This window comes from Robertmurraya massiliosenegalensis JC6 (genome assembly GCF_000311725.1).
GTDB lineage: Bacteria > Bacillota > Bacilli > Bacillales > Cytobacillaceae > Robertmurraya > Robertmurraya massiliosenegalensis.
This window is the reverse complement of sequence record NZ_HE978513.1, coordinates 130,367-221,825: the sequence shown is the minus strand read 5'-3', so window position 1 is coordinate 221,825 and position 91,459 is coordinate 130,367. Positions and strand designations below refer to the sequence as shown.

At 38.7% G+C, this 91,459-nt stretch carries 91 protein-coding genes, 3 pseudogenes and 1 riboswitch; of the genes and pseudogenes, 75 read left to right on the top strand and 19 right to left on the bottom strand.

What is annotated here, in order from left to right; all coding sequences use genetic code 11:
• Positions 1-44 precede the first annotated feature (44 nt).
• Both BMSHG_RS10950 and BMSHG_RS10945 read right to left on the bottom strand, forming a co-directional pair.
• Positions 45-287 (bottom strand): DUF2626 domain-containing protein, encoded by a 243-nt coding sequence (locus tag BMSHG_RS10950; RefSeq protein WP_019154493.1) that lies wholly within the window; start codon positions 285-287, stop codon positions 45-47.
• A gap of 206 nt (positions 288-493) precedes the next feature.
• The gene (locus BMSHG_RS10945; RefSeq protein WP_026073418.1) at positions 494-1,192 is read right to left on the bottom strand and encodes a helix-turn-helix transcriptional regulator; all 699 of its coding nucleotides are present in this window, start codon (positions 1,190-1,192) and stop codon (positions 494-496) included.
• A gap of 262 nt (positions 1,193-1,454) precedes the next feature.
• Between BMSHG_RS10945 and comGA the strand changes: the two genes are divergently transcribed.
• The 8 genes from comGA to BMSHG_RS10905 all read left to right on the top strand — a co-directional run bounded on the left by comGA (position 1,455) and on the right by BMSHG_RS10905 (position 5,785).
• Positions 1,455-2,516, top strand: a complete 1,062-nt coding sequence (gene comGA / locus BMSHG_RS10940) for a competence type IV pilus ATPase ComGA (RefSeq protein ID WP_019154491.1) — start codon at positions 1,455-1,457, stop codon at positions 2,514-2,516.
• Positions 2,500-3,534 carry a competence type IV pilus assembly protein ComGB gene (gene comGB / locus BMSHG_RS10935; RefSeq protein WP_019154490.1) on the top strand — a complete coding sequence of 345 codons (1,035 nt, stop codon included), beginning with the start codon at positions 2,500-2,502 and terminating at the stop codon, positions 3,532-3,534. Before comGA ends, comGB begins: the two co-directional genes overlap by 17 nt.
• Positions 3,535-3,550: 16 nt before the next feature.
• Positions 3,551-3,940, top strand: coding sequence for a competence type IV pilus major pilin ComGC (gene comGC, locus BMSHG_RS10930; protein ID WP_019154489.1), 390 nt, complete (start codon positions 3,551-3,553; stop codon positions 3,938-3,940).
• Positions 3,930-4,385, top strand: coding sequence for a competence type IV pilus minor pilin ComGD (comGD, locus tag BMSHG_RS10925; RefSeq protein ID WP_019154488.1), 456 nt, complete (start codon positions 3,930-3,932; stop codon positions 4,383-4,385). The genes comGC and comGD overlap by 11 nt, the downstream gene beginning before the upstream one ends.
• Entirely contained in the window at positions 4,369-4,698 is a 330-nt protein-coding gene (comGE, locus tag BMSHG_RS10920; protein WP_019154487.1) for a competence type IV pilus minor pilin ComGE, read from the top strand. Before comGD ends, comGE begins: the two co-directional genes overlap by 17 nt.
• Positions 4,649-5,137: a competence type IV pilus minor pilin ComGF gene (gene comGF / locus BMSHG_RS10915; RefSeq protein ID WP_235776365.1), complete on the top strand. Its 489-nt coding sequence runs from the start codon at positions 4,649-4,651 to the stop codon at positions 5,135-5,137. Before comGE ends, comGF begins: the two co-directional genes overlap by 50 nt.
• Positions 5,134-5,511 carry a competence type IV pilus minor pilin ComGG gene (gene comGG / locus BMSHG_RS10910; RefSeq protein ID WP_019154485.1) on the top strand — a complete coding sequence of 126 codons (378 nt, stop codon included), beginning with the start codon at positions 5,134-5,136 and terminating at the stop codon, positions 5,509-5,511. The genes comGF and comGG overlap by 4 nt, the downstream gene beginning before the upstream one ends.
• A 94-nt stretch (positions 5,512-5,605) precedes the next feature.
• Positions 5,606-5,785, top strand: a complete 180-nt coding sequence (locus tag BMSHG_RS10905) for a YqzE family protein (RefSeq protein WP_019154484.1) — start codon at positions 5,606-5,608, stop codon at positions 5,783-5,785.
• 18 nt (positions 5,786-5,803) lie between these two features.
• Here the strand turns inward: BMSHG_RS10905 and BMSHG_RS10900 are convergent, their stop codons facing one another.
• Both BMSHG_RS10900 and BMSHG_RS10895 read right to left on the bottom strand, forming a co-directional pair.
• Positions 5,804-6,598, bottom strand: a complete 795-nt coding sequence (locus BMSHG_RS10900; RefSeq protein ID WP_019154483.1) for a YqhG family protein — start codon at positions 6,596-6,598, stop codon at positions 5,804-5,806.
• On the bottom strand, positions 6,567-8,264 hold the full coding sequence (locus BMSHG_RS10895) for a DEAD/DEAH box helicase (RefSeq protein WP_019154482.1): 1,698 nt from the start codon (positions 8,262-8,264) through the stop codon (positions 6,567-6,569). The genes BMSHG_RS10900 and BMSHG_RS10895 overlap by 32 nt, the downstream gene beginning before the upstream one ends.
• A gap of 298 nt (positions 8,265-8,562) precedes the next feature.
• A riboswitch (glycine riboswitch) is annotated at positions 8,563-8,651 on the top strand.
• A gap of 299 nt (positions 8,652-8,950) precedes the next feature.
• Between BMSHG_RS10895 and gcvT the strand changes: the two genes are divergently transcribed.
• The 3 genes from gcvT to gcvPB are packed head-to-tail and all read left to right on the top strand — an operon-like array spanning position 8,951 to position 12,911.
• Complete coding sequence (gene gcvT / locus BMSHG_RS10890; protein ID WP_019154481.1) at positions 8,951-10,057, top strand: glycine cleavage system aminomethyltransferase GcvT; 1,107 nt, start codon at positions 8,951-8,953, stop codon at positions 10,055-10,057.
• Positions 10,058-10,111: 54 nt separating this feature from the next.
• Positions 10,112-11,458 carry an aminomethyl-transferring glycine dehydrogenase subunit GcvPA gene (gene gcvPA, locus BMSHG_RS10885; RefSeq protein ID WP_019154480.1) on the top strand — a complete coding sequence of 449 codons (1,347 nt, stop codon included), beginning with the start codon at positions 10,112-10,114 and terminating at the stop codon, positions 11,456-11,458.
• Positions 11,451-12,911: an aminomethyl-transferring glycine dehydrogenase subunit GcvPB gene (gcvPB, locus tag BMSHG_RS10880; protein ID WP_019154479.1), complete on the top strand. Its 1,461-nt coding sequence runs from the start codon at positions 11,451-11,453 to the stop codon at positions 12,909-12,911. The genes gcvPA and gcvPB overlap by 8 nt, the downstream gene beginning before the upstream one ends.
• A 47-nt stretch (positions 12,912-12,958) precedes the next feature.
• On the opposite strand, the gene BMSHG_RS10875 is transcribed toward gcvPB, so the two are convergent.
• Positions 12,959-13,342 (bottom strand): rhodanese-like domain-containing protein, encoded by a 384-nt coding sequence (locus BMSHG_RS10875; protein WP_019154478.1) that lies wholly within the window; start codon positions 13,340-13,342, stop codon positions 12,959-12,961.
• Between the two features lie 297 nt (positions 13,343-13,639).
• On the opposite strand from BMSHG_RS10875, the gene BMSHG_RS10870 reads away from it, so the two are divergent.
• The 5 genes and pseudogenes from BMSHG_RS10870 to BMSHG_RS10845 all read left to right on the top strand — a co-directional run bounded on the left by BMSHG_RS10870 (position 13,640) and on the right by BMSHG_RS10845 (position 19,633).
• The gene (locus BMSHG_RS10870; protein WP_019154477.1) at positions 13,640-14,476 is read left to right on the top strand and encodes a lipoate--protein ligase family protein; all 837 of its coding nucleotides are present in this window, start codon (positions 13,640-13,642) and stop codon (positions 14,474-14,476) included.
• A gap of 353 nt (positions 14,477-14,829) precedes the next feature.
• A pseudogene (locus BMSHG_RS10865) lies at positions 14,830-15,648 on the top strand (ribonucleotide reductase N-terminal alpha domain-containing protein); the annotation flags it as partial.
• Between the two features lie 74 nt (positions 15,649-15,722).
• Positions 15,723-16,505, top strand: a complete 783-nt coding sequence (locus tag BMSHG_RS26100; protein ID WP_034658765.1) for an HNH endonuclease — start codon at positions 15,723-15,725, stop codon at positions 16,503-16,505.
• Positions 16,506-16,783: 278 nt separating this feature from the next.
• Positions 16,784-18,523: pseudogene (locus BMSHG_RS26095) on the top strand (vitamin B12-dependent ribonucleotide reductase); the annotation flags it as partial.
• A 225-nt stretch (positions 18,524-18,748) separates the two neighbouring features.
• The gene (locus BMSHG_RS10845) at positions 18,749-19,633 is read left to right on the top strand and encodes a patatin-like phospholipase family protein (protein ID WP_019154476.1); all 885 of its coding nucleotides are present in this window, start codon (positions 18,749-18,751) and stop codon (positions 19,631-19,633) included.
• 12 nt (positions 19,634-19,645) lie between these two features.
• Here the strand turns inward: BMSHG_RS10845 and BMSHG_RS10840 are convergent, their stop codons facing one another.
• Entirely contained in the window at positions 19,646-20,035 is a 390-nt protein-coding gene (locus tag BMSHG_RS10840; RefSeq protein WP_235776364.1) for an SA1362 family protein, read from the bottom strand.
• Between the two features lie 350 nt (positions 20,036-20,385).
• Between BMSHG_RS10840 and BMSHG_RS10835 the strand changes: the two genes are divergently transcribed.
• From BMSHG_RS10835 to efp, 3 genes are all read left to right on the top strand, one after another.
• Positions 20,386-20,901, top strand: a complete 516-nt coding sequence (locus tag BMSHG_RS10835) for a YqhR family membrane protein (RefSeq protein ID WP_019154474.1) — start codon at positions 20,386-20,388, stop codon at positions 20,899-20,901.
• A gap of 148 nt (positions 20,902-21,049) precedes the next feature.
• Entirely contained in the window at positions 21,050-22,111 is a 1,062-nt protein-coding gene (locus tag BMSHG_RS10830; protein WP_019154473.1) for a M24 family metallopeptidase, read from the top strand.
• A gap of 90 nt (positions 22,112-22,201) precedes the next feature.
• Positions 22,202-22,759, top strand: coding sequence for an elongation factor P (gene efp, locus BMSHG_RS10825; protein ID WP_019154472.1), 558 nt, complete (start codon positions 22,202-22,204; stop codon positions 22,757-22,759).
• Positions 22,760-22,882: 123 nt separating this feature from the next.
• On the opposite strand, the gene BMSHG_RS10820 is transcribed toward efp, so the two are convergent.
• Complete coding sequence (locus BMSHG_RS10820) at positions 22,883-23,551, bottom strand: SIMPL domain-containing protein (RefSeq protein WP_019154471.1); 669 nt, start codon at positions 23,549-23,551, stop codon at positions 22,883-22,885.
• Between the two features lie 271 nt (positions 23,552-23,822).
• Between BMSHG_RS10820 and spoIIIAA the strand changes: the two genes are divergently transcribed.
• The 8 genes from spoIIIAA (at position 23,823) to BMSHG_RS10780 (ending at position 29,233) form a co-directional block, all read left to right on the top strand.
• Positions 23,823-24,740, top strand: coding sequence for a stage III sporulation protein AA (gene spoIIIAA / locus BMSHG_RS10815; protein WP_026073414.1), 918 nt, complete (start codon positions 23,823-23,825; stop codon positions 24,738-24,740).
• Positions 24,741-25,256 (top strand): stage III sporulation protein SpoIIIAB, encoded by a 516-nt coding sequence (spoIIIAB, locus tag BMSHG_RS10810; RefSeq protein WP_019154469.1) that lies wholly within the window; start codon positions 24,741-24,743, stop codon positions 25,254-25,256.
• Between the two features lie 121 nt (positions 25,257-25,377).
• Positions 25,378-25,584: a stage III sporulation protein AC gene (gene spoIIIAC, locus BMSHG_RS10805; protein ID WP_009794945.1), complete on the top strand. Its 207-nt coding sequence runs from the start codon at positions 25,378-25,380 to the stop codon at positions 25,582-25,584.
• 15 nt (positions 25,585-25,599) lie between these two features.
• Positions 25,600-25,989, top strand: a complete 390-nt coding sequence (spoIIIAD, locus tag BMSHG_RS10800; RefSeq protein WP_235776373.1) for a stage III sporulation protein AD — start codon at positions 25,600-25,602, stop codon at positions 25,987-25,989.
• 66 nt (positions 25,990-26,055) lie between these two features.
• The gene (gene spoIIIAE / locus BMSHG_RS10795) at positions 26,056-27,252 is read left to right on the top strand and encodes a stage III sporulation protein AE (protein WP_019154467.1); all 1,197 of its coding nucleotides are present in this window, start codon (positions 26,056-26,058) and stop codon (positions 27,250-27,252) included.
• A gap of 41 nt (positions 27,253-27,293) precedes the next feature.
• Positions 27,294-27,914 carry a stage III sporulation protein AF gene (gene spoIIIAF / locus BMSHG_RS10790; protein WP_019154466.1) on the top strand — a complete coding sequence of 207 codons (621 nt, stop codon included), beginning with the start codon at positions 27,294-27,296 and terminating at the stop codon, positions 27,912-27,914.
• A gap of 2 nt (positions 27,915-27,916) precedes the next feature.
• Positions 27,917-28,552: a stage III sporulation protein AG gene (spoIIIAG, locus tag BMSHG_RS10785; protein ID WP_019154465.1), complete on the top strand. Its 636-nt coding sequence runs from the start codon at positions 27,917-27,919 to the stop codon at positions 28,550-28,552.
• Positions 28,553-28,645: 93 nt separating this feature from the next.
• Positions 28,646-29,233, top strand: a complete 588-nt coding sequence (locus BMSHG_RS10780; RefSeq protein ID WP_019154464.1) for a SpoIIIAH-like family protein — start codon at positions 28,646-28,648, stop codon at positions 29,231-29,233.
• Positions 29,234-29,319: 86 nt separating this feature from the next.
• On the opposite strand, the gene BMSHG_RS10775 is transcribed toward BMSHG_RS10780, so the two are convergent.
• A complete protein-coding gene (locus BMSHG_RS10775; RefSeq protein WP_019154463.1) occupies positions 29,320-30,804 on the bottom strand; it encodes a methyl-accepting chemotaxis protein in 1,485 nt (494 codons plus the stop codon).
• Between the two features lie 338 nt (positions 30,805-31,142).
• Here BMSHG_RS10775 and accB point away from each other — a divergent pair, with 338 nt between their 5' ends.
• The 14 genes from accB to BMSHG_RS10705 all read left to right on the top strand — a co-directional run bounded on the left by accB (position 31,143) and on the right by BMSHG_RS10705 (position 45,793).
• On the top strand, positions 31,143-31,634 hold the full coding sequence (gene accB, locus BMSHG_RS10770; RefSeq protein WP_019154462.1) for an acetyl-CoA carboxylase biotin carboxyl carrier protein: 492 nt from the start codon (positions 31,143-31,145) through the stop codon (positions 31,632-31,634).
• Positions 31,635-31,648: 14 nt separating this feature from the next.
• Positions 31,649-33,001, top strand: coding sequence for an acetyl-CoA carboxylase biotin carboxylase subunit (gene accC, locus BMSHG_RS10765; protein ID WP_019154461.1), 1,353 nt, complete (start codon positions 31,649-31,651; stop codon positions 32,999-33,001).
• A 17-nt stretch (positions 33,002-33,018) separates the two neighbouring features.
• A complete protein-coding gene (locus BMSHG_RS10760; RefSeq protein WP_019154460.1) occupies positions 33,019-33,429 on the top strand; it encodes an Asp23/Gls24 family envelope stress response protein in 411 nt (136 codons plus the stop codon).
• A gap of 299 nt (positions 33,430-33,728) precedes the next feature.
• Complete coding sequence (nusB, locus tag BMSHG_RS10755; protein WP_019154459.1) at positions 33,729-34,109, top strand: transcription antitermination factor NusB; 381 nt, start codon at positions 33,729-33,731, stop codon at positions 34,107-34,109.
• Positions 34,110-34,136: 27 nt separating this feature from the next.
• Positions 34,137-35,489, top strand: coding sequence for an exodeoxyribonuclease VII large subunit (gene xseA / locus BMSHG_RS10750; protein ID WP_019154458.1), 1,353 nt, complete (start codon positions 34,137-34,139; stop codon positions 35,487-35,489).
• Positions 35,489-35,716, top strand: a complete 228-nt coding sequence (locus tag BMSHG_RS10745; protein ID WP_019154457.1) for an exodeoxyribonuclease VII small subunit — start codon at positions 35,489-35,491, stop codon at positions 35,714-35,716. The genes xseA and BMSHG_RS10745 overlap by 1 nt, the downstream gene beginning before the upstream one ends.
• A 1-nt stretch (position 35,717) precedes the next feature.
• Positions 35,718-36,599 carry a polyprenyl synthetase family protein gene (locus BMSHG_RS10740; protein WP_019154456.1) on the top strand — a complete coding sequence of 294 codons (882 nt, stop codon included), beginning with the start codon at positions 35,718-35,720 and terminating at the stop codon, positions 36,597-36,599.
• A gap of 369 nt (positions 36,600-36,968) precedes the next feature.
• Positions 36,969-38,861, top strand: coding sequence for a 1-deoxy-D-xylulose-5-phosphate synthase (gene dxs, locus BMSHG_RS10735; RefSeq protein ID WP_026073412.1), 1,893 nt, complete (start codon positions 36,969-36,971; stop codon positions 38,859-38,861).
• Positions 38,862-39,701 (top strand): TlyA family RNA methyltransferase, encoded by an 840-nt coding sequence (locus BMSHG_RS10730; protein ID WP_026073411.1) that lies wholly within the window; start codon positions 38,862-38,864, stop codon positions 39,699-39,701.
• 187 nt (positions 39,702-39,888) lie between these two features.
• Positions 39,889-40,338: a transcriptional regulator AhrC/ArgR gene (gene ahrC, locus BMSHG_RS10725; protein ID WP_019154453.1), complete on the top strand. Its 450-nt coding sequence runs from the start codon at positions 39,889-39,891 to the stop codon at positions 40,336-40,338.
• A 251-nt stretch (positions 40,339-40,589) separates the two neighbouring features.
• Positions 40,590-42,278, top strand: coding sequence for a DNA repair protein RecN (gene recN / locus BMSHG_RS10720; protein ID WP_019154452.1), 1,689 nt, complete (start codon positions 40,590-40,592; stop codon positions 42,276-42,278).
• 123 nt (positions 42,279-42,401) lie between these two features.
• Positions 42,402-43,694, top strand: coding sequence for a SpoIVB peptidase (gene spoIVB, locus BMSHG_RS10715; RefSeq protein ID WP_019154451.1), 1,293 nt, complete (start codon positions 42,402-42,404; stop codon positions 43,692-43,694).
• Positions 43,695-44,004: 310 nt separating this feature from the next.
• The gene (gene spo0A / locus BMSHG_RS10710) at positions 44,005-44,802 is read left to right on the top strand and encodes a sporulation transcription factor Spo0A (RefSeq protein WP_019154450.1); all 798 of its coding nucleotides are present in this window, start codon (positions 44,005-44,007) and stop codon (positions 44,800-44,802) included.
• Positions 44,803-45,064: 262 nt separating this feature from the next.
• Positions 45,065-45,793, top strand: a complete 729-nt coding sequence (locus BMSHG_RS10705; protein WP_019154449.1) for a glycerophosphodiester phosphodiesterase — start codon at positions 45,065-45,067, stop codon at positions 45,791-45,793.
• Between the two features lie 233 nt (positions 45,794-46,026).
• On the opposite strand, the gene BMSHG_RS10700 is transcribed toward BMSHG_RS10705, so the two are convergent.
• Positions 46,027-46,710, bottom strand: a complete 684-nt coding sequence (locus tag BMSHG_RS10700) for a hypothetical protein (protein WP_019154448.1) — start codon at positions 46,708-46,710, stop codon at positions 46,027-46,029.
• A 66-nt stretch (positions 46,711-46,776) separates the two neighbouring features.
• Positions 46,777-47,370 (bottom strand): class D sortase, encoded by a 594-nt coding sequence (locus BMSHG_RS10695; RefSeq protein WP_019154447.1) that lies wholly within the window; start codon positions 47,368-47,370, stop codon positions 46,777-46,779.
• A 378-nt stretch (positions 47,371-47,748) separates the two neighbouring features.
• Here BMSHG_RS10695 and BMSHG_RS10690 point away from each other — a divergent pair, with 378 nt between their 5' ends.
• The 4 genes from BMSHG_RS10690 (at position 47,749) to BMSHG_RS27105 (ending at position 50,968) form a co-directional block, all read left to right on the top strand.
• Complete coding sequence (locus BMSHG_RS10690) at positions 47,749-48,381, top strand: CalY family protein (RefSeq protein WP_019154446.1); 633 nt, start codon at positions 47,749-47,751, stop codon at positions 48,379-48,381.
• A gap of 126 nt (positions 48,382-48,507) precedes the next feature.
• Entirely contained in the window at positions 48,508-49,335 is an 828-nt protein-coding gene (gene tapA / locus BMSHG_RS10685) for an amyloid fiber anchoring/assembly protein TapA (protein ID WP_019154445.1), read from the top strand.
• Between the two features lie 32 nt (positions 49,336-49,367).
• Complete coding sequence (gene sipW, locus BMSHG_RS10680) at positions 49,368-49,952, top strand: signal peptidase I SipW (protein ID WP_019154444.1); 585 nt, start codon at positions 49,368-49,370, stop codon at positions 49,950-49,952.
• 299 nt (positions 49,953-50,251) lie between these two features.
• Positions 50,252-50,968, top strand: a complete 717-nt coding sequence (locus BMSHG_RS27105) for a hypothetical protein (protein ID WP_019154443.1) — start codon at positions 50,252-50,254, stop codon at positions 50,966-50,968.
• A 64-nt stretch (positions 50,969-51,032) separates the two neighbouring features.
• On the opposite strand, the gene BMSHG_RS10670 is transcribed toward BMSHG_RS27105, so the two are convergent.
• Positions 51,033-51,284: a DUF2627 domain-containing protein gene (locus BMSHG_RS10670; RefSeq protein WP_019154442.1), complete on the bottom strand. Its 252-nt coding sequence runs from the start codon at positions 51,282-51,284 to the stop codon at positions 51,033-51,035.
• 201 nt (positions 51,285-51,485) lie between these two features.
• On the opposite strand from BMSHG_RS10670, the gene BMSHG_RS10665 reads away from it, so the two are divergent.
• From BMSHG_RS10665 to BMSHG_RS10605, 13 genes are all read left to right on the top strand, one after another.
• Positions 51,486-53,540 carry a sigma-54 interaction domain-containing protein gene (locus BMSHG_RS10665; protein ID WP_019154441.1) on the top strand — a complete coding sequence of 685 codons (2,055 nt, stop codon included), beginning with the start codon at positions 51,486-51,488 and terminating at the stop codon, positions 53,538-53,540.
• 194 nt (positions 53,541-53,734) lie between these two features.
• Positions 53,735-54,640, top strand: coding sequence for a phosphate butyryltransferase (gene yqiS, locus BMSHG_RS10660; protein ID WP_019154440.1), 906 nt, complete (start codon positions 53,735-53,737; stop codon positions 54,638-54,640).
• Positions 54,641-54,669: 29 nt separating this feature from the next.
• Positions 54,670-55,764: a branched-chain amino acid dehydrogenase gene (gene bcd, locus BMSHG_RS10655; RefSeq protein ID WP_019154439.1), complete on the top strand. Its 1,095-nt coding sequence runs from the start codon at positions 54,670-54,672 to the stop codon at positions 55,762-55,764.
• Positions 55,765-55,876: 112 nt separating this feature from the next.
• Positions 55,877-56,998 (top strand): butyrate kinase, encoded by a 1,122-nt coding sequence (gene buk / locus BMSHG_RS10650; RefSeq protein ID WP_034658761.1) that lies wholly within the window; start codon positions 55,877-55,879, stop codon positions 56,996-56,998.
• Between the two features lie 18 nt (positions 56,999-57,016).
• Positions 57,017-58,438 (top strand): dihydrolipoyl dehydrogenase, encoded by a 1,422-nt coding sequence (lpdA, locus tag BMSHG_RS10645; protein ID WP_019154437.1) that lies wholly within the window; start codon positions 57,017-57,019, stop codon positions 58,436-58,438.
• A gap of 26 nt (positions 58,439-58,464) precedes the next feature.
• A complete protein-coding gene (locus tag BMSHG_RS10640) occupies positions 58,465-59,457 on the top strand; it encodes a thiamine pyrophosphate-dependent dehydrogenase E1 component subunit alpha (RefSeq protein WP_019154436.1) in 993 nt (330 codons plus the stop codon).
• 14 nt (positions 59,458-59,471) lie between these two features.
• Positions 59,472-60,455, top strand: a complete 984-nt coding sequence (locus BMSHG_RS10635) for an alpha-ketoacid dehydrogenase subunit beta (protein ID WP_019154435.1) — start codon at positions 59,472-59,474, stop codon at positions 60,453-60,455.
• Positions 60,456-60,491: 36 nt separating this feature from the next.
• Positions 60,492-61,760 (top strand): dihydrolipoamide acetyltransferase family protein, encoded by a 1,269-nt coding sequence (locus BMSHG_RS10630; protein ID WP_019154434.1) that lies wholly within the window; start codon positions 60,492-60,494, stop codon positions 61,758-61,760.
• A gap of 357 nt (positions 61,761-62,117) precedes the next feature.
• Positions 62,118-63,944: a methylmalonyl-CoA mutase family protein gene (locus tag BMSHG_RS10625; RefSeq protein ID WP_019154433.1), complete on the top strand. Its 1,827-nt coding sequence runs from the start codon at positions 62,118-62,120 to the stop codon at positions 63,942-63,944.
• Complete coding sequence (scpA, locus tag BMSHG_RS10620) at positions 63,925-66,114, top strand: methylmalonyl-CoA mutase (RefSeq protein ID WP_019154432.1); 2,190 nt, start codon at positions 63,925-63,927, stop codon at positions 66,112-66,114. The genes BMSHG_RS10625 and scpA overlap by 20 nt, the downstream gene beginning before the upstream one ends.
• A gap of 1 nt (position 66,115) precedes the next feature.
• Positions 66,116-67,240, top strand: a complete 1,125-nt coding sequence (gene meaB, locus BMSHG_RS10615; RefSeq protein WP_019154431.1) for a methylmalonyl Co-A mutase-associated GTPase MeaB — start codon at positions 66,116-66,118, stop codon at positions 67,238-67,240.
• A gap of 250 nt (positions 67,241-67,490) precedes the next feature.
• A complete protein-coding gene (locus tag BMSHG_RS10610) occupies positions 67,491-67,928 on the top strand; it encodes a BrxA/BrxB family bacilliredoxin (protein WP_019154430.1) in 438 nt (145 codons plus the stop codon).
• Between the two features lie 79 nt (positions 67,929-68,007).
• Positions 68,008-69,003, top strand: a complete 996-nt coding sequence (locus BMSHG_RS10605) for an aromatic acid exporter family protein (protein ID WP_019154429.1) — start codon at positions 68,008-68,010, stop codon at positions 69,001-69,003.
• A gap of 130 nt (positions 69,004-69,133) precedes the next feature.
• On the opposite strand, the gene BMSHG_RS10600 is transcribed toward BMSHG_RS10605, so the two are convergent.
• Positions 69,134-69,523, bottom strand: coding sequence for a BsuPI-related putative proteinase inhibitor (locus BMSHG_RS10600; RefSeq protein WP_019154428.1), 390 nt, complete (start codon positions 69,521-69,523; stop codon positions 69,134-69,136).
• A 194-nt stretch (positions 69,524-69,717) separates the two neighbouring features.
• The gene (prli42, locus tag BMSHG_RS28215) at positions 69,718-69,813 is read right to left on the bottom strand and encodes a stressosome-associated protein Prli42 (RefSeq protein ID WP_019154427.1); all 96 of its coding nucleotides are present in this window, start codon (positions 69,811-69,813) and stop codon (positions 69,718-69,720) included.
• Between the two features lie 149 nt (positions 69,814-69,962).
• Here prli42 and mce point away from each other — a divergent pair, with 149 nt between their 5' ends.
• The 4 genes from mce to BMSHG_RS10575 all read left to right on the top strand — a co-directional run bounded on the left by mce (position 69,963) and on the right by BMSHG_RS10575 (position 73,712).
• Positions 69,963-70,376: a methylmalonyl-CoA epimerase gene (gene mce, locus BMSHG_RS10590; protein ID WP_019154426.1), complete on the top strand. Its 414-nt coding sequence runs from the start codon at positions 69,963-69,965 to the stop codon at positions 70,374-70,376.
• A 4-nt stretch (positions 70,377-70,380) separates the two neighbouring features.
• The gene (locus BMSHG_RS10585) at positions 70,381-71,928 is read left to right on the top strand and encodes an acyl-CoA carboxylase subunit beta (protein WP_019154425.1); all 1,548 of its coding nucleotides are present in this window, start codon (positions 70,381-70,383) and stop codon (positions 71,926-71,928) included.
• Between the two features lie 72 nt (positions 71,929-72,000).
• Complete coding sequence (locus tag BMSHG_RS10580) at positions 72,001-73,122, top strand: M20/M25/M40 family metallo-hydrolase (RefSeq protein WP_019154424.1); 1,122 nt, start codon at positions 72,001-72,003, stop codon at positions 73,120-73,122.
• A gap of 116 nt (positions 73,123-73,238) precedes the next feature.
• Complete coding sequence (locus BMSHG_RS10575) at positions 73,239-73,712, top strand: chemotaxis protein CheW (RefSeq protein WP_019154423.1); 474 nt, start codon at positions 73,239-73,241, stop codon at positions 73,710-73,712.
• A gap of 36 nt (positions 73,713-73,748) precedes the next feature.
• On the opposite strand, the gene BMSHG_RS10570 is transcribed toward BMSHG_RS10575, so the two are convergent.
• Both BMSHG_RS10570 and BMSHG_RS10565 read right to left on the bottom strand, forming a co-directional pair.
• Positions 73,749-74,135 (bottom strand): hypothetical protein, encoded by a 387-nt coding sequence (locus BMSHG_RS10570; RefSeq protein WP_019154422.1) that lies wholly within the window; start codon positions 74,133-74,135, stop codon positions 73,749-73,751.
• 2 nt (positions 74,136-74,137) lie between these two features.
• Positions 74,138-74,335, bottom strand: a complete 198-nt coding sequence (locus BMSHG_RS10565) for a helix-turn-helix transcriptional regulator (RefSeq protein WP_026073409.1) — start codon at positions 74,333-74,335, stop codon at positions 74,138-74,140.
• Between the two features lie 913 nt (positions 74,336-75,248).
• Here BMSHG_RS10565 and BMSHG_RS29450 point away from each other — a divergent pair.
• The 6 genes from BMSHG_RS29450 to BMSHG_RS10540 all read left to right on the top strand — a co-directional run bounded on the left by BMSHG_RS29450 (position 75,249) and on the right by BMSHG_RS10540 (position 80,479).
• A complete protein-coding gene (locus tag BMSHG_RS29450) occupies positions 75,249-75,479 on the top strand; it encodes an ABC transporter transmembrane domain-containing protein (RefSeq protein ID WP_034658756.1) in 231 nt (76 codons plus the stop codon).
• A gap of 103 nt (positions 75,480-75,582) precedes the next feature.
• Complete coding sequence (locus BMSHG_RS10560; protein ID WP_019154420.1) at positions 75,583-76,857, top strand: DNA polymerase IV; 1,275 nt, start codon at positions 75,583-75,585, stop codon at positions 76,855-76,857.
• Between the two features lie 133 nt (positions 76,858-76,990).
• Entirely contained in the window at positions 76,991-78,400 is a 1,410-nt protein-coding gene (gene gndA, locus BMSHG_RS10555) for an NADP-dependent phosphogluconate dehydrogenase (protein WP_026073408.1), read from the top strand.
• Between the two features lie 165 nt (positions 78,401-78,565).
• On the top strand, positions 78,566-78,709 hold the full coding sequence (locus tag BMSHG_RS28680; RefSeq protein ID WP_019154418.1) for a hypothetical protein: 144 nt from the start codon (positions 78,566-78,568) through the stop codon (positions 78,707-78,709).
• 197 nt (positions 78,710-78,906) lie between these two features.
• Positions 78,907-79,449 carry a signal peptidase I gene (locus BMSHG_RS10545; protein WP_019154417.1) on the top strand — a complete coding sequence of 181 codons (543 nt, stop codon included), beginning with the start codon at positions 78,907-78,909 and terminating at the stop codon, positions 79,447-79,449.
• A 121-nt stretch (positions 79,450-79,570) separates the two neighbouring features.
• Positions 79,571-80,479, top strand: coding sequence for a hypothetical protein (locus BMSHG_RS10540; RefSeq protein ID WP_019154416.1), 909 nt, complete (start codon positions 79,571-79,573; stop codon positions 80,477-80,479).
• 373 nt (positions 80,480-80,852) lie between these two features.
• On the opposite strand, the gene BMSHG_RS10535 is transcribed toward BMSHG_RS10540, so the two are convergent.
• The gene (locus tag BMSHG_RS10535) at positions 80,853-81,809 is read right to left on the bottom strand and encodes an alpha/beta hydrolase (RefSeq protein WP_019154415.1); all 957 of its coding nucleotides are present in this window, start codon (positions 81,807-81,809) and stop codon (positions 80,853-80,855) included.
• A 208-nt stretch (positions 81,810-82,017) separates the two neighbouring features.
• On the opposite strand from BMSHG_RS10535, the gene BMSHG_RS10530 reads away from it, so the two are divergent.
• A complete protein-coding gene (locus tag BMSHG_RS10530; protein WP_019154414.1) occupies positions 82,018-82,722 on the top strand; it encodes an NAD-dependent epimerase/dehydratase family protein in 705 nt (234 codons plus the stop codon).
• Positions 82,723-82,762: 40 nt separating this feature from the next.
• On the opposite strand, the gene zwf is transcribed toward BMSHG_RS10530, so the two are convergent.
• Positions 82,763-84,232 carry a glucose-6-phosphate dehydrogenase gene (gene zwf / locus BMSHG_RS10525; RefSeq protein ID WP_034658795.1) on the bottom strand — a complete coding sequence of 490 codons (1,470 nt, stop codon included), beginning with the start codon at positions 84,230-84,232 and terminating at the stop codon, positions 82,763-82,765.
• Positions 84,233-84,517: 285 nt separating this feature from the next.
• On the opposite strand from zwf, the gene rnz reads away from it, so the two are divergent.
• From rnz to BMSHG_RS10510, 3 genes are all read left to right on the top strand, one after another.
• Positions 84,518-85,444, top strand: coding sequence for a ribonuclease Z (gene rnz / locus BMSHG_RS10520; protein ID WP_019154412.1), 927 nt, complete (start codon positions 84,518-84,520; stop codon positions 85,442-85,444).
• Positions 85,445-85,634: 190 nt separating this feature from the next.
• Positions 85,635-86,183: a DUF6155 family protein gene (locus BMSHG_RS10515; protein ID WP_019154411.1), complete on the top strand. Its 549-nt coding sequence runs from the start codon at positions 85,635-85,637 to the stop codon at positions 86,181-86,183.
• A gap of 133 nt (positions 86,184-86,316) precedes the next feature.
• Positions 86,317-86,877: a hypothetical protein gene (locus tag BMSHG_RS10510; RefSeq protein WP_019154410.1), complete on the top strand. Its 561-nt coding sequence runs from the start codon at positions 86,317-86,319 to the stop codon at positions 86,875-86,877.
• Positions 86,878-86,973: 96 nt separating this feature from the next.
• Here BMSHG_RS10510 and namA read toward each other — a convergent pair whose 3' ends face one another.
• Positions 86,974-87,990 carry an NADPH dehydrogenase NamA gene (namA, locus tag BMSHG_RS10505; protein WP_019154409.1) on the bottom strand — a complete coding sequence of 339 codons (1,017 nt, stop codon included), beginning with the start codon at positions 87,988-87,990 and terminating at the stop codon, positions 86,974-86,976.
• Positions 87,991-88,182: 192 nt separating this feature from the next.
• Here namA and BMSHG_RS10500 point away from each other — a divergent pair, with 192 nt between their 5' ends.
• On the top strand, positions 88,183-88,539 hold the full coding sequence (locus tag BMSHG_RS10500) for a hypothetical protein (RefSeq protein ID WP_019154408.1): 357 nt from the start codon (positions 88,183-88,185) through the stop codon (positions 88,537-88,539).
• 131 nt (positions 88,540-88,670) lie between these two features.
• Here the strand turns inward: BMSHG_RS10500 and proC are convergent, their stop codons facing one another.
• Complete coding sequence (gene proC, locus BMSHG_RS10495; RefSeq protein WP_026073407.1) at positions 88,671-89,513, bottom strand: pyrroline-5-carboxylate reductase; 843 nt, start codon at positions 89,511-89,513, stop codon at positions 88,671-88,673.
• 463 nt (positions 89,514-89,976) lie between these two features.
• Between proC and BMSHG_RS10490 the strand changes: the two genes are divergently transcribed.
• Complete coding sequence (locus BMSHG_RS10490; protein WP_019154406.1) at positions 89,977-90,939, top strand: MBL fold metallo-hydrolase; 963 nt, start codon at positions 89,977-89,979, stop codon at positions 90,937-90,939.
• 218 nt (positions 90,940-91,157) lie between these two features.
• Positions 91,158-91,355, top strand: a pseudogene (locus BMSHG_RS29115) (DUF5412 family protein); the annotation flags it as partial.
• Positions 91,356-91,459 lie beyond the last annotated feature (104 nt).

Sequence of the window (91,459 nt, the reverse complement as noted above, 5' to 3'; positions counted from 1 at the left end):
CCATCGCTTTTTTTATATAAGAAAAAATAAGTGCTAGCGAGCTCTTAGTGGCCCACTCCAGGAGTCATTAGGAATGTCGTATAGTAGGTAAATCCTACGAAAAAGACAGTTAAGTATGCCCCAAAAATATAAATATACATACGCTCAGTTAGTTTCAGGTAGCTTAACAATACGAAAAATCCTGTTTGACCAAAGAAAATTAGAGATGTTATGTACATATCACCTAAGAAAAACATAATGGCGAAAATGCCAGTCCAGAATCCCATCACTCTGTACATACGATCCATAGATATATCCTCCTTTTTCCTATAAGTCCATCACTACCATATTATAAGTAAACGGTAATGAAAAGTAAATATTAGTTTGTTTCAAAAAAGTGAACGCATACATCATATGTAGGAAAAACTAGCGTCACCCTAGAGTGAGAAGCCAGTTTTCATTATTAAATTATCGCACCTGTTCAATTCTTGTGGAACGTCCTATAGGGATATTTTTAACTTGTAACTAATGCATGATACGAGCAAGAGTTACATCCGTGTAGCATATTTTCTTTTTCGATCAAGTCTACTGATTCAAAAAGGGCTTCAAACATTCCTCGTAAGAATTCATAGTGTGTCTCACAAACTGTTTTTGTATGCTCTTGTGCTACTTCTTTAAATGGGCAATTGAAAATTTGGAAGTAGATCTTCGTATGATCTTCATTTGCTTCAAATTCTGGATAAAAGCCAGCCATCGTTGCTGCACTTCTAAGAAAATGGAGCTTTTGCTCAAAAGACAAATTCGAGCTCTCTTGGTTCCTTGTCATTTCTTGTTCGATCATTTCAGTTCCAAATCTTTTTCCTGTTTCATACAAAGCTCTTTTGCCTGCTTCTCCAAGATGAATAAATGTTTCCATCGCAATTTTCGAGAGGAGCTGGTAATCTCTGAATGGAAAGTTTAACTGAATGATGTCCTCAGAGAGGCGATATAATCTACTCGGTCTTCCGCCTTTTCCTGTTTTCTTCGTTTCAGATAATAGCATATTAACATCTTCAAGCTTGGATAAATGTAGTCTCGCTACGTTAGGGTGGATATTAAAGTTATCGGCTATTTCTTGAACGGTTACATCTTGATGCCTTTTTGTAATGTATTGATAAATATAGTAACGAGTTGGATCCGATAGTACGTTCGTTATTTTTAATGTCTTCTCCACAAAATTCACCTCGAGGCGCATGATTTATTCCCATTATAATACAGTAAACAATGGTTAACACTGTAATCACTATAAGTTTAGAAAATGTTCACATTTACTTGTCTAAATGATGAACAGATCTTGTTTCTTTTGAAAAGATGTCCGATCCCGTTTGATAAATAAAGAATTATAGACATTTTGTGAACAATGAATTTTTTGCAGGAAAAAGGAGTGAAGTGTCGAATTAAGAAATGTATTAAATGAAAGGTGGTGTTTCTATAAGGTGAAATCAATTGAAATGTTAGCTGAGAGAATTGTAAAGGATGCTGTAAAGAACCATGCATCAGACATTCATATCATTCCTCGGAGAGACGATACGCTGATACAATTAAGGATGGCAAATAGGCTCATTCCTAGATACCATTTGCCGAAAGAAGATTGTGAACGATTAATCTCTCATTTTAAATTCACTGCATCAATGGATATTGGAGAAAAAAGACGTCCTCAAAGTGGGGCATTTTCCGTGACAGTAAATAAGCACAATGTTGGACTTCGCTTATCCACTTTACCTGCTAATCAAAAAGAAAGTCTTGTTATTCGAATTCTTCCTCAGCAAGAACAAATCCCTTTTTACAAAGTTTCACTTTTCCCTGATGCGACGATGAAACTGCTCGCTCTCTTAAATCATGCTCATGGTTTGATCCTCTTTACTGGACCGACCGGATCTGGTAAAACGACCACATTGTACTCTTTATTAGATGAGACCTCCCACATTTTTAACCGCAGTGTGATTACACTTGAGGACCCCGTTGAAAAAGAAAATGAATCAGTTTTGCAAGTGCAAGTAAATGAGAAGGCTGGTGTTACCTATTCTACAGGCTTAAAAGCGATACTGCGACATGACCCAGACATCATTATGGTCGGTGAAATCAGAGATAGTGAAACGGCGAAAATAGCCGTTCGGGCAGCCCTCACAGGGCATCTCGTGCTAAGCACGATGCATACAAGAGATGCGAAAGGAGCGATTTATCGATTGCTGGAATTTGGTGTCGATAGGCTAGAAGTAGAACAAACGCTGATTGCAGTAGCAGCACAAAGATTAGTGGAATTAGAGTGTCCCTATTGTCAAGGAGATGTATGTTCACCACATTGTTTTTCAAATAGCCAATTGAAAAGAGCGAGTGTATTTGAATTATTAACGGGGAATGCATTAATGGACGTGATTCACGGTCAAAATCAAAATTCGTATAAAAAACTGAAAAGTATCATCAGTAAGGGAATTGCACTAGGTTTTATAAAGGAATCAGAATACAAGAGATGGATTATCGATGATGAAAACACGTAAATGGACGATTAAGGAGCAGGCTGATTTTCTAAAAAAGACAGGTGAACTATTAGCGAGAGGTTACCCACTTGCTGAAGCGATACATTCATTAACTTATCAGATGAGAAAAGGGCAACAGGAAGAAGTTGCTAAAGCACTAATCGATTTAAGAGAAGGACATAGCTTTCATCTAATCCTGCAAAATCTCAGGTTTAACAAAACGCTTATTGGCTATGTATATTTTGCAGAAGAACATGGTTCATTAGCCGATGCCTTTATTGAAGGCAGTGCCATGGTTACGAAAAGACAGGGGGATCTCGAAAAACTAAAAAAACTTCTTGTATATCCACTTATATTGATTGTGATCACTTTATTTTTGTTTGGATTTGTGGAGCGAGTATTGCTTCCACAATATACGACATTGTTTCACTTGATGAATCTATCCCCGAACATTTTTATGAAAATGGTTGCATTGATCGGAGATATCTTTCCTCTTTTGCTCCTAGTATTCCTTTTATTTAGCTCCCTCGCACTTGGTTACTATTTTATGACTTTCCGGAGACTCCTTCCTATTGAACAAAGAACGCTAATGTCTAAATTTCCTTTCCTAGGTTCCTTTTATCGCTTGTTCATAACCCATTATTTTAGTATACAGCTCAGCTATTTATTAGCTGGTGGTCTTTCCATTCAAGAAGCGTTAAAGCTGTTTGAGACACATGTGCAAAGCCCATTTTATAAGCAATTGGGAAAAGAAATACAACAGTATCTAATGAAGGGAGAGTCATTTGCGCAAGTTTTGAAGGAGTACCCTATTTTTGAAAAAGAGCTTTCTTTTATCGTGAAACATGGTCAGGAAAATGGCAAAATTTCCGATGAGCTTCTTTTCTTTAGCAAGCATTGTCTTGAAAAATTAGAAAACAAAACAGAAAAGTGGTTCAGAATCATTCAACCCCTTTTGTATTCGCTCATCGGGCTCGTCATTGTTTCGATGTATTTAGCGATTCTATTACCAATGTTCCAACTATTAGATGGATTTTAGAAAGGAGAAACAGAGCATGTTGAAAAAATTAAAAGGGCAGTCAACTTTTACCTTGAGCAAAAAGAATGATCGTAAATATGCTCGTTTAGCTGTCAAAAAAATAAACGAGCAAAATGCCTTCACATTAATAGAGATGATGATCGTCCTGCTCGTCATTTCGGTTCTATTGATTATTACAATTCCAAATATTACAACCCACAATTCTACCATTAATACAAAAGGCTGTGATGCGTTAAAGAAAATGGTAGAGGCACAAGTACAAGCTTATAAAATGGATAATAACACAGAGCCAATTAGTATCGTTAATCTTCAATCTAAAGGTTATTTAACGGCGGAACAGAGTAGTTGTCCAAATGGGGATAAAATCACTATTGATTCCGAAGGTAAGGTAGACAGTGGTACCTAAATGGAAACGAGATAAGGAACAAGGGTTTACAATGATTGAGGCATTGTTTGTTTTAAGTATGTTTCTGCTCATGATGTCTTTGTCCTTTCTTTTATTAAAGCCCCATTATTTTCAACAAGAAAGACAGTCTTTTATTCCCCAATTTAAAGCAGACTTGCTTTATGCTCAGCAGTATGCGATCACAAATCAAAAGGTCGTACGAGTAAACTTCATGCCTTCACAATACTTCTACTATATACGTAAACAAAATGGGGAGATCTTAATCAGAAGAGATTACTCAAACAATGTAGACGTTATACCTGGTTCGCAAAAAACAACCTTTTATTTTTATTCAAACGGTAATATTAGCACGATTGGCGCTTTGTACTTTTATATTGGCGATGACGATGCCTATCAATTCATGTTTCAGTTAGGACGGGGAAGATTCTATGTTAAAAAAATGTAGCGGTTTTTTCTTAGTCGAGCTTTTTCTTTCCCTCACTGTATGGATGCTAATAAGTTTAACGCTCCTTCCTCTTTATATTCATGTCAGCAAACAGTCACTAGATATGAACAAAGACATAACAGCAAATCATGTCTTATATGAATCTCTTCATCGTTACTTGCTTGAAGGGGATTTTGAGAATGGTGATATCAAAAGAGAAAATGAATGGTTCAGAATCTTTTGGGAGAAAGAGGTCAATATACCGGTGAAGGTGTGTGTAAAATATGAGAATTCTTTCGAACAAGAAAAGGAAAAATGTGAGAGGCTTGAATGAACAAGGATTTACGATGTTAGAGATGCTCTTTTCATTCTCTTTATTTTGTTTAATGGTCACGTTTCTCCCACCCTTGTTTCAAATTGTTTTTAACGATCATGGGATCGAAGCAAGAATACAGAAAATGGAATGGGAATTGTTTATTAGCCAGACGAAGAAGGAGATTCAATCAAGTGATTTTGTAGATGTGCTTAATGGAGAATTAACCTTAATTCGGGGGGATGAAACGATTTCCTATCAAAAATATCAAAATCTCCTTAGAAGACAAGTGAATAGAAAAGGTCATGAAGTCCTCTTGCAAAATGTTCGTGCTGTTTCTTTTGAAAAATATGGAAGTGGGATCAAAATTGAAGTGAGCGATTTATTTAAGCGTTCAAATGTGGCTATCATCTACCCTTTTATTAGCACGACGGAAATGAATGGGGATGGGATTAGATGAATGATAGAGGTTTTACGTTTCCTGTAACTCTTTGTGTGTTATTGTTATTTACCGGTTTTTTGGCGGTGCATTTTCATCAGTATTCGATAGAGAAAAGTTTTCAATTCGAACTTGCTGAATTTGAAAGAAATCAGTTTATGTTTATGCAGTCTTTAAAGAAAGTTGAGAATCAGTTAAGCAATGCTGAGGAAGTAGAGAGAACTGGGATCTTCTACTTTGAGAATGGCACAGTTACTTATCAGATTAATGAACTTGATAACGCACAACTTCAAATTCTATTTCGGTTGGTCACAAGTTCAGGAGCAGAACTCGAAGGTTTCGGTTATTATGATCAACATATAGAAAAAATGGTAAAATGGCTAGAACGTAATTAATTTGCTTGTTTCTCATATGATTCTTTTGGGTAATAGAATGATCATTTTCGGATATACTGCATACTGACGAAGAATTTGTGAGGAGTGTTGCATGATGAAGACAAATGATTATGTGAAATACATTACCGAGACGGTTGTAAAATATATTGATCAGCCAAAAGATGAGCGAATCAAGATAAAGCAAGAAAAAAAGGAAAGCAAGGCTGGCTTTTGGTTTCGTTGGTTTGGGATCTTGCCCTATGCGTTAAAAGATGTCGTAAAGAAAAGAAGGTAGATTAAGCACCTTCTATTCTTATACAGCTTCTTCAGTTAAATAAAAGAGTCCTCCATTGATGATTGAGATTTTCACTTTCGGTTCGTATTGGTCTTGGAGGGCTTTTTTTTCGTTGTCGAATGTTTCCCCTTTTTCCTCTTCATCTTCGTAAAAATGTTCTAAAAGCTGCAAGTCTTTATTCCATCTTTCTCTGGCTTCGTCTGCCCATATGTGCTCCTCTTGTTCAATCTCCTTCACAAGTTGATTCTCAATTCTTGAGACACCACTTTTTGGCATAATCAGTGGTGAAAGTGTAAACGAATAATCAGGGATTTTTGGTGTTAACTGTAAGTTCAATAGACGCTCATGGAAATTTTCCACGATTTGCCCATTGATCAGCTGCAGTCCGAGCGATTTAAACACATCTCTTTTACGATCACATTGGTAGGAGATGCGAACATTGATGCCTAACCATGGTTTTAATGGGACATGTTGTCCAGAAGCAAAGCGATGATTTTCATATAATCGAATATAAGCTGCTAAATTTTTTGTTGATTGAAAGATTTGATGTAAGCGAGGAGAGCCAAAATGTATGACCTCCCCTTTCATATTTTCAGGCGCTGTTTTTTGATCGGTAATAAAGGTAAGCTTCATCGGATTTGGAACGCCACCTGTTTTTTCTAAATAATGCCAGTAAAAAGGTCGATTCATTAGTTCCTTGTCTAATTCGATCGTTAATTGTACGGTCATATATCCATCTGTTTCCTCTACAATGTCACAGCCGTTTGCTTGAAAGTAGTTTTTAAGAAATTGTTGAATTTCCTGCTGCTGCATTCCCTTCACTTCCTTTCATTTCTTCTGCAAATTGAATCATCGCCGTCAAATTATCCATCTTAATTTTCATTTCTCCTTCTGATGTAGAGTGACCAAAGATATCGATTAAATAGTCTTCAAAATTACCAAATTCAAGTTTAGAGAGAATGTCATCAAGTTCACCTACGACTTTCTCAAATAATGATATTTTTTCATGAAGGAGTTTTAAGACATGCTCTTCTACTGTCCCTTTTGTGGCAAAATTGTAGATGTGGACATCTTGTTCTTGTCCAAGACGGTGGATCCGTCCAATCCGTTGTTCGAGTCGCATGGGATTCCATGGCAAATCAAAGTTGATAATATGGTGACAGAATTGAAGATTGATTCCTTCACCGCCGGCTTCTGTCGCAATTAAAACTTGGGCGTGTTTTTGGAATAATTCCCGCATCCAATCTTTTTTTCCTCGTTTAAATCCACCGCGAAACGGTACGGATGTGATTCCGTTTTGTTTTAAAAACCATTGGAGATACATTTGAGTTGCCCGATATTCTGTAAAAATAATGACTTTATCATCAATTTTTTTAATAAGGTCTAATGCTTTCTCTGCTTTCGAATTGCTTTGTACCGCCTGTACCTTTTCCATCAAAAATTGAATCTGTTGCTGGTAAGAAGGGCTGGGTGTTTCCTGTTTTGTCAGCATATTTCTTAATGTCACAAAGACAGCCTCACGACTGCTACAAGCCTCCCGTTGTAATGTCATAATCGCAAAAGCGCTAGTGGCCATCCAATTATCTTCTCTTCTTAGCTCAGAAATGGCATTATATAATTCTTGCTCTTCCTTTGAAAATTCGATCGCAATCGTTTCGACATGTCGATCCGTCCATTCGATCCCTGTATCAGCACGACGATTGCGAATCATCACCTTGTTCACTAACTCTTTTAAGTGCTCATTGTCATTTAAAGAACGGGAATCCCTTTTGTATTTTTCATAAAAGACGGTCTCGTTGCCAAGATGACCAGGCTTTAATAAGGAAACAAGATTAAATATTTCGCTAATCCGATTTTGAATCGGGGTAGCCGTTAGCAATAGGCAAAATTTCTTTTTTAAACTTTGCACAAATTCATAGTTTTTCGTTTTGTTATTTTTAAGTTTGTGAGCCTCATCGATAATAATGAGATCATAATCCTGTTGAAAAATAATATCACGGTGAGGATTACGCTTTGCGGTGTCTATCGATGACACGACAACATCACATTGTTCCCAAACATAGCTTTTCTTTTGTGCGACCGCAGGAATATAAAATTTACTCGTTAATTCATTAGCCCATTGCGTGACAAGGGAAGCGGGAACTAATATTAATGCTTTTTTTACAAGGCCTCTAATCATATATTCTTTTAAAATTAAGCCGGCTTCGATCGTCTTACCTAATCCCACCTCATCAGCTAAAATCGCTTTGCCATTCATATCTTCAACTACTCGCTTAGCTACTTCTAGTTGGTGAGGTAAAGGTGTCAATTGTGGCAAATGTTTAGGAGCCTGTAATCCTTCAAAATCATCAATGACTGTATGATTTTCTACTTCGATCGCAAGCTTATATAAGTCCCAACTGCCCCAAGGACCATCATCCTCAATTTTTTGAAAGAAACCGTCCACCCATGATGAATCAAATTGAATTTCCACCGTCATATAAATTGCTCCTTTTAAATCAGCTATAATCTATTCTTTTCCGAAAAAGATATTGCCCTAATATCATGTACATGGTAGGATGTATTTGAAAGTTAGAAATTTTGTCACATGTTAAGTATAAACGAACGAAAATATGCTATATTGACAATATTAATCGTTTTAGTATGAATGAATTTATAAGGTTATCATTAAAACGTTCGTTTTTAGCTAATGTTGGTCTTTTTGTTTTTGGACCGAACTTCAAAGCTTTAATTCGTACGTTATAGTATGACCAACTTGGAAAATTTTATAAACGCGAATGAGAACAAGGGGAGAGACTACGTTGTAGCGCCGAAGGAGCAAGCATGAATTTGTGAATCTCTCAGGCAAAAGTACACTTGTTTGACGCAACTCTGGAGAGTGCTTCGTCAGGAAGAAGGAAGCCACCAAAGGGGAAAGCCTAGAGAGAACTTTTCATACAAGAAAAGGATTCATTAGGTAAACTTTCAGGTGCCAGGACAGAGAGCCCACTTTTATAAAAAGGGGGATCTCTGTCCTTTTTTTGTGGAATCAGTGGACCTTTCAGCTGTGCTGAATAGTGTGTGAAACAAGGTTGCACAATGAACCAAACAAAGCCTTTGTGAAAAATTCTGCTCTTTTGCGGGTTTTGATAAATATCTAGTACATGTAAGAAAGGGGATCATGTAATGTCTGAGTTAAAGCGTACTCCTTTATTTGAGGTTTACAAACAATATGGGGGCAAAACAATTGATTTCGGTGGATGGGACCTTCCTGTGCAGTTTTCAAGTATTAAAGAGGAACATGAAGCCGTTCGAACAAAAGCGGGACTATTTGATGTTTCTCATATGGGAGAAATTGAAGTTAAAGGTCCGGGCAGTCTTTCATATCTTCAGAAAATGATGACAAACGATATTTCAAAGTTGGGTGTTGGCGGTGCTCAATACACAGCAATGTGTTATGAAAATGGCGGTACGGTTGATGACCTGCTCGTCTACAAACTTGGTGAGGGTGATTATCTTTTAGTCGTTAATGCTGCAAATATCGCCAAAGATTTTGCTTGGCTTGAGAAGCATGTTGAGGGTGAAGAGGTATCGCTTAAAAATATCTCCGACAATATGGCGCAATTAGCACTACAGGGACCAGTTGCTGAGAAAGTGTTGCAAAAGCTTACAAATGAAGATTTAAGCAATATCGGTTTCTTCAAATTCCAGCTTGAGGTTGAAGTGGCTGGAAAAAAAACGCTTATTTCAAGAACCGGTTATACAGGTGAAGATGGTTTTGAAATGTACTGTGCTAGTGAAGATGCCATTCATATTTGGAATGAAATTTTGGAATCTGGAAAAGCTGAGGGCGTTTTCCCATGTGGCTTAGGAGCAAGAGATACCTTGCGTTTTGAAGCGACGCTTGCACTTTATGGTCAAGAGCTTTCACCGGAAATTTCACCATTAGAAGCTGGAATTGGATTCGCTGTTAAGCTTAATAAAGAAGTTGATTTTCTTGGCAAAGAAGCGTTAAAGGCTCAAAAAGAGTCTGGTGTACCTCGTAAATTAGTAGGCATTGAAATGATTGAAAGAGGAATTCCACGCCATGGCTATCCTGTTTATATAAATGATAGGAAAATTGGAGATGTGACAACGGGTACTCAATCTCCTACGTTAAAGAAGAATATTGGATTAGCACTTATCGAGAGCGAATTTAGTGCACTGGAAACTGAAGTGGACGTTGAAATTCGCGGCAAGAAAGTAAAAGCGAAAGTGATTCAAACCCCATTTTACAAAAGAGCTCGCTCGTAATCGATTTTCAAAAGTATCATTAAAAATTGCAAGAATATGAAAGGGGAATCCGCAATGAAGCATCGTTACTTACCGATGACTGAGGCAGACCAGAAAGAAATGCTTGATACGATTGGTGTTTCTTCTGTGCAGGAGCTGTTCAATGATATTCCAGAAAGTGTCCAGTTTAAGGGAGATTATAAGATTAAACAAGCAAAATCAGAACCTGCCTTATTGAAGGAATTGACTCGTTTAGCCAATAAAAATGCCGACTTAAAGACAAATTCGAGTTTTCTTGGAGCAGGTGTGTATGACCATTATATGCCTGTCATCGTTGATCATGTGTTATCACGCTCAGAATTTTATACCGCTTATACTCCTTATCAACCAGAGATTTCTCAAGGTGAGTTACAAGCTATCTTTGAATTCCAGACTATGATTTGCGAACTGACAGGAATGGATGTTGCGAACTCTTCTATGTATGATGGTGGAACAGCTCTTGCTGAAGCAGCAATGCTTAGTACAGGTCAAACAAGAAGAAAGAAAGTACTTGTTTCCAGTGCTGTTCATCCCGAGTCAAAAGAAGTAGTAAAGACGTATGCAAAGGGTCAATATATCGAAGTAATCGAAATTCCTCAACAGGATGGAGTTACTGATCTAGCAGCGTTGCAAGCAATGATTGATGCAGATACAGCAGCTGTTATCGTACAATATCCAAATTTCTTCGGAAGAATTGAGCCGATGGCAGAGCTAGAGGAGATTGTACACGGACAGAAAGCAATGTTCGTTGTCTCAAGTAATCCATTAGCGCTTGGAGCATTGACTCCACCTGGAAAATTTGGCGCGGATATTGTTGTTGGTGATGCTCAAGTCTTTGGAATTCCTTCAGCATTTGGTGGCCCTCATTGTGGATACTTTGCGGTGACAAGCAAGTTGATGAGAAAGGTGCCAGGTCGTTTAGTCGGACAAACCACCGATGACCAAGGTAGAAGAGGTTTTGTTCTTACCCTTCAAGCCCGTGAACAACATATTCGTCGAGATAAGGCGACTTCTAATATTTGTTCGAACCAAGCATTGAACGCCCTAGCTGCATCTGTTGCGATGACAGCACTAGGACGTAAAGGCGTGAAAGAAATGGCATTACAAAATATCCAAAAAGCGCATTATGCCAAGAATGCTTTAAAAGAAAAAGGGTTAGAGATTGTATTCGAAGGTCCTTCCTTTAATGAGTTTGTCGTGAAAGTATCGAAGCCTGTTAAAGAAATTAATCAAGCTCTCCTGCAAAAGGGAATCATTGGCGGTTATGATCTAGGTCGCGATTATCCAGATCTTCGTCATCATATGTTAGTTGCGGTTACGGAGCTAAGAACAAAAGAAGAGATTGATACATTTGCACAAGAAATGGGGGATTTCCATGCATAAAGAAGATCAAGCCCTTATATTTGAATTAAGTAAACGAGGTAGAATCGGCTATAGCCTTCCAGAAATGGATATTCCGGAAGTGGACGTGAGTGAACTTTTACCTGAAGATTATGTACGGGAAGAAGAGGCAGAATTACCTGAAGTATCTGAGCTCGATATAATGCGCCACTATACAGCATTGTCAAAGCGAAATCATGGGGTTGATTCAGGTTTCTATCCACTTGGATCTTGTACAATGAAATATAATCCAAAAATTAACGAAAATGTCGCGCGTTTTAATGGATTTGCCCACATCCATCCATTGCAGGATGAGAGTTCTGTCCAAGGAGCTCTTGAACTGATGTACGACCTTCAAGAACATCTGATTGAAATCACAGGGATGGATGAAGTAACGTTACAACCTGCAGCAGGTGCCCACGGGGAGTGGACCGGATTAATGATGATTCGCGCTTATCACGAAGCGAATGGCGATTCGTTGCGAACAAAGGTTATCGTTCCTGACTCTGCTCACGGCACAAATCCTGCATCAGCAACAGTAGCAGGATTTGAGACGATTACCGTTAAATCGAACGAACATGGTTTAGTTGATTTGGATGATTTGAGAAGCGTGGTGGGAGAAGACACAGCGGCGTTAATGCTAACAAATCCCAATACATTAGGCTTATTTGAAGAAAACATCCTCGAGATGGCTGAAATTGTCCACAGCGCTGGCGGTAAACTCTATTACGATGGGGCAAATTTAAATGCAGTTTTATCAAAAGCAAGACCTGGAGATATGGGTTTTGATGTTGTCCATCTAAATCTGCATAAAACATTTACTGGCCCTCACGGCGGTGGTGGCCCTGGATCAGGTCCTGTTGGAGTGAAGGAAGATTTAATTCCATTCTTGCCGAAGCCTGTCGTCACAAAGCAGAATGATGAATATGTACTAGATTATGACCGTCCGCATTCGATCGGTCGCGTGAAGCCTTACTATGGCAATTTCGGCATTAACGTCCGGGCTTACACGTATATTCGCACAATGGGACCAGATGGCCTTAAAGCTGTTACTGAAAATGCAGTCTTAAATGCCAACTATATGATGAGAAGATTAGCTCCGTTCTACGATCTTCCATTTGATAGACATTGTAAGCATGAATTTGTCTTAAGTGGAAAGCGTCAGAAAAAGCTTGGAGTAAGAACATTGGATATTGCCAAACGATTACTTGATTTTGGCTATCATCCACCAACCATTTACTTCCCATTAAATGTGGAAGAGTGTATTATGATTGAGCCGACTGAAACGGAGTCAAAGGAAACATTAGATTCGTTCTGTGACGCAATGATACAAATTGCGAAAGAAGCAGAGGAAAATCCAGAGATAGTTCAAGAGGCACCATATACAACAGTCGTTGGTCGACTTGATGAAACCACGGCAGCTAGAAAACCGATCTTGCGCTATCAAACACAATAACAGAGATATGAAAAAGAGCTTTGCGCATATGCAAAGCTCTTTGTTCGTTAATTTTTTGTTTTAATTTTTCCTGTCCATTTTTTGAATCCACCTTTAAGATGTGACAGATCCTTATAGCCTTTGCGATATAGGGTTTGAGCAGCACGGCTACTTCTCATCCCACTTTGACAATAAAGGTAAACAGGCTTGTCTGGACGGATTTCTTTCATTCTCATTTTCATTTGAGATAGTGGAATATTTCTTGCTCCAAGAATATGTCCATTTTCGAATTCGTTCGGTTCACGCACATCGATTAATTGTGCCTTTCGATAACCTGCACGAAATTCTTCTTCAGTAAGTGTTTTCACAATCTTTTTTTGGTATAGCCAGTTGACTAGACTATATACAAGAAATGCGACTGTTAGTATTAGTAGAAAATAAAATCCGGTCATATCCATTTCTCCTTCCACACAAATCATGTGCCAAATAATATTATATAGGGGATTTAATAGGATAGTAAAGGATATTGGACAAATTTTTAGATTCCAATTGTAAATATAAGAATGCAGTTGGTAAACAATATCTTTTTGAAAGCAAAAACCTTCCTTTCAACCCTTGATGTGGGATTAATGAAAAGTTTCACCTCATTAAGCAGTATCTCTTTCTTTTTTTTCTGTAACGGTTTGTTATGCTAGTAATCAGTGTCAACGATGTGACATGAATTTCGTATGAACAAAAGAGGGTTACCAATGAAAAAAGAAAATTGGGGTTTTATCGATTCAGGAGATTGTTCTCCCTCCTTCAATATGGCATTAGATGAAGCATTGCTTGATTGGCATAGTGAGGGCTTGATTCCTCCTGTTATCCGTTTTTACGGATGGGACCCAGCGACATTATCGATTGGATATTTTCAACGGGTGGAGAAAGAAATAAATATGGAAGCTGTGAAAAAGCACGGATTGGGTTTTGTTCGCAGACCAACAGGCGGTAGGGGAGTGTTGCATGAGCACGAACTCACTTACAGCGTCATCGTCTCTGAGGATTATCCGGACATGCCTAAAACAGTAACGGAGGCATATCGTGTCATTTCTGAAGGGATCTTACAAGGATTTCATCAATTAGGAATGGAAGCCTATTTCGCTGTTCCGAAGACTGAAGAAGACCGTGACTCTCTGAAGAACCCACGCTCCGCTGTTTGCTTTGATGCGCCAAGCTGGTATGAGCTCGTTGTAGAGGGTAGAAAGGTAGCAGGAAGCGCTCAAACGAGGCAGAAGGGAGTCATCCTTCAACATGGTTCGATTCTTCTTGATTTAGATGAAGATAAACTATTTAGTTTATTTAACTATCCGAATGATAGAGTTAAAGAAAGAATGCAGCGTGCTTTTAAAAGTAAAGCTGTTGCGATTAATGAAATTAGTGATCATAAAGTAACATTAGAAGAAGCAAAGCATGCTTTTAAAAAAGGGTTTGAAAACGGTTTGAACGTAGAGTTAACCCCTTTTGAGCTATCAAAGGAACAGTTAGACTATGTAAATGACTTAGCGAAAAATAGATATGAGAGCGATGAATGGAATTTTAAAAGATAAGCGAACGAGCTGTTCGATTTATCTTTTTTCTTTTTTTTAGCGTGCGTGTATCTTTTGTCCCAGTCGAAAAAAGTGCAAGTGGCGAAATATGTTAAAATTTATCATTTTTTGCTGAAAACATGGGACGATCTCTATTTTTCTCGTTATATTAATTGTTTTTGTGTTTGACAAAATATTATTTTTTTGCTCATTACACAATATATAGTGGTGCTATAAATATTTGGCATACTATATATTGATTTTGTTAAGATGATGTGATAATTTAATAGTAATTTGAATTACAGCTAGATTTAACTAGTGTTTTCTAATTGAATTCAATAGATAAAAAAGGATTATTTAAAGGAGTTGTGTGTATGTCTGTTGCGCTAGGACAAAAACTAAATATTGATGTGGAGCGTTTGAACAAGGATATCCGATTGTTTCCTCAGGTTCATCCAATCACCCCAGATATGAAAATCACTCATAAAGGTGTTTCAAGATTGGTCATGTTGGATCGTTACACTTTTAAAGATACAGAAAAGATCACGCTTTCAAATGGAGATTTCGTTGTCCTGACGATCAAAGAAGATCCGAAATTTCCAGCAAGAGGTCTCGGGCAAATTTTGCAAATTGATTGGGAAGAGAAAAGAGCTCAAGTCCTTGTTGATGAAGAGTATCGAGGTGTTCTAGATGATCCGGATGAAGTAAGTACCGGTGTTATCAATCGCTCACTAGATGTAATTGAAAAGCCGTTAGAGCTTTACTATGAGCAAATTGCAAAACGAAACGCAACAGGCTTAGCCTCAGTTGAAACAACGGAAGAAAAGAGACAAGAATGGTTTGAAAAATTCTATCAAGAGCTTGTCAACTTGAATTTCATCCCAGCAGGACGTGTTTTATACGGAGCAGGTGCTGACACAGATGTAACGTATTTTAACTGTTATGTCATGCCTTTTGTTCAAGACTCACGTGAAGGAATATCCGAGCATCGCAAGCAAGTGATGGAAATCATGAGCCGTGGTGGCGGTGTTGGAACAAACGGTTCAACTTTAAGACCACGTAATACTCTTGCGCGAGGTGTAAACGGAAAATCATCTGGTTCAGTTTCATGGTTGGATGATATTGCGAAGCTTACGCATTTGGTTGAACAAGGTGGATCGCGCCGCGGGGCGCAGATGATTATGTTGGCGGATTAAAAAATGACATTTTTATTGCGAAATGGTAAGATATAAACAAGAACGCTTGTTCTCTTAGTGGAGGCGGTCGTATGGATCTTACCAAAGAAATTCTTTACCAAAAATATATGATAGAGAATCAAACTGTTAGTGAAATTGCACTTGAGTTTGGAATTTCTAAAACGAAAATAAAGGGACTTCTACGGAGAAATGGATATAGAAAATCCGAGCTTAAATTAAGTAATAATCTTTATGACGACAAAGAGTGGTTATACGAGCAATATATAACTCTGAATAAGGGCTATACAGTTATTGCTAATGAATTAGGGGTAAGTTACACGACAATACTTACACGTATACTCTATTTCGGCTGGAAAGTAAAAGGACATAATGACATTGATAAAGCAAGTCCTAGACTAGGAAAGAAACATACTCAAACTGCTCTAGAAAAAATAAAGAAGTCAAGGATCAAACATAGAGTAAATGTAACTTGTTACTTCTGTTCTAGAGTGTTTGAAAGGGTCAATTCTAGTTATATGCGAAGTGAAAAGTTATTTTGTAATTATCAATGTTATAAAGAGTACCTTAAAGAAAACAGGGTTGAAACTGAAGATATTACAGACTCAGCCGAGTATAAAGAGTGGAGAAAGAAAGTCTATATGCGTGATGGATATCGATGTAAAATGCCTAAATGCCATTCGGACTCTCGAGATATTGCAGCTCATCATATTTATCCTAAAAAGAGATTTCCTGAAAAATGTTTTGACCTTCAAAATGGGATAACTCTCTGTAGAAAGTGTCATGAAAAAACTTTTGGTAAAGAAGAGCAATTTATAGATGCACTAGTCCGCGTCGTTCAGAGAATGAACGACTAGAAAATCGGGTGAATTGCAGGGAACTCCTTAGAGGAAAGCAAGCCACAACGTGACTGGAAACGGTGAGCGTGAAGGCTATAAAAATTGCTTTCATTGGACAATCTGCAGCCAAGCGTCATTGGGCAAAGGTAATGGCGAAGGTTCAACGACTAGAGAGTGAGTCCCAACAATAAACTCTCATTAGCGCCCGACCCCTAACAGATTAAGCTGAGGGTGATGATATAGTCTAGTCCGATTGCTATATGCAATGAAATATCCTGAAAAGGACGGTAAATACGTGGCATCCTGACATCATCGAATTCATTATTTCAAAAATGCAAAACCCAAGAATTCTTCGTTTCTTACTCGAAACTACAAAGGATGAAACGATTAAACGATATGCACAAGAGAAATTAAAATTCACGCCACTAACTGAACAGGAAAAAGCAATGTATCAAGGAATCTTGAACTATAGACATATTCCTGGACAAGGTGGATTCAGTGAAAACATTATGGCTGAAGCAGAAGAAAAGCTAACTACTGGTGGAAATTATTCTGTTCACAACCCAGAATTTTTAACAGGAGCCAATATTTCTGTATGTTTAACAAAGGAATTTATGGATGCTGTTGAAAACGATACAGAGTATGAGCTTCGCTTCCCAGATGTAGAGCATTACAATGGACAAGAAATGAAAACTTATAATGAAGAATGGCATAATGTTGGCGATGTGCGTGAATGGGAACGAATGGGTCATAAAGTACGTGTCTATCGCAAAATCAAAGCGAAAGAACTTTGGAACCTAATTAATATTTGTGCAACCTATTCAGCAGAGCCAGGAATCTTCTTTATTGATAATGCAAACGACATGACAAATGCGGTAAGCTATGGTCAAAAAGTTGTTGCAACAAATCCATGTGGGGAACAGCCTCTTGCACCATTTTCAGTGTGTAACTTAGCAGCTGTTAACTTAGCTGAAATGGCTGATAAAGAAACAAAAACAGTAAACTTTGAAAAGTTAAAGCGTACAGTTGAAGTTGGCGTGCGTATGCAAGATAACGTAATTAACGCAACACCTTACTTCCTAGAAGAAAACAAGAAACAAGCTCTAGGAGAGCGCCGTGTAGGTTTAGGTGTTATGGGATTACATGATTTACTAATCTACTGTGAAACTGAATACGGTTCTGAAAAAGGGAACGAACTTGTTGATAAAGTGTTCGAGACAATCGCAACAACTGCTTACCGAACTTCCGTAGAATTGGCGAAAGAAAAAGGAAGCTTCCCATTCTTAACTGCTGATACAAAGGAAGAAACAAATCGTCTTCGTAAGGCATTTACGGAAACAGGCTTCATGAAAAAAATGCCTGAAGATATTCGTGAATCTATTCTGGAACATGGTATTCGTAACTCGCACTTACTAACTGTTGCTCCGACGGGATCCACTGGAACAATGGTTGGGGTATCAACTGGACTCGAGCCTTACTTCTCCTATTCTTACTTCAGAAGTGGACGTTTAGGGAAGTTTATCGAAGTAAAAGCAGATATCGTGCAAGAATATTTAGACCGTCATCCAGAAACGGATGAGAATAATCTGCCACAGTGGTTTGTTACAGCGATGGAGCTTGCTCCTGAAGCACATGCTGATGTTCAATGTGTCATTCAACGTTGGATTGATAGCTCTATCAGTAAGACCGTTAACGCACCAAAAGGCTACAGTGTAGAACAGGTTCAAAAAGTATATGAAAGACTATACCGTGGTGGTGCAAAAGGTGGAACAGTCTATGTAGACGGTTCTCGTGATTCACAAGTATTAACATTAAAAGCAGAAGAAAATAAATTTGACGAACAGCCAGAGAAAAAAGAGACACCGAAACAACATGTTGTTCTTGTCGACACAATCAGTGATCTTCGTTCAACAGATGTAACGATTGGTTCTGAAGTGGGCAATACTTGTCCTGTGTGCCGTAAAGGGAAAGTGAAAGAAATTGGTGGATGTAACACATGTACCAACTGTAATACTCAATTAAAGTGCGGCTTATAATTCCTTACAGAGGGTGGAGAAATCCATCCTCTTTTTTCATGTCCACTGTACTATTTTTATATGCTCCTGATTATTTATGTAAAAAGCGTATTTCTAAAAAGATGTCGATAGTCGTCTCGTTCGCTTTAAAAAGCGTAGCAACTTTAACTAATCGCCCAAGACAATACGTCGAACTCCTACATGGCCTACAACGAAGAAGTGAAAAACATCTAAGGAGTGACCTTTATGTATATAGATGGAGTTTTTTCCGGTGGAGGGATTAAAGGTTTTGCCTTAATTGGTGCCTACCAGGCCATTGAAGAGAGAGGGCTACAGTTTAAACGGGTTGCTGGGACAAGTGCGGGCTCTATTGTCGCTGCTTTAATCGCAGCGAAGTACACGAGTAAAGAGGTTTATCAGCTAATAGACGAGTTAGATTTAGCAGATTTTTTAGATCAGAGAAACACATTTATCCCGACGAAGGTTGCAAAATGGTTATTGTTATATTGGAGGATGGGACTTTATAAAGGGAATAAATTAGAGGAATGGCTAGAAATGAAGTTAGCTGCACGAGGAATTCGAACGTTTGCAGATTTACCACCTCAAGCCTTGAGAGTGATTGCTTCTGATTTAACAAATGGACGCATAATGATTCTTCCTGATGACTTACATAAATACGGACTTAATCCAAACGCGTTTTCAGTAGCGAAAGCGATTCGGATGAGTTGTAGTCTCCCTTATTTTTTCGAACCAGTAAAGCTTAAGAATAACTTTTCTGCAAGTATTATTGTCGACGGTGGGGTATTAAGCAATTTTCCGATGTGGCTATTTGATAAGGAGAATGTGAAAAAGGTACGTCCTGTATTGGGGATAAAATTGAGTCATCATCTGAATGAACTGCCAAAAAACGAAATTAATAATGCCATTCATTTATTTGAAGCATTGTTTGAGACGATGAAGGATGCTCATGATTCTCGTTACATTTCCCGTAAGCATGAGAAAAACATTATTTTCATTCCAACGGAAGGAGTGTTAACGACAGATTTTAACTTAAGTCCAGAAAGGAAGAAATTACTGTTCGAACTCGGTTACAATCGCACCAATAAATTTCTCAAAAACTGGTCGTATTAAAAAACGAACCTTCTAATAGGAGGCTCGTTTTTTCTTTTTCCCTTTTCTTCCCTCAATTACGGTTAAATGAGTTGTCGATTTTGGTTTATTTGCTGCTCGTTTAATACTACTTACATTACCAGAAATGGTTTTAGAAGAAGGCTTACGTGTATCCTTTTGTTGTAATCGTTTCTTTGACCGTTTAGCAGCCTTTTTAAAAGCGTTTCGTTCACGTCTTTGTGGGCTTGCACCATAGAAGCGGCGAACTAAAAAGAAAATACCGAATCCAATGATTAGAAAAACAAAAATACTTGTCAAAAATGATGTAGGACTAGCAATAAAACGACTAACGATCCCAATGATTGCAAGTACAATTAGACCTGCTACAAAATAAAAAGAAGCCCGATTTTTCAAGAAAGCCACCTCCCTACAAGCATAATTAGCATAAATTTCTAATTTTAAACCATTCAACATAAATTTCTATGAATAATTTTGTGAACGTCAAAACATTGGACGTATTCAAGTTAACCATCACGCTCAAAAAGAAAACGATTTTAAGGTTTATCCATATTCTATGCACTCCACAAAAAGTTGGCGCGCTATTTTGAAAATTGTGAAATAAATAGATGTTATTAATACTTATTATAATTTATTCTACTAGAAAATCAATAAAACCTCCAGAATCAAATACTTTTTCTTAATAAATGATTAAAAAAGAATTCAATGTAAAGGAAAGCCTTTGCTAGGACATAATAAAAATGGAGGTGGATGGAATGAAAGGTAGTCCGAAATTAGAACAAAACAAAAAAGAAGAACCAATGTCAATGATGTCAATGGTCGTCTTAACAGGTTTGGTAGGGGGAATTTTATGGAGTAGCATTGGATACTTACTATATGTATTTCATTTCACCAATGTCCATCCAAATGTCATTCTAGAACCGTGGGCTTTAGGAGAATGGAAAAAACAATGGTTAGGAACGGTGATTTCCATTGTCTTTATCGGTATTATCTCGATAGGAGTAGCATTAATTTATTACGCAGTCTTAAAAAAAGCGACCAGTATTTTTGTTGGAATCGGTTATGGCATAGCACTGTTTCTACTCGTTTTCTTCGTGTTAAATCCAATTTTTCCAGGAATTGAGCCAATTGGAGAGCTTAACAGAAATACGATCATTACATCTGTCTGCGTCTATGTCCTTTACGGTATATTTATAGGTTATTCCATATCGTATGAATTTGATGAACTTCAATTACGTAAAAGACAGGAAGCTGAAGAAGTCCCGTCCTAAAGAGGACATCTTCAGCACGTTCTGCCAAGACTCTCTCTTTTAAAAAAGCGGTTAGCATGTTACTGGAAAAAACAATATGATAGAATATGGTTGTTAAGTATTTTTTCACTATTCTTACATAGTGGGAAGTAAAAGGGGAGAGTGCAAAGTGGATAAATTACAAAAAGTAAGAGCAAGTTTTGAAAAGCTTGGCATTGATGGCTTACTCATAACAAGCGCCTACAATCGACGTTATACTTCTAATTTTACAGGTACAAGCGGTGTCGTGTTAATTAGTAAAAGTGAGGCAAAGTTTATTACTGACTTTCGCTATGTAGAGCAAGCTGCAAAACAATGTAAAGGATTCGATATTGTTAAGCATACTGGTCCGATTCCGGAAGAGGTTGCACAACAAGTGAAAACTCTTGGCATTAAGCGACTTGGCTTTGAGCAAGAACATCTTACATATGCAAGCTTTAAAAACTATGAAGAAGTTGTAGGTGCGGAACTTGTCCCCGTATCAGGTGCAATTGAAAAAATTCGCTTGATTAAGACTGAAGCAGAGATTAAGATATTAAAGGAAGCAGCAGAAATAGCTGATGCTGCATATAAACATATATTAGAATTCATTCGAGCAGGCATATCGGAGTTAGATGTTTCGAATGAATTAGAGTTCTTTATGAGAAAAGCGGGTGCCACCTCTTCTTCCTTTGACATTATCGTGGCTTCAGGGCAACGTTCAGCACTTCCGCATGGAGTGGCATCAGATAAAATCATAGAAAAGGGCGATTTCGTTACCTTAGATTTTGGAGCATATTATAAAGGCTATGTTTCTGATATTACAAGAACTTTAGCTGTAGGTGAACCGGATGCAAAACTGAAGGAAATTTACCAAGTCGTGTTCGATGCCCAGCAAATGGGAATGGATGGAATTAAACCAGGAATGACCGGAAAAGAAGCTGATGCCTTAACGAGAGATTATATTTCTTCCAAAGGCTACGGAGCATATTTTGGACATTCAACAGGACATGGTATTGGTCTTGAGGTTCATGAAGGACCTGCTCTTTCCTTCAAATCTGATCTCAAATTGGAACCAGGAATGGTTGTAACCGTTGAGCCAGGAATATACATACCGGGACTTGGCGGAGTTCGCATTGAAGATGATACAGTGATCACTGAAAAGGGAAATGAGTCATTGACTCATTCAACAAAAGAACTCATTATATTATAGAATTATGTAGTCAGTTTTTATGATGTTTTGGAAAATGAATCCGTGCTTCCAATTTATATTTTATTACATTACCTTTGGGAGGATTTTTAGATGATTTCTGTTAACGATTTCCGTACAGGCTTAACGATTGAAGTAGATGGAGGCCTATGGCGTGTCATGGACTTCCAACACGTAAAGCCAGGAAAAGGAGCTGCATTCGTACGCTCTAAGCTACGTAATTTACGTACTGGTGCGGTACAAGAAAAAACATTCCGCGCTGGTGAAAAAGTAGCAAAAGCACAAATTGATAACCGCAAAATGCAGTATTTATATGCAAATGGTGATCAGCATGTATTTATGGATAATGAATCGTATGATCAAATTGAATTACCAGCAACAGCGATTGAATATGAATTGAAATTTTTGAAGGAAAATATGGAAGTTCATATCATGATGTTCCATGGAGAGACACTTGGAATTGAGCTGCCAAATACGGTTGTATTAGAAGTAACGGAAACAGAGCCTGGAATTAAGGGCGATACAGCTTCAGGTGGGACGAAACCAGCTACACTTGAAACAGGGTTAATCGTTCAAGTGCCATTCTTTGTCAATGAAGGCGACCGCTTAATCATTAATACTTCTGAAGGGTCTTATGTTTCACGTGCATAATATAAACTTCAAAAAACCCTAGTGGAATTGTCCACTGGGGGTTTTTGTTTTTTTTTGCATAGATTGTGGTTTTTTGCATTCTTAAATTTGTACGTATTTTGATTGAATTCAGGCAACTTTTCGTTATGAAACGGAAGTAAATATCGCACTTACGACCGCTCTGATATCTTGTGTGCCAGGTTCGATTTCTGTGGATGCTGCTTTGACCATCTGCACTTCATACAAGGGAGCCGGTGTTCTTACTGCTGTTTTTTCTTCTGTGATTTTTTTGGGTGTCGGAACGATATTTATATTCAACGTATTGGCGATCGTTTTGGCCTTTTCGATGGCATCCTCAACTGCCTTTCTTAATGCAATTTGGTACACTTCCGAAGGATTCGAGATTTGAAACGAAATATTTGAGACTCGATTTGCTCCATACTCCACAGCTGTATCCACGACAAGTCCGACATTTCCAATATCACTTATGATGATCTGTAGCAAATGCTCGACTCGATACCCTCTAAAAACTTGCTTTCCATCGACATAATCATACATCGGAAAAATCGTAAAATGGTCTGTTTGAATATGTTCTGCCGATATTCCGATCTCGTGTAAGGCATTGATAATCGCTGAGATTTTTTCAGCATTCTCTGATTGAGCCTTCCTTAGTTGTTTATCTTCGATTTCAACTCCTAATTTTATACTTGCTCTATCTGGTTGAAGCGTAACACTCCCTTCCCCAATGACCGTGATTTCATTTTCGTGCACCTTTCTTTGTGACCCTGGGTAATATCGTTGTTGGTAATACATCTTCTCCCTCCACCCCACTTTAGTCTCTCTTTTTATTAATGTTACATCTTATGTTCCATTCGTAAAAATATTTTCTCTTAAAAAAGTGATTATTTCGAACATAGTCATAAAGTGTCCAAGCAGGCATACATTTTTAATAGGTTTATCTTACAAAAAGGCTCTTTTTATACGAAAATGGATTTTCATCTATTGCGGTGTCAGAAAAGACATGGGGTTTCGCATATATATGCAAAAACAGCGTACAAGCCAAAATCAATTAGGAGGAATTCCTTTGGAACAAGTCTTAAAAATGCTCCCAGTTAATATTGCCCAACAAATCGAACTCCTTCCTCCTTATCAAGTAAGCGAAATGGAAGAGATTAGAATTCGTATTAACAGACCAATTGAAATTGCGGTGAAAGGAAGTCCACATTTTCTACCTTACGTTGTCAAGGCAGAAGACGCGATTCATCTTTTAAATAAAATTAGCCATTTTTCCATTTATACGATGGAAGAAGAATTAAAAAGAGGCTATGTGACAATAGCTGGTGGACATCGAATTGGCTTAGCTGGGAAGGTCATCTTAGAGCAGGATTCAGTAAAAGCCATTCGAGACATTTCTTCTTTTAATATCCGCATTGCGAGAGAAAAAATTGGGATAGCGGATGGACTAGCCTCATATATATATGACAATGGCTGGCAACATACGATGATCATCGGACCACCGCAAACGGGAAAGACGACACTTCTCCGTGATTTTGCTCGCATTATTTCTGGTGGAAATCGTACGTATCCTCCTTTAAAAGTAGGTGTAGTCGATGAACGTTCTGAAATTACAGGGAGTGTAAAGGGAATTCCACAATTAAGCTTTGGACCGCGTATTGATGTATTAGATGCCTGTCCAAAGGCTGAAGGGATGATGATGATGATCCGTTCGATGAGCCCAGACGTCCTGATTGTCGATGAAATTGGCAGAAAAGAGGATTGTGAAGCAATCATAGAGGCGATTCACGCAGGGATTAAGCTTTTCACAACAACTCACGGGGCCTCGCTTGAAGAAGTGAAAAATCGTCCGACGCTGAAGCCGCTAATTGAAATGGGGATCTTTCAGCGATTTATTGAATTAAGTCGTCTTAAAGGACCTGGAACAATTTCTTCCATCAAGAATGGAAACGGTTCAGACATTGTTGAAAAAGTGAGAGTGACCTAAATGATGAAATTGATAGGAGCCATCGTCATTATCGTTGCAACAACTTGGACGGGCTTTGAAGCATCACGTCATTTAAATGAAAGACCAAAGCAGCTTCGGTTGCTTAAATCTGCCCTGCAATCATTAGAAGCAGAAATTATGTATGGACATACTCCACTACATGAGGCATCAAGAAGAATTGCTGCCCAGCTAAATAAACCATTATCCTTTTTTTTTGAAACATTTGCTAAAAAACTTACCAATACCGAAACAACCGTTAGAGATGCATGGGAAGAAAGCTTAAAAGAGATTTGGAAGCTGACCGCCCTTAAACAAGGGGAATTTGAAATTATGAAGCAATTTGGTGAAACATTAGGCAGGCATGACCGGGCTTCCCAACAAAAGCAAATACAGCTCACATTAACTCACTTAGAAAGAGAAGAGCTAGATGCCTATGATAGACAAGCAAAATACGAAAAAATGGTCAAAAGTCTCGGCTTTTTATCCGGTTTATTACTTGTAATCTTATTAATCTAAACATGTTTCAAAGCGCAGAGTGATGTACCATTAGAGCATTTAAAATATTTGCGTATTGTCGTTCTCATAATGTGACATCCATTGTGAAACGATTTACCTGAGCATTTAGGGAGGAAAACACATGGGTTTAGAGGTCGATATCATCTTTAAAATAGCTGGAGTAGGAATCGTTGTCGCTTTCCTGCACACCATTCTTGATCAAGTCGGAAAAAAGGAATATGCCCAGTGGGTCACTCTGTTCGGATTTATTTACATTTTATTTATGGTGGCATCGATCGTAGATGATTTATTTCAAAAAATTAAATCGGTGTTCCTCTTTCAAGGGTAAAGGGAGGGCTCAAAGATTGAAATTATCCAAATTGTAGGAATCGCACTTGTATCCACTTTTTTAGCACTAATCGTCAAGGAACAGAAGCCCAATTTTGCATTTTTACTCATCGTTTTTGTGGGATGCTCGATCTTTTTGTTTTTAATCGATCAAATTTACGCTGTTATTCATATGCTTGAAGTCATTGCTGTCAATGCAAAAGTAAATATCGTCTATGTGGAAACCATCTTGAAAATCATCGGCATTGCCTACATCGCTGAATTCGCAGCTCAAATTACAAAGGATGCTGGACAAGGAGCTATTGCTTCGAAAATTGAACTCGCAGGAAAGATATTAATCCTTGCTATGGCTATTCCGATCTTGTCCGTTTTAATTGAAACCATTATTAAATTGATCCCAAGCTAAAAAACTTACTTACTCCTATACGTAGCGCAAGTCTCACTAATGCTTTTGAATGAGAAGGTGAAAATAATGAAGCATTGTTCATGGCTTTTTTCGATGATGATAGGTAGCATCCTTTTTTTATTTTTATTTAGTGGACAAGCTCACGCAGAGGAAGAAGAACGTGAGGTATTGGATCCACAAGCACTCGTTGATGCACAACTAGAAGCTTTAAATTTAGATGAATTGAAGAAATATTGGGAAGATATATTGAATGAATATGGCGGGTTTCTTCCTGAAAGTCAAAAGGGAAGTTTATACGATTTTCTAAAAGGAGAGAAAAAATTCTCGCTCAAAGAATGGTTTTCAGGCTTTGTGAAATATATGTTTCATGAATTTCTCGTTAACGGAAAGTTGCTCGGAACATTGATCATGCTGACGATTTTTTCGATGTTTTTACAATCTCTTCAAAATGCATTTGAACAAAGTACGATCAGTAAAGTCGCCTATTCCATCGTCTTCATGGTGTTAGTAATTATTGCCTTAAATAGCTTCCATGTTGCCATTGAATATACGACAAACGCCATTCAGTCGATGACATCTTTCATACTTGCACTAATTCCCCTTCTTCTCGCTCTTATTGCAAGTTCAGGGGGAGTCATCTCAGCCGCTTTTTTTCATCCAGTGATATTATTTCTTATGAATATTAGTGGTACCTTTATACAGTTTATCGTCTTACCTTTTCTCTTCTTATCCGCATTGCTCAATATTGTCAGTACGTTGACGGATCATTATAAGGTAACCCAGCTTGGAAACTTACTTCGAAATTGGAGTATCGGCCTACTCGGACTCTTTTTAACGGTATTTCTAGGAGTGATTTCCGTTCAAGGAGCATCTACGGCGATTACTGATGGAGTCACCATTCGAACCGCAAAGTTTATCACAGGGAACTTCATTCCTGTGATTGGCAGAATGTTTACCGATGCAACAGATACGGTAATTAGTGCCTCTGTGCTATTAAAAAATACAGTCGGTATTGCTGGCGTCGCTATTCTTTTATTAATTGTTGCGTTCCCAGCTATTAAAATATTAATGATTTCCTTCATCTATAAATTTGCAGCAGCGATTCTGCAACCACTTGGGGGAGGCCCCGTAATTAAGTGTTTAGACATTATTAGCAAAAGCATTATCTATGTTTTTGCAGCGTTGGCAATTGTGTCGTTAATGTTTTTCCTTAGTTTAACGGTGATTATTGCAGCAGGAAACTTGACGATGATGGTCCGGTAACATTTTTGGCAAAAAAAGTGGCTTAGGGGGTTCACTTTCTTATGGCTTTCATTACTGAATGGATTACGAATATTATTCTATTTGTGCTCATCGCAACAGTAATAGATCTTTTGCTCCCTAATACAAGCTTGCAAAAATATACGAAGATGGTGGCAGGTCTACTACTAATTACAATTATCATGTCGCCTTTATTTAAGCTTCTGTCTTCTGATTTTGATGCAGCATTGGCTTCTATCCCTTCAATTCAGTCCAACGATGAAGAAAAAAATATGGAAAATTTAATAGAATTGCAGAAAAAAGAAATACAAGCCTCTCACCATGCATATATTTTAGAAGAAACGGCTGTCCAACTGCAATCGGACGTAGAGGAGGAGTTGATGGAACAGTACGGATTAGAGATTACGAATATCGAAATGGCTGTAGATGAAGATAGTCAAAGTGATTCTTTCGAACAAATTCAGTCTATTGTTGTTCAGCTCAAAAGAGCAAATACCGAGACAGACGCAGTTGAAGTCGTGAAAAAAGTAGAGATCAATGCAAGTGAACCTCTTCCAGCAAAGGAACCAACAAAAGCTAGTCAAGCGATTGCATCTCTTCTTTCTCAAAAATGGGATGTTGAAAAAGAACAAATAGAAATCGTCGTAGAAGGGGGGAGCGATTAACAATGGAGCAAGAAAAAGGGCCATTGTCTTGGCTGAAAAAATTGTTCTCAAAGGAAGGAAAGCTAGATAAAAAATATCAATATCTCATCATCATATTGCTATTTGGAGCTGCTATTATGGTGGTCAGCAATTCATTGATAGATGATGAAAATTCTAGCATTCCAGTGATAAGCAACCAAGATGGAGAAAAAGAAGAAGTAGAAACCATCGGAACCGCTAAAGCTGCTGGGAGTAACGAAATTAGTGATTATGAGGCTAGCTATGAAGAACAATTAAAGGAAGCTTTAGAGGGCATCGCAGGTGTTAGTGATGTGATGGTTGTGGTCAATGTCGACGCAACTGAAAAAAGCGTATATGAGAAAAACACGGTTACCCGTTCGCAAACGACCGAAGAAACGGATCGGGAGGGTGGAAAAAGGACGGTAGAGGATCAGTCAAAAGACAGTCAGCTAGTCATTATCCGTGAAGGGGAAAAAGAGGTTCCGATTGAACTAGAAAAAAAGAAGCCTGAAATTCGAGGGGTACTTGTCGTGGCTAAGGGAGCTGACAATATTCAAATTAAAAAGTGGATCGTCGAATCGGTAACAAAATTGCTTGATGTTCCAAGCCATCGTGTATCCGTTATGCCGAGGAAATAAAAAATGAAGAACATCGATCCTAAAAAATCATCAGGATCCGATTTTATATATGGAGAACAACTAAATGTTAAATTATCGAAGGGGGATTTATAAATGTTATTAAAAAAGCAAACAGTTTGGCTATTAACAATGTTAAGTTTAGTGGTTGTACTTTCGGTATATTATATGACTTCACCAGAGCAAAGACAGCAAGAATTAGCAGGAACAGAAGAACAAGAGGAAGCGGTAACGGAAGGGCAAAATGAAACAAGCGAAGCAGAAGCAGGAGAAGAAGCCGAAGCAGGAGAAGAAGCCGAAGCCGAAGGTGACATTGTCTCCAGTGTCGCTAGCGATGAAGTATTTGACGCATTGCGTTTACAACTAGCTGAAGAGAGAAGCAAAATCAAAGAAGAATTAACAGACATTATGGCTTCAACGGATCTACCGGCAGAACAACGTGGAGATGCAATTGAAAAGAGTCAAGAACTTGACCAAGTGGCCCAAAAAGAAGCGGTATTAGAAACGTTAATCATTGCAATGGGATACGATGACGCCCTCGTTCGTGCTGATGGTGAACAAGTACGTATTACTGTGAAATCGAATGAGCCATCTCCAACTGCGGCAAATGAAATTATCCAAGTAGTGAAAACGGAGCTAGGCCAAATGCAAGCAGTAGCAGTAGAATTCCAGCCGAATGAGTAAAAAGGCGATATGGTTGGGTTTTTGAGTTTAAGCTTCTGTACTAATAAGTAATTGGAGAAAAAATAACGGGGAGCTATGCTCTCCCGTTATTTTTGTTCTTGAAGTTCCATTAAGTTGTCAACAGATTGGTGTGCTTCGGTAACTGACTGAAGTAAAACTGCATGTTGTGCCGTTTGGACTCCAATGGCAGATGATAGTTCCTGCAATGTGGCGCTTGCTTGCTCAATTACAGAGCTAAATTCACCAATTGATTCTTCAATCGATCTAGAGGAACCGAGTACGCTTTTTGTTAAAGCATCATACTTGGAAATGTCGTCTTTGAGCTGTTTGAACGTCGCTTGAATTTGTGCGAAAGCTTGTTGTGTATCAATGGCAAGCTGTAGATTATGATTAATCTTTGTTCCTGTTAAGGAGACGGTTTCAGTTACGGCGTTGGTCCCGCTCATAACATGATGAAGATTATCTGATATTTGCGTTGCTGTTTTACGACTGATTTCTGCAAGTTTTCTTACTTCTTCTGCTACTACAGCAAAACCTTTTCCAGCATCTCCAGCACGAGCGGCTTCAATCGATGCGTTTAATGCTAAAAGATTGGTTTGATCGGCAATTCCCTCAATTGCCTGTGCAAAATTTGAAGTCTCTTCTACTAATGTGGAGAGCGTTGTCGTTTGTTTATTAACATCCTCCATATTGTGGAATGAGATCTCAAGGCCATCCTTTAATTCTGTTACGAGTACTTCACCATTATTGGTCACTTCTTGCGCATCAATGGCATCTAAGTGAAGCTTATTGACTAATTCACTTGTTTCGTGAACCATTTGATTGGAGTTTTCTAGCGCTTTTGTAATCTCTAAAATAGAATCAGTTTGTGTTTGCATGCCAGCTGCCATTTCGCTAATCGAATGATTCATTTCTTGAGCGGCTTCATAATTTTCATGGCTTTTACTTTTGACAAAATGAATCAAGTCGGATAGCCCAACCGTACTAGTACCTATTGTTTTTCTAATTTCACGATCCAAAAGTAAAAGTTCCTCTGTTTGTTGCTGAGCGGCGACAATATTTTCAGATAATTTTTTTGATATAGATAACTGAAATGATAATAAGATGGACACTAATAGATAGAGAAGATAAACGGTTGCATAGTTCTTTATATCCAGTGGCAACACACTATTATTTTCCCAAATAAAGATACTAGTGGCGATAAAGCCGAGGACCGAGCCCGACCATAGTACTTTTTTATCCATGTAGATCGCTGCTGTCGCAAGAATAAAGTATAATAAAACAAAGGCAGTTGGAGATACACTGTTTGCCATAATCACATACATCACAACCGTGACGAGGAGAATAGCTAAATAGGGAATCGTAGTTGCCAATCTTTTTGTGTAGTGGAGAAGGGCGATGAGTCCAACGCCTAAGCCACCACCGATAATAATTGATAAAATGAGAGCTAATTCTTTTTGCATAACGATGTCGACAATGGTTGCGAGAATGACACAAACAAAAGAAGCTTTTACAACAAGTGAATTTTTTCTTGCTAAGTCATCCTGTTTAATTTCAGTAATCGATTTCATCTATGTTCCTCCCTAAATTTCCCTCTTCCTTAAATTTCGATATAATACTACAAAATTCCTTTGAAAAAATTTAATTTAGGAAAAACTGAGTCAATTTCGCAGTGTACGAAGGGAAATTAAAAAACGAACATTTCTATTTTATTCATTCGAACAAGCCTGAAATTCTAATGATTATATGGTTTAGAGTTCCATTCGTTCGTTTTTTTACTCGAGAGCATTATTATGAAATGGATTCAACTTTATAAAGATAAAAAATGATTATGATTGAACTTTTGTAAGGTCTTATCGTATAGTATTAGTATCTAGTGCTAAATTTTTGTCAATAAGGAGTGTCATTCATGTTAAAAGTACAAGAAATTCGCGAACTAATTAAACTTGTCGATCAATCCAATTTAGATGAATTTGTATATGAAGTAGATGATTGTAAAATTAAAATGAAAAAGAATCAAGGTGGAGCAGTTGCAGTTTCGACTCAACCTGCTGTACAACCGGCCGCTGTAGAAGCACCAAAACCTCAAGTGGTTGAAGTGGCCAAAACAGAAGTGAAAGAAGAACCGACGACTGTTGAAACGGCTACTGCAGATGAGAGTCTACATAAGATTACTTCACCAATGGTGGGAACTTTCTATCATAAGCCAACACCTGAAGCAGACCCCTATGTTAAAGTAGGAAGTAAAGTAACGAATGATTCCATTGTTTGTATTGTTGAAGCCATGAAATTATTCAATGAGATTGAAGCAGAAGTAAATGGGGAAATCGTGGAGATCCTTGTCAAAGATGGCCAGTTAGTTGAATATGGTCAACCACTATTTTTGGTAAAGCCTGAATAAGGAGCGAAACGAAAATGATTAAAAAATTATTAATTGCTAATCGAGGAGAAATAGCTGTACGCATCATTCGTGCGTGCCGTGAATTAGATATAGAATCAGTAGCAGTCTACTCGGAGGCGGATAAGGATGCACTCCATGTTCAATTAGCTGATGAAGCTTATTGTATCGGACCGACGTTGTCAAAAGATAGTTATTTAAATTTCACAAATATCGTTAGTGTTGCGAAGCTTACAGGTTGCGAAGCGATTCATCCTGGCTATGGATTTTTAGCAGAAAATGCGGCATTTGCTGAGCTTTGCCGCGAATGCAATATTATATTCGTAGGTCCGACGCCGGAAGCGATTACAAAAATGGGAACGAAGGACATTGCTCGAGAAACAATGAAGGAAGCGGGTGTGCCGATTGTTCCAGGTTCACAAGGTATTATTAAGGATGAAGAGGATGCGATTCAACTCGCCAATGAAATTGGTTACCCTGTCATCATTAAAGCAACAGCAGGTGGTGGTGGAAAAGGAATCCGTGTCGCTCGTAATGAAACAGATTTAATAAAAGGAATTACTATTACGCAGCAAGAGGCACTAACCGCTTTTGGTAATCCTGGAGTATATATTGAGAAATATATTGAAGATTTCCGTCATGTCGAGATTCAAGTTCTTGCTGATAATTTTGGTCATGTTGTTCATCTAGGTGAACGTGATTGCTCGATTCAACGAAGACTGCAAAAGCTCCTCGAAGAAACGCCATCTCCAGCTTTAGATAGCGAAATTCGCAAGGAAATGGGTGATGCAGCTGTAAAAGCGGCAAAAGCAGTTGATTATACAGGTGCAGGTACGATAGAATTTATATATGATTATCGAAATCGTCAATTTTATTTCATGGAAATGAATACGCGCATTCAAGTTGAGCATCCAGTTACAGAAATGGTGACAGGAGTCGATTTAATCAAAGAACAAATTAAAGTCGCTTCTGGAGAAGCATTGACATTTAATCAAGATGAAATTGAATTTGATGGATGGGCGATTGAATGTCGAATCAATGCTGAAAATCCAGAGAAACAATTTATGCCTTCTCCTGGTAAAATTCAAATGTACCTTCCACCAGGTGGATTAGGAGTCAGGGTAGATTCAGCCGCATATCCAGGATATGCGATTCCACCATTTTATGATTCCATGATTGCAAAGGTCATCACCTATGGAAGCACAAGGGAAGAAGCGATTTCAAGAATGAAAAGAGCCTTAAGTGAATTTGTGATTGAAGGGATTCATACGACGATCCCATTCCATTTGAAATTATTGAACCACGAGAAATTCGTCGAAGGTGATTTCAATACAAAATTCCTTGAGATGTATGATGTGATGAAATCTTAATATAGGAGGACTCGAATATGAGTGAAAATAACATATTGGAAATGAGTCAAGGGCAGTCTGGTTTAGGAAAAGTTGAAATTGCTCCAGAAGTGATTGAAGTCATTGCTGGGATTGCTGCAACCGAAGTGGAGGGTGTTTCACAAATGCGTGGAAACTTTGCTACTGGCGTTGTGGAAAGATTAGGAAAGAAGAATCATGGAAAAGGCGTGAAGGTAGAGCTTACCGAAGATGGCATTAAGGTGGATGTGTACTGTTTAATGAAATTCGGCATTTCGATTCCGACTGTTGCAGGAAAGGTTCAAGATAACATTCGCCAAGCTTTGCTTAACATGACTGCATTAGAAGCTGAGGAAGTCAATGTCCATATTGTGGGCATTCAGTTTGAAAATGCGAAGCAAACTGAAGTAGAAACTGAACAAGAAATGTAATCAATCATTTTGTAAAAACCAGAGACAAATGTCTTTGGTTTTTATTTTCTTTTCTTGATTCATCATCCTCAAAAGGGATTAACCTTTCAAAAAAACGGTTATAGTGAAGGATAGATCAGATTCCCTTTAACATTGTCTTTTGGTTATGCTATTATTTTTAATGACTTATAGAAAAATGGATCGACGGGTTTGTACTTATTTTGCACAACTGCTTTGTTACAAGCACAGGCCACCTAATTGTTAGCCAATACAACAATATAAGTTCAATATAACTCATCCTAAAAGGAGCAATAAATGAAATGAAGAGAAGAACAGCGAGAGAAAAAGCGTTGCAGGCATTATTTCAAATTGATGTAAGTGATGTGGAGCCGAAAGAAGCAATTGCCCATGTCCTTGAAGGGGTACGAAATGATGACTATTTATTAAAGTTAGTTTTAGGTGTTGTTGAAAACAAAGAGGAAATTGACAAGCTCTTACAACAACATCTTGAAAACTGGACATTGGACCGTTTAGCCATTGTCGACCGTAACATCTTACGACTAGCTACATATGAGCTTCTATATTGTAAAGAGGATGTTCCTACAAAAGTGGCGATCGATGAAGCGATCGAAATTGCCAAAATCTATGGTGATGATCAATCAAGTCGATTTATCAATGGAATTTTATCAAAGGTAAATTAATTTTCCTGTTTTAAAAGGGGTTTTTTGATGAAGGAAAAGCGCTATCTTACCGTCGCAGCTTTAACGAAATACATAAAGAGAAAATTTGATGCCGATCCCCATTTACAAGGAGTGCTTGTGAAAGGGGAAATCTCCAATTTTAAACAGCATTCCAGTGGACATATGTATTTTACCCTAAAGGATGAAAAAGCGAGAATTTTGGCGGTGATGTTTTCCAGTGATGCTCGTTCCATGAAATTTGTCCCTGAGAATGGAATGAAGGTCTTAATTTCTGGGAATATCACAGTGTATGAACAGAGTGGCCAATATCAAATATACGTGAAAAGTATGCAACCAGACGGAATCGGAGCGCTGTATTTAGCTTATGAACAGTTAAAGGAAAAATTAGAAAAAGAAGGTTTGTTTTCCCCTACTCACAAAAAGCCCATCCCTAAATATCCAAGAACGATTGGGGTTATTACGTCGCCAACAGGTGCGGCTGTTCGAGATATCTTAACAACGATCCAAAGGAGATATCCGATTGCTCATATTTTGATTATTCCTGCCGTTGTGCAAGGTGATCAAGCTAAAAATTCGATTGTAAATGCCATCAAGAAAGCGAATGAGTTGGGTGAAATCGACTGTTTAATCGTTGGGCGTGGTGGTGGTTCGATTGAAGAACTTTGGGGCTTTAATGAGGAAATCGTAGCTAGAGCAATCTATACTTCTGAAATCCCGATTATATCAGCTGTCGGGCATGAAACAGATTTTACCATTGCTGACTTTGTCGCTGATATGAGAGCACCAACCCCGACAGGAGCAGCTGAATTAGCTGTTCCCCACGTGGACGAGCTGATGGAGCGGATTTTAACAAGGCAAGCAAGATTAGTTCGTGTCATAAAAGAACGGGTCCAACTTTCGCGAGAGAAGCTTAACCGAATCGAACGTTCTTATGCATTTCGTTACCCGAGGAGAGCGTACGAGCAAAAAATGGAACAAGTTGATAAAGCGACAGAACGGCTTGTAAAGGGTGCTGAAAAACATTTTTTAGCTCAAAAAGAAGTGTATCTCCATTTAAATCGACGCATTGAACGTCATAAACCGCGGGAATTGTTAAAAGAGGCAATGGATGCTCGGGGAAAATTAGAAAAACAGATGAACCGTGTGATGACAGCGATTTTAGCAGACAAACAGAAGGATTTTAGACAGATGCTGATGACACTTGAAGCACTAAGTCCATTAAAAGTGATGGACCGAGGCTATAGTCTTGTTTATGATAACGAAGGTAAACTGAGTAAAAGTGTGGCCCAGTTTTCAAAAGAAGACGAGCTAACGGTTCAGATGGCCGACGGTTCGATTCAATGTAAAGTGCTTGATGTTGAGGAGAAGGAGAATCAATAATGGAAGAAAAAATGACCTTTGAAGAAGCGATGAAAAATCTCGAGGATATTGTGGAGAAGCTTGAGGAAGGAGATGTCCCATTAGAGGAAGCCATCTCGATCTATCGAAAGGGCATGGAACTTTCAAAGCTGTGCCACGATAAACTAAAGGATGTAGAAGAACAATTGACACAAATTATTACTGAAGATGGAAAAAAAGAAGAATTTTCCATACAAGAGGAGGAGTAAAGTGGAGCTTTTAGCACCTTTTATTCAGAAAAATAAAGAACTCCTCGAAGAGCAATTAAGAGCAAGTGTAAATCGTATGAAAGCTCCTGAAATTATTAAGGAATCAATGTTGTATTCATTAGAGGCAGGTGGAAAAAGAATTCGTCCCATGCTATTATTTGCGACGCTTGATGCCTTTGGTGAAAAAATGGTTAGGGGGTTATTAACTGCTGCAGCGATTGAAATGGTTCACACTTATTCATTGATTCATGATGACCTCCCTAGCATGGACAATGATGATTTGAGAAGAGGGAGAGCGACAAATCATAAAGTGTATGGAGATGCATTTGCCATTTTAGCAGGGGATGCCCTTTTAACGTATAGTTTTCAATTAATTGCAGAAACAACTGATGTAGATGCTGATACAAAGCTTAATTTAATTCGTGAGCTTGCCATTGCAGCTGGTGCTGAAGGGATGGTCGGCGGCCAAGTTGCGGATATCAACGGAGAAAATCGTAGCCTAACACTTGAAGAGCTTGAGTACATACACATTCATAAAACGGGGAAGCTTCTAGCTTTTAGTGCGGTTGCGGGTGCATTGCTCGCCGGGGCGTCAAATTTAGCGATTGAACAGTTTAAAAAGTTTGCTCATCACCTAGGACTGGCTTTCCAAATTCGTGACGACATTCTCGACTTAGAAGGAAATGAAGAAAAGCTTGGGAAACGAGTTGGGAGTGATGAATTCAATCACAAAAGTACATACCCGTCCCTATTAACGATGGATGGAGCGAAGAAAGCGTTAGCTCGAGAAATTGAACAAGCCAAAAAGGTTCTTCAGGAAACAGGACTTAATACAGTTCTACTAGAAGAGTTAACGGATTTAGTGGCGAACCGTGATCATTGATGTGATAAAATTAATTTTTACTAAATTGGCATTGTATGTTATAATACAGAATGATTTTGTCTAATTAGTAACGTTGTTACATAAAATATACAATAAAATGTTCTTTTCACAAATGGAGTCTGCGATTAGACATAATGAGTGAAAGGAATCCACGTATTTGCGCTTAAAGATAGGGATAAGGGCCGTGCAAATAGCTCTGAATATGTGCATAATTGCGGTCTTCGGACATTTACAAAATTATCGATAAAAAAGTCTAAATTGACTGGTAGTCAGTTCAGCCGTTATCACTTTGGTGTTAGCGGTTATTTTTTCAAAATAGATAGTGGGAATCAATTACAGCCAAAAAGAGATGAAAGTGAGTGGTCCATTATGGATCTGTTATCAATAAAAGACCCATCGTTTTTAAAAGCGTTATCGAATCAGGAACTTGAGGAGCTTAGTGAAGATATCCGTCATTTTTTGATTGAAAAGTTATCAAAAACAGGCGGCCATATTGGTCCGAATCTTGGTGTTGTTGAACTGACGATTGCATTGCATAAATGCTTCAATAGTCCAAAGGATAAAATTCTCTGGGATGTTGGTCATCAGTCCTATGTTCATAAAATACTAACTGGTAGAGCCGATCAATTTGATACGCTTAGACAATATAAGGGTCTTTGTGGATTCCCCAAAATGGTCGAAAGCGAGCATGATGTATGGGAGACAGGCCATAGCTCAACTTCATTATCTGCAGCGATGGGAATGGCGATCGCTCGAGATATAAAAAAAGAAAAATCATTCATCGTTCCTGTAATCGGGGATGGAGCTCTAACCGGTGGGATGGCACTTGAAGCATTAAATCATATCGGCCACGAACAGAAGAATATGATTGTGGTCCTCAATGATAATGAAATGTCGATTGCACCGAATGTCGGAGCCCTACACAATGTATTAGGACGATTAAGAACAGCTGGCAAATACCAATGGGCCAAAGATGAATTAGAGTACTTATTGAAGAAAATCCCCGCTGTCGGCGGAAAGTTAGCTTCTACAGCAGAGAGAATTAAAGATAGTTTAAAATATTTGCTTGTATCAGGTGTCTTTTTTGAAGAGCTTGGTTTTACCTATTTAGGTCCAATTGACGGCCATAATTATGACGCTTTGTTTGAAAATTTAGCTTATGCGAAGAAAACGGAAGGACCTGTACTGCTTCACGTGATTACGAAAAAGGGCAAAGGGTATAAGCCTGCAGAAAACGATACGATCGGAACTTGGCATGGAACAGGGGCGTACAAGATTGAAACCGGTGACTTTATTAAGCCTGTTCAAGCACCACCAGCATGGAGCAAGCTTGTCAGTGAAACCGTTCGTAGAATTGCTCGCGAAGATGAAAGAGTCGTTGCAATTACACCTGCGATGCCAGTGGGCTCAAAATTAGAAGGGTTTGCAAGTGAATTCCCAGATCGCATGTTTGATGTGGGAATTGCGGAACAACACGCAACAACTGTGGCAGCTGGCCTTGCAACGCAAAACATGAAGCCGTTTTTAGCGATTTATTCCACTTTCCTACAACGTGCTTATGATCAAGTGGTACATGATATTTGTCGCCAAAACTTAAATGTCTTTATCGGAATTGATCGTGCTGGCTTAGTCGGAGCAGACGGAGAAACTCATCAAGGGGTCTTTGATATTGCCTTTTTACGACATGTGCCTAATCTCGTTTTAATGATGCCAAAAGATGAGAATGAGGGACAACATCTTGTCAACACAGCCTTAAAGTATGATGATGGTCCGATTGCGATGAGATTCCCAAGAGGAAATGGACTGGGTGTTCACTTAGATGATGAGTTGAAGGAAATTCCAATTGGCACATGGGAAGTGTTAAAAGAAGGAATAGATGGAGCAATCTTAACCTTCGGAACAACGATCCCGATGGCGATGAAAGCAGCAGAAATCCTTGAGAAGCAAGGCATTTCAATTAAGGTCATTAATGCTCGGTTTATTAAACCACTTGATGAAAAAATGCTTAGTGGACTGCTTGAAAGAAATATGCCGATTCTTACGATTGAAGAAGCAGTGCTTCAAGGAGGATTTGGTAGTTCGATTTTAGAATTTGCTTCTGAAAAAGGCTATCATCATGCTGAAATTGATCTCATGGGAATTCCTGATCAGTTTATTGAGCATGGAAGTGTCAATGAATTGCTAAATGAAATTGGCCTCACAACAGAGAATGTTGTCAATAAGCTCAAAACATTGGCAAGAAAAAAACAAAAAAGGGCCTAGATAAAGATGAAGAAGGAACGGATAGACGTTTTACTTGTGGAAAGAGGCTTAGCCGAAACCCGTGAAAAAGCAAAAAGAGCGATAATGGCAGGCCTTGTTTATAGTAATGAAGAACGGTTAGACAAACCAGGAGAAAAAATTGGGATTGATCGACCTCTTACAGTGAAGGGGAATGTTCTTCCATATGTCAGTCGCGGCGGGCTTAAGCTTGAAAAAGCCTTGAACGAATTTGATCTAGAAGTGAAAGATAAAGTGTTACTAGATATTGGCGCATCAACTGGTGGCTTTACAGATTGTGCACTTCAAAATGGAGCGAAAATGTCCTATGCTCTGGATGTTGGCTATAATCAGCTTGCATGGAAGTTAAGACAGGACGAGAGGGTCGTTGTTATGGAAAGAACCAATTTCCGTTACGTCACCCCAGCCGATTTAGTAGGTGAGCTTCCTAACTTTGCTTCCATTGATGTTTCCTTTATTTCTTTGAAATTAATCCTCCCTGTTCTAAAAACGTTACTTGTAACAGGAAGCGATATTGTGGCATTGGTCAAGCCCCAGTTCGAAGCAGGACGTGAGCAAGTTGGAAAGAAAGGGATTGTTCGAGACCCAAAGGTGCATGAACAAGTCCTCGAAAAAATGATTGATTTTGCCCAAAAAGAAGGCTTTGATATTAAAGATTTATCCTTTTCACCTATAACTGGTGGAGATGGAAATATTGAGTTTTTATTGCATCTAAGATGGAGTGGTCCTAAAGAATTAGGGGAGTACTCCCTCCCTCAAACACCTGCGGAAATCGTATCAGATGCGCATGAACAATTAAAAAGGAAGCAAACGGAGGAATAAGTATATTTGCTTATTCCTTTTTGATATGTGTCAGTTTTCAAAAGAACGATCTAAAATCATTGATGAAAGAGGAAATTAGTCGCTTTTTAGCGAATAATTATACGAATAAGTATACATTTTTATGATTATCAGCTAACATATTATTGAATGACAAGAACGTTTATGAATAAATCTAGAGGTGACTTTTGTGAATAAAGGACAACGTCATATTAAAATTAGAGAAATCATCACGAATAATGATATTGAAACACAGGACGAGCTTGTTGATGAGTTAAAACAAGCGGGCTTTAATGTAACACAAGCAACCGTTTCGAGAGATATTAAAGAACTACATTTAGTAAAAGTTCCTCTTATGGATGGGCGTTACAAATACAGCCTACCAGCCGATCAACGTTTTAATCCTCTGCAAAAACTAAAAAGAAATCTCATGGATGCATTCGTTCGTATTGACCAAGCCGGACATCTCCTCGTCATGAAAACATTGCCAGGAAATGCGATGGCCATCGGTGCCTTAATTGATAATCTCGATTGGGAAGAGATATTAGGGACGATTTGTGGAGATGACACGATTTTAATCATTTGTAAAACACCTGTTGAAACCGAAATTATCCAGTCGCGTTTCCTAGAAATGCTGTAATTTCCCTTTTTTTAGATAATAAGTTAAGGCTCTTTTCGCAAACTTTGCTGCTATTCAGTCATAGATAGGAAAATAAAGCTATTATTACTCGTTAAATTAGGATCAAGTAAGCGAAATTAATGTGTGTTCTAAAACCTCAATTGAGGGGTAAATGTCGGCCTCAGATAAGAATGTGGACATTTACGAAAAAACCACAATCATTACGAAAACAACGTAAGTTAAAGATGAATTTGATTTCGAGGTGATTATTCATGCTCAGTGAATTATCGATTAAAAACTTTGCGATTATTGAGGCCCTTTCCATCTCTTTTGATAAAGGGCTCACAGTTTTATCTGGTGAAACAGGTGCGGGAAAATCGATTATTATTGATGCCATTCATTTGCTCGTTGGGGGAAGAGGTTCGGCAGAATTTGTTCGTCATGGTGAAGACAAAGCAGAAATAGAAGGATTGTTTCAAATCGATCAGGAGTCACATCCATTGTTTCAAAAAGTTCAGGAGTTTGGAATTGATGTAGAAGAAGGAATGATCATTCTTCGTCGTGATATTTCCAAAAGCGGCAAAAGTGTTTGCCGGATAAACGGTAAGCTTGTTACCATTTCCACTCTTCGTGAAGTTGGTGCCGCTCTTGTTGATATTCATGGTCAGCATGAGCATCAAGAATTAATGGATGAAACCCGTCATTTATCCTTGCTTGACCAATTTGGTGGCGAGGAAGTAGAAGAAGCTTATCAAGAGTATGTAGAGATTTATCAAGGGTACGAAAAAATCTTAAAAAGCATCAAGCACCTGAGTGAGAACGAGCAGCAAGTAGCGCACCGCTTAGATTTACTTTCTTTTCAGCTAGAGGAAATTCAAAATGCGGATTTAAAACTCCATGAAGATGAAGAACTTCTTGAAGAAAGAAGAAAGCTTAGCAATTTTGAAAAGCTTCATGAAGCGATTAATATCAGCTATTCTGCTTTACAAGGAGATAATAAAGGGCTTGATTGGTTAGGTCTAGCGACGAATCATCTGGAGGACGCAGCTTCAATTGATTCTAAGTATCAGGAAGCCTCTAATGCGGTTTCAAATAGCTTTTATGCATTAGAAGATGTCGTTAGGACATTAAGAAACGAGCTGGATATCCTTGAATTTGATCCTGAACGACTAAATCAAATTGAAGATAGGTTGAATGAAATCAATCAATTAAAGCGCAAGTATGGAAAAACAATTGAAGACATATTGGAATACGGTGCTAAAATTGAAGAAGAACTTGAAACCCTTCAAAATAAAGAAACCCATATTGAAAAACTTCAGCATGAGCTGTCCGCAATTAAGAAAGATTTAGCGCTAGAAGCTCGTGAATTAAGCAAAATTAGACAGAAATTTGCTGGTCAACTAACAAAATTGATTCTTCATGAATTGAAAGAACTATATATGGAAAAAACTATTTTTGAGGTTCGTTTTTACAGTGATTACGATCATTTTACGCTTGTAGGATCGGATAAGATTGAATTCTACATCTCTACAAACCCCGGTGAACCGTTAAAACCTCTTTCGAAAATCGCCTCAGGTGGAGAATTATCAAGAATTATGTTGGCATTAAAGAGTATCTTTTCGAAACATCAAGGTATAACTTCAATCATTTTTGACGAAGTTGATACTGGGGTTAGCGGCCGAGTCGCACAAGCAATTGCGGAAAAAATCTACAAAGTATCCGTTGGCTCGCAAGTACTGTGTATTTCCCATTTGCCACAAGTTGCGGCGATGGCAGATACCCATCTATTTATTGCCAAAAAAATAACAGATGGTCGGACAAGGACATCGATGAAAATATTGGATGAAAACGAAAAAATTCGCGAAATTGGCAGAATGATTTCAGGAGTAGAAATCACCGATTTAACGAAGGAGCATGCAAGAGAACTCCTTCATTTAGCGAAAGAGATAAAAATAACTTGAAATGCTATCCAAACTGGGTAGCTTTTTTATCTCTCTAGAGGTTATAAATGAGTCTATTGGAGGCAAAATTAAAGATGTAGCCATTTAGAGTGAGTGTGTGGACTAGAAGCGAGGAGAGTGAAGATGTTGAATTTTGAACTTCTTAGAAAAATAATTGGTGGAATTCTCCTTGTTTCAATTGTTGCTCTTGGATTTTCTAAACCGGTGCAACAATATATTCAATTACCGAAGGAAATCACGCTTTTTGAAGGACAAGAATTTTCCTTTCAAAAATCCCATCCTGTTTCAGCAGAAATGAATAACTCTAACCTTAGTGTCTCAGTCGATGATACAGACAATACGGTTTCCCTTAACGCAAACAAATATGGAAAAAATGAAATGCTTTTAGAATTAGCAGGATTCCCAATTAAAAAGGTCGATGTTAATGTTCTTAAGGATTTCAAGGTAATACCAGGTGGTCAGTCGATTGGTGTAAAACTGAATACAGTCGGTGTTCTTGTGGTTGGACATCATCAAGTAGCGACAGTAGAAGGAAAGCAGTCGCCGGGTGAGGAAGCAGGAATCAAGGTTGGCGATATCATTACGAAAATAAACGGAAAACAAATTGAGAAAATGTCTGACGTAGCTCCATTTGTTCAGGAAGCAGGAGAGACAGGAAAGCCATTGCAAATTGAAATCAGCCGTGAAAGTGGTAAAGTAACAACGGAATTAAAACCGCAAAAAGAAAAAGATGAAGAAAAGTTTAAGCTCGGACTCTATATTCGAGATTCCGCAGCTGGAATTGGAACGATGACGTTCTATCATCCAGAATCAAAAAAATATGGTGCTTTAGGGCATGTCATATCTGATATGGATACGAAAAAGCCAATTGTCGTAGAAGACGGACAAATTGTTCGCTCTACTGTAACGTCTATTGAAAAGGGAAGCAATGGAGACCCTGGAGAAAAATTAGCTAGGTTCTCTTCAGATAAAGAAGTAATTGGGAATATTCAACGAAATAGCCCATTTGGAATATTTGGGAAGCTCAATCGTGACATTGAGAATGGAGTTATGGATAAAGCCTTGCCAATCGCCCTTTCTCATCAAGTAAAAGAAGGTCCAGCGCAAATCCTGACAGTCGTTGATAATGATGAAGTTAAACTTTTTGATATAGACATTGTTAGCACGATCCCGCAGAAATTCCCGGCAACGAAAGGAATGGTCTTAAAAGTAACAGATAAAGAATTACTGGATAAGACTGGTGGAATCGTACAAGGGATGTCTGGAAGTCCGATTATTCAAGATGGAAAAGTCGTAGGGGCAGTTACACATGTGTTCGTTAATGATCCTACATCTGGATATGGTGTTCATATCGAGTGGATGCTAAATGAAGCTGGGATCGATATTTATGAAAAAGAGGAAGAAAAGGCGAGTTAAACAAGTAATAATGGATGATTTTGGAAGGCGGGATTTTTCCGCCTTTTTTTCTTTTTTTCCTCTTCTAAGTGTATAATAAAAGCATGAATAAAGATTTTTCGACAAAGTGTTCTCATCCGAAAAATCAAGTGACGAAATGAGTCGAAAAGAAGAGAAAATAAGAGAAAATTAAAGATTTCATACATTTTTGCAGAAAAAATAAAAAAAGAAGAGGATTTCTATTGGCTTTGTCGAATTGAATATTTAGAATAAAGATATAGAATTCAATTCAAGAGACGAGAAACTTAAAGGATCGAGGAGGAAACAGTACGTGAAGAAAATAAAAGTATGCGTAGTTGATGACAATCGAGAACTAGTGGGTCTGTTAGAGGACTATATCTCTTCACAAGAAGACATGGAAGTTGTTGGTGTAGCCCATAATGGACAGGAGTGCCTGGAGGTTTTGCAGGAAACTGACCCAGATGTTCTTGTTTTAGATATTATTATGCCTCATTTAGACGGATTAGCCGTTTTAGAAAGAGTGCGTGAAATGAAAAAGAATCATTTGCCAAATGTCATTATGTTAACGGCATTCGGTCAAGAGGATGTAACAAAAAAAGCTGTTGAATTAGGCGCATCTTATTTTATTTTGAAGCCATTTGATTTAGAGCATTTAGGCAACCATATTCGCCAAGTAAGTGGTAATGGAACACCTGTGATGAGAAAATCTTCAGGATTATCAGGTGCGATTAGACCAGCAGTAGAAGAAAAACCGAAAAACCTCGATGCAAGCATTACGAGTATCATTCACGAAATTGGCGTGCCTGCTCATATAAAAGGGTATTTATATTTAAGAGAAGCGATTTCTATGGTGTACAATGACATTGAACTATTGGGTTCGATTACAAAGGTGTTATACCCAGATATCGCAAAGAAATACAATACGACGGCAAGCCGTGTAGAGCGGGCGATTCGTCATGCGATTGAAGTAGCGTGGAGCCGTGGAAATATTGATTCCATTTCGTCTTTATTCGGATATACGGTATCGATGTCAAAAGCAAAACCAACGAATTCTGAATTCATCGCGATGGTGGCTGATAAGCTTCGCTTGGAGCATAAAGCTTCTTGAAAGAGTGAGGAATAAAGGTAAAAACGGCTTCTGGGTTTTTACAAAATAACCACAAGCTATACGAAAACAGCGTTTTTTTAAAACAAACTACTATAAAAAGACATATTCTTTTGAAAAAGAAAGGATATGTCTTTTTTCATTTTTGAAGTCTCACACAGTGAAAATGACACACATCATATATGGATTTCAGTAGGTCCGTTATAATAAAATAAAAGTAATCGTATAAAAAGGAGAAAATGAAGTTTCGGAGGAGGAAGGTTACTTGACGCTTATTTTTGCCCACCGTGGGTATTCAGCCAAATATCCAGAGAACACAATGAGAGCTTTTAGAGAAGCGGAGAAGTCGGGTGCTGACGGAATAGAGCTCGACGTCCAGTTTACGAAGGATGACGAAATCGTTGTTATTCATGACGATAAAGTAGATCGTACCACAAATGGGAGCGGCCTTGTAAAAGATTATACCTTTGAAGATTTGAGGAGACTTGATGCCAGTTATAAATTTAAGACGATTTTAAAGAAAGAGCCGATTCCTTCTTTAAAAGAAGTACTTGAATGGCTTCAAACCAATCAGCTTAAGTGTAATATTGAAATTAAAAGTAATATTGAATCGTACATGAAAATAGAGGCCCCACTTATCGCACTTATTCGCGAGTATAATCTCTCCGAACGAGTGATTATTTCTTCGTTTAATCATTATAGTATTGTGTACTGTTATAGGCTTGCCCCAGAAATTGAAATAGCTCCACTTTATCAAGAAGGGCTCTTTATGCCATGGGTGTATACGCAATCGATTAAAGCCAAAGGAATGCATCCAAACTTTCGAGTGGCACCTAACGAAATCATTAAGGCGGCTATTGAGGCTGGCATTGAAGTAAGACCGTATACTGTAAATAAAGAACAAGATATGCGACGATTATTTGAAATTGGCTGTACGGCGTTTATTACCGACGATCCTGTTAAGGCAATCAAGATAAGAAAAGAATTTAGATGAAAGGCTCTTTTCGCATTTATTTTCTTTCGAAATTTGGAAAGCAATAAGAAACAAGAGGCCTGATGGAGGGAGCGAAAAGTGCTGTCGCACACTTCATGTATAGCGATAACCGTGATATAAGGGGAAAATGATGCTTCTGGTTTTTTACAACTAGCCACAATCTATACGAAAACAGCGATATGAAAAAAAAGCCTCCTATTAAAATTCAGGAGGCTCTTTTTATGAGAAATGAGTTATTTTTCTTTATTCAATTCCTGTGCTTGCAATTCTTTTAGAAGCGCATCTTCAGTCTTACCATCGGTGGAAATTCCTTCTTCTTTCGCCTTTTCAATCAGCAATGTAGAACGTAGCTCTTTTAGTAAGGTGTCAAAATCTTTTCCTTTCGTAGCGATTCCTTGTTCCTTCGCCTTCTCTGCCATTATGTTATATTGAATCTCCTCTATACTGCCCTCAGTTGTAGAAAATCCTGAATCCGTTTGTCTCTCGCTTAGACGACGAATATCTTCTTCAGGTGCTTCTTGAGCTTTTTGATGTTCTGTAAGTTCCTTTATTAAAGCTTTTTCATCTTTTCCATCCGTTGAAATTCCGAGTTTTTCGCTTTCGGCAGCGAGAATTGCAAATCGAATTGATTCGTTGTTCTTTTTCTCAACATCTAGGCCTAATTCCTGTGCTTTTTGCTTTAGTAGTTCATTTTCAATTTCTTCCATACTCTTTCCTTCAATCGATATGCCCAATTGTTGAAGGGAAGAATTTTCTCTCGAAGAAAGTGTTTTCTCAGCTTCTTTGTCTTCTTCAGAAAAATGATTCCTCCACTCTAACCGGTTAGGATGATCATTACTGGCAAAAGTTGAGGGTAATTGAATAATACTTAGACATATTCCGCCGACTACAATGGAAGCCACTATTCTTTTGTTCATCGTCTTTCCTCCTTATATTCTCATTGTTAACTTGATTGAGTGAAAGCTATACCTAAAGATATTGTCCTACGATTCCATTTCATGGTTGTCAACAGGAAGAGCGGTAATGATATATCGTTCTGGTGCATTCCCTATGAATGTAAAGGGATAGCATGTTGTTACAATAAGTTCTTCGTGGGGAAAAGTGTTTTTTATGACTGTCGTATTGTTTGCATCCACGATTTTTGTGTCAGTGATTTTATAGATATACCTTCCATAAGGGAGAGCGATTATCAATTCATCTCCTATATTTAGTTCACCCATTCGCCGAAACACTGTATCTCTATGCCCTGATAAAACAATTTGATTGTTCTGATCAGGGTAAGCGGATTCCTTTAAATGCCCGACACCTTTAGCAAGTTCATCTTCGTTTGTACCTTCAACAATGGCTAGATTTGCCTCTATTTGTGGGATCTCTAGAACTCCAACTACCTCTCCCATACGAGGGGAAAAGTCAACTGGTGTATTAAAGCTTTCTTTTTCAATGGGTGTAGCTAAAACATCATAAGCGGATACCAAGCTATCTTTTTGTGCTTTGTTCGTTTTTAGGAACTGATAACCGCCTATCCCCATTAATCCGAGGCCTAAAATGATGAGAATGATCGGTAATTTTCTAATCATGTAATCATCCTTTGAAATCATTATTTAGAAGAAAACAAGGTTTGTTTACTTTTTTTGAAAATTAAAACGCTTTATAAAGGACGTAAGTTCCAATCATCCACACTGTTCATTATAAGACATAAAAAATTCTTTATAAAATACAAAATAGTGAGTAATCAGGAGATAATGGGAGAAAAAGCCTAAAATTTGTTCTTAATTGCGAAAATATGGTCGTTTTTGAAGTTTTCCAAAAAATATTAAATGACATATACTCAATTTGTAAGTTCTTTATAAAGAACGAAAGAGAACGGAAAAAAGAAATTTATTCGTTTGAAGTCTCTTATGCCATACATAAGGGTTCAAAATAAAAAAATAAAATGAAAAAGGAGAGGAAGTAACTTGAGTATCAAAAAGAAATTAGGTTTAGGAGTCGCTTCAGCAGCACTAGGTTTGGCACTAATTGGGGGAGGAACATTTGCATACTTTAGCGATACAGAAGTAACGAATAATACATTTGCAGCGGGTACATTGGATCTAGCTGCTAATCCAACAACAATCATTGATGTTGAAAACATTAAACCTGGGGATACAATGGTTCGTGAATTCCAATTGGAAAATAACGGTACATTAGATATTTCCTCCATTGATTTAGCAACATCATATTCTATAACGGATGCTGCAGGAGATAACGTAGATGATTTTGGAAAGCATATCAAAGTGTTGTTCCTTGAAAATGCAGATAAAACAGGTGATGGATGGATTATTGGCGATTACAATGATATCATCTCTGAAACTACATTATATGACCTTCAAAATATGACTCCAGATGCCGTTGAGAATTTAAATAGCTTCCTGACTTGGTTACTTGGTTTAGGCGGGGAAGATAGCGGTTTACCAGCTGGTACTAGTGACGAAATGTATGTGGCTTTTGAATTTGTTGATAATGGTCAAGATCAAAACGAATTCCAAGGTGATTCATTAGAGCTTGAGTGGACATTTACAGCTCACCAAACTGATGGTGAATCAAAATAATTCATACGTAATATGGGAAAGTAAGCTAGTCTTACTTTTCCCTTTCTTTATTCATTATCGTGAATTTATAAGCGTATTATAGGATGACGATAACGAATAAATTAATCCAATTGGAGGAGTCATTATATGAGAAAGTCGCGCCTTAAGAAATATACAAATAATAGTAAAAAGATACGAGTCATGATACAGCTATTGGCTATCTTATATGGATGCACATTGGCGATTACATACCTTTCATCCAATACAATTGCTGCCTTTTCAAGTTCTCAAAAGGAGACGATCAAACTTCAAGCAGGTAGCTGGTGGGACGGAAGTGAGCTGGAGTTTGTCAAAAACAACGCAGAAAATATAAAATCATGCTCTTCTGTTGAAATTATCGCAGAAATTAAGAATAAAGGATTTACAATGTCCGGACCTACTAAATATGAAGTTTATTACAACAAAGATAATAACGGCAACCCACAGAAAAAGGGTGAATTAATTGCAACTGGGGAAATTGATCCGATAGGCGAAGGTCAAATCATAAATCTTTCTTATGTTGCTGAAAATACTGGTTCATATATGTTCAAAGCTTACCAACACCCAGATTACAACGGCAAACAATCTTCTGAAATATGGAGCCATAAGATGATGGTTAAATGCTCCCAAAATCATGTAACTGAAAAAGAAGTTGACGAAAGTAAAGAAGTGATAGACGAGAATGAATCTGCTAAAGAAGAAGTAGACATACCAAAAGCAGAGGAACCTCAGGAGCAAAAACCGAAAGCAGAGGAATCCGTTAAAGAAGAAATGGTAAAAGAAACTCCTGATATGAGTACGCAAACGGAAGGCAAGTCAAACGAAACTCAAGGCAATCCTGATACGAATGCTCAAAAACAAGAAAAGGAAAAAATAGTTGAACAAGATACGGAAGACACGGGTTCAGTGGAGACCACTGAAAAAGAATCTGAATGAGTGAAAATGTAGCTAAAGAGGAGGATAAATAGATGAAAAGAGTGGCAAAATGGGCTAGCAATTTAGTGACGATCGTTCTCTTCTTGATTTTCGTTTTGGTTTTATTTTTAGTCATATCTTCAAAAGCCTCTGGCGGAGAGCCGCAAATATTTGGTTATCAGTTAAAGACGGTTCTATCAGGATCAATGGAGCCAGGTATAAAAACAGGTTCTATCATCGCTGTTAAACCAGGTGGAGATATGACACGGTTCAAAGAAGGAGATGTGATTACCTTTCAAGAGGAAGGAAATATTTTAATCACACATAGAGTAACTGAAGTAATCAATAATGGGAATCAAGTGATGTATAGAACTAAAGGGGATAATAATAATGCCGAGGATCTAAACCCTGTCTTATCTAATAATGTTGTGGCGGAGTACAATGGCTTTACTGTGCCATATATCGGATATTTCATCGATTTTGCAAAGTCTAAAAACGGAAGTGTACTTCTCTTGATTTTGCCCGGTGTTTTACTATTAGGGTATGCATTTTATACAATATGGCAGACGCTAAGACTAATTGAAAATAAAGGTTCTACAACGATTGCGGCTGATGAGTCTATTGATGTAAAGCAGTAGGAAATAAAGTGCTTGTTTACAAATTGCAACTATAAGAAAGGCTCTTTTCGCAAACATTGCTGTTATTGGAAAATAATAAGTTTATAAAATGCCTATATCTTCTCGTAAGGACTAAGAAGAGAGGAAGCGAAAAGTGCCGTCGCACATTTAATGTATAGCAGTAACAGTGACATATGGATAAAAACCGGCTTCTGGGTTTTTACGAAAAACCACAACCTATACGAAAACAGTGATAAGTAAAGATGGGATATCATCGTCTCATCTTTTCTTATAGATATATATGAAAATGAGGGGTCAATATGAGGTTAAAAAAACTACTGTTCGTTTCTTTTGCTCTCATTATGATGAGCATGTGGAATCCGGTAATTACGGATGCTGAGGAATCATCTGCTTTAAATATCGTCACAAATGAAAATAAAATCATCTTTAAATTAGATAATTTGAAACCAGGTGATATCGCAAAGAGAGAATTAACTGTCCAAAACCGAAGTAAGGATGATTTTACATACAGATCAGATTCTAAATTTATTGGCGGATCAGAGGAATTATATCATGAATTTATACTAGAGATTGCTGATTCAAGCAAGACGCTTTTTAGTGGGAAAATGAAAGACTTTGAGGGGCTTGACCCGAGATATCTTAAAGCCTTACATGAAGAAACCTTGTTATTTGCTGTTGAATTTCCCAGTCATTTAGGGAACGAGTTTCAAGGGAAAGGCTTTGAGGTTCAAATTCGTTTCTTTGCAGAAGGACAGACCGAGAGCCCCCAAGAACCAAATGAACCGAACGAACCGGAAACACCAGCAAATCCCAATGAGCCAATTGATCCAAATGATCCAGAGCAACAGCGACCAATTCCGTCAGACGACTTAGGTTCAACCCCAACGGACGGACAAATCCTTCCTGATACTGCGACCAATATTTTTAACTATCTAGTATGGGGAGTGGTATTCATAGCTCTTGGGTTCATTATGCTTAAAGCACTAAATAATAGAAAAGTGACAGTTAATAATTAAATATGAGCGAAGGAGGATCATCCTACAATCAATAATAAATGCATGGTGAGTGCTTCACCATGCATTAGTTTTTGTTATCTATTTTAAACCGACCTTGCACCTTATTCTTCTTTCGATCTCGATGAAGGATAAACCCGCCGATAAATGCTAAACCAGCTAAAAATAATAATAAACCAGAGATAAATTGCAACCATAATAAAGAGGGAGTGAATGGTCCGAGTGTGATGCCAAAGACCATATCCCGCATCATCTTAATTCCATATGCTGCAATAACTCCAGGTATGACTAGTACTAATAAAGCTAATATCCGTATCATCATAAATCCTCATTTCTTCTTAATCACCACTATTATACCATGCTTTTTTTCATAAAAGTATGTCCACCTCTTGACATTACCCATATGTTCAAAATCATAAAAAATTTGTCATTATCACTTTTTAACACTAAAATAGGATTATGTGCAAAAAAATTCATTTCCTTTATGAAAAATTTTTCTTACAAGAAAGTAGGGGAAAATGTGCAAACCGTTATGATTGTTGGAGCTGGTACAGGAGGATTATCCATCCTTAAGATTTTAAAAGAAACCGCTGTTCTTGACGTAAAAGTGGTTATCGATATCGATGAAAATGCTCCGGGAATCTTGTTTGCAAAGGAGCAAGGAATTGAAGTTGGAAGTGATTGGAGAGATTATTTAACCGATCAAATTGATATCGTTATTGAAGTGACAGGGCGACAAGAAGTATTTAGAGAAATACGAGAACTAAGAGATCGTAATACCGTCTTAATCCCTGGAAGCATGGCTTACTTAATCTCAAAGTTGATCGAAGAAAAAGAAGATTTGATATCAAGACTTAAATATGAAACATATAAACATGATTTAATTTTTAATGCCACCGGTGACGGAATGCTTGTCGTTGATAAAGAGGCGAAGATCACCTTAATGAATCATAGTGCAGCCAATATGATTGGCATGACAAAAGAGGAAGCAATCGGAAAATCGGTTCTCGAAGTGGTGCCGACAAGCCGATTGCCTGTAATTTTACAAAATGGTCGAGCTGAAACGAATCGGGAGCAAACTCTAGCAAATGGGATGAAAATCATTACCACAAGGTTACCGATGATCGATGAAAATAACGAAGTAATCGGGGCTTTTGCCGTTTTTAAGGATATTACCGAGGTTGTTAATTTAGCGGAGGAACTTACCAATCTAAAAGAAGTACAAACGATGCTGGAAGCGGTCATTCAATCGAGTGAAGAAGCGATATCTGTCGTTGATGAAAATGGGTTAGGAATTATTATCAACCCAGCTTACACAAGAATAACAGGACTCTCTGAGGAAGAAGTTATTGGTCAACCAGCAACTGCCGATATTTCTGAAGGGGAAAGCATGCATATGCAAGTATTAAAAACGAGACGTGCTGTCCGTGGAGTGGCGATGCGATTAGGGCCAAACAAAAAAGAGGTTATTGTCAATGTTGCCCCTGTTATTGTTGATGGGAAATTAAAGGGAAGTGTTGGCGTCGTTCATGATATGTCTGAAATTAAGAGCTTGAACCGTGAGCTTAGCAGAGCTCGACAAATCATTCGAACACTAGAAGCCAAATATTCATTTGAGGATATTATTGGCGATTCTGAGGAAATGCGCTTAGCGATCGAACAAGCAAAACTTGGGGCGAGAACGCCTGCAACGGTTTTACTAAGAGGAGAGTCTGGAACTGGAAAGGAACTCTTTGCCCATGCTATACATAATGCAAGTGACCGTAAATACAATAAATTTGTTCGTGTGAATTGTGCTTCTCTTTCTGAATCATTACTTGAAAGCGAGCTTTTTGGCTATGAAGAGGGGGCTTTTTCAGGGGCGAAAAGAGGAGGAAAACGGGGTCTTTTTGAAGAGGCGAACAATGGTAGTATTTTTTTAGATGAAATTGGTGAATTAACAGGGAATACTCAAGCGAAACTATTACGAGTACTACAAGAAAATGAAATCACTCGTGTTGGGGGAACAAAGCCGATTTCCATCAATGTAAGAGTAATAGCTGCAACAAATGTGAATATTGAAAAGGGGATCATAAACGGGACATTTCGAGAAGATTTGTATTATCGTCTCAATCGAATGCCGATACATATTCCTCCTTTACGGGATCGAAAAGGGGACATCCCTCTATTATGTGAACGTTTGATTCAGAAGATTAATCAAGACTATGGGCGTAATGTTGAAGGAGTAACAGCCAATGCAATGAAGCATTTATCTCAATATCATTGGCCAGGAAATGTGCGAGAGCTTGAAAACATTCTCGGACGAGCAATTATTTTTATGAATTATCATGAAACAGAAATTGACCTTCACCATATGCCAAATTTGAAAATTGTTGAGGAGCCGAAAATAGAGAGTGCTTCGCTTTTGCTGGAACAGGGAGAAACATTAAATAAAATGTTAGAGAAATATGAGAAAAAGATAATTGCTCAAACTCTAGAAAAACTAAAGGGGAATAAAACAGAGACAGCAAAAATGTTAGGCTTATCTGTTCGTAACCTTTACTACAAGTTGGACAAATACCACTTACAAGGCTAATATCATGATTGTAAAGATTAGCATGCAATATTTTTCATGGTTTTGCAAAATTATTCATGGAACACAAAATAATGAAAGGTTTTTGAACTCTTTAAATTTGGCATGAAACTTGCGTGTTAATTTAATGTCAGAACGGTATTGTATTTGACCATGAAGAGGGAAAAATAGACAGAATATAGGGGGTTGAATACAGTTTGAAATTAGAAGCACTAGTTGATAAAGCCATCCAGTTTGAATTGATCACTGTAGCAGTAGCAGCTGCTGAGGATGAGGATGTTCTTGAAGCTGTGGCAGAAGCGGTGAAGAGAAAGCTGTCTCGGTTCCTTTTATTTGGAGATCGAGAGAAAATGCTCAATCTCATCAATGAAAAATTTCCTGAATTAACGAAAAACAGTGACATTCAAATCATTCATGCTCAAACGAATCAGCAAGCGGCTGAAAAGGCGGTAAAAGCTGTTCATTTAAATGAAGCGAATGTATTAATGAAGGGAAATGTTCAAACTGCTGTTATTTTAAAAGCAATTTTAAATAAAGAATATGGGTTAAGGACAGGAAATATCCTCTCCCACGTAGCTGTTTTTGAGATACCTGACTTTGAACGTTTACTCTTTATTACAGATGCCGCAATGAATCTGTATCCTGACCTTCAACAGAAAACACAAATCCTTCAAAATGCCGTTCGTATTGCAACAAGTGTAGGATTGGAGATGCCTCTCGTTGCTCCGATTGCGGCCGTTGAAGTGGTCAACCCAAATATGCAGGCAACCGTAGATGCCGCCGTTCTTACCCAAATGAATCGAAGAGGGCAAATTCCAAATTGCATTGTTGATGGACCACTTGCTTTAGATAATGCGATCTCAACTTTGGCGGCAGAGCATAAAGGGATCGAAAATGAAGTGGCGGGACAGGCAGATATTTTGCTTGTGCCAACGATAGAGGTTGGAAATGCGTTATATAAATCATTAACCTATTTTGCTAAGGCGAAAGTAGGAGGAGTCATTGCAGGGGCAAAAGCGCCGATTGTTCTGACATCGCGAGCTGATTCATCAGAAAGTAAGCTCTATTCCTTAGCTTTAGCCATTTGTTCTACTAAACATTGACGAATATTTATTAAGAGGAGAGATACAACATGGAAATTTTCAAGTATATGGAGTCATATGATTACGAACAGGTCGTTTTTTGCCAAGACAAACAATCTGGGTTAAAGGCGATTATTGCGATTCATGATACAACTTTAGGACCAGCACTGGGTGGAACACGTATGTGGACATATGAGTCAGAAGAAGCGGCGATTGAAGATGCACTTCGTCTAGCCAAAGGGATGACCTATAAAAACGCTGCTGCAGGATTAAATCTTGGCGGCGGGAAAACAGTAATTATCGGAGATCCACGTAAGGATAAAAATGAAGAAATGTTCCGTGCGTTTGGCCGCTATGTTCAAGGTCTAAATGGTCGTTACATTACTGCAGAAGATGTGGGAACAACGGTTGCTGATATGGACCTGATCCATGAGGAAACAGATTTTGTTACAGGAATTTCTCCTGCATTCGGTTCTTCAGGCAACCCATCTCCAGTTACAGCATATGGTGTCTATCGTGGAATGAAAGCAGCAGCGAAAGAAGCATTTGGAAATGATTCTTTAGAAGGTAAAATTGTCGCTGTTCAAGGTGTCGGAAACGTGGCTTATAATTTATGCCGCCATTTACATGAAGAAGGTGCAAGCCTGATTGTCACGGATATTAATAAAGAGGCTGTACAAAGAGCTGTTGAAGATTTTGGTGCAAAAGCAGTTGAACCGAACGAAATTTACGGTGTAGAGTGTGATATTTATGCTCCTTGTGCATTGGGTGCTGTCATTAATGATGATACGATTCCGCAGTTGAAAGCGAAGGTGATTGCCGGAGCAGCGAATAATCAGTTAAGAGAGACGACTCACGGTGACCTGATTCATGAAATGGGAATTGTGTATGCCCCTGATTATGTAATTAACGCAGGTGGAGTGATCAATGTTGCAGATGAGCTCTATGGCTATAATCGTGAGCGTGCGATGAAACGCGTGGAAACGATCTACCAAAACATTGAAAAGGTCATTGAAATTTCAAAGCGTGATGGAATTCCAACATACAAAGCGGCAGATAGAATGGCGGAAGAGAGAATTGAAAGGATGCGTAATTCTCGTAGCCAATTCCTTCAAAATGGTCACCACATTCTAAGCAGAAGATAAGGGAAGAAAAGCTGAAATGTATGACTAATTAACATTGAAAGGTGTCTAGCGCAAAGCTTCCGTTTTCAATCTGAATTCAATCGACGAAAAATAGGAAATTTGCGCTTTTCAAATGGAGGGTTACACAGTGCCAGAGTCAATCAATCGAATTCTTGTGATCAATCCAGGATCTACTTCAACGAAAATTGGTGTTTTCGATAATGAGAAATCGATTTTTGAAAAAACGATTCGTCATAGTAATGATGAAATCAATCAATTTAACAATATCATTGAGCAATACGAATTTCGTAAAAAAACGATTTTAGAATCTCTTGATAAAGATGGGATCAACATCTCCAAGCTAAAAGCAGTTTGTGGTCGCGGTGGTTTGCTTCGCCCGATTGAAGGTGGTACGTATCGAGTCAACGATGAAATGCTTTCTGATTTACGTGCTGGTTTTGCTGGAGAGCATGCATCTAATCTTGGTGGGATTATTGCGCATGAAATTGCTTCAGGGTTGAATATTCCTGCCTATATTGTCGATCCTGTTGTTGTAGATGAACTAGAGCCAATTGCTCGAATTTCAGGTTTTTCGTTAATTGATCGAAAAAGCATCTTCCATGCCCTAAACCAAAAAGCCGTTTCGAGGCGGGTCGCACAAGAACTTGGGAAGAAATATGAAGAGCTTAATTTGATTGTTGCCCATATGGGGGGCGGGATCACGGTTGGTGTACATAAAGAAGGAAGAGTGGTCGATGTGAATAATGGTCTTCACGGAGACGGACCATTCAGTCCAGAACGGGCAGGTACTGTCCCTGCTGGAGACTTGGTCGCCCTTTGTTATTCTGGCCAATACTTCTATGAGGAAATGATGAAGAAGTTAGTCGGACAAGGCGGGCTAGTTGGTTATTTACATACGAATGATGCCATTGCCGTTGAAAAAATGATTGAAAATGGCGATGAACAAGCAAAATTAGTGTATTCAGCGATGGCGTATCAAGTGGCAAAGGAGATTGGGTCTGCCAGTGCAGTCCTTTCAGGCAAAGTCGATGCGATCATTTTAACTGGCGGACTTGCTTACGGAAAAGAATTTGTGCAAGCGATTCGTGAAAGAGTGAAATGGATTGCCGATGTGATCGTGCATCCTGGAGAAAATGAGCTTCAAGCATTAGCAGAAGGAGCACTTAGAGTATTGCGGGGAGAGGAGCAGGAGAAACATTATCCGAACCCAGTGAGAAGCAGTGAGAGGATCTGAAAAAGGAGGGTATTTTTCATGGCAAAGGAATACGATTTAGTCATTCTTGGCGGCGGTACAGGGGGCTATGTTGCTGCTATTCGCGCATCCCAGCTAGGGCTTAAAACAGCGATTGTCGAGAAAGGAAAACTTGGCGGAACCTGTTTACATAAAGGCTGTATCCCAAGTAAAGCGTTGTTAAGAAGTGCGGAAGTGTTTGCGACAGCAAAGAAAAGTGCAGAGTTTGGTGTCGAAACAACAGGGGTTACATTAAACTTTGGCAAGGTACAAGAACGAAAGAATAAAATCATTGATCAGCTTCATAAAGGCGTTCAACATTTAATGAAGCAGGGGAAAATTGATGTGTTTGAAGGAATGGGAAGAATACTAGGCCCATCTATTTTCTCTCCTATGCCTGGAACGATTTCCGTAGAAATGAACGATGGAACAGAAAATGAAATGCTGATTCCGAAAAATGTCATCATCGGTACGGGTTCAAGACCACGTACTTTACCAGGCTTAGACATTGATGGTGAATGGGTCATGACATCAGATGAGGCGTTGCAAATGGAGTCACTTCCTAAATCTGTCATTATTGTCGGTGGCGGCGTCATTGGAATCGAATGGGCATCGATGCTTTCTGACTTTGGTGTGGAAGTAACGGTGATTGAATACGCAGATCGCATCATTCCAACGGAAGATAAGGAAATTTCGAAGGAAATGCAACGCCTAATGAAGAAACGAAAAATTACTGTTGTGACAAATGCAAAGGTGTTACCGGAAACGCTTCAAAAGGGCGAAGGTGTGACCATTTCCGCAGAAATAAAAGGCACCGAAAAGCAATTTAAAGCGGATAAAATGCTCGTGTCTGTAGGCCGTATGGCAAACACTGAAGGAATTGGTCTTGAAAATACAGAGATTCAAGTGGAAAAAGGTTTCATTGTTACGAACGATTATTACCAAACAAAGGAATCTCACATTTACGCCATTGGAGACTGTATCGGTGGCTTACAGCTCGCTCATGTTGCCTCACATGAAGGTATCGTAGCAGTTGAGCATATCGCTGGAGAACATCCGTCTCCACTTGATTATCACTTGATTTCAAGATGCATTTACAGTTCTCCTGAGGTAGCAAGTGTTGGTTATACAGAGGAAGAAGCAAAGGAAAAGGGATACAAAGTGAAAGTCGGCAAATTCTCCTTCCGCGCAATTGGGAAGGCCCTCGTCTTTGGTGAATCAGACGGCTTTGTGAAAATGATTGCTGATGAAGAAAGCGATGATATATTAGGAGTTCATATGATTGGGCCACATGTAACAGACATGATTTCTGAGGCTGGTTTGGCTCAAGTGTTGGATGCGACACCATGGGAAGTGGCTCATACGATCCATCCACATCCAACGTTATCGGAAGCGATAGGCGAAGCGGCATTAGCCGTTGATGGCAAGGCGATACATGGATAAGATTATTTTCTCGGGAGGGAATGGAATTGACTGAGAATCGTCATAGCGCTCTTGGACTGAGCGATGAAAAAGTACTAGAAATGTATGAAACAATGCTACTGGCAAGACGGATTGATGAACGGATGTGGCTTTTAAACCGCGCGGGTAAGATCCCATTTGTCATCTCTTGTCAAGGACAGGAAGCAGCACAAGTCGGTGCTGCATTTGCATTAGATAAGGAAAAAGATTATGCACTACCGTATTATCGTGATATGGGAGTTGTTTTAAGATTTGGGATGACGGCAAGAGAATTAATGCTTTCAGCTTTTGCGAAAGCGGAAGATCCAAACTCGGGTGGCCGTCAAATGCCTGGCCATTTTGGTCAAAAGAAAAACCGCATTGTTACCGGTTCATCTCCTGTAACAACACAGGTTCCTCATGCAGTAGGAGTTGCATTAGCGGGAAAAATGGAAGGCAAAGATCTGGTCACCTTCGTCACCTTTGGGGAAGGTTCATCCAATCAGGGTGATTTCCATGAAGGCGCTAATTTCGCCGGTGTTCATAAGCTTCCTGTTATATTTATGTGTGAGAATAATAAATACGCGATTTCTGTTCCAATCGAAAAACAGCTCGCTTGTGAACATGTTTCCGATCGTGCGGTTGGTTATGGAATGCCAGGAATCACGGTAAATGGAAATGATCCATTAGAAGTTTATGGGGCTGTTAAAGAAGCGGCTGATAGAGGTCGACGCGGCGAGGGACCATCTTTAATTGAAACAGTATCCTATCGTTTAACACCACATTCATCTGATGATGATGACCGTAGCTACCGTGCACCTGATGAGGTTGCTGAGGCGAAAACGAAGGACCCCATTATTACTTTTGGGGCTTACTTGAAGGAAAATGGAATTATGAATGATGAGCTTGAAAAAGAAATCAATGATCGTGTGATGAAGATTGTGAATGAAGCAACAGATTATGCAGAAAACGCTCCATACGCAGAGGCAGATTATGCGATGAAGCATGTGTATGCAGAGTAAGGGGGAATGTTGAAATGGCTGTCATTTCTTATATAGATGCAGTGACGATGGCAATTCGTGAAGAAATGGAAAGAGACCCTAAAGTATTTGTTCTTGGTGAAGATGTAGGGAAAAAGGGCGGAGTGTTTAAAGCGACACAAGGGTTATATGAACAATTTGGGGAAGAAAGAGTCATTGATACCCCCCTCGCTGAATCTGCCATTGCCGGAGTAGGAATTGGTGCGGCGATGTATGGCATGCGTCCGATTGCTGAAATGCAATTTGCTGATTTCATCATGCCAGCAGTAAACCAAATCATTTCAGAAGCGGCTAAAATCCGTTATCGCTCCAATAATGATTGGAATTGTCCGATTGTGATTCGTGCACCATATGGTGGTGGAATTCACGGGGCATTATACCATTCCCAATCGGTTGAAGCGGTATTTGCCAACCAGCCTGGTTTAAAAATTGTGATGCCTTCAACCCCTTATGATGTGAAAGGGTTATTAAAGGCAGCAATTCGTGATGAAGATCCAGTCCTCTTTTTCGAGCATAAAAGAGCGTATCGTTTAATTAAAGGGGAAGTACCTACTGATGATTATGTACTTCCAATTGGGAAAGCGGATGTCAAGCGTGAAGGAGAAGATATCACGGTTATCACATATGGCTTATGTGTTCATTTTGCCCTACAAGCGGCTGAACGCCTTGCAAGTGATGGCATTTCTGCTCATATTTTAGATTTACGTACCGTTTACCCGTTGGATAAAGAAGCGATTATCGAAGCCGCTCGAAAGACAGGGAAGGTATTGCTAATTACAGAAGATAATAAAGAAGGCAGCATTATAGGAGAAGTATCCGCGATTATTGCAGAAAATTGCCTCTTCGATTTAGATGCCCCAATTAAGCGCTTAGCAGGACCTGATGTTCCAGCCATGCCATATGCACCGACAATGGAAAAACATTTCATGGTCAATCCAGATAAAGTGGAAAAAGCAATGCGAGAGTTGGCCGAATTTTAAATAGATAGAAAGCTTAAATGAAGGAGGTAATTCGAATTGGCAATTGAACAAATTAAAATGCCTCAATTAGGTGAAAGTGTGACAGAAGGTACGATAAGTAAGTGGCTTGTATCAGTGGGGGATAAAGTCAATAAGTATGATCCGCTTGCTGAAGTAATGACAGACAAGGTAAATGCAGAAATTCCTTCCTCTTTTTCCGGCGTCATTAAAGAACTTATTGCGGAAGAAGGGGATACATTAGCAGTAGGTGAAGTAATTTGCTCTGTTGAAGTAGAAGGTGGCGCTGACGTTAATGTGGAAGAGGCTCCTGCTCAGAAAGAAGAAGCTTCCAGCACAAATGTTTCTCAGGACACGAGCAATAAAGCTCGTTATTCACCTGCCGTATTAAAGCTCTCCCAAGAACATGACATTGACTTAAGCCTTGTTCAAGGAAGCGGGGCAGGTGGACGTATTACCCGGAAGGATATTTTAAAGATAGTTGAATCTGGTGAAATTCCAAAGGCTACTCAAACGGAAGTGTCGCCTACAAAAGCAGTGGAAACTGCACCAAATCCTCCAGTGGAAGCAAAACCAATGGCTTCTGCACCATCTGTTCCTGTTAGCGCTAGCGATACTGAAATTCCAGTAACAGGCGTAAGAAAAGCGATCGCAGCGAATATGCTTAGGAGCAAGCATGAAATTCCACATGCTTGGACGATGATGGAAGTCGATGTTACGAACTTAGTAGAATATCGTAATTCTTTAAAGGATGACTTCAAGAAAAAAGAAGGTTTCAATTTAACATTCTTTGCCTTTTTCGTTAAAGCCGTTGCACAAGCGTTAAAGGAGTTTCCACAAATGAATTCAATGTGGGCAGGAGATAAAATTATCCAGAAAAAAGAGATTAATATTTCTATCGCAGTTGCGACGGATGATGCGTTGTTTGTTCCAGTCATTAAAGCGGCTGATGAGAAAACGATTAAAGGAATCGCTCGTGAGATCACAGAGTACGCAACAAAGGTTCGCGCTGGTAAATTAACAGGTGAAGACATGCAAGGTGGTACATTTACGGTAAACAATACCGGCTCATTCGGTTCCGTTCAATCAATGGGAATCATTAATTATCCGCAGGCAGCTATTTTACAAGTAGAATCAATTGTGAAGCGTCCTGTAGTCTTAAATGGAATGATTGCTGTTCGTGATATGGTGAATCTCTGTTTATCCCTTGATCACCGTGTCCTTGATGGCTTGGTTTGTGGACGTTTCCTACAAAGAGTAAAAGAAATTCTTGAAAATACAAGCAAAGACAACACATCGATTTATTAAAAGTTCCTGAAGAAGACCGTTACTTGATTACGGTCTTCTTCTTTTCTCTCCCGTTGCTAGAATGAAAATCGTGTACTACAATAGTTGTATCAAAAGGTTTCTTTTTTTAGAAAGGCTCTTTTCGCAAATATTGTTGCTTTTGGATAATAATAAGAGTCCAATTATCCTACAATTCCTCTTACAGAATGATAAAGAGGAAGTGAAAAGTGCCGTCGCGAACTTAATGTATGGCACTGCCCATGATATATGGGTAAAAACCGGAGTCTGGGTTTTTACAAAAAACCACAATCTATACGAAAACAGCGTTTAGAAAAAATAATCGGAATTTTTAATAACCTTATGGAAGGTGGAGAAAAAATGCGAGAGCAGTCGTTTCCAACAGCCTCTATTGAGGATTGGGTTGAAAAAAGCGAGCAATCCATGAAGGGGAAAAAGATTGAAACGCTTGAGAAGAATACATATGAGCAAATAAAATTGAAACCGCTTTATACAAAAAACGACCAAACCGATTTAAGTCCATTTCCAGGGCAATCAGATTTTAGAAGGGGGATTCAGCCTCTTGGCTACTTAGCTCACCCATGGAAAGTAGCGCAAAAACTTTCGATTGAGGGAGATTTGAGAGAAGAGCTGGATTCAGCTTTCTTGAAGGGGCAAACAGCGATCGCCTTTGAGGTGAGTGATGCTGTCTTGACGCATTTAAAAGATTTAGAAGAAAAGCATCTCGCATATCCATTTTCTATCAACGCCAAACATCATCATCCGATTTTTATAGACGAACTTCAAAGGTTACCATTTTCACAGAAGAGTCACGGTTATATTGGCTTCGACCCAATTGCTACATTGACAGAAGTGGGGAAAGATAAGATTGAAGAGTCTTATCAGCAATTAGTGGAGACGGTCAACGACGGAATCAGTAATCTCCCACATCTTCGGACTATTTTAGTCGATACTGTACCATATCATAACGGCGGTGCTCAGGCTGTTCAGGAGTTGGCTTTTGCCATTGCCACAGGAGTCGAGCATATTGAAGAGCTTACTGAACGTGGATTATCCCTTCATGCCATTCTCTCAAAGCTTGTGTTTCAATTTTCAATTGGCTCAAACTTCTTTATGGAATTAGCAAAGCTAAGAGCTGCTAGAATGCTTTGGGATAAAGTGACGGAAGCATACGGCGTTGCGGAGGAAAATCGTGGAATGGTGATCTCGGCGTTCACTTCTAGCTTCACAAAAACAGTTTTTGATCCGTACGTGAATTTGCTTAGAGCTGGGAATGAAGCTTTTGCGGCTGTTCTGGGTGGAATTCAATATTTACATGTTAGTCCTTTTAACGAGCCTGAAGGAAAGACAACCGCATTTTCAGAGCGAATTGCTCGAAATATGCAATTGATTTTACGAGATGAAGCCCATTTGGCTAAAACAATCGATCCAGCAGGTGGTTCATGGTATGTTGAGTATTTAACACAAGAGCTTGTCATAAAAGCGTGGGAGTTGTTTCTTGAGATCGATGAAAAAGGCGGAATGGTTGAAGGACTTAAACAAGGATGGATTCAAACTGAGATTGCGAAAGTTAGAGAGAAGAGGAACGAGTCGATTGCAACGAGAAAACAAACGATCGTTGGGACCAATAAATATGCAGATTTACAAGGTGAATCCTTGAAAATTACTGTGAAAAATGTGGCGCAGCATAAAGGCGACGTTCCACTCATTCCACAAGGAAGATTATCGGAATCCTATGAAGAACTCAGATTTCAAGCTCAGCAACTAAAAAAACAGGGACTCGATCCCACTATCGGATTGATCACTTTAGGAGAATTAAAGTCTCATAAAGTTCGCACTGATTTTATAAAAGGGTTTCTTGCTCCAGGAGGAATTGCTGGGAAAAATAGTGATGAGATTCAATCATTAGATGAAGCACTAAATTTTGTTAAACAAACGGGGTTAAAGCATTACTGTCTTTGTGGTGCCAATGAACAGTATGCAGCTATCGGGGCAGACTTTGCTGTGAATATGAAGCAAACTTTTCCACATATCCGCTTGTTTGTTGCAGGTATTCCAGAAGAACGAGAAAACTGGGAAAAAGCCGGAATTGATGGATTCATTCATGTAAAGAGCAATTGCTATCAAAGCCTTGCTGCTATTTTAGCTGATTTGGAGGTGGGCATTGATGATGAAGCCGAATTTTAAAGAAATTTCCTTATTTGAGAAGAAGGACAAATCCAAGGAAGTGTGGCAACAAAAGGCTGAAGAGGAAATGGCTCAGAAGATAGAGGAGCTTTTATTTGAAACCAATGAACAAATCAAAATTAAAGCGCTCTATACCGACGAGGATAGGCAGGGCTTAGAGCAGTTGGATCACTTACCAGGAATGCCACCATATACAAGAGGCCCGTATCCAACAATGTATGTTAATCGACCATGGACTGTCCGTCAATATGCTGGATTCTCCACGGCAGAGGAAAGCAATGCTTTTTACCGAAGAAATTTAGCGATGGGGCAAAAGGGGCTTTCGGTTGCCTTTGATTTAGCTACCCATCGAGGCTATGATTCTGATCATCCTAGAGTTGTAGGGGATGTAGGGAAAGCGGGTGTGGCGATTGATTCAGTTCTCGACATGAAAACCCTCTTTGACGGTATCCCACTTGATCAAATGTCTGTATCAATGACCATGAATGGTGCGGTTCTCCCCATTATGGCATTTTATATCGTAACGGCAGAAGAACAAGGCGTCTCACAAGAAAAGCTTTCTGGAACGATTCAAAATGATATTTTGAAAGAATATATGGTTCGTAATACGTACATTTATCCTCCTGAAATGTCAATGAAAATCATTGCTGATATTTTTAAATATACTTCTACCTATATGCCGAAGTTTAATAGTATTAGTATTTCTGGCTATCACATGCAAGAAGCAGGGGCACCAGCTGATATTGAGCTTGCTTATACGTTAGCAGATGGTCTTGAGTACGTTCGGACTGGATTGAAGGCTGGGATTGAAATTGATTCCTTTGCACCAAGACTGTCGTTCTTTTGGGCAATTGGTATGAATTACTTTATGGAAGTGGCCAAAATGAGAGCCGCTCGTCTTATTTGGGCAAAAATGATGAAAACCTTTGAACCGAAAAATCCGAAATCGATGGCATTACGTACTCACTCGCAAACATCTGGCTGGAGCTTGACAGAACAGGATCCCTTTAATAATGTCACAAGAACCTTGATTGAAGCTCATGCAGCGGCAATGGGGCATACACAATCGCTGCATACGAATGCCCTTGATGAAGCCATTGCACTACCAACAGATTTTTCTGCCCGAATTGCCCGTAATACCCAGTTGTTTTTACAAGAAGAGACGGGAATTACGGATGTTATTGATCCGTGGGCGGGCTCTTATTATGTAGAAGCTTTAACCGCACAGATCGCAGACCGAGCATGGGAACATATTGAGGAAATTGAAAAGCTTGGTGGAATGGCGAAGGCGATTGAAACGGGACTTCCAAAAATGAAAATTGAAGAAGCAGCAGCCAAGCGTCAAGCACAAATTGATTCTGGAAAAGAAACGATTATAGGTGTCAATAAATATAGGTTGGAGACGGAAGAACCAATTGAAATCCTTGATATTGATAATACGGCAGTCCGCTTAAGACAAATTGAAAAACTAGAAAAGCTAAAGTCTACCCGAGATGGGCTAAAGGTGCAGGAAGCTTTAAGGGCAATTACAGAAGCAGCTGAAACAGGAGAAGGGAATCTTTTACAATTGGCTGTTGAAGCAGCGCGTGCCCGAGCAACACTAGGGGAAATTTCTGCTGCGATTGAAACGGTTGCCCACCGTCATAAAGCAGTGATTCGTTCTGTTAGTGGTGTCTATAGCTCTGCTTTTTCAAATGAAGAAGAAATGGCAGAAGTTCAAAGAATGACTGAGGAATTTTCCGAAAATGAAGGACGACGTCCACGAATTTTAATTGCTAAAATGGGGCAGGATGGTCATGATCGGGGAGCGAAAGTGATTTCGACTGCTTTTGCTGATTTAGGTTTTGACGTCGATATCGGTCCGTTGTTCCAAACACCGGAAGAAACGGCCCTTCAAGCTGTTGAAAATGATGTCCATGTTATTGGCATGAGCTCATTAGCTGCAGGACATAAAACGCTGCTTCCGCAATTACGTGCAGAATTAAAGAAGCTTGGAAGAGAAGATATATTAGTTGTAGTCGGTGGCGTTATTCCTGCTCAAGACTATCAATTCCTTTATGAAAATGGGGCAGCTGCCATATTTGGACCTGGAACTGTTATTCCGGTTGCAGCACAGAAGGTCATTGTTGCCATTTACGAAAGCCTAGGCTATGAGGAAGTGTCAAATTAATATGACTGAAGATAAGAAACCAGAATGGATCGATCCGAATAACTCTGATAAGTTCACAACGGTTGTACGAACAGGGGTTAAAAGTGAAAAAGCGGCATCATTTGAAACAAAAAAGGCTCGATTTCAAAAAAAACGCGGCAGTGAACCATCGATTGATGAGCTATATAAAGGGGTATTAGAAGGTGAACGAACTCATTTAGCAAGAGCGATAACGCTGATTGAAAGCAATGCGGAACATCATTTTCAGCAAGCGCAAAAGCTTCTGCAGAAACTACTGCCTCATTCTGGAAAGGCTTTACGGATTGGGATAACAGGTGTACCAGGAGCTGGAAAGAGTACATTCATTGAGGCGTTTGGAACCTTTCTATGTGAAAAAGGGCTGAAAGTAGCGGTTTTAGCAGTTGATCCAAGCTCCAGCATTAGCGGTGGCAGTATTCTTGGAGACAAAACGAGAATGGAACAGCTCTCAAGAAATCGAAATGCCTTTATTCGACCATCGCCGTCAAGCGGAAAGCTTGGCGGGGTCCACCGCAAAACGAGGGAAACGATGATCGTCTGTGAAGCTGCGGGGTTTGATGTGATCTTAGTGGAAACAGTCGGAGTCGGCCAAAGTGAAGTGATTGTTCGTGAAATGGTCGATTTTTTCATGCTCCTTGTTTTAACAGGGGCTGGGGATGAGCTTCAAGGCATGAAAAAAGGAATTATGGAGCTTGCTGACGGGGTATTTGTAAATAAAGCGGATGGACAAAATAAAAAACGAGCTGAAAAGACGATGAAAGAATACAATCAAATTCTTCATTTTCTCCAGCCGGCGACGAAAGGATGGACAACAAAAGCTTACACATGCTCGGCGTTGAAAAACGAAGGGATTGAGCGTGTATGGAAAACAGTGAAAGCATTCGAGGATACGACCAAACAATCAGGTGTTTTTGAAGAACGGCGTAGAGTCCAGACGAAAGAATGGATGAAATCGATGATTATCGATCAGCTTCAGGCGAATTTCTTTTATCATCCACTTGTAAGAGAGTTGCTACCAAAGTATGAAAATGAGGTTATTGCCGGAGATAGGACCGTCACTTCAGCGGTAGACAGTCTTTTTCAACATTTTTTCAAGGCGAATAAATAAAAAAAGGACTACCATTCTACATGGTAGCCAATAGGGGTAATTATGGGATAGATCTTGCTTACGGTGTATTTACCCATATCGATAAAAATAAAACATCTTTTAAAAAATTTTTTTAAAAATGTGATCAAGTTCATTTCCAACTCGGTTAAATTAAAGGATAATTACGAGTGGAATGGTTGTAAATAAAGTGCTTATATTGGTATTATGTAGAAGAGAGTACAGATTAAAAACACAAAAGGGAGCGATATAGATGAACATGGATTTTAATTTATTCATGAACGATGTAGTTCGCCAAGCTCGACAGGAAATTGTCGCAGCAGGATATAAAGAGTTATCAACTCCTGAAGAAGTGGACGAAACATTACAACAAAAAGGGACAACACTCGTCATGGTGAATTCGGTTTGTGGATGTGCCGGTGGGATTGCTCGCCCAGCTGCTATGCACTCCCTTCATTACGATAAGAGACCGGAACGATTAGTAACAGTATTCGCTGGACAGGATAAGGAAGCGACAGAAAAAGCTCGCTCTTACTTTACTGGATATCCGCCGTCTTCTCCTTCTTTTGCATTACTTAAGGATGGAAAGATTGTTACAATGATTGAGCGTCACGATATTGAAGGGCATGGTCCAATGGATGTTGTGCAAAAATTACAGGCTGCATTTGAACAATATTGTGAAGAAGTTTAAGACCTCGGTTTTTTCCGAGGTTTTTTTGATACAATAAGGGTTGCGAATATGAAAAATTGAAGTAACTTCGGGGGGATTTATGAAATTTCGGATAGGATATCGGACAATCAAGACGGCGCTAGGTACGACATTATCGATTCTACTTGCCCAAACAATCGGTCTTCATAATTTTGCATCAGCTGGGATTTTAACGATTCTTTGTATCAAGCCAACGAAAGTAAAATCGGTCAAGGCGTCTTGGGATCGAGTTCTAGCTTGCATGATCGCCATGGCGTTTTCGACTCTTTTCTTTGAGGGCATTACTTACCATCCCATTACAATTGGCTTAATGCTCTTATTTTTTATTCCGACAGCAGTGATGTTTAGGGCGCAAGAAGGGATCGTCTCAAGTAGTGTCATCATTCTTCATATTTATATGGCAGGGAATGTGACATTTGAACTTATTCTTAACGAATTAGGAATTGTCATTATTGGGGTCGGGATGGCTCTTATCATGAATCTTTATATGCCAAGTGCAGAGAAGAAATTAGTTCAACTCCAGGCTGAGTTGGAAGAGAATTTTCGAAAAATCATGCTCGAAATCGTTCACTACTTAAGGACTAGTGACAGTAGCTGGGACGGAAGTGAGCTAACGAAGACAGCGAGAGTCATTGATGAAGCAAAAACTTTGGCATTTCACGATGTCGAGAATCACTTTCGCCGCAACGAAAATCTTTACTACCATTATTTTAAAATGCGAGAAAAACAATTCGAGATTATTGAACGGATTTTACCATTAGTTGCTTCTTTACCCGTTACCGTCGTACAAGGACAAATGATTGGTGATTTTCTCGAAGAATTAGCCGAATACATAAGTCCAGGAGAAGTACCAAAAAATTTTCTTGAAAATTTGTTAGAGATGAGAGAAGAGTTTCAAAGTATGGAACTTCCCCAGACTCGTGAAGAATTCGAAGTTCGCGCTTCCCTTCTGCAACTAACAAAGGAAATGGAACAGTATTTAATGTTAAAAAACTCTTTTAAATATTTGAAAAGAGAAAAGAAAAAATATCGAAAAGGTAGTGTAGAACTGCAATAAATTGCTTTCAAATTAGTTAATTGAAGAGGTATTTTCTTTATAGATTTCCATTCGCCCAAACAAACCTATTGAATCCCAATAGGTTTGTTTGGGCTTGCTTTTATTGAATAGGAAGTTTGAAGGTGTTCGATCATTCGTAGTTGAAGTCAATGCTGACTTTATTTTCTTCAACATCTGTTGCGGTAATCCATGCGTCTAATGTGTATTCCCCTGGATCAATAAACGGAAGTGCTTCTGAAAGATCAAGATCATATTTGAGCTTATCTCCAGGGGCTAGAACTTCTTCTTCTACTACAGTTAAAAACATTTTATCAGTTGAATAGGTGTAAAGGATCGTTCCATCCTTATCTTTGATGGAATAATCATAATCCTGGGATGAAGGAAAGGTTAAGGTTTTGTCCTTGTCCGTGTTGTTTTCAATGGCGAGTTGATAATGGTATGTTGAAACATGGTCTATCGTAGTGCTCATTTCTTTCTCAACACTCTCCCCATTCGTATTGTCACCTTGCGAGCCTTCCATTGTTCCACAACCTACAAGAGTGACCAAGAGAAAGGCAGTGAGAGAAATTGCTATTTTTCTCAAGTGTATAAGCATCGGAATCACCACTTTTCATTTAGTTCATTTCACTTAATTAGACTTGATTTCTAGGGAAAGGTTACGAAAAAAGAGTAGGGAAAAGTCCCTACTCCTTAAAGTGTTTTTGCTGTATTTTCTTAGATAAACATAGATAAACCAAGGAGTAGTGTTGAAGCAAGCATGGCAAATATCATTAAGTAAACAATTACTTTTCTTGTTTTTTTATTTTTCAATTCATTTCCCTCCCATTGTGAACATCTTGTCTTCTATTTTACTAGGTAATTTGAAAATGAACAACCGCTCAATTTAAGGAAGGAAATAGGAATATTTTAGCGAATATTTTAAATATACTGATCGTTGTCATAATAAGGGGAGTGATTTCATGATTAAGAAGGTCGATCATATTGGGATTGCGGTTAAATCAATGGAGGAAGCGTTACCGTTTTATACAGATGTACTAGGGCTTGAAGTTCAGGCGATTGAAACTGTAGAAAGTGAAAAGGTCAAAGTAGCATTCATCAAAATCGGTGAGACAAAGATCGAATTGCTCGAACCAACAAGTGAAGAAAGTGCGATTGCAAAGCATATTGAAAAAAGAGGTGAAGGAATTCACCATGTAGCACTTGGAGTAGATTCGATTCAAGCACGAATAGATGAAATGAAGGAAAACGGAATTCAAATGCTTCAAGACAAAGCGAAAACAGGAGCAGGTGGGGCTCTTGTAGCCTTTATGCATCCGAAGTCAACGGGCAAGGTATTGTTTGAGTTATGCGAAAAAACGGATAAGGGAGAGTAGCAGGATGGACATCTATGAAAAAATAAATGAACTATATGATAGAAGACGAGAAGTGGAGCTTGGTGGCGGTGATGAACGGATCGATAAACAGCATGAGAAAGGGAAATTGACAGCAAGAGAACGGATCGAGTTGCTTGTAGACGAAGGAACTTTCGTAGAATTAAATCCTTTTATCGAACATCGCTCCCAAGATTTTGGGTTAGAAAATCAAAAGGGACCTGGAGATGGGGTAGTTACAGGCTATGGAAAAGTGAATGGCCGTCCTATCTATTTATTTTCTCAGGATTTTACCGTTTTTGGTGGCGCATTAGGGGAAATGCATGCCAATAAAATTGCCAATGTGATGGATTTAGCGGCGAAAAATGGAGCTCCTTTTATTGGGCTCAATGATTCTGGTGGGGCAAGAATTCAAGAGGGAGTTGTTTCATTAGATGGGTACGGAAAAATCTTTTATCGCAATTCGATTTATTCAGGCGTGATCCCGCAAATTTCCGTCATTATGGGGCCTTGTGCAGGTGGTGCCGTATACTCTCCCGCAATAACGGATTTTGTATTTATGGTGGAAAAAACAAGCCAAATGTTTATTACTGGACCAAAAGTGATTGAGACAGTGACAGGTGAGAAAATTTCTCCTGAAGATCTTGGTGGTGCAAAGGTACATAATTCCATTAGTGGAAATGCTCATTTTCGTAGTGAGTCTGAAGAAGAGATCATTGAAAATGTGAGAGTATTATTAAGTTATTTACCGCAAAATAGTGAAGAAAAACCGAAGATATTGGAAGTAGATGAGGAAGATGATACCCGTCCGAATTTAACGGATTTGATTCCTTTTGATGCCATCAGACCCTATGATGTAAGGGTTGTCATTGAAGAAGTTGTCGACCGTGGATCCTTCTTTGAAGTACACAAAGATTTTGCACGAAATATCGTGATTGGTTTAGCGCGGGTAAAAGGGGAAGTAGTTGGTTTAGTCTGCAATCAGCCAAAAGTGATGGCAGGTGGTCTTGATATTGATTCGTCTGACAAAGCAGCACGTTTTATTCGTTTCTGTGATAGCTTTAATATTCCGCTTATTACTTTTGAGGATGTGACAGGGTTTTTCCCAGGAGTAAAACAGGAGCATGGGGGGATCATCCGTCATGGAGCGAAAATTCTTTATGCTTATTCAGAAGCAACGGTACCAAAGCTGACTGTCATTTTACGAAAAGCTTATGGTGGTGCTTATGTTGCCTTAAATAGTAAATCGATTGGTGCTGATTTAGTGTTTGCTTGGCCAAATGCGGAAATTGCGGTGATGGGGCCACAAGGAGCGGCAAATATTATTTTTGCAAAAGAAATTCAAAATAGTGATAATCCAGAAGAGACGAGATCAAAGAAGATTGAAGAATACCGAGAAAAATTTGCCAATCCGTATGTGGCAGCGAGTATGGGAATGGTCGATGATGTCATTGACCCAAGAGAAACTCGGATAAAAATCATTCAGTCGCTTGAGATGCTTCGTCATAAAAAGGAAGAACGTCCGTATAAGAAGCATGGCAATATTCCTTTGTAAAGAAATATTTGCCGATTCTTGGCAGAAAAAGCTATACTGAAGTAGGAAGATAAACGAAAAGGAGATACATCAATGATTAACGAGGAAAGATTATTACATGAATTTCTAGAGCTTGTACAAATTGATTCAGAAACAAAATACGAAACTGAAATTGCTAAAGTATTAAAGCAAAAATTTTCTGCTTTAGGTGTGGAAGTGTTTGAGGATGACACAACTGCATTAACAGGACATGGTGCTGGGAACTTAGTTTGTACTCTTCCTGGAACGAAAGATGGAGTCGATACCATTTATTTTACATCACATATGGATACGGTTGTCCCAGGTAAAGGGATAAAGCCATCAATTAAGGATGGATATGTAGTTACAGATGGTACGACGATTCTTGGGGCAGATGATAAAACAGGATTAGCGGTTATGCTTGAAGTAATTCGAGTATTAAAGGAGCAAAATATTGCTCATGGTACAATCCAGTTTATTATTACGGCAGGAGAAGAATCTGGCTTAGTTGGTGCTAAGGTGCTTGACTCATCTTTGGTAACTGCTAAATTTGGATATGCTCTTGATAGCGATGGCAAGGTTGGGAATATCGTCGTTGCGGCACCTACACAAGCAAAGGTGAAAGCAACCATTCTAGGGAAAACCGCCCATGCTGGTGTGGCACCTGAGAAAGGCATTTCGGCAATTACGATGGCAGCCAAGGCCATTGCCAAAATGCCATTAGGACGAATTGATGAAGAAACAACAGCTAATATTGGATATTTCAAAGGTGAAGGTCCTACCAATATCGTTTGTGACCGTGTAGAAATTTTAGCAGAAGCACGTTCTCTTCTAACTGAAAAAATGGAAGCTCAAGTTCAAAAGATGAAGACTGCTTTTAAATCAGTTGCGTCTGAAATGGGTGGAAGTGCTGAAGTTGAGGTAGAAGTGATGTACCCAGGCTTTAAATATGGTGAAGGGGACCATGTCGTTGAAGTGGCACGTAAAGCAGCTGCGAAAATTGGCAGAAGCACTGAGCTTTTAAAGAGCGGCGGAGGTAGTGATGCCAACGTCATTGCTGGATTTGGAATTCCAACTGTCAATCTTGCTGTTGGATACGAGGAAATACATACGAAAAATGAACGGATGCCGATTGAAGAGCTAAACAAGCTTGCTGAAATGGTCATTGCCATTATCGAAGAAGTTAGCCAAGGATAAACCTTCTTAAGAGAACCAGTGTTGTGGTTCTCTTATTACTTTTGTACTAGAAATTTTACATAGACAAAGGGCCTATTTGGTGAGTACTATAGAGAGAGGAAGGTGAGGGGATATTCATGCAAGATTCAAATAAATTGGTTGTGTTTACAGTAGGAAATGAAGAATATGCGATTCCGATTGAAAATGTTTTATCAATTGAAAAGCTAGAAGGAATTACACCAATTCCCCATTTACCAGCTTATGTGAACGGGATTATGAAGGTCAGAGGCGAGTTGATTCCAGCCATCGATACAGAAAGGATTCTCTATAATCGTGAAATGGAATCAACTGATGCTGTACGCGTCATCGTCCTACATACAGATGACCTATCATTAGGGGTCCTTGTAAAAGAAGCAAAGGAAATCTTGGATATTCCATCTGAAATCATTAAGCAGGTAGGGTTGGTAGCTTACCAGAAAACGAGCTATTTTACTGGCGTTGCCAATCTAGATGGCCGACTGATCACCATTATCTCTCCAACTGTGTTAGTGAGAACACTGGACGGTATTAAAGAAATACAGGAATTTATGGAGAACGAGAAGCAAAAGTAGCCTAATATTGGGCTACTTTTGTTTTGTCATTCACCTTTATAATATTTTCGAATAGACGACCATTGTACTTGGAATTGATATTGTCATAATACAAAAAAGGACGATGAGTACTTGAGTTGCATCTAATGTTAAGAACCCAAAAGAACCTGTAGATAGAAACAAAACAAATAATGAACCAAAAAGAATAAAATAGTTCACCGTCATGGACTTTCCCATAATTTCCTTGGCACGTTCATCTCTTGGGAAAATATGTGGTGAAAGATATGCAAAAAGCAACTGATTTATCCCAAGTGCGAGTAACATGATCGCAACTGGAAAACTCCCCTTTGTAACTTCTTCATAATTTAAATAGATCCCCATAATCGTAAATAAAATCCCCATACATAAATAGGTGATTCGATTTGATTTTTTAAATCCAGCCATAGTTATTCCTCCTCATAAGTAAAAATTTCTTCAATTTGACAATTGAATACTTTTGCAAGTTTGAAAGCAAGCGTTATAGATGGATTATACCGTTCCTTTTCAAGCGAAATGATCGTTTGTCTTGAAACTTCTAATCGTTCAGCTAATTCATCCTGAGTTAAGTAATGAATTGCACGCAAATCTCTAATATTATTTTTCACTATATCACCCACATAAGTAAAGTCAGCTTTACGTTAAGTCTACTTTACATTGTTTTCTCGCTATAAGTCAAGTTGACTTTACATTTTTAGTAACTATAGTGGAAACGGCTTATGAACCTTTATTGAAAGGAAAGCCACTAACGTTGCCATTCTAAATGACCGACTAATCTCGTACTCTGTTAGTGATATTACTCGATGTTATCAAAGAAATAGAGGAATATTGGAGAACGAAGCACAGAAAGCTGATTCCAAAAGTCATCGTTAATAGCTTTTGGGATCAGTTTTTTTAATTGTCTAAGAATTTATAAATTCCCTCGACTTAATGTTCGTATAAACGGTAGGAGTAGCGGTATGAAACATAACAGGAAAAATTCCGCTTAATGAGCAGACATCATGAAAGGCTAATGTTGTCCGAATCCGCCAGATATTCGGACAGAGAAGCAGGGTGAATCGGCGATGTTGTCCGAATCCGCTTGAAATTCGGACAGAGAAGCGGGGTGAATCGGCAATGTTGTCCGAATCCGCTTGAAATTCGGACAGGGAAGCAGGGTGAATCGCTAATCTTGTCCGAATCCGGCAGATATTCGGACAGGGAAGCAGGGTGAATCGGCGATGTTGTCCGAATCCGCTTGATATTCGGACAGGGAAGCAGGGTGAATCGCTAATGTTGTCCGAATCCGCTTGAAATTCGGACAGAGAAGCAGGATGAATCGGCGATGTTGTCCGAATCCGCTTGATATTCGGACAGAGAAGCAGGGTGAATCGGTGATGTTGTCCGAATCCGCTTGAAATTCGGACAGGGAAGCAGGGTGAATCGCTAATGTTGTCCGAATCCGCTTGAAATTCGGACAGGGAAGCAGGGTGAATCGCTAATCTTGTCCGAATCCGGCAGATATTCGGACAGAGAAGCAGGGTGAATCGGCGATGTTGTCCGAATCCGCCAGATAATAAAAAAACAAGAGAAAATTCGAGAAAAGAGCGGGAAAGCTTTTCAAAGATATTAAATTCCACTCAAGAAACAATTAACGGAATTAATACGATAAAAGTTTTTAGTAAAGAGTCTTTTTTTACGAGAATGTTTGCTCGAAAGCTGGATCATCATTTTCGTTTTGTTCAGCATCATCTTTTTTTCAACTTAACATGAAAGTTGAGGGGGAGCTTTATCACGCTCTTCTTTTTTATGCCGATAAACGAACGTGTGCTAAAATAAACCTATATGAATCTCTATTCTTGGAAGTGTTGACGGGATGAAAAACATGTATCCGAAAAATGGTCGAGTGATCTTGCATGTGGATATGAATAGCTTCTATGCCTCGGTGGAAATGGCTTATGATCCTTCATTGAAAGGAAAGCCTCTAGCGATTGCAGGGAATCCTGAGGAAAGACGGGGAATTATTGTTACATGTAGTTATGAGGCGAGGAAATTTGGTGTGAAGACGACGATGCCCCTATGGGAGGCAAAAAAACTTTGTCCGCAGTTGATTGTGAAAAAACCAAATTTCGATCGGTACCGAGCAGCTTCGATGGGGATGTTCGAGCTTTTGAATCAATTTTCAAAGCTTGTGGAGCCCGTATCGATTGATGAAGGTTATATGGATATTACGGAAAGCTATGAATTAGGAACGCCTCTTGAAATTGCCGAGCAAATTCAAAAGCGCCTCATTCGGCAGCTTGATTTGCCATGTAGTATTGGCATTGCTCCGAATAAGTTTCTAGCCAAAATGGCTTCAGATATGAAGAAGCCTTTAGGGATTACCGTCTTAAGAAAAAGGGATATTCCAACTGTGCTTTGGCCGATGGAGGCAGGGGAAATGCATGGGGTTGGCAAGAAGACAGCGGAGAAATTAAAAGGAATAGGAATTTACACGATCGGGGATTTAGCAAAAGGAAATGAAATTCAGCTTAAAGCCTTACTAGGGATCAATGGAATCCGTTTAAAAGAAAGAGCAAATGGGAACGACAATCGCCTTGTTGACCCTGATGCCATCTCAGATTTTAAAAGTATTGGAAATTCGACAACTTTGCCAAAAGACATTTCCAATCAGCAGGAACTTTTTCGTGTGTTAGAAGGGTTGGCAGAAAAGGTATCCGTACGCCTGAAACGGAAAAAAGTCATGGCGACGTCATTAGGAATTACGATTCGTTATAAGGATCGAAAAACGGTGACGAGAAGTAAGAAATTATTGAATCCCGTTTCTGCACAAGATGACATTTTACAATTAGCGAAGCAAATGCTTGTCTTGAACTGGACAGGGGATGCAGTTCGCCTTTTAGGGATTACAGGGACAGATTTGGTGGAACATGATCATGCCGTGAAACAGCTCGACCTTTTTTCTTATGAAAAGGATGCGAAAAAAGAGCCGCTAATAGAAACAGTATCAAAGTTAAAGGAAAAATTCGGGGCCCACATCATCGAGCAGGCAAGCCATCTTTCCCATGAGCAGAAACGCCAAATTGGAACAGAAACGAGTTTTAATAAAGATTTTCTGCAAATCGAAAAAAAGAAAAAGGATTCTCAATAGGCTCATTTTTCAGCCACTTTATGACAAACTAATGACAGGAAACTTATATTTTTGCATCTTTGCGTATTTCTTGCTAAAGTAAAGTGGATTCACGATGCAATCGTATTTCAAGGTAAGAAGGGAAGTAACAAGAATGACAAAACAACAATTTGGTGTAATTGGGCTCGCCGTAATGGGAAAAAACCTAGCGATGAATATTGAAAGCAGAGGATATTCCGTTTCTGTTTACAATCGTTCGCGTGAAAAAACGGATGAGATGTTAAAGGAAGTAGAAGGCCGTAATTTCGTTGGTACATATACAATTGAAGAGTTCGTCGAGTCACTTGAAAAACCACGCAAAATTATGTTAATGGTTAAAGCGGGTGGACCTACAGATGCAACCATTGAACAATTAAAGCCTCATTTAGAAAAAGGGGATATTTTAATCGATGGTGGAAACACTTTCTTCGTTGATACGCAAAGACGTAATAAGGAATTAAGTGAGCTTGGCATTCATTTCATCGGAACAGGAGTTTCTGGTGGAGAAGAGGGCGCTTTAAAGGGGCCTTCGATCATGCCTGGTGGGCAAAAAGAGGCGTATGAATTAGTTGCACCTATTTTTAAAGATATTTCGGCAAAAGTAAATGATGAGCCTTGTACGACTTATATTGGCCCAGATGGTGCAGGTCATTACGTCAAAATGGTTCACAACGGAATCGAATATGGAGATATGCAACTTATTTCTGAGTCCTACTTTTTATTAAAAAATGTCCTAGGACTTACTGCAGAAGAGCTTCATGAAGTGTTTGCTGATTGGAATAAGGGCGAGCTTGATAGCTACTTAATCGAAATCACAGCAGACATCTTCAAGAAAAAGGATGATGAAACAGGTAAACCGATGGTTGATGTCATCCTTGATACAGCAGGTCAAAAAGGCACGGGGAAATGGACAAGCCAAAGTGCTCTTGACTTAGGCGTTCCACTGCCAATTATTACAGAGTCTGTGTTCGCTCGTTTCATTTCAGCGATGAAGGATGAGCGTGTGGCAGCAAGTAAAGTATTAAATGGCCCTGAAGTAACGCCGTTCTCAGGTGACCGAGCAAGCTTTATCGAATCCGTTCGTAAGGCGCTTTATATGAGTAAAATTTGTTCTTATGCACAAGGATTTGCGCAAATGAGAGCAGCTTCTGAAGAGTATAATTGGGATTTACAATACGGAGATATCGCTATGATTTTCCGTGGCGGCTGTATAATTCGGGCTCAATTCTTACAAAAAATTAAAGATGCCTATGATCGAGAAGCAGGTCTAAAGAATCTTCTTCTTGATCCATATTTCAAGGAAATTGTCGAAAGCTATCAATACGCTTTACGTGAGATTATCGCAGTAGCCGTTCAAAACGGAATTCCTGTTCCATGTTTCTCAGCGGCATTATCTTACTACGATAGCTACAGAACCGAAACATTACCAGCAAATCTACTTCAAGCACAACGTGATTACTTTGGTGCTCACACGTATCAACGTGTCGACAAGGAAGGTATTTTCCATACGGAATGGTTAGATTAACAATAAAAACGAACAGCTCAATTTGATTGGGCTGTTTTTTGTTTTGTTTAAAGAATCCAATTGATTTTATGGAAATACCCTCTATTCTAAGCTATGCTAGATTCATAGTTCACCCCAGCTTAAAGGATTATCGGGGTCAAATCACTTGATGAATGGGGAGAGGACATGCTCGTAATATTCGTAGTTGTTATATTAATCGTTTTCCTATTTGATTTTGCCAAAATGAGGGGTCAGAACGAAACTTTAATTGTGCAAAATAAAAAAATCATCGCCTTGTTAGAGGAAATGAAAGAGCAGAAAAAGGACTAGGTGTAATTGTGTTAAGTTTTTTCTAAAAAATTTTTTGAACTGCTAGGCTGGATGCTTAGTAGTTTTTTTAAATGTCATTTTTACTATTTAGAACATTAGGACTTGTATAACGAACGAAGTAAGCTTATACTTTTCTTATAGTGTTCTTAGTAAAGAACAAAAGATTCTTTGTCATTTTTAAATTTAAAGGGGGGCTTATGATTAAGAGAACCTTCAAAATCATTGCAAATTTATTTTCACTATTACTCGTAATCGTTCTATTACTCTCGCTCTATTCCTTCATTCAATCTACTAGGAATTCTGATTCATTACCGTCCATTTTCGGATTCAATATGCTTACTATTTTAACGGGGAGCATGGAACCAGGGTTTACTCAAGGAGATTTTATCATCATCCGTCCGTATTCTACAGATGAACCAATGATCGATGATGTGGTGACTTATCGAAAAGAGAGTGGAACATTTGTAACACATCGCATAGTGGATGTGGTGAATAGAAATGGGACAAGCCTGTTTCAAACAAAAGGAGATGCCAATAACGTAGTGGATGAAGCTCTTGTTCATCCCGATCAAATCGTTGGTTCTGTTATGGTTAAGATACCGAAATTAGGTTTCCTACTAAAGTTTGTAAAAAGCCCATTAGGCCTTATTACCATAACTAGCATACTATTTCTTTCGTTGATTGTAAGCATCATCAAAAAAATGGTAACAGCAAAGAAGCAAGAACAAGTGATTCGATGAGCAATTTTAGGAGGTGATGGCAAAGGAAAAGTTGATTATTTTTTTATTCTTTTTGTTCTTTATTGAGGTTCGTTATGTATTTTATTAGGTTTAAAAATAATTGGAGATAGGAGAAATGATGATGAATTTTATTAAAAAGCATAAGTTAGCTATTAGTCTTGTTGGAGTACTCATGTTAGCCATTGCAACAATTGGTACGATTGCCTACTTTAGTAAAAGTTTTACGAGTGATAAAAACGTAGCAGTTGCAGCCAAGTTTGATGTTGAAGCTGTGAATGGAAATGGAGAGACCATTGGGAATCGTCAATTTGATCTAGGAGAGGATTTAATCCCTGGAATGGAAACGATAGAAGCCTATAGCTTCCAAATTAATAAAAATAATACTACTCTACCAGTGGAGTACATGGTGAACTTAGAACCAAGTGGAAAACTATTTGGAAACAATTCTCCTATTGAATTGACTCTCCAAAGATCCATTAATAATCAGTGGGTCGATGTTGATTATTCAACAACATTTAGACCAGAAAGTGATACAGAGAGTTATAGAATACTAGTTGATTGGCCACATAGTGACAATGATATCGATTTCCAAGGTGCAAAGGGGAATATTAAGTTAGAGGTTGTTGCTTCTCAGGTGGACCCTGAAGAGGAGCCAGCAGGACCACCATACTATACTGGAGATATTATTTTTAAAGCAACACCGAATGGTTCAACAAGAACGACAACAAATAAAGAAGTTAATTTCTATATAAATGATCAAGGCTACAAAGTGATTGAAGTAACGATGGGTGACGGAACAAGTGATTTTGAAAACAAAGTTGGAGACTTTAAAGTGATTGAGAGTGTTGAAAATGGTACAACTTGGTATCGAGTGTATACGGACAAAGAGTACTATGCGAGCGAAACACAAATATGGAGAACAAGTGTTGTTGATACTTCAACAAATGGAGTGTTATATTTCGATAAAACATTAGCTCCGTTTCTCTCGATCGAATCACAAGTTCTATATGATTGGTTTTTAGCAAACTAAGTTGATTCATAGCATAGGCAATGATCATTGCCTATGCTATGAGATTATTCATACATACAATAATACTTTTAAGAGATGTTGGTTAAATGAGAATGCTAAAAACGGGTTTTAAATTTATCATTTTTATGGGAAGTGTTTTTCACTCTTCATGACAACAACTAAAGCATTCCCTTGCATTATTTATGACAAAGTTTCAGGAGCAATTCGGAGTTTCCTCAGCTTCTGCAAAGAATGTAATAAAGAATGTGCAAGTCATTGAGAGCGGAATAACTTCCCCTATTTTCTCCACAATAGTCTCCATTTTACATTTAACTGGAAATACTCCGATTGCTATAGAAGTGTTCTTTCCAGACAGCTCTTTCTTTAAAAATATTTACACATTTACCTTAGAATCTCTATTGAAAGCTATCTTAACTGCGTTTACATATTCGTTCAAAGCGCGAACAGATAGTGCTGCGTTCGGACTTAACCCCTCAAAACCGTGGTAGGCTCCAGGATATAAGTGAAACTCAATATCAACACCCGCTTCGGCAAGTTTAGTTACATAGGTGAGTGTTTCACTGCGGAATGGATCTAATTGACCTACACAAGTGTACGTGTAAGGTAAATTACTATAATCTTCTGCACGGGCAGGGGCAGCATAGGAAGGGATATTTTCCGTTCCATATAAATCTCCTAAGTACATTTTCCAGCCCGCTTCGTTTGTCTTTTGATTCCAAACCATACCTTCTTTTATTTCATGGGTAGAAGGAGTATGATTTCGGTCATCAATCATTGGATAGAGTGGCATTTGGAAACATAGAGACGGATATTTACGATCGCGTGCTAACAGTGTCAATGCGGCTGTTAATCCGCCGCCGGCACTAGCTCCTGCAACACCTATACGGTTTGAATCTATGTTTAGTGACTCTGCATTATCAGCAACCCATTTTAATCCTGTGTAACAATCCTCAATGGGCGCTGGATAAGGATTCTCGGGAGCTAATCGGTAATCTACAGAAACGACCACACAGCCAGCATCTTTTACGAATTTCATACAAAGATCGTCATTGTCTTCAACTGAACCTAAGATATAACCGCCACCATGAATCCAATACAAAACAGGTAAGGTTTCGTTATTGGATTTCGGGCGATAAATTCTTAGTCGCAATGGATTGGCATCAGGACCTGCGATCACTTCTTCTGTTAATGAAATGGCTTCATCAACCATTGTAGGTGGTCTCATTTGGTCCATTCCTTCTCTTAGTGCTGGTAAAAACTCTGGTCGTAAATCGAGGTCTTGAAACATTTCCAAGCTTGCTAATAATTCAGGGTCTACTCGTTTTTTCATACTAACACTCCTTTTTTTGTAAACGTTTTCAAAAAAGTATGGTGTAGTCTAAGTAGTATACTTGTGATAAAATCAGCACAAGTATATTGTATTTTGATAGGATGTAATTGTCGATAAATATTTAGAAAATTCCGAAATTAAAAAAGAGAACTTTTTAAAGGAATGATATTATTTGAATCACTGACTTTCTGAAAGGATGAAAAACGAAATGGATAAAAAAACGGCACTGGTAGCAGGAGCTACTGGTTTGGTAGGAAATGAGTTGCTTCATATTCTTTTAGAAAGTCAAAAATATGAAAAGATTTATGCTTTAGTAAGAAGACCACTTGAAGTTAATCATCCCATCCTTACCGAGGTGATTTGTAATTTTGAGAGACTTGAAGAAGTGGAGACGTATTTTGAGGTTGATGATGTGTTTTGTGCATTAGGAACCACCATCAAGAAAGCTAAGACAAAGGAAAACATGTATCGGATCGATGTAGAATATCCGATTTCTATTGCAATATTGGCGCATGAAAAGGGGGCCAAGCAATTTCTTATTGTAAGTTCAATGAACGCTAATAAGGATTCGCGTTTATGGTACCCAAAGATAAAGGGAGAACTGGAGAAGAAACTCAAAAACATCCCTTATCAATCTCTATCCATTTTTCAGCCGTCGCTACTAATAGGGGATAGAAGTGAGTTTCGCCTGCTGGAAAACATAGGAGTTAGAGTTGTGCGAGGTTTAGGTCGGATATTTGGGAATCAAATAAAGAGCCGAATGGGAATAGAAGCAAAGACGGTTGCAATTTCTATGTTTCTGACTGCCCAGATGGAACAAAAAGGAATCCATGTTTTTTCAGCTAGAGATATGGAGAACTCTCGACTTCAGTATAGGAATGAAAATAAAGCGAACAAAAACAACAACGCATAGAAATCCATGCGTTGTTGTTTTTTGTGCTTATTATGTGTAATTATTTGTCATCCAGATCTAAATTGGTCACAGGCCACCAGAAGTAACCGTCTTTTTCAAGAAGTTGATCAGAGCATTTTGGTCCCATCGTTCCAGACGCGTAGTTTGGGAAGCTTTCGTCAACCGTTTTTTCCCAAACCTCTGATATTTTGTCTGTGAAGCTCCAAGAAAGGGCGACCTCATCCCAATGGGTGAAGTTTGTTGCATCGCCACGCATGCAATCATATAATAGTTTTTCGTATGCTTCAGGTGTATTGATGCCGTCAATTCCTTTATTGGCATAATTTAATTTAATCGGTGTTGCTTCCATTCCTGTTCCGGCTTTTTTCGCATTTAGATGAATGGTAACGCCCTCTTCAGGTTGAATATGAATCACGAGTAAGTTTGGATTTAATTGTTGTTCGGTCTGATAATAAAGATTCATTGGTATATCTTTAAATTGAATGATAATTTTCGTAGACTTCGTTGCCATTCTTTTACCTGTGCGGATATAGAAAGGAACACCAGCCCAACGGAAATTATCAATTAAGAGCTTACCAGCAACAAAGGTTTCGGTGTTTGATTTTTCATCAACCATAGGTTCTTGACGATAGCCTGGCACAGCCTTGCCGTTTACCGTCCCTTCATCGTATTGGCCTCTAACGAAAAATTGATTAATCTCTTCACCCTCAATAGGTCGCAATGCTCGTAGCACTTTCACCTTTTCGGAGCGAATTTCTTCTGTATTTAAGCGAATAGGAGGTTCCATGGCGAGTAGGGCAACCATTTGAATCAGATGGTTTTGCACCATATCTCGTAACGCCCCGCTATTTTCATAATATCGGCCGCGCTCCTCGACTCCAAGAACTTCACTTGAAGTGATTTGGATGTTTGAGATGTAGCGATTATTCCACAATGGTTCAAAAATCGCATTGGCAAAACGAATCACTTCTATATTTTGCACCATTTCTTTTCCGAGGTAGTGGTCAATTCGGTAAATCTCATCTTCTGAAAAAGCTGTTCTAATTTGGTTATTCAATTCTTTCGCTGACTCGAGGTCATGACCAAATGGTTTTTCAATGACTAGACGTTTAAAACCAGTTACATCGGTAAGGCCATCCGATTTTAAGTGAAGAGCAATGGGTCCGAAAAATTCTGGAGCCATCGCTAAGTAAAAGATGCGATTCCCATGTAGCTGATAATGGTTATCTAAATCAGCCGCCATATTTTTTAATGTCGCATAGGAAGCCGAGTCCGTAACATCATGAGAATGGTAGTAAAAATGGGAAGCGAAATCGTCTATTCTGTCTTCCTTTTCAATCGCAGTTTTAACAGAATCCTTAATAGACTGTTGAAATTCTTCGTTCGTTAATGGACGTCTTGCTACACCAATAACGGCAAAATTTTTGGAGAGCTTGTCCTTTTCAAATAATTTATATAGTGATGGAAATAGCTTGCGCTTGGCTAAATCACCAGTTGCTCCAAATATCATGATGAGTGCTGTTTGTTTATCGTTTTGGTTCAAGATACTAGACCTCTTTTCTCACTTTATGTATGAATCATATATCTTCTAGTTTAGACTTTACTTGAAAGAAGTTCTATGAATTAGGCTCAAATATGAATTTTATAGTTTTCGGACGCAATTCGCAAATATTTTAGCACATTCTCCATTATTTTTTGTCTTTTAAGATGGAACTATCCAAAATGAACATAAAGTGCACCATATGATATAGTAAGTAGATAAGAAGAACCGGAACGGTAAGAAAGGAGTTTTTTTATGGAAGTTTTATTTCTTGGGACGGGAGCGGGCATCCCAGCAAAGCTCCGGAACGTTACGTCCATCGCTTTAAAATTGCTTGAAGAACGTGGGGCTGTTTGGTTGTTCGATTGCGGTGAAGCAACTCAACATCAAATTTTACATACATCTCTAAAGCCGCGAAGAGTCGAGAAAATCTTTATTACCCATTTGCATGGAGATCATATTTATGGTCTTCCTGGCTTTTTAGCGAGTCGCTCTTTCCAAGGGGGAGAGTCGGATGTAACGATTTATGGACCAAAGGGTATTCAAACGTTTGTGGAGACGAATCTGTCAGTAAGTCAAACATATTTGAAATATCGATTGCATTTCGTTGAAGTGGGTGAAGGAGTTGTGTTTGAGGATGAGCAGTTTCTCGTAGAATCCGGCTTATTAGAACACGGAATTGATTCCTATGGTTATCGCGTGGTTGAAAAGGATCGTCCAGGGGTGTTACAGGTGGATAAACTAGCAGAAGCAGGGATAAAACCCGGTCCTATTTATAAACAAATCAAAAATGGTGAGAGCGTCACTCTTGAGGACGGAACAGTTGTGGATGGAAAAATGTTCACAGGTCCTGATATCAAGGGGAGAGTCGTGACGATTTTAGGGGACACAAGGTTTTGTAAAGCTTCGAAGAAATTAGCTGAATCAGCTGACCTCCTGATTCATGAAGCAACCTTTGCTGCTGGAGAAGAAGGTTTAGCCCATGAGTATTTTCACTCTACGACAACGCAAGCAGCTCAAGTTGCGAAAGAGGCAAAGGCGAAGAAACTATGTCTAACCCATATTAGTTCAAGATACGACCGAGCAAATTGGGACATGCTTGTCGCCGAAGCAAAAGGAATTTTCCCAACGACAGATATTTCTCAGGATTTTAAAGAGATTGTGATTCCCTTGAAGAGATAATTGTTTTTTATACTGAACCCAAATATAAATTTCATCAAATAAACCAATAGATATTGATGAAATTTAACGTTGATGGCTGGAATGATAAATGATTCAATATTTAAATAAAGAAAGATGTAGATTTTTTGATAGTCGAGGAAAAGAAAACTATAAACATGGCTATATAATGTGTAAGAAGGGGGAATGTATCATGACATTATTAAAGGTTAGTGAACTAAAAAAGGAACTGAAATCAATTGACCAAAAAGAGTTAGTTCAGTTAATTACAGAATTATACAAGCTAAATAAAGAGGTTAAACAGTACTTGTCCAATAAATTTATAGGCGAGGAAGCAGAAGAAGCATTATACAATGAAACCGCAAGAAAGATAAGAAATGAATTTTTTCCGGATCGTGGCGATGGAAAACTACGTTTACAAGAGGCAAAGAAAGCAATCTCAAATTACAAGAAACTTTCAGGAGATGAATTGAGTACCTTGGATTTGATGCTTTATTATGTTGAATTAGGAACAGACTTCACACTTGCATATGGAGATATTGACCAAAGATTTTATAGGAGCATGGAATCAATGTATTATAATGTTGTGAAAGAATGTAACAATAAGAAAGAATACTATGACGAAATCAAGGATAGATTATATTCTATTGTTGAGAAAACGGATGGTATTGGATGGGGATACCATGATGTGATCGTAGAATATTATTATTATTTAAATTGGTTAGATGATGAGGAGGAATAAAGCGTTTTTAAAAGCAGACTGAAACAATTTGTTCTTCTGTATATTGCAACAAAAAATCGTCATTCCGTTGAAGAAATAGGTAGATTGAATAGTAGGTGGTAATGTTGCAGATAATAATGTCTGAGATCTCGATGTGAATCAAGGACGTGGTGATATCAAAACGATAAAATTATCTGTGTTATTTATCATTTTATCCATTACTTTTACACTAGAAGCCAGTGCGGACTTTAAGGATGAGGAATTTCATCGCTCCTTTTTTGAAATTGGATTTAAGGAAGTTCAAGTTGCACTTCAGGAAGCAGAGGACCATTTTAAGAAGGAAATGGCTTTACCAGTACAAATTCCACCGATTGAGTTTACCCATAGTTTTGGGAGATTTATAAACTTGAGAGGGATGGAAAACGACGAATTTGAAATGGAATATCGACATATAGATAAGCCTGAAAATCACTATATGATATCAATAAAGCCAGCCAAGTATGGTGTGCCAATTCGAAAGGAACTGATCGATCAAGTTATGATCCTAAAAGATGGAAGTAAGGCTACCTATAGTATGAAAGCGGTAAATGGCTTCAATTTATTTCGATTTGAAAAGAATGGCTGGCAATATGTTCTTTATATAAATCAGGATGTTTCACGCCAAGTTCCATTAGAAACTTTATTAGATATCGCGAACTCAGTCAGTGGTAAATAAAAAGCACGTGGAAAAAATCTCCTTTTTCCACATGCTTTTTTAATGATTCATTGTCCAGTCATGGAATAACGGACAATTCCTTCAATCATTTGCATCTTACCATCCACGATCATATTGCTTAGGAGGATCGATGGTAACGCCTAATTCTTTCGCAGCTGTTCTTGGGAAGTAAGGATCACGTAAGAGCTCGCGCGCAAGGAAGATTAAATCTGCTCGGTTATTTTGCAAAATTTCTTCTGCTTGAATGGCGGTCGTGATTAAGCCAACAGCTCCAGTATCAATGTCTGCCCCATGTTTAATAGCTTCGGCAAACGGAACTTGATAACCAGGGTACGCATGAATTCGTGCTGGTACAACAGCACCAGAGCTGACATCTATCAGGTCAACGTCTTGCTCCTTCATCCATTGTGAAAGCGGAACATAGTCTTCTGGCGCCATTCCATCAGGATGATAATCAGATGCCGATACCCTAACAAATAGTGGGCCATTCCAAACTTCTTTCACAGCTTCGATTGTTTCTCGTAAGAAACGGTAACGATTTTCAGCTGTTCCGCCATATTCATCGGTCCGTTTGTTTGAAAGAGGGGACAAGAATTCATTGATTAAGTAGCCGTGTGCAGCATGGATTTCAATGACATCAAAGCCTGATTTTTTTGCTCTTAAAGCCCCTTGTTTAAAGGCCTCAATTACCTCATGAATATCCTCTAATGTCATTTCCTTCGGTGTTTTCATGTCTTCGTTAAAAGGAATAGCTGATGGGGCTAAGATTTCTCCATCTACCATTGCTTTTCGTCCAGCATGTGCGAGCTGAATACCCGTTTTTGTTCCATAGCTCTTAATTTGGCTTGTTAATCGAAATAATCCCTCAATATGGTCATCGCTCCAAATTCCGAGATCCTTTGAGGAAATTCGTCCTTGAGGTGTCACTGCAGTCGCTTCTTGAATAATGAGACCAACTTGCCCGACTGCTCGGCTGACATAATGAGTCATATGAAAATCCTCGACTTTTCCATCCTCATTTTCGCTAGAATACATGCACATGGGTGCCATGACGATGCGATTTTTTAACGTTAAATCTTTAATGGAATAAGTAGAAAATAATTTGTTATCCAATTAAGTTGCCTCCTCTGTTCGGTATGTTAAAAGTATAACAATGGATTGGCAAATTCGAAAAATATATGCTTAGTATAATGTGTCTATTTTAAGACCAAGAAACAATAATTGTTAAAAAAGAATCATAGACTGAAGCCTTTTTCTTGGCTTGCCCGTGCTATTATATAAAAAAAGAGTTCGGAGTGATTTTTAATGGAAGAAACTTTAAAATTAATTCTCACTGAATTACATGACCTGAAAGAAGGACAGCAAGAATTTAAAGAAGAACTGCAAGGTTTAAAAGAGTCCCAGCAAGAATTTAAGCTAGGACTGGAAGAACTGAAAGAATCCCAGCAAGAACTAAGGAAAGATGTTTCAATTATTAAAGATAATCTTATCAATGGTCTTGGCCCTTACTTTGGACAAATTGAGAAACATATCGGCGATCAAACATCAGAACTGAAAGAAGTACTAGAAGATCAACAAAAGGTTATTGATATATTAGCAGTGCGTTCGTTGAAACATGAAAGTGATATTAAAGACCTTAAACACATATTGAGGAACCAGTAAGGAAGATTTCGCTCCATGTTTGCAAAATGACTCTCAGTGCGGTTTTTATTACCATATTGATTACGGCATACACCGAAGGCAATCATCTGCCTTCGGTTTTCGTATTTTTCCATAAGAACGAAATCGTTCTCTTACTTATGCTTTTCTTTTTCTAGGTCCTCTGCTAAAGCAAGACCAAGTCGCTTCGATTGGGAAGTTGCCTCCTTAATACATTGGATAAATGCTTCCTGCACTTGGTGCTCCTTTAGAATTTTTAACCCTGCCTCAGTTGTGCCGCCAGGACTCGTTACTTCTTTTCGTAGCTGTTCTGGTGGCTTTGTTGTTTTTGAGACCATCCCAGCTGCTCCAATTAATGTTTGAACGATGAGCTTTTGTGCTAGTTCACCTTCAAGCCCGATTTCGGTTGCACTTTTTTCCATGGCTTCAATTAAATAATAAATGTAAGCAGGGCCACTGCCAGACAATCCAGTAACTGCATCTAGCTGTTTTTCTTCAACACAAACGGTCAGGCCGACGGTGTCAAACATTGTTTTGATTAAATGGAGTTGTTCTTCGCTTGCAATTGAGTTGGCAGCAAGTGCTGTCGCTGATTGGCCGATAGCTGCAGAAGTATTGGGCATCACTCTAACAAGCGGAATAGACTGCTCAGCAAGCATTTCGATACTTTGCATGGATACTCCAGCAAGCATGGAAACAAGGAGGGTATCCTTTTTTAAGTAAGGGTTAATTTGCGCCACTGCTTGGGCAACATCCTTTGGTTTCATCGCTAACATCATAACAGTAGCATCCTGGAGCATTTCTTCAAAATCATAGGTCGGATTGACTCCGTATTGTTCATGGAGTTGGTTTAGTTTTTCCTTGTTGCTCCGATTTGTCACCCAGATTTGCTCACCTTTAATAAAATTCTTTTCGACCATGCCAGAAATTAATGCCTCTGCCATTGAGCCAGCTCCGATCATTGCGATTTTTTCCATGTCATCATCTCCTACTCCAATTAAAAAAGACCCTTCATCCAATAAAGGACGAAAGGTCTTGCTTCCGTGGTACCACCTTTTTTCACCTGCCATAACACGATAGGTGATCTCAATATCCCGTTAACGCCGGTAGACGGTTAGGTTTGCTAACAGCTCTTTAGGTAGGTTCAATGGGTAAGTGGATGGTGAAGCCTTTCAGCCGCTGAGCTTCACTCTCTTTCATCATTTTCCATTTACTAGTCCTTCGTCATCGCTTTGTATAAAATATTAATAGAGATTATGCAAGATCTATAGCTTGTCTGTCAAGTATGTTTTGAAAATAAATAAAATTATTTACATATTAAGTTATGTGAAAATAATGACAGTTTTTGATCATAAAGGTAAACTATTGATTATATGAGTGTATTTTGTCAAAGAAAAACATAAATACTTATGTGAAAATAATGTTTAAGGAGAATGGAAAATGACGGAATGGAAAAACGGAGTGGCTAAAATCATCATTCCCACTCCCTTTGCAGTTGGGGATGTGAACATTTATGTGATTAAGGGGGAGGTACTAACATTAGTAGATGTTGGACCGAAGACGGATGAAGCCTGGCAGGCAGTAACGGATCAATTAAAAGAATTGGGTTTACGCACTTCTGATATTGACCAAGTAGTATTAACCCATCACCATCCAGATCATGCTGGCCTATTAGATTATTTTCCGGCATCCTTACCTGTATACGGGCATCCATTGAATAATAGGTGGTTGAGTCCCACCGAACATTTTTTAGCAGAAAATGATCAGTTTTTTATAAAAGCGTTTCAAGAATTTGGCATTCCAAAGGATTACTGGAGATTGGCAGGAGCGATTAAAAAAGACTTGAAATATTCGTGCAATCGCTTGTTGACGGGATTTTTAGTAGAAGGAGATACTCCAATTGGCTTGTCGGACTGGCAGGTGATCGAGACTCCAGGTCATGCTCAAAGTCATATAGGATTGTATCGGGAAAAGGATCACTGTTATATTGGTGGAGATCATTTAATTGCTCATGTCTCCCCGAATCCTATTTTAGAGCCGCCAATATCAGGAGAGTTAGACCGGCCAAAGCCACTGCTTCAATACATTGCTTCTTTGAAAAAGTTGTTAGAGATCCCGATGAGTTTAGTGTATTCAGGTCATGGTGAAGAAATCCTTCACAAGAATGAGTTGATCCATAAAAGACTGTCACAGCAACATGAACGGTCAGAGAAGGTGAAGAAAATGCTAGAGAAGGAGCCGTTGACGATTTTTGAAGCCTGTCAGCTTCTTTTTCCTAAGGTGTATGAACGTCAGCTATCACTCACGATGTCAGAGACTGTCGGGCAGTTTGACTATTTAATGGCGCAAGGGGCAATCGTTTCCACCAATGAAAATGGAGTATGGCGATATACGACAAAATGACTTTTCATAAGAGGATGATTTCTTGAATACAACGTTACATGAGAAAAAGAAAAAATGGAACAGGGCATTTAAGTTTATATTTATAGCGAGTGTCCTTCTTTTAGGCATGATTGGATATGGAATATATTGGACGTTTTTGATATGAATCGCCTGCCAACAGGGATTTTCTTACAGAAGTAGCATCTCCTGATGGAACTTATAGTGTAAAGGCATATCTCGTAAACGGTGGAGCTACGACTTCATTCTCGATTCGAGGAGAACTTGTTTACCATAAGGAAAATAAAAAAACACAAAATTTATATTGGAATTATCGTGAAGGAGCGGCAAATATACATTGGATCGATCAGAAAACGGTCGTCATTAATGACCATACTCTTGATGTTCTGAAAGATAAATATGATTTTCGAAAACAATAATGGACCTTGTACCTGAGGTCTTTTTTTATTGTCAGGAATTTATAAATTTCCTCGACTTGTGGATAATGTGTTCGTATAAACAGTTGGCGTATCGGCATGAAAAA

Bases quoted from the DNA above. Each gene is read 5' to 3' on its own strand.
- BMSHG_RS10905 (WP_019154484.1), top strand. From the start codon at position 5,606: ATGAAGACAAATGATTATGTGAAATACATTACCGAGACGGTTGTAAAA.
- BMSHG_RS10845 (WP_019154476.1), top strand. From the start codon at position 18,749: ATGTATATAGATGGAGTTTTTTCCGGTGGAGGGATTAAAGGTTTTGCC.
- comGG (WP_019154485.1), top strand. From the start codon at position 5,134: ATGAATGATAGAGGTTTTACGTTTCCTGTAACTCTTTGTGTGTTATTG.
- BMSHG_RS26100 (WP_034658765.1), top strand. From the start codon at position 15,723: ATGGATCTTACCAAAGAAATTCTTTACCAAAAATATATGATAGAGAAT.
- BMSHG_RS10635 (WP_019154435.1), top strand. From the start codon at position 59,472: ATGGCTGTCATTTCTTATATAGATGCAGTGACGATGGCAATTCGTGAA.
- BMSHG_RS10745 (WP_019154457.1), top strand. From the start codon at position 35,489: ATGGAAGAAAAAATGACCTTTGAAGAAGCGATGAAAAATCTCGAGGAT.
- bcd (WP_019154439.1), top strand. From the start codon at position 54,670: ATGGAAATTTTCAAGTATATGGAGTCATATGATTACGAACAGGTCGTT.
- BMSHG_RS10625 (WP_019154433.1), top strand. From the start codon at position 62,118: ATGCGAGAGCAGTCGTTTCCAACAGCCTCTATTGAGGATTGGGTTGAA.
- gcvPB (WP_019154479.1), top strand. From the start codon at position 11,451: ATGCATAAAGAAGATCAAGCCCTTATATTTGAATTAAGTAAACGAGGT.
- BMSHG_RS10700 (WP_019154448.1), bottom strand. From the start codon at position 46,710: ATGAACAAAAGAATAGTGGCTTCCATTGTAGTCGGCGGAATATGTCTA.
- rnz (WP_019154412.1), top strand. From the start codon at position 84,518: ATGGAAGTTTTATTTCTTGGGACGGGAGCGGGCATCCCAGCAAAGCTC.
- comGE (WP_019154487.1), top strand. From the start codon at position 4,369: ATGTTAAAAAAATGTAGCGGTTTTTTCTTAGTCGAGCTTTTTCTTTCC.
- comGF (WP_235776365.1), top strand. From the start codon at position 4,649: ATGAGAATTCTTTCGAACAAGAAAAGGAAAAATGTGAGAGGCTTGAAT.
- BMSHG_RS10540 (WP_019154416.1), top strand. From the start codon at position 79,571: ATGAATTTTATTAAAAAGCATAAGTTAGCTATTAGTCTTGTTGGAGTA.
- xseA (WP_019154458.1), top strand. From the start codon at position 34,137: ATGAAGGAAAAGCGCTATCTTACCGTCGCAGCTTTAACGAAATACATA.
- sipW (WP_019154444.1), top strand. From the start codon at position 49,368: ATGAAAAGAGTGGCAAAATGGGCTAGCAATTTAGTGACGATCGTTCTC.
- BMSHG_RS10670 (WP_019154442.1), bottom strand. From the start codon at position 51,284: ATGATACGGATATTAGCTTTATTAGTACTAGTCATACCTGGAGTTATT.
- BMSHG_RS27105 (WP_019154443.1), top strand. From the start codon at position 50,252: ATGAGGTTAAAAAAACTACTGTTCGTTTCTTTTGCTCTCATTATGATG.
- meaB (WP_019154431.1), top strand. From the start codon at position 66,116: ATGACTGAAGATAAGAAACCAGAATGGATCGATCCGAATAACTCTGAT.
- recN (WP_019154452.1), top strand. From the start codon at position 40,590: ATGCTCAGTGAATTATCGATTAAAAACTTTGCGATTATTGAGGCCCTT.
- BMSHG_RS10600 (WP_019154428.1), bottom strand. From the start codon at position 69,523: ATGGAAGGCTCGCAAGGTGACAATACGAATGGGGAGAGTGTTGAGAAA.
- BMSHG_RS10545 (WP_019154417.1), top strand. From the start codon at position 78,907: ATGATTAAGAGAACCTTCAAAATCATTGCAAATTTATTTTCACTATTA.
- BMSHG_RS10760 (WP_019154460.1), top strand. From the start codon at position 33,019: ATGAGTGAAAATAACATATTGGAAATGAGTCAAGGGCAGTCTGGTTTA.
- spoIIIAB (WP_019154469.1), top strand. From the start codon at position 24,741: ATGATGAAATTGATAGGAGCCATCGTCATTATCGTTGCAACAACTTGG.
- gcvPA (WP_019154480.1), top strand. From the start codon at position 10,112: ATGAAGCATCGTTACTTACCGATGACTGAGGCAGACCAGAAAGAAATG.
- BMSHG_RS10605 (WP_019154429.1), top strand. From the start codon at position 68,008: ATGAAATTTCGGATAGGATATCGGACAATCAAGACGGCGCTAGGTACG.
- buk (WP_034658761.1), top strand. From the start codon at position 55,877: ATGGAGGGTTACACAGTGCCAGAGTCAATCAATCGAATTCTTGTGATC.
- BMSHG_RS10895 (WP_019154482.1), bottom strand. From the start codon at position 8,264: ATGACGGTGGAAATTCAATTTGATTCATCATGGGTGGACGGTTTCTTT.
- BMSHG_RS10610 (WP_019154430.1), top strand. From the start codon at position 67,491: ATGAACATGGATTTTAATTTATTCATGAACGATGTAGTTCGCCAAGCT.
- comGB (WP_019154490.1), top strand. From the start codon at position 2,500: ATGATGAAAACACGTAAATGGACGATTAAGGAGCAGGCTGATTTTCTA.
- spoIIIAE (WP_019154467.1), top strand. From the start codon at position 26,056: ATGAAGCATTGTTCATGGCTTTTTTCGATGATGATAGGTAGCATCCTT.
- BMSHG_RS10950 (WP_019154493.1), bottom strand. From the start codon at position 287: ATGGATCGTATGTACAGAGTGATGGGATTCTGGACTGGCATTTTCGCC.
- BMSHG_RS10500 (WP_019154408.1), top strand. From the start codon at position 88,183: ATGGAAGAAACTTTAAAATTAATTCTCACTGAATTACATGACCTGAAA.
- BMSHG_RS10575 (WP_019154423.1), top strand. From the start codon at position 73,239: ATGCAAGATTCAAATAAATTGGTTGTGTTTACAGTAGGAAATGAAGAA.
- proC (WP_026073407.1), bottom strand. From the start codon at position 89,513: ATGGAAAAAATCGCAATGATCGGAGCTGGCTCAATGGCAGAGGCATTA.
- BMSHG_RS10560 (WP_019154420.1), top strand. From the start codon at position 75,583: ATGAAAAACATGTATCCGAAAAATGGTCGAGTGATCTTGCATGTGGAT.
- spoIIIAG (WP_019154465.1), top strand. From the start codon at position 27,917: ATGGAGCAAGAAAAAGGGCCATTGTCTTGGCTGAAAAAATTGTTCTCA.
- BMSHG_RS28680 (WP_019154418.1), top strand. From the start codon at position 78,566: ATGCTCGTAATATTCGTAGTTGTTATATTAATCGTTTTCCTATTTGAT.
- tapA (WP_019154445.1), top strand. From the start codon at position 48,508: ATGAGAAAGTCGCGCCTTAAGAAATATACAAATAATAGTAAAAAGATA.
- BMSHG_RS10870 (WP_019154477.1), top strand. From the start codon at position 13,640: ATGAAAAAAGAAAATTGGGGTTTTATCGATTCAGGAGATTGTTCTCCC.
- BMSHG_RS10695 (WP_019154447.1), bottom strand. From the start codon at position 47,370: ATGATTAGAAAATTACCGATCATTCTCATCATTTTAGGCCTCGGATTA.
- BMSHG_RS10875 (WP_019154478.1), bottom strand. From the start codon at position 13,342: ATGACCGGATTTTATTTTCTACTAATACTAACAGTCGCATTTCTTGTA.
- BMSHG_RS10775 (WP_019154463.1), bottom strand. From the start codon at position 30,804: ATGAAATCGATTACTGAAATTAAACAGGATGACTTAGCAAGAAAAAAT.
- comGC (WP_019154489.1), top strand. From the start codon at position 3,551: ATGTTGAAAAAATTAAAAGGGCAGTCAACTTTTACCTTGAGCAAAAAG.
- mce (WP_019154426.1), top strand. From the start codon at position 69,963: ATGATTAAGAAGGTCGATCATATTGGGATTGCGGTTAAATCAATGGAG.
- gcvT (WP_019154481.1), top strand. From the start codon at position 8,951: ATGTCTGAGTTAAAGCGTACTCCTTTATTTGAGGTTTACAAACAATAT.
- BMSHG_RS10535 (WP_019154415.1), bottom strand. From the start codon at position 81,809: ATGAAAAAACGAGTAGACCCTGAATTATTAGCAAGCTTGGAAATGTTT.
- BMSHG_RS10835 (WP_019154474.1), top strand. From the start codon at position 20,386: ATGAAAGGTAGTCCGAAATTAGAACAAAACAAAAAAGAAGAACCAATG.
- gndA (WP_026073408.1), top strand. From the start codon at position 76,991: ATGACAAAACAACAATTTGGTGTAATTGGGCTCGCCGTAATGGGAAAA.
- BMSHG_RS10570 (WP_019154422.1), bottom strand. From the start codon at position 74,135: ATGGCTGGATTTAAAAAATCAAATCGAATCACCTATTTATGTATGGGG.
- dxs (WP_026073412.1), top strand. From the start codon at position 36,969: ATGGATCTGTTATCAATAAAAGACCCATCGTTTTTAAAAGCGTTATCG.
- spoIIIAF (WP_019154466.1), top strand. From the start codon at position 27,294: ATGGCTTTCATTACTGAATGGATTACGAATATTATTCTATTTGTGCTC.
- BMSHG_RS10780 (WP_019154464.1), top strand. From the start codon at position 28,646: ATGTTATTAAAAAAGCAAACAGTTTGGCTATTAACAATGTTAAGTTTA.
- BMSHG_RS10530 (WP_019154414.1), top strand. From the start codon at position 82,018: ATGGATAAAAAAACGGCACTGGTAGCAGGAGCTACTGGTTTGGTAGGA.
- spoIVB (WP_019154451.1), top strand. From the start codon at position 42,402: ATGTTGAATTTTGAACTTCTTAGAAAAATAATTGGTGGAATTCTCCTT.
- BMSHG_RS10580 (WP_019154424.1), top strand. From the start codon at position 72,001: ATGATTAACGAGGAAAGATTATTACATGAATTTCTAGAGCTTGTACAA.
- accC (WP_019154461.1), top strand. From the start codon at position 31,649: ATGATTAAAAAATTATTAATTGCTAATCGAGGAGAAATAGCTGTACGC.
- zwf (WP_034658795.1), bottom strand. From the start codon at position 84,232: ATGATATTTGGAGCAACTGGTGATTTAGCCAAGCGCAAGCTATTTCCA.
- efp (WP_019154472.1), top strand. From the start codon at position 22,202: ATGATTTCTGTTAACGATTTCCGTACAGGCTTAACGATTGAAGTAGAT.
- BMSHG_RS10585 (WP_019154425.1), top strand. From the start codon at position 70,381: ATGGACATCTATGAAAAAATAAATGAACTATATGATAGAAGACGAGAA.
- BMSHG_RS10515 (WP_019154411.1), top strand. From the start codon at position 85,635: ATGACATTATTAAAGGTTAGTGAACTAAAAAAGGAACTGAAATCAATT.
- scpA (WP_019154432.1), top strand. From the start codon at position 63,925: ATGATGAAGCCGAATTTTAAAGAAATTTCCTTATTTGAGAAGAAGGAC.
- spoIIIAC (WP_009794945.1), top strand. From the start codon at position 25,378: ATGGGTTTAGAGGTCGATATCATCTTTAAAATAGCTGGAGTAGGAATC.
- BMSHG_RS10900 (WP_019154483.1), bottom strand. From the start codon at position 6,598: ATGCAGCAGCAGGAAATTCAACAATTTCTTAAAAACTACTTTCAAGCA.
- BMSHG_RS10490 (WP_019154406.1), top strand. From the start codon at position 89,977: ATGACGGAATGGAAAAACGGAGTGGCTAAAATCATCATTCCCACTCCC.
- BMSHG_RS10820 (WP_019154471.1), bottom strand. From the start codon at position 23,551: ATGTATTACCAACAACGATATTACCCAGGGTCACAAAGAAAGGTGCAC.
- lpdA (WP_019154437.1), top strand. From the start codon at position 57,017: ATGGCAAAGGAATACGATTTAGTCATTCTTGGCGGCGGTACAGGGGGC.
- accB (WP_019154462.1), top strand. From the start codon at position 31,143: ATGTTAAAAGTACAAGAAATTCGCGAACTAATTAAACTTGTCGATCAA.
- nusB (WP_019154459.1), top strand. From the start codon at position 33,729: ATGAAGAGAAGAACAGCGAGAGAAAAAGCGTTGCAGGCATTATTTCAA.